Source organism: Campylobacter sp. BCW_4323, from assembly GCF_001763115.1.
Classification (GTDB): Bacteria; Campylobacterota; Campylobacteria; order Campylobacterales; family Campylobacteraceae; genus Campylobacter_D; species Campylobacter_D jejuni.
This window is the reverse complement of sequence record NZ_MJYC01000047.1, coordinates 1-80,749: the sequence shown is the minus strand read 5'-3', so window position 1 is coordinate 80,749 and position 80,749 is coordinate 1. Positions and strand designations below refer to the sequence as shown.

The window sequence follows — 80,749 nt, the reverse complement described above, 5'->3', positions numbered from 1 at the left end:
ACTTAAAGCTAGGATAAAAAGTTCTATTTCGCTTTCAAATACAAAAAGATGTTTATAGTGTTTAGCTAAATTTTTAATCAGTAAAGCATTGCCTATACCATAAATACATATAAAAGGATATCTAGGAGTTTTTTCTAAAATACTTTGATAGAAAAAATTTAATTCTTCTTCTAAATTTTCATACATAAAAACATTATGAGTTTTATCATAGATATTTAAATTTTCATCTATATTAAAACGAGAACAAGTTTTATTTTGTATGAAATTTAAAAGTTTATTTCCTAAGGGTTCATTTACCCCACTTAATAAAGCTTGTATGTTTTTTTCTAATATAGTCATGAAATTTCCTTAAATTTTATCTATTTTGAGTGATATTTTGTCATCTTTTTCACTAAATTGATACAACAAATCCTCACAAGGATAAGAGATGCATTTTTCTTTACAATCTTTTTTTGGATTTTGTTTTATTTTTTCTAGCATTAAAGGAAGTTCTTTCTTAATCAAAAGTTTTACTGGAATTCCCATGCCGTGATTTAAGTTTTTAATAAATTTTCCATCAACTTGAGATTCTTTAGTAATAGAACACAAAGTTGCATCAAAACCAAGTTTCTCAAGTTCTTCATAAAGCATGGTTTTTTCTTTTAAAGAAACATACTCATCATATAATGAATGATAACTTATAAAGCAAGTTTTTAAACATTTTGATTGTTCTAAAAGATGATCTTCTTCTAAAAGATTTCGAATTTTTCTTCTTGCGGGAGAAAAAAAATGAGGCGATGAAGAATTACTTGTCCAAAAAGTTTTTGTCGAACAATGTGTTTTAATATGACGAAAAAAATCAAAAGTAGAAAATTCGCTATACTGCATAAAATCTATTTCCTTTCCAAAACCTACAACTCTCCATAAAAACTTAGCACCACTAGAATTATCTATCACTCCATCTACCAACCAAGGTGCAATCTTAGCGGCTAAATGTGCCAAATATCCCCCATGAGAACCCCCTATCATGATAACTGGTATACCCCCCCCCATAGTATCAAAAGGAGCATGTTTTTTAAGATAAAGTGCAACATTTAAAAGATCTTGAGCTTGCATGATTCCAAAATTTTGATATTCATTTTTTGTAGGTTGCAAACTTACATGTAAATTTAAAAAATAATTTGGTGTAAAATTACCTTTTTGCTTGCCTTCAACTATTTGATTATTTACAAAATGAAAAATTTCACTCATTTGTTCATAGTCTTGAATTTTATCAACATCATAAGGAAGCTTGATATCCGCAGCTTCACAACTTACTTTTAAAATAAGCTTGTCTATATCATCTAAATAAAAAGTTGATCCAGTTTGAGGACGATTACCAATACAATGATAATTTACTCCAACTACAGCAGTATTAAATTGTCTTACCATATAATCACCAACATATTGGATCGATGATATATCATCACCCATACCTTGCACCACAAACACCAAGGCTTCAGGTGTTTTTTCATCATCATACCAAAGCTTAAATTCAAGCTTTGATTCTCTTTTTATACCAAGTTCTACATCATCACAAGAGTCAATCTCATAAGTTTTACTCACTATCATTACATTCCCCCTATTAAAAGATAAGTTTTACTCGCTAGGTTTTTAAAATTTTCATTCTTACTTAAAATCACACAAGCTTTATTACTAGAAGAGCTTGTAAAGTCTATATTTTCTAAATCTTCATGAGCCTGATTGGCTGCGTTGATGATAGCATTTTTACTTGCCTCATTGCTTGAAATTCCCATGAGCATAAAATCAGCTTTATTTATAAAAACAAGTTTTAAGCATTCTTTATCATCGCCTACACGAAAATTTACTTCTTTTGTACCGTTAAAATTACTAAGATCGACATTTTCAACCCCACTTACATTACTCATCGTTTTCATAGAGCTTAAATGATCATTTTTTAAAGTATAAATGCTTATATCATTGATCAAAGTTTTAAGGTTGTTTAAAGACTTGCTAACTTCAGCTTCATCCTTGCTTGAACTCATTTTTGGTAAAGCAATAGCAGCTAAAATTCCCAAAATAACGATCACAAAAACAAGTTCTAATATAGTAAAAGCTTTTTTCATCTATATCCTTGAAAAATTTTTATTTTTAGGGCTTAAAATATCTTCTTCTATGCTTACAAATTCCTTTTTTTCATAAGCATCAACCGCGGCTCTTGCTATCATCAAAGCATTATCAGAGCAGAATTTTAAAGGAGCTAGTTTTAAATTTGCATTATATTTTTGACATAAATTTTGCAAACGCGAACGCAAGTTAAGATTTGCACTAGCTCCGCCTACAACGCCAAAATTTTTAAATTTATAAAGATTAAAAATTTTTTCTAATTTATCCATGATATGATCACAAGCCGTATTTTCAAAGGCATAAGCTATTTCAGCTTTTATCTCATCGCTTAAATTTTCATGTTTTAAAATTTCTAAACGCACTGCATTTTTAAGCCCTGAAAAACTGAAAGCAAGTTCTTTAGAATGCTTTAAAGGTATATTAAAAGAGATATTTTTAAGTTTGGCATTTTTTGCTAAATTTTCTATGATGACCCCACCAGGATAACCTAAATTCATCATTTTAGCCACTTTATCAAAACTTTCTCCAAAGCTATCATCATTTGTGCTTGCTAAAAGCTCTAAGTTTGCATCATCTTTAAGATAAAGCACCATAGTATGCCCACCACTAACAAGCAAAATTCCCATATCTAAAGAAATTTTTTCTTCTAAAAAAAGACTATAAATATGACCTTTAAGATGATTTATAGGGATTAAGGGTAAATTTAGAGCACTTGCTAAGGTTTTTGCCATGGAAATTCCACTGAGCAAAGAAACGCTAAGTCCAGGTTCATTTGTCACAGCTATGGCACAAAGATTTTTAAAATGCTCTTTGCATTGCTTAAGTATCTTTGGTAAAGCCTCGCTATGAAGTCTTGCAGCAAGTTCGGGTACCACTCCCCCATAGATACTATGATCTAATTCTTGGGAAATTTTTTTATGAAATTTACACTCTAAGGTATTTTTATCAATGATAGCTATAGAACTATCATCGCAAGAACTTTCTATAGCTAGGATAAGATTTTTCATTCAAATTCCACTAAAATAGAACCTAAAAATTTATCTTTTGATCTTGCCATTTTAAGAGTGTTTAAATCCAAATTTTTAGCATTTTTGATCAACTTGCTATTGGTATTTGCCTCTAAAAGTTGTTGCAAATTCGCCCCTCTTAACTCATAAAATTCCACTCTATAAATTTTACCTGCCATATCTAAAGAGTATTGTGTTTGCATATTTTTTTTATGAACTAAAATACCACTTTCATCTTTTCCATGATCAAAGCCTATGATATTTACGCGCACATTAGCTATCTTTGGGATAAGAAAATTCTCTTTTACTTTTACCTTAGTTCCAAAAGGAACTGTAGTTTCATTGCCATCAACTTGAAAAGTTACCTCATTAAAAGCATCACTAAATTCTAAATACTCAGGATATAATCTTGTTTGAAAACGATTGCCATACTGGATATAAAAAGAATTTCCTTCTGCAATAACAGCGGTAAGTTCATTGCTTGTATTATAATTTAACTCTTTATTTACCGGAAAAGGCACATAGTTGATAACCTTTCTTGGATTTTTTAAAGAAAGTAAAATTCTATCATTAAAAAGCTTCACTTCAAGCTCTTTATTTATGGCTTTATCAACCCCTTTTGGAGTGAGTTCGAAATCTCTACTAAATTCAATTCCTGCGGTTTTTAGATAATTTTCAATTGCCAAAAGATGATAATAAGCTCTTAAATTTACAGGCAGATTTTTACTCGCTTCATTTGCAAAAGCAGCTTTGTGATTTGAAATCACAAAATAAGTTAAAGCTTTAAGCATTTCCGTATCACCAAGCTCTTGGGTTTTGGTGTTTTTAAGATGATAAGCATGCTTTGGATCAGCAAGTGAAGAATTGACACTATTTACGGTTTGAGTAGCGATATTTTCAAGATCAGGGTATTTGCTTGCATTGATTTCGCTTGTGTCAATCACGCTTGAATTTCCCCAACGCTTAGGATTTTGCATCGCATCGATATAAGTAGGTTTATAAAAACCCCAACCATCGTGAAGATTGATCACCATACTAACTTCAGGAAGTAAAATAAGCTCTTTAATGCGTTGAACTCTTTTATAATCAGGATCCTTTGGGCTAATACTTGCAAATTTACGGTTTAAATCCCCATTATTCCCACGCGAACGCTTGATAATGCTATCAAAAGCTAAATTTGGAGCCACTATAATCTTACCCTTAGTGATATTATAATCACTCAAAAGCAAACTTGCCGCATGAAATCCACCAGGCTCATCGCCTTGAATTCCACCAAAAATCAAAACTGTATTATTATCATCTAGGCTTTTTCCATTTTCTCCTACGCTAAAGTCTAGTTCTAAAGCAAAAATACTTGTTATAAAAAATAAAATTGTTAAAAAAAATTTCATTTTAACTCCTTAAATACTCTCTTGTTTTAAAATCATACTCAAAAACTTCTTCTATGCTTGAAATTTTAGGTACTCCAAAGTGATCAAGAGCTTTAAAAATGCATTTAGCAATGTCTAAAAATCTACTTTTATTTTCTAAAAAATTATAAACACCAACTTCATTAGCAGCATTGATGATAACACCTAAATTTGGCTCTTTTAAAAATGCATTTTTAAGCTTAAAAATAGGATATTTTTTTGTGCTAATTTTATGAAATTTTAAAGCAGGCATTTTGCTAAAATCAACAGCCTCTAAAATAGACGTATCTTGTTTTTTAAATATAGCATCTGAAATAGCTAATTTCATATCTGCTTTTGAAAAATACGCTGTGCTAGCTCCATTTTTAAATTCACACATTGCATGCACTAAAGATCTTGGTTCTATTAAAGCATCAATTTCTTTAAAATCATATAAATGATAAGCCTCTATAATCTCAAAAAGCTTATTTGCCATAGTTGCACTATCTATAGTGATCTTTGCTCCCATGTTCCAATTAGGATGTTTTAAAGCATCTTTGACACTAACTTGATTTAAATCTTTGATTTTATACTTATAAAAAGCTCCACCACTTGCTGTGATATAAAGTTTTGCTATATTTTTTTTAGCTTCGAGTAAAAATTTTAAAGCCGCATGCTCACTATCAACGGGTAAAAATTTAGCCCCTTTTAAAAAACTCCCAGCCACCACAAGACTTTCTTTGTTAGCTAAGGCTATGTTTTTGCCAAGTTCTTTAGCCTTTAAAGTGCTTTTAAGTCCTGCAAAACCTACAATAGCATTGAGCAAAAGTTTGTCTTGGCATTCTGTTAAAATTTGCTCTAAACCTTCTTGTCCTATAAAAACTCTATCGTGTTTAACTAAATGCTTATTTTTTGAATCTTTTATGGCAACAAATTTGGGCTTAAACCTTGCGATTTGTTCATTTAAAAGAGCGATGTTATCTCCACAAGCTAAAGCAGAAATGGGAATGTTTTTTAAAGCAGCAAGTTTAAGAGCATTTACTCCTATGCTACCCGTACTTCCAAAAAGTATCATAAAAGAGCAACCATCACAAAAGCAGCAATGATCACCGCATCGATCCTATCGAGCACGCCCCCATGACCAGGAATAAGATCTCCACTATCTTTTACACCTGCTTCTCTTTTAAAATAACTCTCAAGCAAATCTCCAATTACTGCAAAAATCGCTACAAAAAACGAACAAAGCAAAGAAAGCCAAAAACTATAAACAAAAACTCCTAAAATAGTTCCAATAATACTCGCACAAATCAAGCCACCTATAACACCTTCTAAGGTTTTGTTTGGACTTGTTGGAGAAAAAGGGGTTTTACCCATAAGTTTTCCGATAAAATACGCTCCACTATCACAAGCTGCAACGATAATGATAAGCCAAAAAAGCGCGAACATACCCTGATCTAAATACACTTGCCAAAGTGCTAAAATAGGCAAACTAGGATAAATATAAATAAGAGCTGGTTTTAAGGAAGTCTTTTTATAAACCAAATATCCAACGACTAATAACAAAGCTAAAATCCCAAAAAACAAAGCTTTATGCGATAAACTTCCCAAAATAAAAGCTATAGCCAAAGGGATAATAGAAATATTTTCTAAAACAAAAAGTTTTTTTGCTTCACTAAAAGATAAATACAATAAAACCGCAAAAACGATAAAATTGATAAAAAATTGATCAATCAACGCGATAATAATAATAGCCCCTATCATCACAAGAGCTGAAATAATTCTAGTTGTATTAAACATATTTTTCCTTATATACTAATATCTAAGCGATGAATGCTTTGTGCGTCTTTAAAATTTGGATCTTTGGACTCATCTTCTTCATTTTTCTCATCATCGCTAGTTTTAGCTTCTTGATTGTGTTTTTTCTTTTTTTCTTCTTGTTCGGCTTTCTCTTTGATCTCTTCTTTGATTTCATGAGTCTCATTGACTTTTTCAAGCTTGTTTAAAGTTTTTTCTTTTTCATTAAATTCAGCCATATTTAGCGTAGCTGCAAAACCTTCTTTTGCAAGCTCATTGCTTGCTTGTGTAGCTGGATAAGCCATATTTTGATTTATATAATTGACATTTCCTAATGGGCTAACTGGCATTTTAATCCTTCGTGATATTAATACTTTTAAAATTTGTATAATTTACAAACGCCTTTTGCTGAACCTTAACAAAATTTTTTAAGGTATAATCGACCCAATACGAACCTTTCTTTAACTTAGAAAAGCTTACACAAAGCCTTGCAGCAAATTCTATCACATCAAGGCTGATTTTTTGCTTGTTTGATATAATCAAAGTATGTGCACTAGGAATATCCCTTACATGAAGCCACAAATCATCTTTTTTAGCATTTTTAAGTAAAAATTCATTGCCTTTTTCATTTTTACCCACGCAAATTTTAAACTCATTATAATAAAAATTTGCCACAAGATCTTCTTGTTTATGATCTTGATTTTTTTTGCTATTTTTTTTAGGTAGTAAAATTTCAAGCTCTATCTCACTCTTAGCTTGAAGCAATAATTCTTTCAAACTCAAGGTAAAATCTAACTTTTCTTTTAAATTTTGTCTTTGTATGTTTAAATTTTTAGCTTTTTGTTCTAATTTTTTAGCATTTTTATAATATAAATTAGCACTTTGCTTAGGACTAAATTCAAGCTTAAATTCAAGCTCTTTGCCTTCAAAATCATCAAGCTTAAATTCCCTTTCATAATCTTTTAAAACACTCAAATTTGCAAACAATACATCAGCCATTTTTCTGTATTCTAAAGCTTTTAAAAGTAAAGAATTTTCTTCATCTAAACTAGAAAAAAGTTCTTGTAAATTTTGTATTTTTTTATCCACTTGTGTAAGTTTTAAATTTTTTATTTGTTTGATTTTACTCTCATAAATGCTTGTAAATTTGCGAGAAAAATAATCTGCAAAGTCTTTAATTTCTTCAAAATTTTCATCCATTTTATAAGGCTTTAAAGGCTCTAAAATCACATTAGGTTTTACGACACGATAACTTTTATCAATGTGTCTTAAAGCCTCTATGATCAAATCTTTCTCATCTGTAAGAATAACATTGGTATTTTTACCCGTAAATTCAAAATAAATTTTGCTCTCATAGCTTTTATAAGCCTTATTAGCTTTTACACTAAAACATAAAATACGATTGCCTTCAAGGACTTTAACTTCCTTTATAAAAGCATTGCTAAAATACTTTTTAAGCATAAAATCAAAAGGTGCATTATAGTTTTTTGCATTAAATTTAGCTGTATAAATCGCACTCATTGCACGAGTGAGATCGAAAATAAATCTTTCTCTGTCAAAGCTTAATTCCAAAATATTGTCATTGATACGCTTGATAAAATCGATTTTTTTAAACTGAGAAAAAAAAGTTTGCAATTGTAAAAGTTCTGTGTATTTCATAAAAGAAATTATAAAATATTTTAGCGAATTTGTGGTAGAATTACATTAAAAAAGGAAATTTGTGCAGCTTAATGAGCTAAATTGCGTGATTTTATGCGGTGGTAAATCTAGTCGTATGGGACAAGATAAAAGCAAATTGATTCTTAAAAATCAAAATTTAACTCAATTTCAAGTAAATAAATTTTCTAAAATTTTTAAAAATGTCTATGTGAGTGTGAAAGAAGACAAATTTGAAAACCATTTTAGCTTGATAAAAGATTCTTTAGAATTTGAAGTTTACTCTCCTATGCTTGCGCTTTACTCTATACTTTCAAATTTTAAAAATGAATTTGTTTTTGTTTTAAGTGTAGATAGTCCTAAAGTAGGTGAAAATGAGCTTTTAAAAATGCTTCCTTTTTTAGAGCAAAACTATAAAATAATCATAGCCAAAACTCCTTTACATAAACATCCCTTGTGCGGCTTTTATCACAGCTCTTTAGCTCAAACTTGTAAAAATTTCTTAGAAAAAAATGAACAAAAAATAGGACTTTTATTTTCTGAGATTAAAACCAAATTTGTGGAATTTGAAGATGAAGATGCTTTTTTAAATCTTAATTTTTATGAAGAATATGAAAAATTTAAAAGCGAGTTAAAATGAGAAAAATTGCTTTATTTTTAAGCTTATGTGTTTTTATATGGGCTAGTGATTTACAACAAGCTTTAGAGTATGAAAAACAAGGCGATTATAAAAAAGCTATGGAAATTTACAAAAAACTCGCTTTAAAAAATTCATCTGTTTTAATCCCTCAAGAACAAAATAAAACTAAACAAACTACTCAAAATGAAAAATCTATTATTGCAGCCAAAGAAGAAAGACAAGACTTTTCTCGCTTAGCTTTAGCTAATTATCTTGGTGAAAATGAAAGCTTTAATCCCCTTGGTATTAGCTCTTATAAGATGAATTATTTTTTACCTTTAGCGTATAGTTTTAATTCTTTAGGAGTAAATAATAATAAGAGTGAGGCGAAATTCCAACTTAGTGTTAAAAAAAGACTTTTTGAAAATTTACTAGGACTAGATGAAAAATATTATATAGCCTATACCCAAACTTCTTGGTGGCAAATTTATGAACATTCTTCTCCTTTTAGAGAAACCAACTATCAGCCAGAATTTTTTATAGATTTTCCTTTGTATCTTAAAGATTATGAATTTTTTAACAACCTACGCGTAGGTATATTACATGAAAGCAATGGCAAGGGAGATGAGAATTTGCAATCTCGCTCATGGAATAGAATTTATGTATCTACAGCTATTTTATATAATAAATTTTTATTTGTTCCACGCCTTTGGTATAGAATTCCTGAAAGCAAAAAAGATGATGATAATCCTGCCATCTTGCATTATATGGGAAATTTTGATGTGAATTTAGCGTATTTAGGCGATGATTATTTTATCAATCTTATGCTAAGAAACAATCTTAAATTCCGCAATAACAAAGGCGCTATACAAGTTGATCTAGGATATGATATTTTTAATAACGGAATTTATTGGTATTTACAATACTTTAATGGCTACGGAGAAAGCCTTATAGACTATAACAAACACTTGCAAAGACTTTCCACTGGATTTTTGATTTCTTACTAAAATATCCTTTGTAGTTTTATCATTTCTTAAAACAAATTTCATTACAATTTCATTTTTGATAATTATTATTACTATAAGGAAAGATTTGTTTTTTAAGCATATATTGAGTTTAAAAGTGCTTATAGCTTTACTTTTATTCTTTGGAATGATAAGTTTATTTATAGGAGTTATCAGTATCAATGTAAAAGATATTCTTAATCTTAACTCCACTCAATTAGAAATCATAACTCTCACAAGAATTCCTAGACTTATAGCGATTTTACTTACAGGAATGAGTCTTAGTATATGCGGGCTTATCATGCAACAACTCACGCAAAATAAATTCGTTTCTCCAACTACAGCAGGAACTATGGATTGTGCTAAATTTGGCATACTTATTTCTTTAATATTTTTTGCTGGAGCGTCTTTTTTCACTCAAGCTATCATTGCTTCTGTATTTGCACTTTTGGGTTCTTTTATATTTATCCAAATTTTAAGAAAAATCAAACTCAAAGATGTGATTTTTGTACCTTTGATAGGCTTGATGTTTGGAGGCATTATTAGTGCTATAACCACTTTTTTTGCCTATGCTTTAAATTATATACAAAATATCCAAGGCTGGTTACAAGGCAGTATGGCAAATGTTATGCAGGGAAATTATGAATTGCTCTACATTTCTTTACCACTTTTTATACTTGCTTATTTTTTAGCTCATAAAATCACCATAGTTGGCATGGGCGAAGATATAGCTTTAAATCTTGGAATTTCTTATAATGGTATATTATTTTTAGGCTTGATGATTGTAAGCATTATTACTAGCTTAGTGATTGTAAGCGTTGGGATTATCCCTTTTTTAGGGTTAATTATCCCAAATTTAGTAGCTCTTTATCTAGGTGATAATCTTAGAAAAAATCTTATCTATATAGCACTTTGCGGGGCTTTGTTTTTACTTGTTTGCGATATCATTTCAAGACTTGTTATCTTTCCTTTTGAAATGCCTTTAAGTATCACTACAGGTGTTTTAGGATCTTTAATCTTTATCTTTCTTTTGCTAAAAAGGAAAGTTTATGCGTAAAAAAATGCTGATTTTAAGCTTTTTAACACTTGGTATGATAGGGATTTTTATACTTGTGGGTTTAAATGGCTTTGATGAGTATGCTTTAAAAAGTCGTTTTTTACAAATTGCAGCTATTATCATAGTAGCTATTTGCATAGCTGTTTCAACAGTGATTTTTCAAACTTTATGCAATAACAAAATTCTAACCCCTGCTATCATAGGATTAGATTCTTTATATATGTTACTTCAAAATGCTCTTATCTTTTCTTTTGGTGCGGCTAATTTAAGTGTTTATAAAAACGATATCAATTTTTTAGTTACTCTGGTTTGTATGGTAGTTTTTTCACTAGGACTTTATAAAATTTTATTTAGTAGCGATAGAAGCATTTATCTTATCATGCTTTTAGGCTTAGTTTTTGGAACACTTTTTAGCACTTTAAGCTCTTTTTTTGAAGTATTAATCGACCCTGATGAATTTATGGTGATACAAGGAAGAATGTTTGCTAGCTTTGATAATATTGCTTTTGATGTTTTAATTCTTGCTTATATTATTAGCTTTTTAAGTTTTATATGGATTTTTCGCTATATGAAATTTTTGGATCCTTTGAATTTAGGCAAAGATTTAGCGATAAATTTAGGGATAAATTATCAAAAAATTTCAAAACAATTGATGATTATCATAGCTATTTTAACTTCTATTAGCACCGCACTTGTAGGTCCTATAACCTTTTTGGGGCTTTTGGTGGTAAATATCACTTATGAGCTATTTAAAACTGCAAAGCATAGTATTTTGCTAAGTGCTTGCATACTCATTAGCATTTTAGCTTTACTTGGAGGGGTATTTTTTGTCTCTAGAGTTTTTGATTATAATGCCACTATAAGCGTGGTTATTAATTTCTTAGGTGGGATATATTTTATCTATCTTGTATTAAAGGGTAATAAATTATGATTAAACTAAAAAATATCACCAAATTTTATGACAATAAAGCCATTATTTCAGATCTTAGCCTTGATTTTCATAAAGGCAAAATCACTTCTATAATAGGAGCCAACGGTGCTGGAAAATCCACTCTTTTAGCTCTAGCAAGTCGTTTGATAAAACCTAGTAGCGGAGAAATTTATATCGATGGAATGAATTTAAAAGACTATAAAGAGCAAATCTTAGCACAAAAAATTTCCATTCTCAAACAACAAAGCAATATCAATTTAAGATTAAAAGTTGAAGAATTAGTCGCTTTTGGGCGTTTTCCGCATTCTCAAGGAAGACTTAATGCAAACGATAAAATCAAAATCAATGAAGCTTTAGAATACATGGGGCTTAGTAACTTAAGAAATGAATTTTTAGATACATTAAGCGGCGGACAAAAACAAAGAACTTTTATAGCCATGATTATCGCTCAAGATACTGAATTTATAATGTTTGATGAACCTTTAAACAATCTTGATATGAAGCATAGCGTACAAATCATGCAACTAATGAAAAATTTAGTCAAAGACTTTAACAAAAGCATAGCTGTTGTATTGCATGATATTAATTTTGCTTCGATTTATTCTGATGAAATCATAGCCTTAAAAGATGGGAAGCTTTTAAAACAAGGTTCAAAAGATGAAATCATCAATCAAGAAAATTTAAAACAAATTTATGATATGGATATACCCGTAAGTCAAATTGATGGTAAGAAAATTTGTATTTATTTTTAAAAAGGAGAAAATATGAAAAAATCTTTAGTTTTTGCATTTTTTGCATTTTTTTTAAGTCTAATCTTAACAGCTTGCAATTCAAACTCAAATGAAAACAATGCAAGCCCTACAACAAAAACCAACACTGCTACGGTGAAAGTTTTGCCTATCAGCATGAGCGATGAAGGTGATAGTTTTTTAGTGAAGGATAGTCTAGGAGAAAATAAAATCCCTAAAAATCCTTCTAAGGTAGTGATCTTAGATCTTGGAATTTTAGATACTTTTGATGCTTTAAAATTAAACGATAAAGTCGCAGGCGTTCCTGCTAAAAATTTACCAAAATACCTACAACAATTTAAAAACAAACCTAGTGTAGGTGGAGTACAGCAAGTTGATTTTGAAGCCATTAATGCTTTAAAACCTGATCTTATCATCATTTCTGGACGCCAAAGTAAATTTTATGATAAATTAAAAGAAATAGCTCCAACTTTATTTGTAGGTCTTGATAATACAAATTTTTTAAGCTCTTTTGAAAACAATGTCTTAAGCATTGCAAAACTTTATGGTTTAGAAAAAGAAGCTTTAGAAAAAATTTCAGATATTAAAAATGAAATTGAAAAAGCCAAAAGTATAGTTGATGAAGATAAAAAAGCTCTTATTATTCTTACAAATTCTAACAAAATTTCAGCCTTTGGTCCTCAATCTCGCTTTGGGATTATTCACGATGTTTTAGGGATTAACGCAGTAGATGAGAATATAAAAGTAGGCACACACGGCAAAAGTATCAATTCTGAATTTATATTAGAAAAAAATCCTGATTATATTTTTGTTGTTGATAGAAATGTCATTGTAGGCAACAAAGAACGCGCTCAAGGCATACTCGATAATGCGCTTATTACTAAAACCAAAGCAGCACAAAACAAAAAAATCATCTATCTTGATCCAGAATACTGGTATTTAGCAAGTGGAAATGGACTAGAGTCTTTAAAAACTATGATTTTAGAAATCAAAAACGCTGTAAAATAATACAACCTCGCAAGGGCTAGTCTCTTGCTTTAATACTTAATAAAATACTTGAAATTTTCAAGAAAGTTTTAGTGGCGGACAGAGAGGGATTTGAACCCTCGAGACCCGTTAAGATCTGCACCCTTAGCAGGGGTGTGGTTTCAGCCACTCACCCATCTGTCCAATAAAGTAAAGTATGATTATACAAAAAAATAAATAATACCTAGCTTAAAAAGCTAGGAAAAATCAAAGGCTAAGATAAGCCAAAAGCAAAGTTACAACAACCCCTACTCCAAGAACTGCAAATTGTTTACTTCTATCTTTTTTATTTGCAAACAAAGTAATCATAAGCCCTGAAATATAAAGCATAAATAAAGCAATACCAAAGCCTACGCTAAGCACAGAAAAATACCAAGCACCCTTATCTTTATGAAGCATAATCATATCTCCAAGTAAAGATCTTGTTTTTAAGGTAATGTTGTATTCATTAGTAGAATTTTGAGTTATATTAGCACTATAATGAGTTCCACCTATTGTTATGCCTTTATCTTTACTTTTAATGATATCTGTATTAGATGGCACTTTTAAACCATTTGTTTTTAAGTACTCTATTAAGGCTTCTCTTTCTTTACCACTTTCTATAACTTTTGACAATTGATACTGCTCAACTTTCAAACCCACATCTTGATTAATACCAAAAATATACGCTATACCTGTTAAAGCAAAAAGCAAGGCGCAAGGTAAGAAGAATAAACTAAGATAGATATGAACCTGTCTAAACAATTTATTTTTATTAATCATTTCAACTCCTTTTTGATTATCAAAATTTGTGATATTTTGACAAAACAAAGTGAAGCAAAAGTGAACTTTAAATAAAAAGTTTATATTTTTTAAAACAAAGAAAAGAAAAAGCCCTATGATTATAGGGCTTAAGAATTATTTTTTATCAATCACTTGATAATTATAAGGAGCAAGCTCTTTATCATGCTCTAAAAGTTCTTTTGGAGGATTACCATTAACATCTTTTTCATCTGCATAGTAACGCTCTCCAGCTTTATGACCATTAGCATCTACTTTATAATAAAGCTCTCCTGGATTAAATTTTTGAATATCTTCAAAACCTAAATTTGAAGTTTTAAAATCTTTAATTCCATTTGCCGCTGCAATTTCTACAAGTTTAGTTTGTCCCATTCTTGCCATATCAACAGCTTGCAATAACATTCTTGAAGCTTCACGAGGATTATGGAAACCAGTTGAGTTTTCAGCATTAACAAAATCTGCTCTCATTTGGGCTTTACGATGAAGTTCTAAAACTTCTTTTAACTCTTCGCTAATTTTTTTCGCATCAGCTTTTCCATCGCTTTGGAATTTTTCCATATTACCTAGTTCATCGCGTAGTTTTTTAGTATCCATAATCAAACTAACAATTGCATACTCTGCAGTTCTTTGATCATGTGCAACGCTATTTTGTATGTCAAGTACTTGAGCTTTTAAATAATCTTCGCTTTGTTTATGACAAGATTTGCAAGCAGAGTTAATATCTCTTAAAGGAGAAGTGATATTGTGTTGAGTAACCTTTTTAGCCCCTTCTCTAACATAAGGCATATGACAATCCACGCAACTTACTCCATTTGCAGCATGCACACCGCCACTATAAAGTTCACTTTCTGGGTGTTGAATTTTAATAATTTGTGCCCCTGTTAATTTATGAGTAAAATCAGCTCCAAATACTCCACGAACTTTATCATAATAATCATCTAGCATTTCAATTCTAAATGGTTGTCCTTTTTTCCACTCACTCCAAGGAAAAGTTAAAACTATACCATCGGTTTCAATCTCTTTAGCTTTATTTCCATCTCTCCAAAACTCATACTCATCATAATTTTTCTGAGTTCCATTCCACCATTTTTTAGAACTATCATCTACAATAGTTTCACCCATTACTTTTACTTTTTCCCCTGTTGGTTTAAAATAGTATTCAACATGGCATTGAGAGCAAACTAAAGTTCTCATTTCCTCCCTTGTAGCTTTTACGCCTTGTACTGGATCTTTTTCATATCCCCTAGAAACTAAAGCATTAATAGCTGCTGGACGAGTAAGTCTTAAACTCATATCATTTGGATTGTGACAATCTGCACAAGTTACACCCATTCTTTTACCACCATGTGGACCTGCATGTTCAGGTGAATTTTCCACTATACCATCAACAGCTGGGATATTTTTAATCATGGTCCAATAATTTGTAGAGTTAAAAGCAGTAAAATCCCCTTTAGCAACATTTTTTATAAGCCATGGAGTCCATCCACTATGACAATTCATACAAGCTGCGGGCTGGCCTTTAAAAGCAGCAAGGCCATGGGCATTAAGAAAATCTTTGTTGTTTCTTGCTGTTTTCATTTGATCTACTTGAACCCAAAAATGCCCTCTTTCTTCATTGAAATCAAGGCTAAAAGGATATCCTGCCCAAAGTATGGTTAATTGAGGAAAGCGAATCAATTTTGAATAAGCTAAATTACCACCAAACTCAGTAGCCTTAGGCTCTTCTTTTTCAACCGTTAAATACATTTTTAGTTGCTCTGGGAAAACCTTACCCCATTTTTCAAAATTTGGATCATCATCGCTAAGCAAAGAAAAATCAGCATTTGCTGCAATGGCATTTTTATTTGCTTCATCTTCTTTTTTTTGATTGATATCATTATTTAGCCATAAAACTCCCGCTATAAGTAAAACCAAAACAACAATACCCAAGCGTAAAATATTTTTTTTCATTCATCTTCTCCTTATTAAATTCCGTGTTTATGCCCAACATCTTTATGACAAGAAGCACAATTTAATGACTTGTCTGCATGTGGATTTGTTGTAGCATTGATAGCAGTTTGAGCAAAATCTGCATGACAGCGTATGCAGTTTTCTTGCACCATTTTTCTGCTTTTTTCAGTTGCACTCAAATTCGTAGGCAACTCATCAAGTTTAAAAGTAAAAGCATAAGCATGCCCTAAACCACTTTGAGCTTTAGCTATCCATTTAGCTACAAAATTATGTGGCAAATGGCAATCCACGCAAGTTGCCCTAGGTTCGCCTTTGACTTTTTGAGAGTGCGGCCCTGCCATGTATTCATTATAAACTTCATTCATAATATGGCAGTTATTACAAGATTCGCTTGCATTGCTTAAATAAGATGTGCCCTTAGCGTTATAAAAAGTATAAAACCCAACCGCAAAGAAAACAAAAAGCAAAACAAGAAAAATAGTAAAAAGATTCGAAGTTTTCTTCAAAATTTTCCTCCTTAAAATTATCATTTCTTAAAATCTTCAATAAAACAATAATGTCACAGAATTTCCCAGAAATAAATTTTGTAATTTTAACATAGATGAATTTAATACAATTTTAAAGATATATTTACTCTTAATTAACCTAAAAAATTTGAAACTTTTATTCAATAATTTTAAAATAAATGATAAAATATAACAAAAAAAGGAAAAATTAATGCAAATAAGTCCTGATATGTTTATCAATCGCGAACTTTCTTGGCTTCGCTTTAATTCTCGTGTTTTAGACCAATGTTCTAAAAATTTACCCTTATTAGAAAAATTAAAATTTATAGCTATATATTGCACTAATTTAGATGAATTTTATATGATACGCGTTGCGGGCTTAAAACAACTTTTTTCAGCTGGAGTTAATGCAAGCAGTAGCGATGAAATGACACCGTTACAACAATTAAAAGCCATACGCAAATATTTACACCAAGAAAAAGAGCTTTTGGAGCGTTATTTTAATGAAATCACAAGTGAATTAGAAAAAGAAAATCTTTTCATAAAACATTATGAGAATTTAGATGAAAATTTAAAACAAAAATGTGATGAGTATTTTTTCTCCAATATTTTTCCTGTTATTGTTCCAATAGCTGTTGATGCTACTCACCCTTTTCCGCATTTAAACAACTTATCTTTTTCACTAGCGGTTAAAATTTGTGATAAAGCACATCCTGAACTTGTAAAATTTGGAATGATTAGAATTCCAAGAGTTTTACCTCGTTTTTATGAGGTAAGTGCAAATATTTATGTTCCTATAGAAAGTATAGTCCACCAACACGCAGAAGAAATTTTTCCAGGCTATAAACTCTTAGCTTCAGCAGCATTTAGAGTGACTAGAAATGCAGATATAGTAATAGAAGAGGAAGAAGCTGATGATTTTATGATGATTTTAGAACAAGGCTTAAAACTTCGTAGAAAAGGAGCTTTTGTAAGATTGCAAATTCAAAAAGATGCAGATGAACAAATCGTAGAATTTCTTAATACACACATGAAAATTTTTCATAAAGATGTTTATGAATATTCTATTTTACTCAATCTCCCTAGCCTTTGGCAAATCGCGGGAAATAAAAACTTTACGCATCTTTTAAGCCCACTTTACACGCCTAAAACTTTACCACCTTTTGATGAAAATTTATCTATTTTTGATGCTGTAGAAAAAGAAGATATACTCATCATACAACCTTTTGAAAGTTTTGATCCAGTTTATAAATTTATCAAAGAAGCAAGCAAAGATCCTGAAGTAATTTCCATAAGAATGACACTTTATAGAGTTGAAAAAAATTCTAATATAGTTCAAGCTTTAATTGATGCTGCAAGCGATGGAAAACAAGTAACTGTGATGGTAGAATTAAAAGCACGTTTTGATGAAGAAAATAATCTTCATTGGGCAAAAGCTTTAGAAAATGCCGGAGCTCATGTTATTTATGGCATTACAGGTTTTAAAGTCCACGCTAAGGTTTCTCAAGTCATACGCAAACAAGGGGATAAGCTTAAATTTTATATGCATTTAAGCACAGGAAATTACAATGCAAGCAGTGCTAAAATCTATACTGATGTGAGTTATTTTACAAGCAAAGTAGAATTTGCAAGAGATACGACAAAATTTTTTCATATCTTATCAGGCTTTAGTAAAAACCGTCGTCTTCAAACTCTTTCAATGAGCCCAAATCAAATCAAAGAAAAAGTTTTAGAAATGATACGCATTGAAACAAGCAAGAAAAATGAAGGTGTGATTGTAGCTAAAATGAATTCTCTTGTGGATAGTGATATCATACAAGCGCTTTATGAAGCAAGTATGGAAGGAGTGCAAATCGATCTTATCATACGCGGAATTTGTTGCTTAAAACCTGATGAAGAATACAGCAAAAACATACGCGTTAGAAGCATCATAGGAAAATACTTAGAACATGCTAGAGTATTTTATTTTAAACATAGTGAGCCAAATTATTTTATATCGAGTGCAGACTGGATGCCAAGAAATTTAGAGCGTCGCTTAGAACTTATGACTCCTATATATGATGAAAGAAGCAAAGCTAAATTAGCTCAATTTTTACGCTTACAACTTAGCGATAATGTTTTAGCTTATGAGCTTAAAAACAATGGAGAGTATGAAAAAATTCCTTCTTCTGAAAAAACCATAGATTCTCAACAAACCTTAGAAGAATATGTAAGTAAAATTTATAAAACACTTAAAAAAGATACAGATCAAAGTCGTGCAACGCACTTAGCTTCCAAACTTTTCAAAGAAAACTAAAAGTTTTTAGGGTTTTTACTCTAAAGACTTATTTACTTGTTTGTTATAAAAAGGGCTTTAAGATAAAGCCCTAGGAGATTTCCCATAGAAATAAACAATCGTTTCTAAACTATAGAAAGATTTAGAAATGATTTTTAAGATTAAAATTTATACTTAAGTCCTACTTGACCACTTAAGTAAGTTTCATTTTTATTATCTACTTTACCTGCTAGTATTTGTTTAGCACCAAAGCCAAGATTCATACTGAGTTGATTTGTAAAATCTACATTACCCCCTACGATAATTTGTCCATATGTTTTTTTCTTGTTGTTAGCTTCTACGCTAGTAAAGAAAGCATTATTTATAGCTAAATTAGCTGTGTAATCATCACCCCTATTGATAACAAATTGTTCTATTTTTGGAGTTACAAAAATATAAGAGTTTTCATTCATATATTTTCTAAATTCAGCACCCACTTCAACACTTACAGAATTGTTTTTCATAGAATCAATATCTTTAGCAATAGCACCATTTTCTGTATGAGATGGAGTATAACTAAAATAATAATTTATCCCTGCAAAAGGTTTAATAAATAAAGTATTATCACTAAAGTCAAACACACGACCTGCATTAGCACTAAGTCCTAAGAATTTGCTTGTATAATCTGAGTTATATGCACCATCTATTTGAACATTGTCTTGTTTAGTTGGAGAAGCTTGAGCATAAGCTTTAAGATTAAGTTCCCATTGTGGAGCTATATTGATAGTAGAATACATACCTAATTGGAAGTTATCGCTTTTTTGTTCTAAATTATTGTCTTTGATTTTAGCATTTGCATAAGTAAAATAAGCACCCCATAAAACATTATCATTAGCTTGTTTATCTACCCCTACGGTAGCACCATACATTACACCACTATCTCCATCGATAATGTTAGCACCACCAAAAGCATTAGCCCAAACACTATTGGTATATTCATTTACATAGCTTGGTCTCATATCACTATCTAAAGCAGCAAATTTAAGGCCATTCATTTTAGAAGCATAAGTTCCAAAAGGATTGTTTAGCATTGCTACACGAGAACCTATAGAAACATCATTAGAAATATTCATAGTGGTATTAACTGCACTAGAAGCTGAATTTAGATTAGATACAGATTTACCTGTATTGTCTGTGTCTTTTTTGATTTGTAGGGCTAGTTTTACACCTTCTCTACTTGCTAAATCTGCTCCTATACTTCCTAATTGTTCTGTGATAGAACGAAGTACTAGGATAGAAGCTTTATCATTAGCACTAAGATTTAAATTTAAGCTTTTATTTACTAAATCAACGTATTTTTCATCATCGATTTTACCGCCGTTTTCTTGAGCTTCTTTTTTGAGTTGTTCAAGTTCGGTTTTTTGTTTTTCAAGGGCTTCTTTAACTTTTGCCCATTCTTCAACTTCAGCTTCATCGGAATCAAAATCATTTTTAAGTAATTTATCGATAGTATCTATATCTACTTGAAGTTGAACTAGCTTATCTTTAGCTGCTGCAGTAGCACCTCCATTAACTACCAAGCATTTATTGCCACCGCAGCTTTGAATACTAAGCTTATAATCTACTAAGCCTTTTATTCCATCGCCGTATTTATCTTCATCACTAATATCTATAACAGCTCCTGTTTCTAATTCATCTTTGCCATGAAGATCAGTTGAAACATAATCATTTAAAAATTTTACAAGTAATGCACCTGCGTTATTATTTGATTTTTCTTCTAAGATATCTTTGTTAAAATCTTTAGCTTGAACCATTATTACATTATTTGCTTCTAAGTCTGTATAAGAGCGTTTGATAAGTCCAAAATTTGAATTTGTAAGATTTGCAGTTCCATTTACCTTAACAAAATTTCCATAAGTAGCAAAAAGGGTTTTATCGGCGGTAAAATTTCCATTTATAGTTAAGCTACCATTAGCACTTTTTCCTTCAACTGCTCCATTATAAAGAATTATACCTGAGCCTTTTTCTTCATCCTCGGTAATGGCTTCCTTTCCTGAGCTAGTCATAGTTAAATCTCCATTAATCACCGAAGGCGCAAAAGCTTGTAAAATTATATCTGTTGTTTCAACTTTTTTAGCAGTAGCGTTTAGATTTGTTACATAAGCAGGTTCTTGATTGTTATTATGCGTAAAGCTTAAAGTATTGTTTTTACCGATATCAATGTTAAATCGATAATCAGCGCTATCATAGCCATCGCTTGGTAAATCCCCGATGCCCATTTTGATACTTAAATCTTTTCCTTTGTAATCATCAGGATTTTTAAGATTGATATCCTTACCATTTTCTTCAAAATATTTTCCTATATCTGAAGACTCTGTAAGATTGATTTCTTGTGCAAAAGCACCTGAATAAAGCAAAGTTGCTACACCTAAGCTTAGCAATATCTTGCTCGAAGCATTTTTCTTCATAAGTTTCTCCTTCAATAAATTTAAACTGAAGGAAAAATTATACCCCCCCCCCTAAAAATAAGCTTAAAAATAAAACTATAAATTTTTAATGAAAAATTATAAAACCTAATATATCAAAGTTTTAAGGGTAATAAATCGATCTTAACTTCATATAAAAAATTCTAAAAATTTGAAATAAACTTATGATTTACTTAAAATTAGCGTGATGGTGGAAGCGAGGGGAATCGAACCCCTGTCCAAAAATAATCCCACAAAGACCTCTACATGCTTAGCAAAGATGACTACTTCACCCTACTTCGCTCATCTTCCAAAACTCAAAAGCAAGGCTAAGACTTTATTTCACCTCAACGCTTGTCAAACGCAAGGCTACACTATCAAAAATGACCGAAAATTAAGCTAGATAGTATGACTTAAATTTCAGGCTCAACTGAACTTACGCAGCTTTAGCGTAAGCAGGAGCGAATTTAACGTTGTTTGCGTTTAATTTTATTTGGGCTTTTTACGCTTTGCCCAAAGCGACATGCCATCTAAGCAGACTTACTCCTGTCGAAGCCAAGTCGCTCCCTTATTTAGAAATAATATTTGGAACATTAACAATTAAAGGATTAAAAACCGCTAAAACAGAATCATCATTTTCATATGAACGACAATATTTTTCAAACTGATCACTCATCAAAAGCATCCAATCCGTAAATTCATCACTAGCAGGCCCGTTAAAGCGATTTGCTTGTGCCATCATCTCTTCGCAAAATACACAAAAATCAGTCACTTCTTCAAGATTTAAGCGTCTTGCTGCCCAAGCGGTATTGTGTGCTAAAGTTTCAAGCTCTTTTATGGCTTCTTTATAACGCACGCTATCACTTCCAAGCTTGATGATTAAAGGTTCAAACCTATCGCACATGGTTCTAAAAAATTGTAAAAATTTTTCTATATCGTCAATTTCATAATCTAATTCTAATTTTGTTAAAATTCCCATTTTTAAACCATAATCATTAAAGTTTAATGTAAATTCTAGCAAATTTTAGCTAAAATCTTATTTTAATTTTTCCAAAATATAAGCAAAGATATGGATAGAATAGTAGAAATAGAAAAATATTCCTTTGATGAAACTTACGAAACTTCATTGCGTCCTTCAAATTTTGATGGTTATATAGGTCAAGAAAGCATTAAAAAAAATTTAAATGTCTTTATAGCTGCAGCTAAAAAACGCAATGAATGTTTAGATCATATACTTTTTAGCGGTCCTGCAGGACTTGGAAAAACAACACTAGCTAATATCATCTCCTATGAAATGAGTGCAAATATCAAAACAACCGCCGCTCCTATGATAGAAAAAAGCGGGGATTTAGCCGCTATTTTAACTAATCTTAGCGAAGGAGATATACTTTTTATCGATGAAATTCATCGCTTAAGCCCTGCTATCGAAGAAGTACTTTACCCTGCGATGGAGGATTACCGCCTTGATATTATCATAGGTAGTGGCCCAGCTGCTCAAACCATAAAAATCGATTTACCAAAATTTACTCTCATAGGGGCTACAACACGTGCAGGTATGCTTAGTAATCCTTTGCGAGATCGTTTTGGCATGCAATTTAGATTAGAATTTTACAAAGATAGCGAACTTGCTCTCATCTTGCAAAAAGCAGCTTTAAAACTTAATAAAACTTGCGAAGAAAAAGCCGCACTTGAGATCGCTAAAAGAAGTCGCTCTACCCCAAGGATAGCCTTAAGGCTTTTAAAAAGGGTAAGGGATTTTGCCGATGTTAATGATGAAGAGATTATCACAGAAAAAAGGGCTAATGAGGCCTTAAATTCTTTAGGAGTTAATGAGCTTGGTTTTGATGCGATGGATTTAAGATATCTTGAACTTTTAACCGCTGCTAAGCAAAAACCTATCGGGCTTGCAAGTATTGCTGCGGCTTTAAGCGAAGATGAAAATACCATAGAAGATGTAATTGAGCCTTATTTGCTTGCTAATGGCTATATAGAACGCACTGCAAAAGGGCGTATAGCTAGCACAAAAAGCTATAGTGCTTTAAAATTAAACTATGAAAAAACTTTATTTGAGGAGTAAATTTTGCAAAATGGAAAAATCTTTCTTATAAGCTTTATTTTAGTTATTTTATTTCTTTTGCTTTATCTTTTTAAAGGTTTTTTACTTGTGATTATCATAGCTAGTTTAATGGCGGTAGCTACCTCAAACATCAATGCGAAATTTTTAAATCTAACTAAAGGACATAAATTTTTAGCTTCCATTCTTACAACAGCTTGCATGGTTTTGCTTTTCTTTGCACCTTTTGTTTATGCCATGATAGAACTTGCCAAAGCTTTAAAGAATTTTGATATCAATTTAGTCACACAAACACTTGATTATGTCAAAAACTATCAATTTACCTTGCCTGAAAGCTTTAATTTTTTAGAACCTAAAATCAAAGAATTTTTAGCTTCTATAGATTTAAATAGCATTTCCAAACAAATCCTAAGTTATGCTTCAAGTTTTACAAAATCAGGAGCTAAATTCCTTATAGATATGGTTTTAATTTGCGTATTTTATTTCTTTGCAAATCTATATGGAACAGAACTTGTTATCTATCTTAAATCCATCATTCCTATTGATAAAAAAGAACTCGATGATGTTTTAAGCGAAGTGGGTAATGTTATGGCTGTTGTGCTTTACTCTATGGTGATTGTAGCGATATTTCAAGGTGCACTTTTTGGTTTAATCACAATGTTTTATGGTTATGATGGAATTTTAATGGGAGTAATTTTTGCTGTAAGTTCTCTCATACCTGCTATAGGAGGAGCTTTAATTTATGTGCCTGTAAGTCTTTATGAATTTGCCTCAAACAATCTTAACTCAGCTCTTGTTATTTTTATTTATTCTGTAATTGTAATTTCTTTTATAGCAGATACTTTAATCAAGCCTTTAATTATCAAATGGATCAACAAAAAACTTGTAAAAACCCCAACCAAAATCAACGAACTTTTAATTTTCTTGGCTATGATAGCAGGAATTTCTACCTTTGGTTTTTGGGGTATTATACTAGGTCCTGCAATTTTAACCTTTTTTGTATCAACTTTAAGAATGTATGTGATTTTAAAAGATAAGAATTTAATTTAACTTGCCTTAAAAAGGCAAGTTTTATGTTCTAGGCTTTTGGGCCTATCATTTTAGTAGGATCAACAAATTTATTGAAATCTTCTTCGCTAACCAAACCAAGCTCCATTGCACTTTCTTTTAAAGAAATACCTTTTTTATGGGCATTTTTGGCTACTTTAGCAGCATTTTCATAACCTATGTGTGGATTTAGAGCGGTAACTAGCATTAAAGAATTATGAAGATTATGATCGATTTTTGCACGATTTGGTTCTATACCTACAGCACAATGGATGTTGAATGAATGCATAGAATCAGCCAACAAATCAAGACTTTGCAAGAAATTATAAATAATCACAGGCTTAAACACATTAAGTTCAAAATTTCCTTGACTTGCTGCAAATCCAATAGCTGCATCATTTCCCATCACTTGTACAGCAACCATAGTAACAGCTTCGCACTGGGTAGGATTTACCTTACCTGGCATAATCGAACTTCCTGGTTCATTTTCAGGAATGATAAGCTCACCAAGACCACATCTTGGACCCGAAGCTAACCATCTTATATCATTTGCAATTTTCATTAAATTTGCAGCCAAACCTTTCATAGCTCCATGAGTAAAATTGATCGCATCATGACTTGTTAAAGCATGAAATTTATTTGGACTTGAAACAAATTTCGTACCTATAAGTTGAGTTAGTTCTTCACTTACTTTTTGGCTTAATTCTGGATGCGCATTAAGCCCTGTTCCTACTGCGGTTCCTCCTATAGCAAGTTCTCTTAAAGTTGGTAAAGAAGCGATGATTTGCTCTTTTGAATGCAAAAGCATAGAAAGATATCCACTAAATTCTTGTGCTAGAGTAAGTGGCGTAGCATCTTGTAAATGCGTGCGTCCTATCTTGATAATACCATCAAATTCTTTTACTTTTTTTTCAAAAGTTGCAATAAGCTCATCAAGCGCAGGGATGAGCTTTTTCTCTACTTGCTCAACTGCAACTATACTCATAGCTGTTGGAAAAGTATCATTTGAACTTTGACTCATATTAACATGATCATTTGGATGTACAAGCTTTTCTTTTCGAAAATCTCCGCCCATGATTTCAGTGGCACGATTTGCAATAACTTCATTCATATTCATATTGCTTTGCGTACCTGAACCTGTTTGCCAAATCGCAAGTGGAAAATTATCATCAAATTTACCTGCGATAATCTCATCACAAGCTTGAACTATAGCATTTTTTTTAGCATCATCAAGTTTGCCAAGTTTGTTATTGACTAAAGCTAAAGATTTTTTAAGATTTGCAAAAGCATAGATTAAAACCTTTGGCATTTTCTCACAACCGATTTTGAAATTTTCAAAACTTCTTTCAGTTTGCGCTCCCCAATATTTGTCATTTGGGACCTTAACTTCACCCATGGTATCATGTTCAACTCTGTATTCCATAGTGTTTCCTTTCTAGAAATATTGTTAGAATTATTTAAGCAAAAATAAGCATAAAATTAGCTTATAATTTAAAATTTATTTATAATTTTTGAAGTATTTGAAAGTTATGTGCAGTTTCTTTAAACTGCACGGATTATTCGACTGTTACGCTTTTAGCCAAATTTCTTGGCATATCCACATCATTGCCAAGTCTTATAGAAATTTCCATTGCTAAAAGTTGAGTAATTACCATCATTTCAAAAAATTCACACATATAGTGATCTTGCTCATTGGTTTTTATAAAATCATCGCTCAAATCAAATTCTAAAGGCGAAATGCTAAGCACTGTAGAATCCCTAGCAATAAGCTCTTCAACATTTGATTTTGTTTTTTCATAAAGCATATGCTTTGGCATTAAAGCTATAGTATAAAGTTTAGAATCAGCCAGAGCAATAGGGCCATGTTTCATCTCTCCTGCAGGATAACCCTCAGCGTGAAGATAAGATAATTCTTTAAGTTTTAAAGCTCCTTCTAAGGCCAAAGGATAAAACACATCTCTACCTATAAAGAAAAAGCCATGTCCATCTAAATAACGCTTGGATAAACGATGAATTTTTTCATGTAAAGCCTGTTTTACACTCACACAATTTGGAGTATGTAAAAGCGCTTTAATTTCAGCAGAAACATTTAAATTTCTTTTTTGTGCCATAAAAATAGCAAGCATCCAAAGTGTTAAAACCTGAGTGGCAAAAGCTTTAGTTGAAGCAACTCCTTTTTCTATGCCCGCACGAGTTAAAAGGCTTAGATGTGCTAAACGCACTATATTAGAATTATCCACATTACAAATTGCAAAAGTCTTAGCACCCTGCTCTTTTGCAATCTTTAAAGCCTCTAAAGTGTCTGCTGTTTCTCCACTTTGAGAAATAACGATAAATAAAGAATCTTTTTTTATAATTGCTTCACGGTAGCGAAATTCACTTGCAATTTCTACCTTAGCTTTAACTTTAGCAATTCTTTCAAACAAATAAGCACTTGCCATTGCAGCATGATAGCTTGTTCCACAAGCACAAAGCGTGATTTCATCTACTTGACTTAAATCTTCATTGTTTAGCTCATCAAAAACGACTTCATCGCCTTGAATACGTCCCATTAAAACTTCACTCATCACGCGACTTTGTTCATAAATTTCTTTTTCCATAAAAAAGCGAAAGCCGTCTTTTTTTGCATAAGCCTTATCGCCTGAAAGCTTAGAAAAACAAAGTGATTTTAAAACATCATTTTCATAAACAACAAGCTCATCTTTACTCGCGTATCCCAAGCTTAAATCTTCAAGATACATTACCTCATCACAACTTCCTATCAAAGGTGCATCACCTGAAGAAAAATACCATTCTTTATTTGCATTTTTACCGATAATCAAAGGAGCAGCATTTTTTGCAAAATACACATGATTGGGATCTTTTTTTGTTACTAACAAAGTAGCAAAAGCACCGCGAAGTTCTTTGATGGTTTTTTGCCAAGCTTCAAAAACTCCCAAATTTCTTGCGTAAAATTCAAAAAGCTGGACAATAACTTCAGTATCGGTTTGACTTAAAAAACTCACGCCTTCTTTTTCAAGTTTATCTTTGATTTCTTTATAATTTTCTATAATACCATTGTGAATCACACAAGAATACTGTCCTAAATGAGGATGTGCATTGATTTCAGTAGGCTTACCATGAGTTGCCCATCTTGTATGACCTATAGCAAAACCATAACCTTGACTTTCAAAATCCGTGCATTTATTCGCCAAATTTTCAAGTTTTCCTACAGCTTTAAAAAAACTAAGCTCACCTTCTTGCATCACTGCCATACCCGCACTATCATAGCCACGATATTCTAATTCTTTAAGTCCATTTAGTATAATTTGTTTTTTCTCATTATTTCCTATATAGCCTACGATTCCACACATTTTTTTACTCACTTATTAATAAATTAACTAACTTTTGCTCGCTATGTTCTAGTTTTTCATTCTTTTGAAAAATAAAAATATTACGCGTCCTTTGTCTTATGGTTTGAATTTTTGCTGCGCATAAAACAAGTTCAAGTTCATTAAAAACATTCATCAAATACGCCATTAAACCTTGCTGATCTTTAGTATTAAGACCTAATTTGGCATACATTTTAGAATAATTTAAGTCTAATTTTAACTCATCTTTTTTAATGATTGGCTTTTTAATTTTTTTCAAATTAAAACCAGAAAGATTTGAATTTAAAAGCTCGCAAAGTTTTAGTTTTTGCTCATCACTGATAATATTATCATATTCAAATCTTAAATAAATTTTATCATCAAAAAGTTCAAAAAAATTCATGAAAATAAGATTTAAATTTGTTAAAGAACTTAAAATAATGGCAATATTAAAATGAAGTGGTGCAATAATTTGCAAACTAAGATTTGTTTCATTGCTAAACCAAAATTTAAAATCATTTTCTTTGGCTAATTTAGAAATCATAACAATATCTTCAAAAGTATTTTTTATAATAAAAAGATTTGATTTGATATGTATGATTTTATCTTGCAAAATTTCATCTTGCTCTAAAAAAATCTTACTTCTTTTAAGCGTTAATTCTTTTTTTACTCTTCTTGCGCTTTCTTCAAGTAGATTTTCATCTTCAAAACCTTGTTTTGCATTTTCTAAAAGTTTATCAAGAACTCTAAAATAAAAAGCATTGTAATTTAAAGCCTTAGCCTTTAGCCAAGTTAAAGTGTATAAAAGCTCTAAATTTTCTAAATTTTCTAATTTAGAAACCAAACTACTTACAACAATAGGATTATATATATCTTCTTTTTCTACAAGATCTTTTAAGGCATTATTGTTTTTAAATATTTTAAGACCCCATTCTAAAATTTCATTCTTTAAATCAAATTTGGAGCAATACGCTCTATATATGCCTGCTAAAGAAATTTCATTTTCACTTTCTATAGCGCTTAAAAGTATCACAAGCTTTAAAATCATTTTTTCATCGGTTTTAAGTTTTTGGAGTATCTCAAGCTCATCTTCGTATTTTTCAAATTCACTTAACATAAGAAAAACTTGCTCATCAAAACTATAATTTCCTTCTTCATCACTTAAAAAACGAACTGTCCAAAAAGGCTTGCATAAATCTTTTAAAATTCCACTATCAAGCAAAAGTTTTAAAACACAAAAACTATGCCTTTTATAAAAAATTTTCTCAAAAAGTATTAAAGCTTTTTCTATATCTTTTTTACCGTATTTCAATCTTCTTAGGGCAAAAACCAAGTTAAGATCGAAAATAACCTCTTTATCTTCAAGTTTTAATAAGTATTCTAAAACTTCTATAAGAGTTTTAAATTTATATTCTTGTTTAAGAGCATGATTTAATCCATCTTGAATTTGCTTTGCTAAAAAGTGCGTATAAAAACCTATAGTATGCATACTTTGCAAAGCCTTTTGAACCAACAACTCATTTGCTCCAAAATGTTTTTTAGCTTTTTTATACATTAATTCACTCAAATCATGAACATTAATAAGTAAAAATTCATCCTCATTTTTAGCACTTAATAAATTCATCGCTGATTTTAAAGAAAGTAAAAAATCTCCAGCTAAACGCAACTCGCTTAAATTTTTTTCATCTATAAAATTTAAAGCATAATTTTTTGGAGAAGTCTTAAAAAGAACAAGCAAACTCTCTAAGGATCTTAAATGATTTAATCCGCCAAAATCTTTTAAGATATTAAATTCTTGCTTTATAAATGGAATATCAAATTCTTTAAAATTTTCTAGCAAAAGCTTGGCAAAATCATTTTTATTTTCTTCTAAAATACTCTCAAATTTCGTCTTAATCCCTTTAAATAAAATCCTAGAACCACATATGAAACGAGTTTGTATTATAGAAGTCTTAAGCTCATTGCTAGCATTATAAAGTCCATTAAATTCTAAGATAACAGAGTCAATTTGCAAATGTGCATCATTTAAAATTTCAATAAAAGCCTTAATCATAGGTTTTAAATGAAAAGCCTTAATATCTTTATAAACAAAAATCAAAGAAATACTTTCATTAAAACAAAGACTATTGTTTGCATATGCTTTGCTTGCTAAAACACAAAAAGGGATATTATCACTTGGAGGTGAAAAATCATCAAAATAATCTTTAAGAACTATATCATAAGCTTTTTTTATGAAATTATCCATATTTTTAGAATGATATAAGCTAAACGCCCCTTGCTTAAGAAAAAATTTTCTACAACTTTGGGTATAGGAACTAAGATTTTTTTTAAAAATTTCTAATTCTTTATTTAACAAAATTTCCACTCTCTTTAAATTTTAATATTTTAATAATAATCTTAACAAAAATATCTTTTATTTTGGCTTTTTCTATAAACTCTTTTTCAGTAAGCAAAAATTATAATGCTTTATTTAAAAACAGCAAAAGAGTAAAATTAAAATGAAAAATTTAATTACCAAACTAGAAAATGAAGAAAGATTAAACCAAGAAGAAGCCAATGCACTTTGGGATTTAGATCTTTTTACCCTAGGCAAATACGCTCACAAAAAACGCACTAAACTTCATGGAAAAAAAGTCTATTTTAATATCAATCGTCATATCAATCCAACTAATATCTGTGCAGATACCTGTAAATTTTGTGCCTTTTCAGCACACCGAAAAAATCCTAATCCTTATTTGATGACTCATGAAGAAATCATGAAAATTGTTGATGAAACCGTAAAACGAGAAACCAAAGAAGTACATATCGTTTCAGCTCATAACAAAGATACAACTTGGCAATGGTATTTAGAAATTTTTAAAATGATAAAAGAAAAATATCCTAATCTTCATGTAAAAGCTATGACTGCTGCTGAGATTGATTTTTTACATCGTCGTTTTAAAATGAGCTATGAAGAAGTGATAGAAAAAATGCTTGAATACGGCGTTGATTCCATGCCAGGCGGTGGAGCTGAAATTTTTGATGAAGAAGTGCGTAAGAAAATTTGTCATGGAAAAGTTAGCAGTGAAAATTGGCTTAAAATTCATAAACTTTGGCATGAAAAAGGCAAACAAAGTAATGCTACCATGCTTTTTGGACATATAGAAGAAAGACATCACAGGGTCGATCATATGTTAAGACTGCGTGATCTTCAAGATCAAACCGGTGGATTTAATGCTTTTATCCCTCTAGTTTGGCAAAGGGATAATAGCTTTATACAAACTGATAAAATCATAGATAGTGAAGAAATTTTAAAAACCATTGCCATTGCTCGTTTGGTGCTTGATAATATTAAAAATATCAAAGCTTACTGGGCAACAATGACTTTAAATTTAGCCATGGTAGCACAAGAATTTGGAGCTAATGATTTAGACGGCACCATAGAAAAAGAAAGCATACAAAGCGCAGGTGGTGCAAAATCTGCCAAAGGCACAAGTTTAAAAACTTTTATCGATATGATAAAAACTTCAAATCTTATTCCTGTAGAACGCGATAGTTTGTATAACGAGCTAAAAACCTACTAAGGAGAAAAAATGGACTTTTTTAAACTCAAAGAAAACAATACGAGTTTTAAAACTGAAGTTATAGCAGGGCTTACTACTTTTTTGGCTATAGTTTATATTATCCCTGTAAATTCTAGCATAGTAGGAAATACAGGAATGCCTATAGAAGCTTTAATCACCGCAACAGCTTTAATCACCATAGTTGCAAGTGCTTTTAATGCTTTTTTTGCCAATACTCCTGTAGCTATGAGTGTTGGAATGGGTTTAAATGCTTATTTTACCTTTGCAGTTTGTTTAGGTCAAAACATAGCTTGGCAAAGTGCCTTAGGAGCTGTTTTTATTTCAAGTATTATTTTTCTCATACTTTCTTTTACGCATTTTCGCCTTTGGGTAATCCGTAATATCCCAAAAGATTTACGTCTTGCAATTTGTGCCGGTATAGGTTGTTTTATTGCATTTTTAGGCTTAAGTCAAATGGGTGTGATAATGCATAATAAAGATACTTTAGTCAGCATAGGAAATTTCAAAAGCCCTCATGTGCTTTTTGGAATTTTTACCCTAGCTTTAATCATATTTTTTTGGGCTATAAAACTTCGCGGAGCTTTTATTTTGGGGGTATTAGTAAGCTCTATTATCGCTTGGATTTTTCATTTAGATAATGCAAGTTTTCCTGTGCAAATCTTTTCTTTGCCAAATTTTAGCATGGAAAATGGTTTAGGAGTCATCTTTTTACAACTTGATATCAAAAGTGCCTTAAATATTACTATGATACCTATAATTCTTACTTTTTTTATCACTCAACTTTTTGATAGTATAGGAACCATCACAGGTGTGGGTGAAAGAGGAAAGATTTTTGATGATCCAAAAAATGGAGAAAAAAAACTAAGCAAAACCTTAATGGCAGATGCAACAGGATCAGCCTTAGGAGCTATGACAGGCACTTCTACAGTTACTGCTTTTGTAGAAAGCACTACAGGTGTTGAAAGTGGAGGAAGAACGGGGCTTACAGCTTTAGTTGTAGCTATTTGTTTTGCTTTTACACTTTTTTTACTGCCACTTTTTAAAGCCATTCCTGCAAACGCAATATACCCCGTACTTGTAATGGTTGGAATTTTAATGTTTATGGAAGTTAAAAATATAGATTTTAAAGATAATGCTATAGCTGTAGCAAGCTTTTTTACTATTATCATGATGCCTTTTACTTACTCCATTACCACAGGTTTTGCTTTTGGTTTTCTTTCTTATTTACTTGTAAGAATTTTTAAACGCGAATGGGATAAAATCAATCTTGGCATTATAGTTTTAAGTTTATTATCTTTGGGTAATTTTTTACTTATGGCACTACAATAAATTAAGGATATATAATGATATTTTACTCCTATGAAGAATTTAAAGAAGATGTAAAAATTCTTGCTAAAGAAATTAAAAAAGATTTTAACCCTGATGCACTTTTAGCTATAGCAAGAGGAGGAATGAGTTTAGGACACTCTTTAGCAGTAGCTTTAAAAACACGTCAGCTTTTTGCTTTAAACTCAATTCATTACGATGATACAAAAAAACTTGATACTATTAAAATTTTTAATATTCCTGATTTAAGCAAGCACAAAAAAATTCTACTCATTGATGATATAGTAGATAGCGGAGAAAGTTTAGTAGAAATAAAAAAAGTTTTGCTTGAAAAATTTCCTCATATAGAACTTAAAATTGCAACCATTTTTTACAAAAAAACCGCTCTTTTGGAGCCTGATTTTAAAGTAAAAGAAGCTACTGAATGGGTGGATTTTTACTGGGATATAAATCTTGATTAAAAATTTGCTATAATCTTACTTTTAAAATTTTTAGGAGTTTTTTCTTGAGAATAAAATTTATATCTTTTATTTTAATTTTTTTTACTATTTTTGCTTTTGCTAAAGAACAAAATTTAGATGATTTTGAACAAGAATACCAAAACTATCAAGTAAACGATCCGCTTTCAGGATATAACAAAGCTATGACAAGCTTTAATGTGGCTTTGTATGATTATGGTTTGCGCCCCGTTCTTAAGGGCTATAACGCCATCACTCCTGAATTTATAAGATTAGGAGTAAGAAATTTCTTGGATAATTTACTTGCTCCTTTGCGTTTTGTAGGCAATGTTTTGCAGTTTAAATTTGAAGAAGCGGGAGAAGAATTTAAAAGATTTACTGCTAATACCATTATGGGATTTGGTGGACTTATGGATGTGGCATCAAAAATGGGTCTTAAAAAACATCCCGCGGACTTAGGAACCGTTTTGGCTCACTGGGGCGTAGGAAGCGGTTTTCATATTGTCTTACCTATACTCGGCCCTAGTAATCTTAGAGACACTCTTGCTTTACCTGCAACTTGGTATGCAAGTTTTACCGCTTACATTGATCCTACTTGGGCAAGTATAGCTATAAGTGCTTATGGATTTGGCAATGAACTTAGTTTTAGGCTTGATGAAATTGATGAAATTTATCACAACACGCCTAATTTATATCCATTCTTGCGTGATGCTTACGAGCAAAGACGCAATGAACTTAGCAAATAAAGGAAAATAATGAAAAAAATATTTCTAATCTTGGCTTTATTTTTTAATGCTTTTGCCTTACAGCTAGATGAAATTTCTAGTACTATGCAAAAAAACATTGATGCAAGCTTAAAACTTTTACAAGATAGCAAAGAAGACAAAAAACAAGCTGCTGATGGAATCTTTAAACTTTTTGATAGTATAATAGATTATAAACTCATGGCAAAACTCAGTCTTTCGAAAAATTATTCTAAATTAAACTCAAAAGAACAAGAAAAATTTACCACAGCCTTTGAAACAAGTCTTAAAAAAAGTTTTACTGATAAACTCAGTCTTTATAAAGATCAGGTTTTAAAGGTCAAAAATGGTGAGTTAAAAAATGAAAAACGCTATTTTTTAACCACTTCTATGGTAGTAGATGGAGAAGAAAAAAATATCATTTTCAAATTTTACAATGATAATAACAACTGGCTTATTTATGATGTAGATGTTTTAGGCATTAGTATAGTACAAACTTATAGATCGCAATTTGGAGATATTTTAGCCAACCAAGGCTTTGATGTCCTACTTCAAAAACTTGAAAGCATCATTATAGAATAATGTTTGCAAAGCTTTTAAAGTTTTTTATTTCTCGTCCAAAAAGTACTTTTTTTGGAACCTTGTTTATATGCCTGTTTTTAAGCTTTTTTGCTTTTAAGCTTAACGTAGATGCAAGTGCTGAAAGTTTACTTTTAGAAGATGATACGGATTTAAAAACTTTTAGAGAAATTTCAAAACATTATAAAAGTGATAATTTTTTACTTTTAGCCTTCAAACCCTATGATGAAAAACCTTTTTCAAATGAAAATTTAGTTAAATTAAAAAAACTTCATGAAGAATTAGAAAAAGCCCCTTTAGTAGAACGCGTTTTTAGTATCATCAATGCCCCTTTGCTTCAAAGTTCGCAAAATACAGATTTAAAAGAACTTTTAAAAAATATCCCAAATATAGAAAGCCTAGACATAAACCGCACAAAAGCTCAAAATGAAATTTTAAATAGTCCTTTTTATAAAAATAATATCATCTCAAAAGATGGAAAAATAACAGGGCTTATTATTTACTTAAAGCCTGATACAGTTTATAATAACCTTATAGAAAAACGCGATCTTGCCACCGATGAAAAAGAAAAAGATCAAATTCGTCTTGCCATAAAAGAACATCAAGACAAGCAAAAAGTTATCACGAAACAAAGTCTAGATACTATTAAAAGCATAGTTCGAAATTATGAAAAAAATAAAGATACGCTCTACCTTGGTGGCGTAAGCATGATCGCTGATGATATGATAGCTTATATAAAATCTGATCTTGTGCTTTATGGTGTTTCTCTTGTATTTTTACTGGGATTTGCACTTTATTATTTTTTCCGTTCATGGCGTTTTGTTTTTTTACCTCTTTTTATTTGTTTTATAAGCTTAAGTGCGGCTAGTGGAGTTTTTGCACTTTTAAATTTTCAAATCACAGTTATTTCATCAAATTACGTTGCTTTAGTTTTAATTATCACCTTAAGTGTAGTTGTTCATTTGATCACGCATTTTATCGAAAGCACCCAAAATCATCCTAAAGCTAAAGTTGAGCGCATAGTGCTTGAAACCTTACTAGCCAAAGCAAATCCTAGCCTTTATGCCATTGTTACAACGATGATAGGATTTTTTTCTTTAATCCTATCAAATATCGAACCTATCATAAAACTTGGCATTATGATGAGTATAGGTATAGGTTTAGCTCTTATCTTTAGTTATTTGTTTTTAGCAAGTATCTTAGTTCTTTTAAAACCAAAAAATTATCATAAAAAAGAGTTTAAATTTAATCTTTTAGCCTTTTGCGCCAAAACCGCTCTTGATCCTAAAAAGCGTCGCATGATTTATGGAATTTCAGTTCTTGCTATAATCTTAGCTTTAATAGGCATTTCAAAACTCAGAGTTGAAAATTCTTTTGTCAATTATTTCAAAGATGGTAGTGAAATCAAAAAAGGACTTTTGGTTATTGATAAAAATCTAGGTGGAACCTTGCCTTTAGAAGTAATCATTCGTTTTCAAAATAATAAAAACGATCAAAATACAAGCGATACTCTTGATAGTTTTGAAAGTGAATTTGAAAATTTAGCCACACAAGAAACTTATTGGTTTGACTCTAAAAAAACACGCATTGCAAAAAAAGTTCATGAATTTTTAGAAAACAAAGAATTTGTAGGTTCGGTTTTAAGTCTTAATAGTCTTTTAACCCTAGGGAAAAATATCAACGATGGAAAAGAGTTAGATGATTTTGCTCTTGCATTTTTAAATGAGAATTTACCTGCTAAATTTAAACAAGACTTGCTTTCACCTTTTGTAAGTATAGAAAATAACGAGTTAAGATTTAGCATGCGTATTGTTGATTCTGATCCGAATTTAAGACGTAATGAGTTTTTAATAGATCTTAAAAAACAGCTCAACGAGCTTGTAAAAAACGATGGAGTAGAAGTGCAAATCACAGGCATAATGGTGCTTTATAATAATATGCTTCAAAGTCTTTTTTCATCGCAATTTGATACTCTTATATTTGTAATTTTAGCTATTTTCATACTTTTTATCATTGTTTTTAGGGATTTAAAATTTTCAGTTGCGGCTATATTGGTAAATGTTATTCCTTTAAGTGTGGTTTTTGCTCTTATGGGGCTTTTAGGTATTCCTTTGGATATGATGAGTATTACTATAGCTGCTATTGCTATAGGTATAGGCGTTGATGATGCCTTGCATTATATTTATCGTTTTAGAGAAGAAATTAAAAACAAAAGCCTAGAAGAAGCCATTATGACTTCTCACCTTAGTATAGGTTCGGCACTTTATTATACTACCATTAGTATAGTTTTAGGTTTTAGCGTGATGATGAGTAGCAATTTCATTCCAACAATTTATTTTGGAATTTTAACCGTTTTTGTAATGATTTTGCTTTTAAGTGGAAGTTTGTTCTTATTACCAAGTTTTTTAATCACTATTTATTCTAAGAAAACCAAGTTTCCAAACCAACATAAAGAGCATATATTAAAACAATAATAGCTATATATTTTAAAAAATTTTTCATTTTTATCCTTTATTTAAAATCTTTAAAATGATTTTTGCAAGCTCTAAGGCTTTAAAACGATGAGAGATGTTATTCTTCTCATCCACGCTAAGCTGGGCTAAGGTTTTATCAAAACCCTTTGGAATAAAAAGGCTATCATAACCAAAACCATTTTCACCTTTTTCTGTATCTATTACTTTTCCATGCATGATTCCATGTGTACTAAATTCCCCCATCAAACCTACCATAGCAATAGCAGCAACATAATGTGCCCTGCTTTGATTAAAACCTTTTTTTATCATTTCATTGACAAGTTTATCACGGTTACTTTTATCATCGCCCTTACCGCTAAATCGAGCAGAATAAATTCCTGGGTTTCCTTCTAAAATATCTACACAAATACCACTATCATCACTTAAAGCGATAAAATCTTTTTTTTGTTTTTCATCTAAAGCATTAAAAACTGCTCTTGCTTTAATCAAGGCGTTTTCTTTAAAAGTTTTTCCATTTTCTTCAATCTCAAAAGGCGTTAAAACTTCATCAAAAGCATAAATTTCAAAATCTTTTAAAATTTCTTTAAGTTCTAAAACTTTATGCTTATTGCTCGTAGCTAGGATAATCTTCATAACAAAAGCTCCAAAATAATATCAAAACAAAAATATGATTTTATAAAATTTATCCTTGTGCGTAGCTTTTAAATATCAAATGATAAAACGATGTTAATCAATGCTTAATCCATTTCATAGTAAAATTATCCTAATTTAAATTTCAAATTTAATAGGAAATTGATAATGCTAAATAATGTCTTACCCTTATCTTTCATAGTTGGAACAAGATTTTTTGGGCTGTTTATAGTTTTGCCAGTTCTAAGTCTTTATGCTTTAAAACTTGAAGGTGCTAATGAATTTTTAGTGGGACTTTTAGTTGGTGTTTATGCCTTAACCCAAATGATTTTACAAATGCCTTTTGGAATTTTAAGTGATAAAATTGGTCGTAAAAAAACCATGCTCATTGGACTGATTATTTTTATAATAGGCTCTTTAATCTGCTCTTTTGCGGAAAATATCTACATCATGCTTTTAGGAAGAATGCTCCAAGGTGCAGGAGCTATTGGAGCAGTAGCTACGGCAATGATAAGTGATTTTATCACAGAAGAAAATCGTGGTAAAGCCATGGCGGTAATGGGTTCTTTTATAGGACTTAGTTTTGCAGCTTCTATGGTCATTTCTCCTCTAATGAGTGCAAAATGGGGTTTATCTAGCCTTTTTGATCTTAGTGCAGCTTTGTCTCTTTTATGTATAATTTTACTTTATACCGTTGTACCTAAAGAAAACAAAATCACTCATGAAAATGAAAAAACTCCTTTTTTTCATCTTATTAAACAAAAAAATTTAGCCCTTATGAATCTTACTAATTTCATGCAAAAAATGCTTATGAGTATAGCATTTTTAAGCATTCCTATCATTCTAGTAAAACATTTAGGCTTTACTTCTGATAAACTTTGGATTGTTTATAGCGCTTCTATGATAGCAGGTTTTATCGCTATGGGCTTTGCTGGAAGTTTAGGCGAAAAAAGAGGTTTAGCTAAACAAATTTTACTCTTAGGAATTGTTTTTTTCATACTTTCTTATCTTTTTTTTACTTTTAGTAATTCTATAGATTTTTTTATTATAGCGGTTGTGATTTTTTTTATAGGTTTTAATTTACACGAACCTATTATGCAAAGTTGCGCATCAAAATTTTGTAAAGTTCATGAAAAAGGTGCAGCATTAGGGTTATTTAATGCTTTTGGATATGGTGGAAGTTTTATAGGTGGTATTATCGGAGGGATATTTTTACATCTAGATGCCTTAAATCTTTTGGCTATTATTTTAGTAATTTTAGCTCTAATTTGGCTTGTGGCATTATTTTTCTTAAAAAATCCAGCTGATTTTAAAAACCTTTATCTACCTTTAGAAACACCTTTAAATTTCAGTACTTTTAGCGAAAATTTAGGAGTTGTAGATATTTATAAAAACTCTAAAAATCTTGTTGTTAAATTTGATAGTAAACTTACAAATAAAGAAGAATTAGAAGGCAAAATTAAGATCTAAATCTAATTTTGCCCCGCAAAACCCATTGCTTTTATCATCACTTTTGCCTTGCAATCTGCACAACAATAAAGTGTTTTGATTTTATTTTCATCATTACCAAATTTAGGCTTCATTAAATTGGCTATTTTTTCTACAGCTTTTTTGGTGGCAAATTCTTTACCGCATTCTATACAGGCAAAAAGCTCATCTTTTGCCATGGTTTGATATTCAAAATAAGAAGCTCTAAACTCCATTCCACTACGAAATAATTTTAAAGTATCTTTTTCGGCACAACTTAACTCACAATACCCACAAGTCGTACAAAGAGAAGCATTAAATTTCAAAGCATTTTCTTGTTTATCAGCGATTAAAGCTCCTACATTACAGGCACCCACACAAGAAAGACAAAGCGTACAGGTGTTAGGATTGATTTCTACCTTACCATAACGCAACCATTCGCCACTTTCTATACTGCCAAAATCTTCATTTTTTATCATTTCTTGCATTCTTTTGGCAAAATTTTCTCTTGTAGTTAAGGTGTTGTTATGAAAATCATATTTTAAATCTTGTATGAATTCTTGCTCTTTTAAAACATTTTGCAATTCTTTTTCATCTTTGGCAACAAAAATAGCTTTTTTTTGAAATTTTCTCTCAAAAAAAGTATTTAAAAGTACAATAGCCTCGTTGCTACCACGAGATACAAAGTCCGTATAAAAAACCAAATTTGCTCCACTATTTTGCAAAAGTGTTAAAAAATGCATAGAAGAAAGCCACTTTTCACCCTCTATCATAAAGGGTAAAACATCTTTTGGTAAAACAAGATTTAAATTTTCTAAAGACATTTTTTTAGGAATGATTAAAATTTTTTTATCTTTATAAAACTCACAAAGGGTAAAAAAACTTTCTCTTGGCATAGGAGCATAATCAAGTGATCCACTAGGACACACGCTAATACATCCTCCACAACCCAAACAATCCACTTGAGAAAATTCTAAATGCTTTTTTTCATCATCTTTTAAAATCGCCACAGTAGGACAAATTTCAGCACATTTTGCACAATGCTCACTGCGTCTTTCGTGGTATTGACACACGCTAGCATTATAGCTAATATAAGTTTTATAATGATATTTTGGACTTTTGCTTTGCAAAAACTCTAACAATACTTCAAGATTTTCAAAATTTAAAAGATTATAACATCCACTTTGTCTTGTAAAATCTTTACGCACAACGCTTAAATCCTTAGCTTTAAAAAGCAAAAAATCAAAATCTATTTCCACTTCTTCGCCTTGATTTTTAACCACAGCACAAAGTTCCCCTACACTTCCAAAAACAGCTAAAATTTCTGCACTGCTTAAAGCAATAACCTTAAATCCATGTTCTTTTAAAAACTCTACAGTTTGAGCGTCACCATCTGCGACAATTAAACGGTTTTGTACTTCTTTACTTTGTTCTAAATCAAGCCCTAAATCATAAACGCTAGCTCTTGCTTCATAAAGCGTTAAAACATTTTTACTTTGCTCTAAAATTTCATCTTGAGAATTTTTAAGATAAAAATTAATCTCAGGGGCATAAATTTGTGCTTTTTGATTTTTATCATTGCAAACTAATGCTTCTTTATCATTTGCCTGATCTAAAATTTCAATAGCATCAGGCAAAGGGATTAAAACATCATTTTTTATATAAACAAAATCTTGCATTGTCTTCCTTAATCTCTTTAAAACATCATTTTATAAATTCTATGTTAAAATAACCAAATATTTTCTTAAGGCTTAAGATGAACAAATTTAGAACTTTTCCACAGATTAACACTCTTATTGAAGATGAGAGTTTAAAATCCTATCCTTTTTATATCAAAGCATTTTTTTGTAAAAAAGTTGTCGCAAAACTAAAAGAAAATTTTTCCCAAGATGAAATTTCTAAAGATAAACTACTTTTAGAAATCAAAAAAGAAATCAAAACTTTTTACCGCAAAGATTTACAAAGTGTGATTAATGCAAGCGGAGTGGTTATACATACAAACCTTGGTAGAAGTGTAATCCATGAAGAACTTTATGAAGCGTGTAAAGATATCATTTGTAATTATTCTAATGTAGAGTTTGATTTAGAAAATGGAAAAAGAGGCTCTCGCTATGCTTTGGTACTAGAAAAACTTAAAATGCTTTTTGAATGTGAAGATGCTTTAGTGGTCAATAACAACGCTGCAGCAGTTTTTTTAGTACTTAATTCTCTTTGTTATGATAAAGAAGTCATAAGCTCAAGAGGAGAACTTGTAGAAATTGGCGGAAGTTTTCGTGTGCCTGAAGTGATAAAAGCTGCAGGTGTAAAGCTTTGCGAAGTTGGAACTAGCAACAAAACACACTTAAAAGACTATGAACAAGCTATCAGTGAAAATACCGCTCTAATTTTAAAAACCCACAAGTCTAATTTCGCTCTTATGGGTTTTCACAGTGAAGTAAATATAAAAGATCTACATGAACTAGCAAAAGAAAAAGGGCTTTTGAGTTATTATGATCTAGGTTCTGGCTGGTGTGAAAATTTAAACGAAAAACTGATTAAAAATGAACCTAAAATCAAAAAACTCGTGCAAGAATGTGATATTTTAAGTTTTAGCGGAGATAAACTTTTTGGTAGTGTGCAAGCAGGCATTATACTTGGAAAAAAAGAACTCATAGAAAAGCTTAAACAAAATCAACTTTTAAGAATGCTAAGAGTGGATAAATTAACTCTATCTTTTTTAAACGAAAGCTTAAAAGCTTATTTGCAAAAAGATTATGAAAAAATTATTACCTTAAAACTTTTAAATGATGACTTATCCTTTATAGAAAAAAAAGCTTTAAGAGTGCAAAAAGAATTAAAATTTCAAACCCGGCTCAAAAAAAGCAAAAGTTTAGTAGGAGGAGGTTCTATGCCTGATAAAAGTTTAGATACTTATATACTGACTTTTCAAGGAGATGCTTTAAAACTACAAACTCGATTTAGAAAAGAAAATATCATAGGACGCATTGAAAATGATGAATTTGTTCTTGATTTTAGAACTATACGAGAAAATGAACTTCAAAAACTTATTCTTATAATCAATCAAATGGAAAACTTATGAAATCTGTTATTATAGGAACCGCAGGACATATTGATCATGGAAAAACTTCACTCATTAAAGCTTTAAATGGTTTTGAAGGCGATAGTTTAAAAGAAGAACAAGAAAGACAAATCACCATTAATTTAAGTTTTTCAAATCTTAAATTAAAAGATAAAAACATTTCTTTTATCGATGTTCCAGGACATAAAGATTTGGTTAAAACTATGGTAAGTGGAGCTTTTGGCTTTAGTGTTTGTTTATTTGTTGTAGATATTAACGAAGGTTTAAAAGAACAAAGTTTAGAACATTTAGAAATTTTAAAAATTCTTGATATTAAAAATATCATTTTAGTGCTTAGCAAATGTGATCTTTGTGAAAATATAGAGCAAAAAAGTGTAGAAATTTTAGAAGAGTTAAAAAATTTAGATTATCCCATTTTAAAAGTATTTCACACCAGTATAAAAAATAATCAAGGCATAGAAGAATTAAAAAATTATCTTTATACCATAGAAAACAAAGAAAACGATGAAGAACTGATTTTTCATTATTATATCGATAGAGTTTTTTCTCTAAAAGGCATAGGAACTGTCGTTACAGGCAGTCTTAATGAAGGAAGCATCACTTTAAATGAAAAAATCATCTGTTTAGACACTCAAAAAGAACTCATTGTTAAAAATATACAAAACCACGATACTAATTTAGAGCAAATCAAAGCTTGTAACCGTGTGGCTTTAAGTTTAAATTGTGATTATAAAGAGTTGAAAAAAGGTTATTTGCTAAGTAAAAAAGGTTATTTTAAAGCCTTTAAAGAATGCGATGCTTTAGTTAAAGCAAAAAATTTACAAAATAGCAAAATGATTTTTTGCGTGGGTTCAAGACAAATAGAATGCAAAATAAATATATTAAAAAAACTAGAAAATGATGAATTTTTTGTGCATTTTAGTTTTGATAAAAATGTATTTTTAAGTTTTGATGAGGCTTTTATTTTATTACAAAACAATCGCGTTATAGGCGGTGGTAAGGTTTTAAATCCTTTAAGCGAACCTTTAAAAAAAGAACAAAAAAATAAATTTTTAATGTTTTTGAAAAATAAAGATTTTAAAGCAGCTTTTTCTTTCTTAAAAGACGCACATAAATACGGCTTTGGTTTGCTTTCAAGCTATCAAAGATTTAAACTCTCTCATCAAAAAGCATTGAAATTAGCAAAAGAATTAAATCAAGTATTTGTCGATGAAAAAAATCTTAATGTATATCATTTACAAAGTCTAGAAGAAATTAAAAATTTCATCAAATTCATACTTGAAAAAAATCCTTATGCCATGCTTTCAGCACATTCTTTAGCTTTAAGGATTACTTGGGCAAGTGAAAATTTTTGCGAACTCGGACTTAAAGAAATGTCAAATTTATTGGATTTTCAAAATGGAATTTATTTTAAAAAAGGCATAGATTTTGAAAAACTTCAAGAAAAAAATAATAATCAATTATATGAAATTTTAAAAAAACAAGGTATTAAACCCGAAGCTCCTTATAATCTTTATGATTTTTTAGAACTTGATAGAAAAAGCGGAGATAATATACTCAAAAAACTTACCCAAAAAGGCTTAGTTGTAAGACTTTCACACAATCTTTTTATAGAAAAACAAGCTCTTGAAAAACTTATGCAAGAATGTTTAAATTTATTAAAAAATCAAAGTCTTGATGTGCAAAGTATGAAAGAATATTTCAATCTTTCAAGAAAATATGCTATTGCTTATTTAGAATACCTAGACAAATTTCCTCAAGTAAGCAAAGAAACTGAAAAAAGATTTTTAACAAACATTTAGAAAATCATTATAGAATTAAACATAATTTATTTAAAGGATTTATAAACTATGAAAAAATTAAGTTTAATTCTTGCCTGTTCAGCATCTTTGTTTGCTGCAAGTAATTCAGAAATTAGTGATTTTTATTCAAAAAGCATTAAAGCACAATTTCCAAATGCTACCGTTAGTGTATCAAATCGTCAAAAGGTTGGTAATACGGGTTTTGAAAGTGTTATTGTAAGCGTTGAATTAAATGGACAAAAACAAGAAAACATTCTTTTTACAAAAGATAGTCTTATTACCCCTGATCTTATCGACTTGAAAACGGGAATTTCTTATGCTCAAGAATATGAAATGAAAAAATTTCAAGAAGCAAGAGAAAATTTTACAAAAAATGCTAAAGCTGTAGCACAAAAAGAAACCATGGTAATAGCTTTGGGAGATAAAAATAAACCTGCAATTTATGTTTTTTCGGATCCTGAATGCCCTTATTGTAGAGAACATTTAGCTCAAATTGATGATGAACTTAAAAACTATCAAGTTAATTATATTTTAACTCCAGTACATGGAAAATCTGCTTTTGAAAAATCCGCTCTAATCTACAAAGAAGCAAAAAAAGCAAAAAATGATAAAGAAAAAATCGCAATTTTAAACAAATACTACGATGCAAATATCAAAAATTATCCAAAAGTAAGTGATGCAGAATTAAAAGAAGTTTTTTCCTTATATGAAAAATATCGCTCATTAGGTCTTAGCGCTACTCCAACTATTATTAAATAAACCTAATGTCTAAATTTGCTTTAATTTTAAGCTTTTTTATAGCACTCTTTATGAGTGCTTGCACCAATGCAACTTTCATACAAAGCTTTATTCAAACAAGCAATGAAGGCATTTTTATCAGATCGCAAAAACAACAAAGTTTTAAAATTTCCTTTCAAAATCCTAATCAACTTCGAACTACTTTGGATAGAGATTTGGCTTTAAAACTTAAAAATTTAGGTTTAAAAGAAGTAAAAGAGAATGCAGATTATGAAATTTTAATCAATCTTGTAGATATGAAAAAGCATTCTTATGCTCAAAAAATCACAACTTCAGCAAGATTTTTTTATGATTTTGATCCTTTGGAAAGCGATGGAGAATGGATGGTGGAAAACTACTATACTATGCAGGTTAATTTACAAATCAACTCTAAAAATCACAATTCTCAAAAAACAAGTCTTCTTGCAAGAACGGCTTATCTTGGAAATAAAGAACGCTGTCAATTATCTTTAGAAAATAAAATTATAAATCAAATAGTGAGTTTTTTTTATTTTTAAGAAAAGACAATCAAGAGTATAAAGACTCTTGATTTTAAGAACTATTAAGCAAAATAAGGTTTAATTTGTTCTACCCAAGCATCAATTCTTGATTCAGTTTGATCTTCTTGATTATCATTGTCAAGAGCAAGTCCAACAAATTTACCATCTACAACCGCATCGCTTGCTTCAAATGTATAACCATCAGTTGAAACTTCTCCTACCAAATTTGCACCTGCATCTTTTAAATTTTGAGCTAATTTACCCATGCCACCACAAAAAGTGTCAGAATAACTTTCACTATCACCCATACCAAATACAGCTACAGTTTTTCCACCAAGACTAAGCCCTGAAAAATCAAAACCATCCCAATCATCTTGCAAATCACCACTTCCCCAAGTTGAAGTTCCACAAATTAATTTATCGTAAGAATTTATTTTAGATGCATCAATATCTGAGATATTAAAAACATCGCTAATTCCAAGTTTTGAAGCAATTGTATTAGCCGCTCCTTCTGTATTTCCCATAGCACTACCATAGATTACTGCTACTGACATTATTTTCTCCTTATAATTTGATTTGATATTTTATACGGAACTAATTTTAACATAGTTTTGTTTAAATCACACAAAAAATGTTTTATTTCAATAAAATGTGTGAAATTTTTGTTACGCGGACAAACAATATAAAATTTTTCAAAATTATTTTCTTTTATTAAATCCAATAATCCATGAATTTCATTTTCAATTTTTAAATTATGTATATTAATCTCTTTGCAAAGTGGTAAAATTGCAAATTTCTTATCTATTATAATAAGATCACCATCTTGATCTATATTTTTTCCATTATTTTGAAAAGAAACCTTATCATAAACATAAGAGCTAAATAAAATTTGTGCATCAAAACAAATGCCATAAAGATAAATTCTTAAAAGTCTTAAAAGATCGACATTCTTAGATATTTTAGTATTAAAAATTAAGCTTTTTCTTTTTTGAAAGTAAAAAGCGTATGCATTAAGCTTGATATTTATATTTTGAATCTTACCAAATGAAACATGCATTATATCATGTAAAAAATTTCCAAATATCATTTTTAAACTCTTGGTATTTTTTGCATATAAAAGAGGAATTTTTAGAGCGCTATCAACGCTCGCATTATATTGAGTTAAAAAAGTCAACATAAGCTCTTGATTGTTTAAATAGCGATAAATTTGCGGTATAAATTCTCGCTTATCATCAAATCCAAATAACATCTTTAACCTTTATAGCAAGAAAATTCTTTATTAAGATTAAAAATTTTACAATATTCACAATACACACAACTTACACTTCTTTTTGCACAAACTAATGGAATTTTACGCTTTTTAGCTTCACTTTTGATTTTTTTCATAGTATTATGATTTAAAAAGCTTGTTAACATTACTATACATTCTGTATCACAAGGAATCGGCTTGCGATTAACTCTATTTTCATTACGCGCATCCCAGTGTTCTATTTTTTTAGCACCTAAATCATGTAAAACAGCTCTAATAGGAGTGATTTCATCTGCACCAATAACCAAAACTGACATAAATTCTCCTTTGTGATTTTTAAAATATATTTTGATAATTATTATTATAATATAAAAAAACTAAATTTATTTTGAAATTTATTATTAATAAAATGCAATTATTCAGTTAATTTTAATTTTTAATAGATATAATTTACTAATTAATAAATTTTATTATTTAGGAGAAAACAATGAAAAAATTGACTAACGATTTTGGAAACATTATAGCCGATAACCAAAATTCATTAAGCGCAGGCGCAAAAGGACCTTTACTTATGCAAGATTATCTTTTACTTGAAAAACTTGCTCATCAAAATAGAGAAAGAATTCCAGAAAGAACCGTTCATGCTAAGGGAAGTGGAGCTTATGGCGAAATAAAAATTACAGCAGACTTAAGTGCTTATACCAAAGCTAAAATTTTTCAAAAAGGCGAAGTTACTCCATTATTTTTACGCTTTTCAACAGTAGCAGGTGAAGCAGGTGCAGCAGATGCTGAACGCGATGTGAGAGGTTTTGCTATTAAATTTTACACCAAAGAAGGAAACTGGGACTTGGTAGGAAATAACACTCCGACATTCTTCATCCGTGATGCTTATAAATTCCCTGATTTTATCCATACTCAAAAAAGAGATCCAAGAACACATTTAAGAAGCAATAATGCTGCTTGGGATTTTTGGAGTTTATGTCCTGAAAGCTTACATCAAGTAACCATTCTTATGAGTGATAGAGGAATTCCTGCAAGTTATCGTCATATGCATGGATTTGGAAGCCATACTTATAGTTTTATTAATGATAAAAATGAAAGATTTTGGGTGAAATTCCATTTTAAAACCCAACAAGGGATTAAAAATCTTACCAACCAAGAAGCTGCAGAGCTTATAGCAAAGGATAGGGAAAGTCATCAAAGAGATCTCTATAATGCTATAGAAAATAAAGATTTTCCAAAATGGAAAGTTCAAGTTCAAATTCTTGCTGAAAAAGATATAGAAAAGCTTGGATTTAATCCTTTTGATTTAACAAAAATTTGGCCTCATAGTCTTGTACCTTTGATGGATATAGGCGAAATGATTCTAAACAAAAATCCTCAAAATTATTTTAATGAAGTTGAACAAGCTGCCTTTAGTCCAAGCAATATCGTTCCTGGAATTGGCTTTAGCCCTGATAAAATGTTGCAAGCTAGAATTTTTTCATATCCTGATGCACAAAGATATAGAATAGGAACTAATTATCATCTTTTACCAGTAAATCGTGCAAAAAGCGAAGTGAATACTTACAATGTCGCTGGTGCTATGAATTTTGATAATTATAAAAATGATGCAGCTTATTATGAACCAAACAGCTATGATAACAGCCCAAAAGAAGATAAAAGCTATCTTGAACCTGATTTAGTCTTAGAAAGCGTGGCACAAAGATATGCTCCACTAGATAATGACTTTTATACTCAACCAAGAGCTTTATTTAATCTTATGAATGATGATCAAAAAACTCAACTTTTTCATAATATCGCTGCTTCTATGGAAGGAGTTGATGAAAAAATTATCACTAGAGCTTTAGAACATTTTGAAAAAATTTCACCTGATTATGCAAAAGGAATTAAGAAAGCTTTAGAAAAATAATTTTTACTTGCCACTTTTGGTGGCAAACTAAAGATTATAATAATTAAGGAAAAACAATGACAACTCTTAGTTTAGAAGAAGAAAAAAGATTTGAAGAGCTTTGCAAAATGGCTTTTAATTTTGCAAGAAATAATGAATGTGAAAATCTTAAAATCATGATAGAAGCGGGTTTAAATGTAAATTTAAAAACTCATAAAGGCGATAGCTTACTTATGCTTGCAGCTTATAATAATTCTTATGAAAGCGCTAAAATGCTTTTAGAAAAAGGTGCAAAAGTAGATGAAAAAAACGATCGTGGACAAACCCCATTAGCAGGAGTTTGTTTTAAAGGATACTTACCTATGTGTGAACTTTTAGTTAAGTATGGAGCAAATATTGATGAAAACAATGGTTTAGGAATGACACCTTATACTTTTGCTATTATGTTTGGACGCAAAGATGTGGCAGAATTTTTACTCAAAAAATCTAAAAATAATTTTTTAAAGAAAATGAGCCTAAAAATACTAAAATTTATCAAAAAATTTTAGTTATTTTTTAAATTTCTTCAGATACCTATAAACACTAGGTTCTGAAATTTTTAAAAATTTTGCTACGATAGGAACCGCTCCTTTTATATTAAAAATACCTTTTTCATATAGCTTTTCAGCAATTTCTTCTTTTTGAGTAATGCTTAATTGATAATCAGAATTTAAATAACTAGAATCTACACTTTGAACTAAAATATCCTCTATTGAGTGACTTAATGTTTCTATGCTTGAATCATTTTGAGAAAAACTAATATTTCCTAAAATATCACCCATATCTCCAATTTTTTCTAAATCAATCATCTTGCATATTAAATCTCTCATAACACTAGTATCATGATTGATACACAAAATACCTACTAATTCATCATGATTTTTAATAAAAAAAGTAGATCCTCTAATTAATTTTGATTTTCCAACAAGAGCCTTATAATCACATAAAAAATCTTTTTCTAAATATTTTTTATTTTGCATAAGCTCACTTGCAAAAGCAGTCAAGGGAGAATCTAAACTTCTCCCACTAATGTGACTGTTAGCAATTGCTGCAATATAGGCCCCATCTTCAGTAATTACATGAAAAACTATCTCATATTGCTCACCTAAAACTTCTCCTAAAAAATATGTCAACTTTATAAATTGTTGTTTTTGCCCCTCATCCATAAAACCGCCTTCAATAAAATTAATATAATATTAAATTCTACTCTTTATACTTTAAAACATTTCTTAAAAATAAAATTTTATTATTATGATAATAAACTATTGACAAATTATTATTGTAGTGATAAAATGCATTCTGCTTAATCTATATTTAACAAAGGAGAATTCATGTCAAACTATCCAAAGGCCATTGGTCCATACTCAGTTTACAGAGAAGCAAATGGACTTTTATTTATATCAGGACAACTTCCTATCAACCCTATTTCAGGAGAAATAGAAAGTTCTGACATCAAAGAACAAACCAAACAATCTTTGAAAAATATCGGTGCTATTTTAGAAGAAAATGGTATCAGTTATGATAAAGTGATTAAAACCACTTGCTTTTTAGCTGATATCAATGATTTTGTAGCATTTAATGAAATTTATGCTGAATTTTTTAAAGATCCTTATCCAGCAAGAAGTGCTTTTGCGGTAAAAGATCTGCCAAAAAAAGCTAAAGTAGAGATAGAGATCATCGCTCAAAAAGGCTAAAATATGCTAGGTATTGTTTTATCTCTATTTAGCATTTTTTTACTTGTTTTTATGCTTTATAAAAAAATCAATGCTCACATGGCATTGCTTTTAAGTGGTTTACTTTTACTTTCCTTAGCTGCTATTTTTGGACTTTCTCCACACATTGTCTCTAAAGGTTCTTTAAATTTAGGTTTTTTTGATATTTTTCAAGTTTTTAATCAAACCATGTCAAGTACATTAGCAGGGCTTGGACTTACACTTATGACTATAGCAGGTTTTTCTGCTTATATGGATCATGTAGGGGCTTCTTATGCACTTTTTAAAGTTTTTGAAAAACCTTTAAAAGCTGTAAAATCTCCTTATGTTTTACTCATAGTTGCTTATTTTATCGTGCAATTTTTAGTTCTTTTTATCCCTTCTCACGCAGGCTTGGCACTTTTACTTATGGTTACTATGTATCCTATACTTGTACGCTCTGGTGTTTCAAAGCTTTCTGCCTTAAGCGTGATTGCTATTTGTCAATATATCGATCATGGACCTGGGAGTGGAAATGTGATCATGGCGTCAAAAGTAGCTGAAATTGATCCTGCAATTTATTTTGTTCATTATCAACTCCCTACGACTTTACCTATCATTATAGCTGTAGGTATTGCAATATATCTTTGCAATAAATTTTTTGACAAAAAAGATAATTTTGTCTTCAATGCACAAGAAATTGAAAAAGAACTAAATGAAAATGAAGGCAAAGAAAAAGAACTTAAAAAACCTCCTAGAATTTATGCAATTTTACCTATAATTCCTTTGGTTTTAATCCTAGGATTTAGTTCAGTACTCGATAGCATCTTGGTTTTAATGGGAATAAATAGTGCTGAAGAAGTCAAAGCAGCTGCTAGTACCGCAATTAAAATGAATGTTCCAGTAGCAATGGTGATTTCAACTTTTGTGGCTATTATTTTTGAAATAATACGCTATAAAAGCATAGTAGAAACTCTTAATTCTATTATGATTTTCTTTAAAGGAATGGGACATTTATTTGTTATCACAGTTTCACTCATCGTTTGTGGTCAAGTATTTGCAAGTGGTCTTTTATCTGTAGGTTTTGTAGATACTTTAATAGAATTTTGCAAAAATGCAGGATTTGGAGTTTTGGCTATTATTATCGCCGTTTCAATCTTGCTTGCAGTTTGTGCTTTCTTAATGGGTTCAGGAAATGCAGCATTTTTTAGCTTTGCTCCACTTATCCCAAATATAGCAAAACACTTTGGAGTTGAAACTATCACCATGATAGCACCAATTCAAATCATGACGGGCTTTGGAAGATGTGTTAGTCCTATTGCGCCAGCAATCTTAGCTATCTCAGCTATTGCAAAAGTAAGTCCTTTTGCCGTGGTTAAAAGAACAGCTATTCCTATGCTTGTAGCGGCTATTGTAAATGTTATTATGACTTATATTTATCTTTAAAAAGGAGAAAAAATGAACTCAAAAACTAAACTTATTCATTGTGGCAGAGGTGATCAAGGCGCTGAAGTAAGATCAGTTAATCCTACGCTTATGCGTGCATCAACCATACTTTTTAAAGATCACGCAACTTGGCAAAAATACAGAGAATTAAGAAAAACAGATCGTGTTTTAAGTTATGGAGCTAGAGGAACAACAACTAATTTTGAACTTGAAAAACTTATTTGCACTCTAGAGGGTGGCTATAGAGCACAACTTTTCCCAACAGGACTTGCAGCATTAGCTATGGTGCTTTTAAACTATGCAAGCAAAGATGCACATTTTTTAATTACTGATGCAATTTATGGGCCTGTAAGAACGATTTGCGAATTATTTTTAGAAAAAATAGGTGTTGAAATTGATTTTTTAAAAGCTGATGCAAGTGATGTAGAAGAAAAAATCAAACCTAATACCAAGCTTATCTTATGCGAAAGTCCAGGTTCTATACTTTATGAAATCATAGATTTACCAAAACTTTGCAAAATTGCCCATGCGCATAATATCCCTGTAGCCATTGATAATACTTATTCTAGTGGATATTTTCTAAATCCTTTAGAACTTGGAGTGGATATTTCAGTTATCGCTGCTACAAAATATCTTAGCGGACACTCTGATGTAACCATGGGTATAGTAGTAATCAACGAAAAAGAATGGAAAAATTTTGACAAACTTCCAGAAGCTTTAGGCTTTACAACAAGTCCTGATGATGCTTACTTAGTACTTCGTGGTATGAGAACACTAGATGTGAGAATGAAAGCTCATGAAAAAAGTGCTGATGAAATTGTAGAGTTTTTACAAAACAGAAAAGAAATTAAAACAATTTTCTATCCAAAACTCAAATCCCACCTAAATCATGAAATTTTCATGCGTGATCATAAAGGTGCAAATGGTATGATTACCATAGAATTTGCAGAAGGTTATAGCAAAGAGGATGCTATTAAATTTGTAGATAAACTAGAATACTTTTCAATTGGTGCTAGCTGGGGTGGATATGAAAGCTTAGCCACCGTAACTACTCCGCCTAGAACCGCAACAGACCTAAGCGCAAGAGGGCCATTTGTAAGATTTCATATAGGTCTTGAAGATACTAAAGATTTAATTGCTGATTTAACACAAGCTTTTGATAGTATTAAAAAATAAGGAGATAAGATGACAGGAATTAGCGTATTTGATCATAGATTACTAGCAGACTCATGGAGCACGCAGGAAATGCGTGCTATTTTTTGCGAACAAAACCGCATACAAAAATGGCTCGATGTTGAAGCAGCTTTAGCAAAAGCACAAGCAAAACTTAAAATTATCCCGAAAAAAGCAGCTGATGAGATCGCAAAAAAAGCTCATTATAAATTTATGGATATGGACTTTATCTTTGCTGAATTTAAAAAGACCAAACACCCTTTAGTTCCTACTGTAAGAGGATTAGAAAAAGCTTGCGATAATAATTTAGGAGAATATGTGCATTTTGGAGTAACCACTCAAGATATCATCGATACAGGACTGGTTTTACAATTTAAAGAAGCAATGACTCTTGTAAAAAGCGAATTAAAAGCTATCGCAAAAGCCCTAGCAAAACTAGCTAAAACCCATAAAAATACTGCTATGATGGGAAGAACTTTAGCACTTCAGGCTTTGCCTATTACTTTCGGACATAAAGTGGCTATTTGGTTAAGCGAACTTGAGCGTCATTTTGGAAGAATACTTGAGCTTGAAAAAAGACTTTATGTAGGCAGTATAGTAGGCGCTGTAGGAACTAAAGCAAGTTTAAGTGATGAGTGCAATGAGGTAGAAAAACTCACTTTAGAAAATTTAGGACTTGATGTGCCTAATATTTCTTGGCAGAGCGCACGTGATCGCTTTATAGAACTTGGTTTTGTACTAGGTAATATCAACGCAACCTTTAACAAAATCGCTCATGAAATTTTAATCCTTTCGCATAATGAAATTGATGAAGTTGCTGAACCTTTTGGTAAAGGACAAGTAGGATCAAGCACTATGCCACACAAAAGAAATCCTGCAGTAAGCGAAAATGCAGTTACAGTAAGCAATGCCTTTAAAGCAAATTTAGCCATTTTAAGCGATATTGAAAGACATGAACATGAAAGAGATGGTCAAGTTTGGAAAATGGAATGGAAGCTTTTACCTGAAATGTTTTTAATGCTTTCTGTGGTTTTAGCAAATATGAAATTCGCTCTTAGTGATTTAGAAGTAAAAAAAGACAAAATGCTTAAAAATTTAAATACTCTTAATGGTTTTGTTTTAGCAGAGCGTGTTATGTTTGCATTAAGTGATCATTATGGAAAACAACATGCCCATGAAATTGTTTATGAAAATGCTATGCTAGGTATAGAAAAACAAAAAACTTTTAAAGAAGTTTTACTTACAGATAAAAGAGTATCTAAGGTATTGAAAGAAAAAGAAATTGATGCTTTACTTGATGCAACAACCTATGTAGGATATGCACCAAAACTTGTAGATGAATTTTTAGCAAAAATCAAAAATAGCGCTATCTTAAAATAGGAAAAATCATGTTCTATAGTGAAATTTTAGCGGATTTTATTTTCAATCTTAAATATGAAAATATCCCTAATACAGTTGTTCAAAGGGCTAAAGAACTTATGCTTGATAGCCTTGGAACAGCTATAGCAGCAAGCAAAGAAGAATGTGTTTTAAATGCTTTTAAAGCTTTTGAAAATTTAAGCACAGAAAAAAATACTCCTATTTGGGTAAATGATCAAAAATTAGATCCTATATACGCAGCCATGCTAGATGGCATTGCTTCTCATGCGTTAGATTTTGACGATACGCATACAGAAGCGATTTTGCATGCAAGTGCGATTTTAACTCCACTTTGTTTAAGTTATGGTTTTCATGTTAACAAAGATGCAAAAAAAATCATCAAAGCTTTTATAATAGGCTGGGAAATTGCAGCTAGAGTAGGCATTGCAGGTAAAGGCACTTTTCATAAGCGCGGTTTTCATACTACTGCTATTGCGGGAATTTTTGGAAGCGTGAGTGCAAGTGCAATCTTGCTGGATCTTAACAAAGAACAAATCATCAATGCTTTAGGACTTGCAGGAAGTTTTGCAAGTGGGGTTAATGAGTTTTTATCCAATGGATCTAATTCAAAAGTTTTACATATTGCCAATGCTATTAAAAACGGTATTATGGTAGCTCATTTTGCCAAAAACAATATGAGTGGGCCTTTGAGTATTTTTGAAGGTAGAGACAATATCTTTAAATGTTTTGGTATAGAGGAAGAATGCGATAAAACAGAACTTAGCAAATCCTTAGGTGAAATTTGGCAAACCATGCAAGTTTCAATCAAGCCTTATCCAAGTTGTCATTTTGCTCATGGGCTTATTGATTGTGCTATTGCTTTAAAAAATGATGGTTTAAAAGCTGATGAAATTAAAAGTATTCATTGTTTTGTAGATGAAGTTCCTATTTCTTTTATCTGTGATCCTTTGGAAGCAAAATACACTCCAAATAGTGCTTATGAAGCTAAATTTTCCATGCCTTTTTTAATGGCTCTAGGATTCTTTGATGGTAAAATCACTCTTGAATCTTATGAAAATTTAAAGCGTGAAGAAGTACTAGAATTTGCTAAAAAAATCAGTTACGAAAAAAGGAAATCTCAAGGCTTTCCAAAATATTTTCCAGGGCATTTAGAAGCTAGTTTGCAAGATGGACGCATAATCCAAAAAGATGTTTTTATCAATAAAGGTAATTTTGATAATCCACTAAGTTTTGAAGAATTAAAAGCTAAATTTTTAGCCAATGCACAAATTTACCTTGATAATGCTAAAGCTAACAAAATTCTAGATCAAATCATCAATCTAGAAAATTTAAACCACTTTTCTTTTTAAATATTTATCCTTCTTTTTACAAGAAGGATAATTTCATTACACTTTTTTATTATAATATTTATTATTAATTTAGGAATTACAATGACTTTAAACGAGTTAAAAGATGGACAAAAGGCTATTATTGTCAATTTAAACGCTCACAAAGAACTCAAAAATAGACTTTTAAGCTTTGGATTTATTAAAAATAAAAACTTGAAAAAAATTCACTCCTCTTTAAAAAATGCCACCATAATGGTAGAACTTGATACAAGTTGTGTTATCCTAAGATCTGATGAAGCTAAAACCATAGAAGTGAATCTTATATGAAAAAAATCAAGATAGCCCTTGTAGGTCAGCCTAATGTAGGCAAAAGTCTTCTTATTAATGCGCTTTGCAAAGCTAATATGAAAGTAGGAAATTTTAGCGGAGTTACTATAGAAAAAGCAAGTGCAAAAACTTTTTACAAAAACTATGAATTTGAAGTCATTGATTTACCAGGAACTTATTCTTTAGATGGATATAGCGAAGAAGAAAAAATCACACGTCATTTTTTAAATCAAAATGACTATGATGTTATTGTTAATGTTTTAGATGCTACCAATTTAGAACGCAATCTTATCCTTAGTGCAGAACTTTTAAGCCTTAATAAAAAAATGCTTTTAGCTTTAAATATGTGCGATGAAGCCAAAAAAGAAGGCATAGAGCTTGACACTTCTATTTTAAGCCAAGAATTTCAAAGTCAAGTTGTTGAAATTTCAGCAAAAACAAAAGAAAATTTAGAACTTTTGCTGCAAAAAATTATTATTTTATTTGAAAATAAATTTATTCCAAGATCCCAATTTTATACTCCGCTTTGCGAAAAAAGTCCAGAAAAAGAAGATTTATTATATTTTATTAATGAACTTTCAAAAAAAATTATTACACACAAAAAAGAAGAAAGAAATTTAACCAAAAAAATCGATGCCTTACTTATCCATAAATTCTTTGGCTTACCTATATTTTTATTTTTAATGTGGCTTTTATTTCAACTCACCTTTAGCTTAGGACAAATTCCTATGGATTATATAGAATCAGGCTTTAATGCCTTAGGTGAATTTGTTAAAAACAATATTTCTAATACCTTTATCGCTTCAGCTTTGGCTGATGGGATTATCGCAGGTGTTGGTGCTGTGATACTTTTTTTACCTAATATAATGATTTTATTTTTAGGCATAGCTCTTTTAGAAACCACAGGCTATATGTCAAGAGTAGCTTTTTTACTTGATGGGATTTTACATAAATTTGGTTTGCATGGTAAAAGTTTTATTCCGCTAATCACTGGTTTTGGTTGTTCGGTACCTGCTTTTATGGCTACACGCACTCTTAAGAACAAAAGAGATAGACTTTTAACTCTTTTTGTGATCAATTTTATGAGTTGTGGGGCAAGACTTCCTGTATATGTGCTTTTTATCGGTGCTTTTTTTCCAAGTGAAAAAGCAGGAAATTATCTTTTTGGAATTTATATTTTAGGTGCGATTTTAGGACTTTGTGCTGCAAAATTTTTAAGGATGACAGCATTTCGTGGACTTGATGAACCTTTTGTTATGGAAATGCCGAAATATCGTATGCTAAATTGGCATTTAGTTTGGTTTATGGTTTATAATAAAGCCAAAATGTATCTTAAAAAAGCAGGAACTTTCATACTTTTGGCCTCTTTGCTCATATGGTTTGCTAGTAATTTTCCAAAAAGTGAAGAAAATTTAAATGATTTTAATGCTCAAGAAAGAGCTATAGAACAAAGTTATTTAGGACAATTTGGCAAAGGCATAGAACCTATTTTTAAACCCCTTGAGTTAGATTGGAAATTAAGCGTATCTTTAATCAGTGGTTTGGCTGCTAAAGAAGTGATGATCTCAACTATGGGAGTACTTTATTCACTAGGAAAAGATGTAGATGAAACAAATAATGATTTAAAAGGAATTATCGCTAAAAACATATCCATACCAAGTGCAGTGGCTTTTATTTTATTTGTAATGATTTATAATCCCTGCTTTGCAGCAACTATAGTTTTTTCAAAAGAAAGTGGAAAGCTAAAATATACTCTCTTTCTCTTTCTTTTTACCTGCACAAGTGCTTATATAGTAGCTTTTATAGGACTTCATATTGCTAAAATTTTATTAAACTAACTTGCTTTTAATGATGAAATTTTAGCAATATTATCTTCAAAAGCTTTTAAAATACTATAAGTAATACCTTCAAAATCAAGTCCGCCGCAGAGATAAATTAAAGTCATACGAAAAGATTTACTCACATCAAGCTTTGGTTTTTCAGCGTTCATATTTAACTTAAAATCATAAGGACTTGCATGTTTAAAAGCGTAATTTTTTGCCGCAATTAAAAAATCATTCTTATCTTTTAAAAACTCACCTTTAACTAAAATAAAACTCATCTCAAGATATTTCCAAAAATCTTTTGAAGGCATGGAATTTTCATCAAAATTTTGTTCTATAAAAGCATAGTTTTTCTCAAAAGATTTTTTATAATTTTCTACAAGCAAAGCACCTAATTTATTTTTAGCTATATTTTGTAAAATAAGTTTTATATTGCTTTCAAATTCAAAATCTATTTGTTCTAAAATTTTAATTTGCACTTCTAGAAAAAATTCTTGTTTTAACTCTTCATTGCAAAGTTTAGCGTAAGAAAAAATATTTGCCATAGGCTTTTCATAATTCCCAAACTCATCCCAAAAATTTTTCTCACTACAGGCTATACAACCATGTCCTGCAGCCACTGGCCAAGAAGTTTTAGCATTGAATTTCACTTTAGGGCAGTTGTTGTAAGTATAAGGTCCTTTACAACCTATCTTAAATAAACAAGCTCCATTCTTTGCAGCTTCATCATCAAAATGTTCAGCAAAAATCCCACTTTCAAATTTCGCCTTTCTTTCACACATATCATGCAAACATTTACCATAAGCCCACATAGGACGATTTTGCTCATCAAGTTCAGGCAAAACTCCAAATAAAGCAAAAAAACTTAAAGTCGCAATGATATTTATATCACTTGGGGGACAACCTGGGATATTTACTACTTTTTGACTTAAGACTTCACTAATACCACAGGTTTTACTAGGATTTGGATAAGCAGCCTGAATACCACCATAACTTGAACAAGTACCCACTGCAAAAATAGCCTTGGCTTTAGCAGCTAATTTTTCTAAAATTTCATAGCCACTCTCTCCTTGTGCTCCTATAGTAAGAAAAAAGGTATCAATGGCTGCAACACCACCTTCAACCGCTAAAATAAAATCTTCTTCTAAAACATGCTCTAAAAGCTCTTCAGCCTTAGTGCCATTTGCTGCCATTAAAGTTTCATGATATTCTAAAGAAAAAAAATCAAAAATAAGCTCATCAAAACTTGGCAACTCAGAACGCAACAAACTCTCACTACACCCAGTACATTCACAAAGATGAAGCCATACTAACTTTGTTTTAGGTGCGATTTGAAAAAATCTTTGAGCAAGAGCTGGAATTTCATTGCCTAAAGATAAATGCCTAGCAAGAATTTTTACACTTTCTTCATTAATAACCTTATCCTCTTTTAAAGTAGAATTTTCAAGTTTTTTAATGCGATCTTCAAGTATATTTTTTAATTCTTCATTGCTAAGCTTTGCCATTTTTTATCCTTTTTGATTATCCCAACAAAGAACAGTTTGCCCTTCTTCATTTTTTTCAACATCGCCCATACCCATGATGTTATATCCTGCATCGACATAATGTATTTCACCTGTAACACCATTTGCCAAATCACTAAGTAAATACATAGCCGAATTTCCTACATCTTCTATGCTAACATTGCGTTTTAAAGGAGAATTGATTTCATTGTATTTTAAAATCATTCTAAAATCCCCTATTCCACTTGCTGCTAAAGTTTTAATAGGACCTGCTGAAATAGCATTAACACGAATTCCTTTTACCCCTAAATCTCTTGCCAAATAACGCACAGAACTTTCAAGTGCAGCTTTTGCTACACCCATAACATTATAATGAGGTACATATTTAACCCCACCAAGATAACTTAAAGTCAAAATCGAACCCTTATCTTTTAAAATAGGTAAAACTGCACGTGTTAAAGAAAGTAAAGAATACACAGAAGTTTGCATAGCTATATCAAAAGCTTCTTTTGAAGTTTCTAAAAAAGAATTTTCTAAAGCTTCTTTTGGAGCAAAAGCAACCGCATGCACTACAAAATCAATCTCGCCTAAATCTTTTTTGATTTTTTCAGCGATAGAATCTAAATGCTCATTATTGTTTACATCAAGCTCATAAACAAAATTAGAATTAAACTCTTGTGCTATAGGTTCTACGCGTTTTTTTAAAGCATCATTTAAAAAAGTAAAAGCAAGCTGGGCTCCTTGATCAAAACATGCTTTTGCTATGCCATAAGCGATAGATTTATTATTCGCAACCCCTACAATAAGGCCTTTTTTACCCTTCATAATCATCTTTTATCCTTTGATTAATTTTATAAAATTTTCTACTTTTAAAGCTGCAGAGCCTATCAAAACTCCGCTACAATGATTTACACTTAAAATTTCTTTGATACTATTTTCATTCACACTTCCACCATAAAGCAAAGGTACCTTGGTTAAACTCGCTAAAAATTCAAGCACTTTAGCGATATCTGTACTTTGTGCACTGACTCCCGTTCCTATAGAATAAATAGGTTCATAAGCAATAATGAGTTTTTCATAATTTAAATCAATCATTTCAAGTTGTTTTTTTAAAAACTCTAAAGTCTTGCCTGAATTTTTTGTATCTAAATTTTCACCTATACAAAAAACAATTTTATAACCATGCTCTTTAGCAAAATCAAATTTAGCCTTAATAAATTCTTCATCTCCTAAAGCTCTTCTTTCGGAATGCCCGATTAAAACACATTTGATCCCAAATTCGTCCAAATGCTCTTTTCCAAGCTCACCTGTAAAAGCACCATTAACACAAGGATAAAAATTTTGGGCTCCTTGTATGAAGTTATTTTCATTTTCTAAAAATGCTACACTAGGTGGGAAAACGATAATATCATCGCATTTTGCTCCCATAGTTTTATTTAAAATTTCAGCATAAATTTTAAAGCTTGCTCTTGTGTGATTGCATTTTAAATTTGCAGCAAAGATCATTCATTTTCCTTAGATCTTAAAGCTTTTACGCCTGGAAGTTCTTTACCCTCTATAAGCTCAAGAGAAGCGCCACCTCCAGTGGAAATAAAAGTCATCTCATCTGCATCACCTGCGCGCGCAACCACATCAGCCGTATCACCACCTCCAACAACAGAAGTTGCATGTCCTTCGCTGATATAATGACTCATTTTAATGCTACCTTTTGAAAATTTATCAATTTCAAAAACACCCATAGGTCCATTCCACCAAATCGTTTGCGCATCAGAAATCACCTCTTTAAAAAGTCTCACACTTGCAGGTCCTATATCTAAACCCATCCAACCATTTGGAATTTCTTGCGCTGGAACAAATTTCATCGGCGCATCTTGTGAGCACGCAGGAGCGGCTACAACGTCTACTGGAAGATAAATTTTCACTCCTAAATTTTTACCCTTGGTAAGAATTTTATTAGCTTCTTCTAAAAGTTCTTCTTCTAAAAGCGAATTTCCTATATCATAACCTAAAGCTTTTAAAAAAGTAAATGCCATACCTCCGCCTATGATTAATTTATCTACCTTTGGTAATAAATTTGTCAATGCTTGAAGTTTTCCACTTACCTTTGAACCTCCAACAACAGCAACAAAAGGACGTGCTGGATGTTTGATAAGATTGCTTGCAAAATCAATTTCTTTTTGGAGTAAAAATCCTGCACCTTTGTGTTTTTCATCAAAGAATTTAGTAATAGCCTCCACACTAGAATGTGCTCTATGGCATACTCCAAAAGCATCATTAATATAAACTTGAGCCATAGAGGCAAGTTCTTTGGCTAAATTTTCATCATTTTTAGTTTCACCTTTTTCAAAACGTAAATTTTCAAGAAGTAAAATTTCACCCGCTTTTAAATTCATAGCTTTGGTTTTTGCATCTTCGCCGATGACATCTTTTGCCATGATAATTTCTTTATCTAAAAGTCTAGCAAGACGCTTAGCCACAGGTTCTAAAGAATACTTAGAGCTAATTTCTTTTGGACGCCCTAAATGAGAGGCTAAAATCACACTACAACCATTATCCAAACAATATCTTATCGTAGGAATAGCTGATCTTATGCGTCTATCATCAGTGATGTTTAAAAAATCATCTTGAGGAACATTAAAATCACATCTTATAAAAACTTTTTTCTTAGCTAAATCAATATCTTTTATAGAAATAATATCACTCATGATTAAGCCTTATTTGCAATATATACTGCCATATCTACTAGACGACTTGAATAACCCCATTCATTATCATACCAAGCAATCACCTTGATAAAATCATCCGCAATTACTTGAGTTAAATCACTTGCCACAATAGCTCCATAAGAACAAGTGATAAAATCGCTTGAAACTCTTTCATCATCATCCACCATTAAAATGCCTTTTAAATTTGTAGCTGCAGCTTTCCTAAAAGCTTCATTGATTTCATCTTTGCTGACTTTACGGCTTAGTTGTGCGGTTAAATCCACGCTTGATACATCAATCACTGGCACACGCATACTTTGTCCATGAAGTTTGCCATTAAGTTCAGGCATAACAAGTTTCATAGCTTTTGCTGCACCTGTAGAAGTTGGAATGATATTTTGTGCTGCAGCACGAGAACGGCGTTTATCTTTAGCTTTAGCATCAATAATACTTTGTCCATTTGTATAAGCATGTATTGTTGTCATAAGTCCTTTTTCGATGCCAAAATTATCTTGTAAAACACGACAAACAGGACCTAAACAATTTGTTGTACAGCTTGCATTAGAAATAATGCTTTCACCCTTGTAAAGTTCTGAATTTACTCCTAAAACATAAGTAGGAGTATCATCTTTTGCAGGAGCACTCATGATCACTTTTTGCACTCCCATATCTATAAATTCTTGACATTTTGCCATAGTTAAATGCGCCCCTGTGCACTCTAAAACAATTTGTGCGCCGTATTTTGCAAAGTCAAGATCTTTTACATTGCGACTTTTAAATACTTTGATTTTTTTACCATTTACCACTAAATCATCGCCTTCACTATCAACACTGCCTTTAAATTCACCATGTACTGTATCGTATTTAAAAAGGTATTTTGTAAGTTCAATATCCGTAGTATCATTTATCGCCACAAGCTCAATATCATTTCTTTCTAAGATGATTCTTGCAACACATCTACCTATGCGTCCAAAACCATTTATAGCAACTTTTACAGCCATTTAATTTCCTTTTGCAAAATATAATGTTAATATTCTACAAAAAAAAGGTTAAAATTTTAATGAAGATAGCACTTTTTGGTGGCAGTTTTGATCCGCCGCATAATGGTCATAATAGCGTTGTTTTGGAAGCTTTAGAGAAATTAGATATTGATAAGCTTATTATTATGCCTACTTATATCAATCCTTTTAAACAAAGTTTTAGTGCTGATGAAAAGCAAAGATTCTTATGGGTTAAAAAACTTTGGGGGCATTTGCCAAAAGTTGAAATTTGTGATTTTGAAACCAAGCAAAAACGCCCTGTTCCTAGTATAGAAAGCGTTAAGTATCTTTATAAGCTTTATAATCCTAGTAAATTTTATCTTTTAATCGGAGCAGATCATTTAGAAAAACTTCATCTTTGGCATGATTTTGAAAAACTTAATTCTTTAGTAGAATTTGTTATTGCCAATCGCAATGATATAGAAATTCCTAAGAATTTCAAAGATTTAAAAACCAATAAAAAAATCGCTTCTTCTTTTATACGCAATACTTTAAATACAAATGAAGTTTGCGAAGAAATTAAAGATGAAGTAAAAAAATATTATGAAAAATTACAAAAAAATTGATACAATTTCAAAAATTAAAGGAAAATAATGCAAGAAAGAATAGATTTAATCGTTAAAATTTTAGATGAAAAAAAAGCTGAAGATATCAAAACCATTGACATGAGCGAGCAAGAATACTTTGTAAAATATGTCATTATCGCAGCTACTTTAGGAGAAAGACACGCTCTATCTTTGATCGATGAGCTTAAAACACAACTTAAAGCCAAAGGTGAGGAATTTTTAAACATAGATAGTAGCGAGGAATGGAGCGTGATTGATCTTGGTGATATTTTAATCCATCTTTTAACACCAGAACACAGAGGAATTTATAATATAGAAGAATTATTAGAAAATCTTAAAAAAGGTAGGGTTTGAAAAGGCTAAATTTAATTAGCCTTTTAATTTTTAGAGATTATTAATATATTCTTTAATTTCTTTTTTGATTTTCTCTTTTTGTTCTTTTAAAGCTTCTTTTTTAGCTTTATACTCGGCCTTACTCATATAATCTTTTTGTTCTTTTAAAGCATCAAGTTCTTTTTCGATTTTTTCCACTTCTTGTTCTTTAAGTTTTTTAGCTTCTAATTTTTTATCATAAAACATAGGATCTTTAGCACAATCATTTTGTACTTGTTTTAAAGCAAGTTCTAAACTTAAAGTTCTAGCTGTATCATTATGCGCTTTAGAAAAACTGATTTCTTTATTAATACGATCAATTTTTTTATCGCATTCACTTGCACCAAAAGCAAAGGCACACAACGAAAGTAGAACAAGTATTTTTTTCATTTTTAATTCCTTTTTAAAATAAATTTAAATCGCGAAATATTATCTCATCAATTCTTAAGCCTAGCTTTTATCTCATTAAACAAACTGAATACCATACTTTCAAGCTCTTTTGCTCTTTCTAAAGAAGTTGCTTCAAAACGTGTGATAAGATAAGGGCTGGTGTTAGATGCACGAAGCAAAGCCCATCCATCGCCAAAATCTATCCTAGCTCCATCAATTTCACAAAGACTTTTAACACCTTTTAAAGCTCCTTTTTCGATCTCTTTTTGAAATTCTTCCACAAGTTTAAATTTTTCTTCTTCATTTACAGGAATTTTAATTTCAGATGTGGTATAAAGTTTTGGTAAAGCTTTAATCATACTTTCTAAATCAAAACCTTTATAAACAAGTTCCAAGGCTCTTAAAAATGCGTAAATTCCATCATCATAACCAAAATATCTATGTTTAAAGAAAATATGTCCACTCACTTCAGCAGCTAAATCAATATCTTTTTCTTTCATCATTTTTTTAATATTAGAATGCCCTGTTTTTCCCATAAAAATAGTTCCAAATTTAGCCACTTCATCAAAAAGATTTTTAGAACATTTTACCTCACCTAAAATGCGTGGATTAGGAATATTTTTAGCAAACAAATAACAAAGCTCATCCCCGCAAAATACATGAGTTTTACTCAAAGCAACCATTCTATCAGCATCCCCATCAAAAGCAAAAGCTAAAGAATAATCTTGATTTTGATTTAAAAACTCTCTAATCGCACTTAAGTTTTCTTCTTCTGTAGGATCTGGAGCGTGGTTTGGAAACTGTCCATCAGGCTCTGCAAACATTACATGAGCTTTTAAATTTAAAGCCTTGATTAAAGGCTTTATCACCACTCCAGCCGCACCATTTGTGCAATCAACACCAAATTTATAATTAAAATCCTTTAAAAAACTAAATTGCTCGCACATAAATTTCACATAAAGGCTTAAAATATCGTATTTTTCTACTTCTAAATTTTCTTCAATCTCATCATCTAAATGCTTATAAACTTCTTTTGAAAACTCTTTTAATTCTACACCAAAAAAACTTTCTTTATTGATAGTGATTTTAAAACCATTATAATCTTTTGGGTTATGAGAGCCTGTTATCATAACATTTGCATCAAATTTCAAGCCCTCATAAAGACTAAAATATCCCAATGGAGTTGGCACAAGCCCTATATCATAAATTTTTATTCCCGCTTTGTTAAGTCCACTCACAAGATAATTAAAAAGTTCATTTGCACTATATCTTGCATCATAGCCCACACTTACATTTTTACAGCCTTTATTTAGCATGGTTTGTCCCAAGCAAAAACCTATAGCCTTAACACTTTTTTCATTCAGTTCTTTGCCATAAAGTCCTCTTATATCATATTCTCTAAAAATCACATCTAACATTTTTTTCCTTCAAATTCATCTCTTCTTTGACCTAAATTTATCGTTTTTCTAAAGCAAATTTGGATAGAAAAGAAATTTTTGCTACAATTTTACATTAATTTCACTAAATGAAGGAAAATTTATGGATGAAGAATTAGAAAACGAAGAAACGAAAAAGAAAAAAGGCGGTTCACTTGTAATTATTATTGTTATTTTACTTTTTGTTTTACTTCTTAGTATTATGGGAGTGATTGCTTGGCTTATTTCAAGCAGCTCAAGTGATGAAAGTGAAGTCAAAGAAGCTCCAAAAGAAGAGGCAAAAGTCGATAAACCTAAAGTTTCAGCTCCTACTCAGCGAGGTAGTGATTTTGCTAATATAGGCCCTATGTACCCACTTGATCCTTTTACCCTAAATTTACTTAGCGATAGCGGCTCAAGATATGTAAAATGTACTATAGAACTAGAACAAAATAGCGAACTTTTAAAACCCGAACTCGATAAAAAAGTTCCAGTGATTCGTGATATTATTATTCGTACATTAACAGCTAAAACTTTTGAAGAAGTAAGTACACAAAAAGGCAAAGAACGTTTAAAAGATGAGCTAGTTGGAAAAATCAATGAAATTTTAACCGATGGCTTTATTAAAAATGTTTATTTTACGGATTTTGTAGTTTCTTAAATGCGTGTAGGCTGTGATATCATCGCCATTTCTAGAATAGAAAAAATTCATTCTAGACATGGCAAAAATTTTCTGGATAAATTTCTAAGCCCAAAAGAACAAATACTCATTAAAAATCCAGCAACTCTAGCAGGTCTTTGGGCTGCTAAAGAAGCCGCTAGCAAGGCTTTGGGTGTTGGAATTTGTGAATTATGCAGTTTTTTTGATATTGAAATATCAAAAGATGAAAAAAACGCACCTAAATTAAAATATTCTCAAAAAATTACAAAAGATTTTAATATCACTCAAACTTCCCTAAGCATTTCCCATGATAATGGTTTTGCTATAGCCATAGTGGCTATAGTTTGATTATTTTCCTATAGTTTGCTTGTCTAAATTTCTTGAAAGTATGAAATCCACCACAGGTTGTTCTCTTTTATTTGCTCTTTTACAATGATCTTTTTGAAAAAAATCTGTGATTTTTATAACAATCCTTGCCCATTTTTTGCGATTTCTTTCACGCCACGCATGAGAAGAAACACTCTCCCAAGCATAGCCATTAAACAAGCTTGCATTTACAAAATGATCTAAGGCTCTAACACCCTGTCTTGCTCGCGCGGTATTAAAAAAAGTTCCTATAATCACGATAAAAAGATATCCTAAAACTGCTAAAGGTACTATTGCACAAAGCAGAATAGTCCCTGCTAATTTTTCTTTTAAGTTTCCTTTTAAGGTACGTTTTACACGACGACGAAAATTGGCACGAATTTTAGTTCTAACTCTTTTCATAGTTTTCTTTTGCTAAATTTTATCCTCATACCATTAGCAGAACGTACTGTTAAACGCCCTACTACATCAGGTACAAAACCTTCTTCAAGTTCTAGTTTGTAAGTTTTTAAAATATTAGCCAAAATCAAAATCGCTTCTTGCATAGCAAAACCTTGTCCTATACAAATTCTTTCCCCTACCCCAAAAGGCAAATAAGCATCTTTTTTGTATTCTCCTTCAAAACGAGAAGGATTAAATCCATGCGGATTTGTCCAAAATTCTTCATGTCTATGTATCAGCCAAGGAGCAATCACCACCCCAGAACCTTTTTTAATAAGTTTATCTCTAACTTGAGTATCTTTGTTTGCCTCTCTTGCAAAAAATCCAACAGGAGGATAAAGTCTTAAAGATTCTTTAAAAATATTTGTTAAGTATTTAAACTGTCTTAGATGCGAAATTTCAATGGCTCCACCCTGTAAAACCTGAGTAATCTCCTCATAAGCTTTTTCTTGCTCCTTAGGATAAAGACTAAGCAAATAAAGCGTCCATGTCAAAGAACTTGCTGTGGTTTCATGTCCTGCTAAAAAAAGCATAGCCACTTGATCTAAAATTTCCTCAAAAGAAAAACGCTTATTTGTATCCGCATCCACTACTAAAAGCAAAGATCCTAAAATATCTTCAAATTCTGCATTATCTGCCATATCATATCTTGGTTTTATGATGTCACTTAAAACCTGTCTGATCACATCTCCGGCCTTAGCACGCTTACGATCTCCTAAAACATAAGAAAGCCATTTTGGAAAACGAAACATACGACGCATGGCTGTATGCACGCTTTGCTCTTGAAAAGTCACAAAGGCATTTAAGATTTTTTTACCTTTTTCCTCATCGAGTTTTGAAGACATAATGGTGCGAAAAATCACATCAGCGGTAATAAAAGTCATAGCTTCATCTACTTCGATAACAGCATGATTTGGATACTTACTAAAACGATCCATCATATCTACCACAGCTTCACTCATAAGATTAAACACTTTATTGATACGAGTCATTTCAAAACTTGGACGCAAAAGCTCTCTTTGCTTTTTCCAAACTTCACCATTTGTAGTAAAAATGCTCTCCCCTAAAAGCGGACTTAAAAGCTCATGCAAAAATGCACTTTTAGGAAATTCTCTAACCTCATCAACCATCATTCTTTTAACTTCTTTAGTATCATTTATAACATAAAGATCAAAATTTGGCATCTTCACATAGCCTGTTTGCATTTTATAACTACGCTCATAAAGCCCATCAAGCCAAGATCTACGCTTTAACAAAAAAGTTAAAAGTGTAGAAGCTTTATTTTTATAAGGTTTTGGAAAAAAGGGACATTCACTCATATTTTTACCTTTTCTTCTAAAAATTTAGGCATTATGATGAAAGAAAAAAAATCATAATCACCTTTAACACCAATACTATAAAGATATAAAAAGTGCGCTTTGTTTTTATCTCTTTTTATTTTTTTATACTCATGTTTTTCGTATAAAGTGTGAAATTTAGCACTTAAAAATGGAGGTGTAAATTTAGCATTTACACCACTCGTGCGGAAAAAATCCACTTGAGGAAAACATGCTCCATCAATAATCGATGTGTAATCATACCATTTTAAATCAAACCTTGAAACAAATTCAAGCTTCTTTCTAAATTCATCTGCTTTTTTTTGATAACTCACCAAAGGTATGCATTCTCCCAAAGTAAGAATTTTTAATTTACGAAGCAAAGATAAATCTAAATTTTGTCTCAAAATATACTCCAAAACTTCTATACAAACTATAGTTCCAACACTATGTGCTACCAAAATAAGCTCATAATCTTGTTTGCTTTCGTTTTGTTTTAGCTTATCTACTATAACATTTGCAAAAAGCTTGATTCTTTCTTGCATAATGCCTATTTTTTTATCTTGCCAAGTAGCACAAAAAGCACAAATTCTTGCTATCCAAAATACAGCTAATTTCTTACCTAATTTAAATAAAAAATGATTTAGTAAAAACCCTAAAAAACATCCTATGATGATGGCTAAAGAAAAATGCATATAATTTTGCAAAAAAGCAAAACTTCCAAAAGCTAAAACCAAAGAAAATAGTAAAGAAAATAACACATAAAAAAAAGGATAATAACCTGTGATAAGTTGATAAATCGACTCTTTGCCAAATTTGATAAAAAGTCCTGTGATAGTATAAATTCTAAAAAAACTATAACAATCTGCCAAAGCATCTTTATAATTTTCTGACCAATTTTTTTTAACAATATCATTCCATGTTAAAAAATGATACTTAGTTTGTACTCCTTCGCAAGAAATTTGAAAAAAAGGAAATTGCTCTTTTTTTTCAATTTTACTTAAATCAGCTTTAATATTAAAAGCATGGGAATAATCTTTTAGGTTTTTTTTAAATAAATCATAATAAAATCTATAACTTTTAGGATCATATCCTGCTATATAAAATACTTCCCTATTCATACAATATTTCTTTTTACTTTTAATTATAACAACTTTGCTTTAAAAGCTCTCTTAATCAAAGCTTTTTAGTCTTATTTGTCTAAAAAGAAATTTTTGTAAAAATTGCCGTTGAATTGATTGGTTTGTAAAAGGTATTTCTTAAAATTACATACCAAAATAGGATTAGGTTTATAAGCATGAGCTTCACGCCAAAAAAATTGAAGCTTCTTTGGATAAGATAAGCCTTCAAAATCATAAAAAGCATTGCCACAAACCTTAGTCGGACAGCCTTCTAAAATAGCACTAAGACCTACTGTTGAATTTATAGTAATACAACCTAAAGCCTTTCTTAAAAGAACTGGCAAGTGGGTATCATGAACATATAAAACCCTTCCTTCTACATGATATTTTTGACTTAAATCATTTATGAGTTTAGAATAATTCTTATAACCCCTATCCATGGGATGGTGTTTAAAAACTAGATAAGATTTAGCTCTTGCATGGTTTGCAAAAGAAAGTATGGTTTGCTCTATAAAGTGCTCTATGCTTTTTTTGTAATGATATTTAATTTGCGTATCGCTATAAACTTGTAAAATCGCCAAAAAGTACTTTTTTTCTAAATTATAAATCTTTTCATTTAGTTTTTTTTCTGTAATCTTATAAAGATATTTTCTATATAAAGATCTAAACCAAAATAAAAATTCAAAAGGATATAAAGCACGATGATGAAGTTTGTTGTTAAAAAATGGAGCCAAAATAAAAGCAAACAACCAATACAAAAAAGCATCAAAAGCCATAAATTTAAATCCACCTAGAATTTCTTTTATGCTTTCTTTGGTAAAAATATTTTGAGAAAGATAAAAATTTTTATCACGCGGTAAAGAAGAATTTGCATTGACTCCATCTTTTTCCAAAGTAATACAATAAGGCCTTAAATATCCTTCTTCAAAAATCCATACTTCAATTCCTAATTCTTTAGCCACTTTAATAGCCTTAGCATGGATAATGCGACAATCATTATACATTAAAATAGCATCGATTTTTTTACTTTGAAAAAAATCTCTATAGAAATTTTCAAGATCTTTTTCATCGCACTTACACCTCGTTCCACTAGGATAGAAAAAAAAATCTCCGCCGTTAAAATTGAGTTTAAAAACTTTAGTTTGGTTTTTTTTCATTTTCATTGCAAGATGATGAAAAAAATTTCCCACAGGCCCTTGCAAGAGTAAAACATTTTTACCGCTAAATTCTTTTTTAATTTTAGTGCTAAATCTCATTTCTTTGTTAAAAATTCATAAAATCTTCTTATTTTTCTAAGTATAAAAGTTTTAAAATCTATTGCCAATTTTATATGTTTTTTTGAAAAATAAGCTTTTTGTAAATTTAGCATTATATCTAAACAAACTTCAATTTCACATAAAGTTTTTGTTTTAGGATTTATATATCTTGGATATATGATTAAAGCGCCTGCTACAAGCTCTTCCAGGCTTAGTTTTCTTGTTCTTCTTTCGCATTTATGTTTATCTTTTGTCAAACCCCAGCCTGCATAAAAAGGCATACCATAAGTAAAAACTTTTTTAGCTCTTAAAAGAGCATCAAAACCACTTGTAGAAGTAATAGTGTGAATTTCATCAGCAATTTTTATAGCACTATCAATACTGCAATCTTTTACAATCTCATCACAAAATTCCAAAATGAGTGTTTCATCTTTTAAACCCACACGGTTGCCACTTAACACATCAGGATGAGGCTTAAAGATGATATAAGCATCTTGATTTTTAGAACGCACCTCCTTAATCAAACCAAGAGTAGATAAGCCAAAACCCCCTAAAATCATCGAAGCATCATCTTCAACTTGAGCAGGGATTAAAATAATCTTTTGTCCTATTTTGGCATTGATTTTTAAGTCTTCATGCTTTAAGCCATTATATTTTGAAAAGCGGTTCTCAAGTAAGATTTTTATAATATTTTTTGCCCTATTTAGCATATTTTCATCAAAGATTTCGTTTTGTAAAAGCTCTTCTAGTTTACTTGGTTTATTTGGATCTATGTAAAGTCCTTTATCATCAACGATTAAAGAAAAAGGGCGCGTAAGATCAGAACCTAAAGAGATTGAGCGAATAAATCCATCTTCAACTGAAGAAATTTTAGGAGTAAAATGAAGCAAATTCTCATCTTGTGCTTTTTTTATAAGAGTGCTTTTAAGAGTATTATAATCTATCCTTTTACCCCAAATGAAAAATTTATCATCTTCTTTAAACTTGTATCTAACTAAAGATTTAATAGAATTTAAAAAAATAATTTCATTATTTTTAGCCTTAAAAAAAGGCTTGATAAAATGCCTTTTCCATAAGGTAAAGCCTAGCATAAAAAGTCTATTAGAATTTGCCTTTTCTATGCTTTTATATTTTGCTAAAGTTTGAATAGTGTCAAAAATATTACTTTTTTGATTTAAATAAGGATTAAAATACTCAGCATAAAGTATATAAGCAGCATAGAAAACTTCTTCTAAACTTCTTTTTTGTATCCTTCTTTTACACTCTAATTTATCTTTTGTTAGACCCCAACCTGCATAAAATGGCATGCCATAACAAACACACTCACATTCTTGTATCAAAGCTTCAAAACCCATACCAGAAGTTTTGGTATAAACCTTATCAAAAAACTCAAGCAAGGCTATGGGATTAAAATTTTCAGTGATTAAAATACATTCTTTAGGTAAGGAATTTATAACTAAATCACTTTGTTTTTTACCGCTTAAAACATCAGGATGGATTTTTATATAAATTTTAGAATCAGGATTTTCTTTTATGGCATCTTTTATCATATCGACAGTTTTAAAATCTTTAGCAAAACCAAATTCAAGAGAGGCATCATTGGCTGTTTGAGTGATGATTAAAACGCGTTTTTCATCTTTTTGAAAATAATCATCTGGAATATCAAGATTGTTATTATACTTGCTAATTTTATATTTTTTGATAAGCTCTATAGCTTTTTTAGCTTGTTTGATTTCTTCATCTTTAAATTCATAAGTATTTAAAAGATTTTCAAGCTTTGAAGGCATTGTTCCATCATAATAAATGCCTATATCATCTTTAACCATAGAAAAACTTGGGCTATTTTCAACCCCTAGGTTTAATGAGCGGATAAATCCATCTTCTAAAAGTATGAATTTAGTATTATATTTTTTAGCTAAATTCATAGCTTTTAAACCTGATTTTTTGCGTCCCCAGCCAAAGAAAAGATTATCTTTGTTGATTTTTAAATTTCTCTTATATAAAAAAATGGTATAAAAATTCCTAGCATTAGCGATAAGTTTTTTTGATGTTGAGTAATACTTCACAATGCCAATTTCTTTATTATAAGCTCAACTTTTTCTTCTAAATTATTTCGACAAGAATTATTGATCACTAAATCAGCCTCTGGTTTATCAAATTCTATATCAACACCAACTACATTATCAATTTCTTTATTTAAAGCCTTAGTATAAAGTCCTTTTTGATCTCTTTGCATTAATTCATGCATATCGCATTCTATATAAATTTCATAATAATTTTTTAATTGCTTTCTATTGTAATCATAAATCTCATTAAACATTGAAATCGTAGTGACAATAACTATCATACCTTGATCGTTTAAAAATTTTGCAAATTTAGCTCTTGTCAAAGCCATATCTATGCGACCTTGTCTATCATATGCATAATGTCCCAATATTTCCCTTAACTCATCTCCATCGAGATAAATAAGATTTTTATATTTTAGTTTTAATTTTTCATACAAAGCTTGACCTATAGTTGTTTTTCCGCTTCCAGCTAAACCAGTAAGCCAAATAATATAAGGACTATTCATCAATTTGCACCTCTAAATCACTCATAAAATCAATTTCACACCAATTGCCATCAATTTCCACTGCTTTTGCATTATTGTATTTTTCAATTAAAGCTTGCAAAAAACTTGTCATATACATATTTTCAAAATTTTTATTATCATATAAAATATCTCGGTCAAGCATTTCATAAAAAGCAATAACTTCAGAAAGAAATTGATAAGAAAATTTAAAAAGTCCTATATATTGAGCTTCTATCCCATCATAGGCATTAGCTTTTTTTCCAAGTTCTATAATATAACCATTTATCATCTTTAATGTTTCAGCATCTTCTAAAGGATTTGCAAAGCGTTTACTCCAAAGCTTACGCCAAGACTTATCAACTACTATAGCAAGTTCTTCTTTGGCATTTATAAGCTTTTGCACGCAATCTTGAAAATAAACAATATCTGCATAAGAAATAATCAAATCTTGTTTTTCTTCGATGCATTTTAACATAAAATCTTTAGCGCAAAAAAAAGTATGAACCATATTGGTTTTATCATATTTTGAATTAATAAAAAAATGCTCAATATCATATTTATTAAGATAATTTTTTAGCACATCGTTTAAATATCCACCCACAACAGCTATTTCATTTATACCTGCTGATTTTAAAGCTTCGATTTCATAATCTATTATTTTTTTATTCTTATACTCAACCATACACTTTGGTTGATCTTTTGTTAAAGGCATCAGTCTTGATCCAAAACCTGCTGCTAAGATAATTGCATTCATATTATTCCTTGATTAAACTAAACCACTCTTTTAAAATTTGAATATTATTAAGCCCATTTTCTCTTTCAATATGCCACATTATACCAAAAATATTTTCATACTTATGTTTAAAAGCTTCTATAGTATTATCTTTTGCTAAGCAAAGTTCTACGAGATCTTCACCTAATTTTTCAATAGCAAAATTATGAAAAGAATTGCTTATAAATTTTTCTTTTGAGAAAAATACTTCATGTTTGCCTATATGATTTTTACAAGGACTTATATGACTGTTAAAATAATGAGCTATCATCTGAGCTCCTCTGCAAATTCCTAAAAGTGGTATTTTTTGTTTTAAACAAATTTCTATAACCTGCTTTTCATATAAATCTCTCTTTTTAGATAAAACATTAGGACTATAAAAACTTAAATCATTGCCACCGCTTAATATCACAGCTTTTACTAGATGTTTATAATGAGAAAAATCTATTTCATAGCTAAGAGGAAGAGGAGTAAAATTTTTAAATAAATCTTTATTAAATAATTTTCCCCAATCCAAAGCCAAACATTCTCTTTCTTCATAATAATTTTCATTACAAATAAGTCTTTGAGTAATACCTATAAACAAAATATTTGCTCACTTTCACATTCTATATTGATTTTTTTAGCTTTTAAATATTTTTCAAAATTTTCTTCTCCAACTCCTATAACAGCAGGCATTCCAAGTTCTGAAGCACGGATAGCCATATGTGAATTAGCACCCCCATAACATGTAATCAGTCCTGCTATATTTTTTGTAAATAAATAATCATACCCAGGATCTGCTGCATAAATTAAAACAATCTTTCCTTCTAAATCTTTATCATTTTCTTTCGCCGTAAATGCAGTGATGCTCTTTTGTGTGATGAAATTTGGAATAATGCTATGATTATAAAAAGAAAAAATTTCATCAGCATTACAAAGTAAAGAAGGAAGTTTTATAGCTTGTGTAAGTTCATATTCTTTTTTATTGCGATTAATTTCTTTTACAAACTGCTCTTTTGGATTTACAGAATAAAGACTAGAATAAAGATTTAAAATGCTTTTTATGTCAAGATGAGCTAAATCTTCTTTTTCAATACCATAATGCTTGCCTAATTCTTCTATATAAACTATAGCTTTAGAAAGCAATCTAGTGAATTCAAATTTAACAAGCTCTCTACCCTCGATAGCCTGCTTTAAAAAATCAAAAAATTCACAAGCATTAATCTCTAGTCCATGTTCTCTAAGTAAAGCATTTAAAGCTTTTGTCTTTTCTTCTGAAAAAACAAAAGCTTTATCTTGTAAATAAACTTTACTATCTTTTTGATCTACATCAAAATAAAGTTCAAAATCTTCATCATATCTTGGAGATAAAATATTATAAGTTCCTGCTCTTAAATGTCCAAAATCTTTCAAAAATTGATCTTTAGTGTGAAAGTTAAGATGGTTTGTTTGTTTGCTTAAATTTTTACTCACTGTATTGAGCGAATTTAAAAAATCATCTTTTTCCTCTTTAGTTATAAAATCAATCTCAACTAAAGAATTTAAAAGTTGCATTGCTACAAATGCAGCCCTAGCTACTCCCGCAAAAGGCAAAGTTCCATAACGCTTGCATTCTTCAATAAGCCAATAAATTTTATCAATTAAAGAAAAATTAGAATTAATAATGCTATCGTATCTTTCTTTTAGCTTATAAACTTTTTGTATGTCTTTTAAATAAAGCCCTGATCTAGGATTAATAATCTTATTTGTAAGTTCTAATAATGAAAATTCTAATCTTTTGATTTCATTTTCATTAAAACCATGATTTAAAAGTTCTTCTAATTTTTTAGAACTATTAAAATCATAGCAAGAATAAACAATATTAAATTCGATCTTATCATGCAATTCATGATTTTTATCAAGTTTATCTAAATAAAAATTAACAAGTTTGTGCGCAATATTTTCATCTAATTTTTTTGGTATAAAAGAATTAAAAGATAATCTTACATCCACATAAGGAATGCCTAAAAAAGAATGGATTAAAGGATGGGATCTTAAATCTCTATAACCATAATTATCTCTTTGATACGCCCAGATATTATCCGTAATGATTTCTTTATATAAACTAAAAGCTAAACGCTTAGGCCTTAACCCTATGATTTCAGCTGGATTCCAATCAGGCATTACCCCAAAAATGGCTTTATCTCCCAAAACTCTAGATCTTGATTCTTTTAAAGACTCAAAACGTTTATAAAATCTATATAAAGCTTCTTTTGGTAAAGAATGAAATAAATTATTTTTTTCATACATAACCAAAGGACGCACTTGCAAGCAAAAAAGTTCTTCCTCATCATCTTGAATAGCAAATGCAAATTCAACATCTAAAAAACAACAGTCATATAAAACTTCTAATTCTTTTATAAGTTCTATAATTTTTTGAAGTCTAATATCTTTAAATTCTAAATAATCTCTGTAATGATAGTAAGTTTTTGCACTCTTACTGCTTCCATCTGTAATAGAGCTATTTGAACCATTTTCATCATACTGAAGACAAAAATAAGGGGAAAAATTATCCTTATCAACACTAAAACCAACACCACAAAGAGTAATGTTTTCAAGCATAGGTTGAACTAAAATTTCATCGCTTTTTGATGGCATAGAATTGGCAACTTTATATAAAGCTTTTAACAACTCATCTTTAGAATCGGCTTTAATATTTACCAAAGAAAGAAAAGCACCTGCATTGGAGTTTTTCATACTATCTTCACTTAAAGAAGAACTTCTTATAATGAGTCTATTAGTCTTTAAAGTTTGAATATCCTGTAAAACTTTATCTTCATTTGATATTAATTCTTCAAGCGAAGTTAAAACCAAAGGTAGAACTTTTGCTTTTTTTAATTTTGTTTGTAAATTTTTTAAATTTTGTGCTTTGGTTTTAAAATTTAACTCCGCCATGTTTTTCCTTAGTTTTATATTTTTTTAGCACTCCAACAACGAGTGGTATATTTTATGCTAAATTCCTTAGGAAGTCTTTGTGAAATTTTATCACTAATTTTATTAAACAATTCATTTCCTTCATCAGTCTCCAAATCCCAGTAAGGATTTTTAACACTTTTCCATGCATTAATATAATTTTCAATGCTTTGATGAAAATAAAAATCCTCTTCAATATAAACAATATTATCAAAAAGATCCTTTCGACTCTCTATAATTGGTCTTTGATCTTCTCTTCTTGTTCCCCTTGTATAATTTGGTACAAATTCTACAATAGTATCTTCAGCTATTTTTTGCACAGGATCGTTTAAATCCCTGTGATTCCACATACAAGAAAAATATCCCTCTGATTTTAATAAGCGATGCGCTTCTTCTAAGGCTTCATTTCTATCCATTACATTAAAACTACTACCAAAAGTCACCCAATCAAATTCACTATTTTGAAGTGTTGAGTTTAAGCCTGTTGCTCTAACCCAGTCAATCTTCTCACCTTTAGTTCTTTCTATCCCAATCTCACGCATCGCATCATTTGGTTCTACAGATACTACCTTACATCCTCTTTCTAAAAGCATAATGCTTAGATTTCCAGTTCCTGCACCGATATCAGCCACCTTGATATCTTTTTTTCCAATAAGACTAATTAGCATATCTATAGTTTTTGGAGCATAATTTGGTCTATAGCTATAAAATTTAGCATGCTTGGTATAATCCCACGCTTGTTCTACTAGTTTTTGCATTTTATTTCCTTTTTTCATCTTCGACAAGCTTGATGAAAAAAGGAGGTATTTTATGCTTTTCTAGCTGTCCATGCTCTTATTTTATAAGGAATCTCTATACTTTGCATATGAGAAATTTTAGCTTCTATCATCTCTAAAATTTCCTTCCATCTTTTTTCACCTGCTTGTGCTTGTATATCATTTACAGAATGCCAAGCTCCAAGATAACGCTCTTTATCCCAAAACTCTTTATAGTCACACTCCATAAAAAAGCAGTCTGTGAAATCTCCTGTTGAAACAAGAATTTCTTCCCATTTTTTAACATTTTGAGTGCCGCTACTTACACGAGCAAGCTCTGGAACAATATGTTTAATTTCCTTTTCGATTTCATCAAAAACCGAACCCTCTACAATATGGCGAGGATTCCAAATCGCAGTGAAATACCCCCCCCCTATCAATATACGATTAAATTCTGGGAGAGATTTTTTAGGATCTGTCCAATGAAAAGAACTAGCCATGATGACCCAATCAGCTTGATTATTACTCATGCAGGTTTCCTCACCACTCCCTTTATGCCAAGAAATATTTGATAAATTTTGTGTAAATTTTTGTCCTTCTTCACGCATATTATCGTTTGGTTCCACAGCACTAATTTGACATCCAAACATTTCTCCTAACATCTTAGTAAGTTTTCCAGTTCCAGCTCCTACTTCAACAATATTTAAATCTTTTAAATTTTTATTTTTATCATTGATACAAGCTACAAGTTTTTCAAGTAAAAACAGACTATAAGCAGGTCTATTGTGATAATGTTTTGCAACTTCTGTAAAATCCCCTTGTTTCATATCGATTCCTTTCTCTAAATTAAAACATAATTATATCTTTTTTTATTAATTTAAAAAACCTTTTTTCTAAATATCACCATCCAACTCCTTACACATTTTTTCAAATTCTTGATAGTATTTCCATGATGCTACTATATCTGGACGATATTGTTTGATACAAGGAAGATGATCATCATCAAGCCTTTGCTTAAACTTTCTTCTCAAGACATCATTATTTCTAAAATAACCCAATAAGTCTTTCTCTGAAAACTTTTTACAATCTTCAATGTTTTTCTGTTTAACAATAGCTTCAATTATTTTATTTAAATAAAAATTTAATGTTTTTAAATAATGCATATTTCCCATATACCGCATAAACAAATCATAACTTCCCCTATTAATAGTCAATATAAATGGATTAACTATATTGAATATATTTTCTAAAATAATATCTTGACTGCTATTAACAAAATATATATTTGTAATTGTTACAACAACACTTTGTTGAATTTGAAAAAAATTATTTAATTCAATATTAATAGGCAACAAACAAACATATTCAGAAATTTTTCCTTCATAGAATTTCATATCACTATATTTTGGTGGATTAAAATTAAAATATTCAGAGATTAGTTTAATGCTTTCAAAACATTTGTTACCCAAAATTGCATTTGTATCTAAAAAATAAATTTTATCTTGTTTTAAAAATTTCCATAATAAAGAATCATGAAAACACATAAATTTGTTATCAATAAATGCTTCTGAAATATCAATACAGGGAAAATCCGAATTAAATCCAATATTAGCATATCCAATCCTGTTGCTCATAACGCATTCAATATTAGTGCCAAAATCTACAACATTTAAATAATTAATGCCATGTCTTTTACCTCCAACATGAGATCTTAAAGAAGAAATAGGATCCCTTACAAGACAAATACTTCTACATGGTGGAATAAGAGAGTAATACTTTGAGGCATTTTCATCCTCGCATAAATTAATAATACTTAGATAAAAATTTTGATAACTATTTAATAAGTTTTTAAAAAAATGGCAGTAATTAAGTTTGGAATTGTTATCATCCAAACAAAATAAAGAAACAAGTCCGGATTTATCTAAAAATCTATGAAATCCCATATTGCCAACACCATGGGAACCCCAAAATAAAAATTTAAAATTATCAGGTAAAGGCAAATTCATCTCCCAAGCAAGTTCAGCCGGTATGTTATGATAATTGATTTTTTCATTTTTATCATTTAATTTCTTAGGATCAAGTAATGAAGGATAAGGATGGTTTTCTTTTTTGTATCTTTCTTTGAAATCATCTGATAATAACCATTCTTCTATAAGATCAAAATTTTGCATAAAATAATTAAAATTGTGAAAGATATTATCTAATATTGCTTTATAATCTTGATGAATTTTTAATATATTTTTTATTCTTGAAAATTCTTTTAAAAATAATTGTTTATTATCTATCAAACCTTCAAGGATGCTAGAGTTAAACTGATCAAATTCTCTAAAAACTTTAAATTCTCTATTTACTTTTTTAATATTATTTTTTAATTTAAATCCACCGCCTTTATACCAAGTTTGATAAGCTTTGATTAAAACTTCACCTAGCATATAAGACAAATGAAATTTATATTTTAAAGCTTGCTCATAATCACTACATGCTTCTAAACTTGGATATTTGAGTTGGGGAAAAACTTGTATGGTTTGTTGATAAATTTTTTGTTCTTTTTTGTGTTGTTTTTTAATTTTATAAAGTTTTTTAAATAATGCTATATACCCCCCCCCGCTACTACTGTTTGTAAAATCAATCATAGCTTGACCTAGTTTGTAAGCAAGATGATTTTTTATTCTTTCTGTAGCTGAATTTGGATTATGCATATTTTTTCACTCCCTTAGCTAAAAAAGGAAATTTAAACAAACCACCTTTATGCCAAGTTTTAAAAGATTCTAATAAAATTTTTCCTAGTTTATAAGATAAGTGTTCTTTATACTTTAAAGCTTCTTGGTAATCTGGATAATTTTCTAAAGGGGGTAATTTTAAAGTTGGATCTTTTTTTATTTTTTGATAATATATTTTTTGATCTTGTTTATAATTTAAAAATACTGATAACAAATATATTGGCATGAATAGAATACCAATAATACTTTTAGAATTAATAATCATAGTTTGACCTAATTTATAACAAAGCTGATTTTGAATTCTTTGTTTAGCTGTGCCATATAAATTGGTGTTAAA

The 80,749-nt window shown here is 30.4% G+C and carries 73 protein-coding genes, 1 tRNA gene, 1 other RNA gene and 3 pseudogenes; 33 read left to right on the top strand and 45 right to left on the bottom strand.

Annotation, left to right across the window (positions count from 1 at the left end; all coding sequences use genetic code 11):
- From AJN60_RS04540 to AJN60_RS04500, 9 genes and pseudogenes are all read right to left on the bottom strand, one after another.
- Positions 1–339 (bottom strand): annotated as a pseudogene (locus AJN60_RS04540) (motility associated factor glycosyltransferase family protein); the annotation flags it as partial.
- A gap of 9 nt (positions 340–348) precedes the next feature.
- Positions 349–1,590 carry a DUF2920 family protein gene (locus AJN60_RS04535; protein WP_070285955.1) on the bottom strand — a complete coding sequence of 414 codons (1,242 nt, stop codon included), beginning with the start codon at positions 1,588–1,590 and terminating at the stop codon, positions 349–351.
- Positions 1,590–2,105, bottom strand: a complete 516-nt coding sequence (locus AJN60_RS04530) for a type II secretion system protein (protein ID WP_070285954.1) — start codon at positions 2,103–2,105, stop codon at positions 1,590–1,592. The genes AJN60_RS04535 and AJN60_RS04530 overlap by 1 nt, the downstream gene beginning before the upstream one ends.
- On the bottom strand, positions 2,106–3,113 hold the full coding sequence (gene tsaD / locus AJN60_RS04525; RefSeq protein ID WP_044780288.1) for a tRNA (adenosine(37)-N6)-threonylcarbamoyltransferase complex transferase subunit TsaD: 1,008 nt from the start codon (positions 3,111–3,113) through the stop codon (positions 2,106–2,108).
- Positions 3,110–4,504: a M99 family carboxypeptidase catalytic domain-containing protein gene (locus tag AJN60_RS04520; RefSeq protein WP_070243112.1), complete on the bottom strand. Its 1,395-nt coding sequence runs from the start codon at positions 4,502–4,504 to the stop codon at positions 3,110–3,112. The genes tsaD and AJN60_RS04520 overlap by 4 nt, the downstream gene beginning before the upstream one ends.
- Before the next feature lies 1 nt (position 4,505).
- Complete coding sequence (dxr, locus tag AJN60_RS04515) at positions 4,506–5,576, bottom strand: 1-deoxy-D-xylulose-5-phosphate reductoisomerase (RefSeq protein ID WP_070243113.1); 1,071 nt, start codon at positions 5,574–5,576, stop codon at positions 4,506–4,508.
- Complete coding sequence (locus AJN60_RS04510) at positions 5,573–6,298, bottom strand: phosphatidate cytidylyltransferase (protein WP_044780291.1); 726 nt, start codon at positions 6,296–6,298, stop codon at positions 5,573–5,575. The genes dxr and AJN60_RS04510 overlap by 4 nt, the downstream gene beginning before the upstream one ends.
- 8 nt (positions 6,299–6,306) lie before the next feature.
- On the bottom strand, positions 6,307–6,645 hold the full coding sequence (locus AJN60_RS04505; protein ID WP_002855905.1) for a hypothetical protein: 339 nt from the start codon (positions 6,643–6,645) through the stop codon (positions 6,307–6,309).
- A 1-nt stretch (position 6,646) separates the two neighbouring features.
- Positions 6,647–7,954, bottom strand: a complete 1,308-nt coding sequence (locus AJN60_RS04500; RefSeq protein WP_070285953.1) for an NFACT RNA binding domain-containing protein — start codon at positions 7,952–7,954, stop codon at positions 6,647–6,649.
- A gap of 61 nt (positions 7,955–8,015) precedes the next feature.
- Here AJN60_RS04500 and AJN60_RS04495 point away from each other — a divergent pair, with 61 nt between their 5' ends.
- From AJN60_RS04495 to ceuE, 6 genes are all read left to right on the top strand, one after another.
- Positions 8,016–8,591, top strand: coding sequence for a molybdenum cofactor guanylyltransferase (locus AJN60_RS04495; protein ID WP_070285952.1), 576 nt, complete (start codon positions 8,016–8,018; stop codon positions 8,589–8,591).
- A complete protein-coding gene (locus AJN60_RS04490) occupies positions 8,588–9,577 on the top strand; it encodes a phospholipase A (protein WP_044794253.1) in 990 nt (329 codons plus the stop codon). The genes AJN60_RS04495 and AJN60_RS04490 overlap by 4 nt, the downstream gene beginning before the upstream one ends.
- Before the next feature lie 85 nt (positions 9,578–9,662).
- Positions 9,663–10,631, top strand: coding sequence for an enterochelin ABC transporter permease CeuB (gene ceuB / locus AJN60_RS04485; protein WP_002893972.1), 969 nt, complete (start codon positions 9,663–9,665; stop codon positions 10,629–10,631).
- The gene (gene ceuC / locus AJN60_RS04480) at positions 10,624–11,562 is read left to right on the top strand and encodes an enterochelin ABC transporter permease CeuC (RefSeq protein WP_070285951.1); all 939 of its coding nucleotides are present in this window, start codon (positions 10,624–10,626) and stop codon (positions 11,560–11,562) included. The genes ceuB and ceuC overlap by 8 nt, the downstream gene beginning before the upstream one ends.
- Positions 11,559–12,314, top strand: coding sequence for an enterochelin ABC transporter ATP-binding protein CeuD (gene ceuD, locus AJN60_RS04475; RefSeq protein ID WP_070261405.1), 756 nt, complete (start codon positions 11,559–11,561; stop codon positions 12,312–12,314). The genes ceuC and ceuD overlap by 4 nt, the downstream gene beginning before the upstream one ends.
- A 12-nt stretch (positions 12,315–12,326) precedes the next feature.
- Positions 12,327–13,319 (top strand): enterochelin ABC transporter substrate-binding protein CeuE, encoded by a 993-nt coding sequence (gene ceuE / locus AJN60_RS04470; RefSeq protein ID WP_070261406.1) that lies wholly within the window; start codon positions 12,327–12,329, stop codon positions 13,317–13,319.
- Between the two features lie 72 nt (positions 13,320–13,391).
- Here the strand turns inward: ceuE and AJN60_RS04465 are convergent.
- The 4 genes from AJN60_RS04465 to nrfH form a co-directional block, all read right to left on the bottom strand.
- Positions 13,392–13,481: transfer RNA gene (locus AJN60_RS04465), tRNA-Ser, on the bottom strand.
- 63 nt (positions 13,482–13,544) lie between these two features.
- A complete protein-coding gene (locus AJN60_RS04460) occupies positions 13,545–14,099 on the bottom strand; it encodes a hypothetical protein (RefSeq protein WP_070261407.1) in 555 nt (184 codons plus the stop codon).
- Positions 14,100–14,234: 135 nt separating this feature from the next.
- A complete protein-coding gene (locus tag AJN60_RS04455; RefSeq protein WP_070261408.1) occupies positions 14,235–16,067 on the bottom strand; it encodes an ammonia-forming cytochrome c nitrite reductase subunit c552 in 1,833 nt (610 codons plus the stop codon).
- Between the two features lie 14 nt (positions 16,068–16,081).
- Entirely contained in the window at positions 16,082–16,597 is a 516-nt protein-coding gene (gene nrfH, locus AJN60_RS04450) for a cytochrome c nitrite reductase small subunit (protein ID WP_010891930.1), read from the bottom strand.
- Between the two features lie 187 nt (positions 16,598–16,784).
- Between nrfH and AJN60_RS04445 the strand changes: the two genes are divergently transcribed.
- Positions 16,785–18,869 carry an RNA degradosome polyphosphate kinase gene (locus tag AJN60_RS04445; protein ID WP_070261409.1) on the top strand — a complete coding sequence of 695 codons (2,085 nt, stop codon included), beginning with the start codon at positions 16,785–16,787 and terminating at the stop codon, positions 18,867–18,869.
- A 140-nt stretch (positions 18,870–19,009) separates the two neighbouring features.
- Here the strand turns inward: AJN60_RS04445 and AJN60_RS04440 are convergent, their stop codons facing one another.
- The 3 genes from AJN60_RS04440 to AJN60_RS04430 form a co-directional block, all read right to left on the bottom strand.
- Positions 19,010–21,295, bottom strand: coding sequence for an autotransporter outer membrane beta-barrel domain-containing protein (locus tag AJN60_RS04440; RefSeq protein ID WP_070261087.1), 2,286 nt, complete (start codon positions 21,293–21,295; stop codon positions 19,010–19,012).
- A gap of 206 nt (positions 21,296–21,501) precedes the next feature.
- Positions 21,502–21,860, bottom strand: a transfer-messenger RNA (tmRNA) gene (ssrA, locus tag AJN60_RS04435).
- A complete protein-coding gene (locus AJN60_RS04430; RefSeq protein WP_002783915.1) occupies positions 21,861–22,271 on the bottom strand; it encodes a hypothetical protein in 411 nt (136 codons plus the stop codon). It lies immediately after the preceding tmRNA gene.
- Positions 22,272–22,361: 90 nt separating this feature from the next.
- On the opposite strand from AJN60_RS04430, the gene ruvB reads away from it, so the two are divergent.
- Both ruvB and AJN60_RS04420 read left to right on the top strand, forming a co-directional pair.
- Positions 22,362–23,369, top strand: a complete 1,008-nt coding sequence (ruvB, locus tag AJN60_RS04425; RefSeq protein ID WP_070233719.1) for a Holliday junction branch migration DNA helicase RuvB — start codon at positions 22,362–22,364, stop codon at positions 23,367–23,369.
- Positions 23,370–23,372: 3 nt separating this feature from the next.
- Positions 23,373–24,416, top strand: a complete 1,044-nt coding sequence (locus tag AJN60_RS04420; protein ID WP_044780168.1) for an AI-2E family transporter — start codon at positions 23,373–23,375, stop codon at positions 24,414–24,416.
- Positions 24,417–24,444: 28 nt separating this feature from the next.
- On the opposite strand, the gene fumC is transcribed toward AJN60_RS04420, so the two are convergent.
- From fumC to AJN60_RS04405, 3 genes are all read right to left on the bottom strand, one after another.
- Positions 24,445–25,836, bottom strand: a complete 1,392-nt coding sequence (gene fumC / locus AJN60_RS04415) for a class II fumarate hydratase (protein ID WP_002854099.1) — start codon at positions 25,834–25,836, stop codon at positions 24,445–24,447.
- Between the two features lie 133 nt (positions 25,837–25,969).
- The gene (gene glmS, locus AJN60_RS04410) at positions 25,970–27,766 is read right to left on the bottom strand and encodes a glutamine--fructose-6-phosphate transaminase (isomerizing) (protein WP_052776832.1); all 1,797 of its coding nucleotides are present in this window, start codon (positions 27,764–27,766) and stop codon (positions 25,970–25,972) included.
- Positions 27,767–27,770: 4 nt separating this feature from the next.
- A complete protein-coding gene (locus AJN60_RS04405) occupies positions 27,771–30,119 on the bottom strand; it encodes a nucleotidyltransferase (RefSeq protein WP_070285950.1) in 2,349 nt (782 codons plus the stop codon).
- A gap of 142 nt (positions 30,120–30,261) precedes the next feature.
- Here AJN60_RS04405 and mqnE point away from each other — a divergent pair, with 142 nt between their 5' ends.
- Genes mqnE through AJN60_RS04375 form a run of 6 tightly spaced genes read left to right on the top strand, consistent with a single transcriptional unit; the run spans position 30,262 to position 36,906 of the window.
- Entirely contained in the window at positions 30,262–31,326 is a 1,065-nt protein-coding gene (gene mqnE / locus AJN60_RS04400; protein WP_070284116.1) for an aminofutalosine synthase MqnE, read from the top strand.
- Positions 31,327–31,335: 9 nt separating this feature from the next.
- The gene (locus AJN60_RS04395) at positions 31,336–32,655 is read left to right on the top strand and encodes an NCS2 family permease (RefSeq protein WP_070284115.1); all 1,320 of its coding nucleotides are present in this window, start codon (positions 31,336–31,338) and stop codon (positions 32,653–32,655) included.
- A 14-nt stretch (positions 32,656–32,669) separates the two neighbouring features.
- A complete protein-coding gene (locus AJN60_RS04390) occupies positions 32,670–33,113 on the top strand; it encodes a phosphoribosyltransferase (RefSeq protein ID WP_070284114.1) in 444 nt (147 codons plus the stop codon).
- Between the two features lie 44 nt (positions 33,114–33,157).
- A complete protein-coding gene (locus tag AJN60_RS04385; protein ID WP_070284113.1) occupies positions 33,158–33,856 on the top strand; it encodes an MlaA family lipoprotein in 699 nt (232 codons plus the stop codon).
- 9 nt (positions 33,857–33,865) lie between these two features.
- Complete coding sequence (locus AJN60_RS04380; RefSeq protein WP_070284111.1) at positions 33,866–34,435, top strand: Tgt2/MlaC family protein; 570 nt, start codon at positions 33,866–33,868, stop codon at positions 34,433–34,435.
- Complete coding sequence (locus tag AJN60_RS04375) at positions 34,435–36,906, top strand: efflux RND transporter permease subunit (RefSeq protein WP_070285949.1); 2,472 nt, start codon at positions 34,435–34,437, stop codon at positions 36,904–36,906. Before AJN60_RS04380 ends, AJN60_RS04375 begins: the two co-directional genes overlap by 1 nt.
- 30 nt (positions 36,907–36,936) lie before the next feature.
- Here the strand turns inward: AJN60_RS04375 and rdgB are convergent, their stop codons facing one another.
- Positions 36,937–37,539, bottom strand: a complete 603-nt coding sequence (rdgB, locus tag AJN60_RS04370) for an RdgB/HAM1 family non-canonical purine NTP pyrophosphatase (protein WP_070285948.1) — start codon at positions 37,537–37,539, stop codon at positions 36,937–36,939.
- 165 nt (positions 37,540–37,704) lie between these two features.
- Between rdgB and AJN60_RS04365 the strand changes: the two genes are divergently transcribed.
- Complete coding sequence (locus tag AJN60_RS04365; protein WP_070285947.1) at positions 37,705–39,006, top strand: MFS transporter; 1,302 nt, start codon at positions 37,705–37,707, stop codon at positions 39,004–39,006.
- A 2-nt stretch (positions 39,007–39,008) separates the two neighbouring features.
- Here the strand turns inward: AJN60_RS04365 and AJN60_RS04360 are convergent, their stop codons facing one another.
- Positions 39,009–40,682: a 4Fe-4S dicluster domain-containing protein gene (locus tag AJN60_RS04360; protein WP_070285946.1), complete on the bottom strand. Its 1,674-nt coding sequence runs from the start codon at positions 40,680–40,682 to the stop codon at positions 39,009–39,011.
- 77 nt (positions 40,683–40,759) lie between these two features.
- On the opposite strand from AJN60_RS04360, the gene selA reads away from it, so the two are divergent.
- Genes selA through AJN60_RS04340 form a run of 4 tightly spaced genes read left to right on the top strand, consistent with a single transcriptional unit; the run spans position 40,760 to position 45,179 of the window.
- On the top strand, positions 40,760–42,082 hold the full coding sequence (selA, locus tag AJN60_RS04355) for an L-seryl-tRNA(Sec) selenium transferase (protein ID WP_070285945.1): 1,323 nt from the start codon (positions 40,760–40,762) through the stop codon (positions 42,080–42,082).
- Complete coding sequence (gene selB / locus AJN60_RS04350; protein ID WP_070285944.1) at positions 42,079–43,884, top strand: selenocysteine-specific translation elongation factor; 1,806 nt, start codon at positions 42,079–42,081, stop codon at positions 43,882–43,884. The genes selA and selB overlap by 4 nt, the downstream gene beginning before the upstream one ends.
- 48 nt (positions 43,885–43,932) lie before the next feature.
- Positions 43,933–44,643, top strand: coding sequence for a thioredoxin fold domain-containing protein (locus tag AJN60_RS04345; protein WP_002855861.1), 711 nt, complete (start codon positions 43,933–43,935; stop codon positions 44,641–44,643).
- Between the two features lie 5 nt (positions 44,644–44,648).
- Positions 44,649–45,179 carry a hypothetical protein gene (locus tag AJN60_RS04340; protein WP_070285943.1) on the top strand — a complete coding sequence of 177 codons (531 nt, stop codon included), beginning with the start codon at positions 44,649–44,651 and terminating at the stop codon, positions 45,177–45,179.
- Between the two features lie 44 nt (positions 45,180–45,223).
- On the opposite strand, the gene fldA is transcribed toward AJN60_RS04340, so the two are convergent.
- Genes fldA through AJN60_RS04325 form a run of 3 tightly spaced genes read right to left on the bottom strand, consistent with a single transcriptional unit; the run spans position 45,224 to position 46,727 of the window.
- On the bottom strand, positions 45,224–45,715 hold the full coding sequence (gene fldA / locus AJN60_RS04335) for a flavodoxin FldA (protein ID WP_002871975.1): 492 nt from the start codon (positions 45,713–45,715) through the stop codon (positions 45,224–45,226).
- Positions 45,715–46,410, bottom strand: coding sequence for a hypothetical protein (locus AJN60_RS04330; RefSeq protein WP_070285942.1), 696 nt, complete (start codon positions 46,408–46,410; stop codon positions 45,715–45,717). Before AJN60_RS04330 ends, fldA begins: the two co-directional genes overlap by 1 nt.
- A gap of 2 nt (positions 46,411–46,412) precedes the next feature.
- Positions 46,413–46,727, bottom strand: coding sequence for a DUF2325 domain-containing protein (locus AJN60_RS04325; protein ID WP_002870622.1), 315 nt, complete (start codon positions 46,725–46,727; stop codon positions 46,413–46,415).
- A 170-nt stretch (positions 46,728–46,897) separates the two neighbouring features.
- On the opposite strand from AJN60_RS04325, the gene AJN60_RS04320 reads away from it, so the two are divergent.
- A complete protein-coding gene (locus AJN60_RS04320; protein WP_070285941.1) occupies positions 46,898–48,322 on the top strand; it encodes a catalase in 1,425 nt (474 codons plus the stop codon).
- Positions 48,323–48,378: 56 nt separating this feature from the next.
- Positions 48,379–48,849 carry a Cj1386 family hemin-binding protein gene (locus AJN60_RS04315; RefSeq protein WP_002862058.1) on the top strand — a complete coding sequence of 157 codons (471 nt, stop codon included), beginning with the start codon at positions 48,379–48,381 and terminating at the stop codon, positions 48,847–48,849.
- On the opposite strand, the gene AJN60_RS04310 is transcribed toward AJN60_RS04315, so the two are convergent.
- Positions 48,850–49,506, bottom strand: coding sequence for a helix-turn-helix transcriptional regulator (locus AJN60_RS04310; RefSeq protein WP_070248088.1), 657 nt, complete (start codon positions 49,504–49,506; stop codon positions 48,850–48,852). It lies immediately after the preceding gene.
- Positions 49,507–49,671: 165 nt separating this feature from the next.
- On the opposite strand from AJN60_RS04310, the gene AJN60_RS04305 reads away from it, so the two are divergent.
- The 7 genes from AJN60_RS04305 (at position 49,672) to feoB (ending at position 57,523) form a co-directional block, all read left to right on the top strand.
- Positions 49,672–50,034 carry a RidA family protein gene (locus AJN60_RS04305; protein ID WP_070285940.1) on the top strand — a complete coding sequence of 121 codons (363 nt, stop codon included), beginning with the start codon at positions 49,672–49,674 and terminating at the stop codon, positions 50,032–50,034.
- 3 nt (positions 50,035–50,037) lie between these two features.
- Positions 50,038–51,477 (top strand): C4-dicarboxylate transporter DcuC, encoded by a 1,440-nt coding sequence (gene dcuC / locus AJN60_RS04300; RefSeq protein ID WP_070285939.1) that lies wholly within the window; start codon positions 50,038–50,040, stop codon positions 51,475–51,477.
- Between the two features lie 12 nt (positions 51,478–51,489).
- A complete protein-coding gene (locus AJN60_RS04295) occupies positions 51,490–52,653 on the top strand; it encodes a trans-sulfuration enzyme family protein (protein ID WP_002864219.1) in 1,164 nt (387 codons plus the stop codon).
- 9 nt (positions 52,654–52,662) lie between these two features.
- Positions 52,663–54,030 (top strand): adenylosuccinate lyase, encoded by a 1,368-nt coding sequence (purB, locus tag AJN60_RS04290; protein ID WP_070285938.1) that lies wholly within the window; start codon positions 52,663–52,665, stop codon positions 54,028–54,030.
- An 8-nt stretch (positions 54,031–54,038) separates the two neighbouring features.
- On the top strand, positions 54,039–55,379 hold the full coding sequence (locus AJN60_RS04285) for an MmgE/PrpD family protein (protein WP_070285937.1): 1,341 nt from the start codon (positions 54,039–54,041) through the stop codon (positions 55,377–55,379).
- 81 nt (positions 55,380–55,460) lie between these two features.
- Positions 55,461–55,685, top strand: a complete 225-nt coding sequence (locus tag AJN60_RS04280) for a FeoA family protein (protein WP_002779147.1) — start codon at positions 55,461–55,463, stop codon at positions 55,683–55,685.
- A complete protein-coding gene (gene feoB, locus AJN60_RS04275; RefSeq protein ID WP_070285936.1) occupies positions 55,682–57,523 on the top strand; it encodes a ferrous iron transport protein B in 1,842 nt (613 codons plus the stop codon). Before AJN60_RS04280 ends, feoB begins: the two co-directional genes overlap by 4 nt.
- On the opposite strand, the gene AJN60_RS04270 is transcribed toward feoB, so the two are convergent.
- The 5 genes from AJN60_RS04270 to gap are packed head-to-tail and all read right to left on the bottom strand — an operon-like array spanning position 57,520 to position 62,716.
- Positions 57,520–59,013, bottom strand: coding sequence for a hydrogenase small subunit (locus AJN60_RS04270; protein ID WP_070285935.1), 1,494 nt, complete (start codon positions 59,011–59,013; stop codon positions 57,520–57,522). The two genes, feoB and AJN60_RS04270, sit on opposite strands and share 4 nt — an antisense overlap.
- Before the next feature lie 3 nt (positions 59,014–59,016).
- Positions 59,017–59,841 carry an enoyl-ACP reductase FabI gene (gene fabI / locus AJN60_RS04265; RefSeq protein WP_002887956.1) on the bottom strand — a complete coding sequence of 275 codons (825 nt, stop codon included), beginning with the start codon at positions 59,839–59,841 and terminating at the stop codon, positions 59,017–59,019.
- 3 nt (positions 59,842–59,844) lie between these two features.
- Positions 59,845–60,516 (bottom strand): triose-phosphate isomerase, encoded by a 672-nt coding sequence (locus tag AJN60_RS04260; RefSeq protein WP_002922782.1) that lies wholly within the window; start codon positions 60,514–60,516, stop codon positions 59,845–59,847.
- Positions 60,513–61,715 carry a phosphoglycerate kinase gene (locus AJN60_RS04255; RefSeq protein ID WP_044780151.1) on the bottom strand — a complete coding sequence of 401 codons (1,203 nt, stop codon included), beginning with the start codon at positions 61,713–61,715 and terminating at the stop codon, positions 60,513–60,515. The genes AJN60_RS04260 and AJN60_RS04255 overlap by 4 nt, the downstream gene beginning before the upstream one ends.
- A 2-nt stretch (positions 61,716–61,717) precedes the next feature.
- On the bottom strand, positions 61,718–62,716 hold the full coding sequence (gene gap, locus AJN60_RS04250) for a type I glyceraldehyde-3-phosphate dehydrogenase (protein ID WP_070285934.1): 999 nt from the start codon (positions 62,714–62,716) through the stop codon (positions 61,718–61,720).
- 59 nt (positions 62,717–62,775) lie between these two features.
- On the opposite strand from gap, the gene nadD reads away from it, so the two are divergent.
- Together nadD and rsfS are read left to right on the top strand one after the other, a co-directional pair.
- Complete coding sequence (nadD, locus tag AJN60_RS09550) at positions 62,776–63,321, top strand: nicotinate (nicotinamide) nucleotide adenylyltransferase (protein WP_070285933.1); 546 nt, start codon at positions 62,776–62,778, stop codon at positions 63,319–63,321.
- Between the two features lie 27 nt (positions 63,322–63,348).
- On the top strand, positions 63,349–63,675 hold the full coding sequence (gene rsfS, locus AJN60_RS09545; RefSeq protein WP_002855339.1) for a ribosome silencing factor: 327 nt from the start codon (positions 63,349–63,351) through the stop codon (positions 63,673–63,675).
- A 30-nt stretch (positions 63,676–63,705) separates the two neighbouring features.
- Here rsfS and AJN60_RS04235 read toward each other — a convergent pair whose 3' ends face one another.
- Entirely contained in the window at positions 63,706–64,083 is a 378-nt protein-coding gene (locus AJN60_RS04235; protein WP_070285932.1) for a DUF1090 family protein, read from the bottom strand.
- 47 nt (positions 64,084–64,130) lie between these two features.
- A pseudogene (gene pgmL / locus AJN60_RS04230) lies at positions 64,131–65,520 on the bottom strand (phosphoglucosamine mutase PgmL).
- Between the two features lie 102 nt (positions 65,521–65,622).
- Here pgmL and fliL point away from each other — a divergent pair.
- Entirely contained in the window at positions 65,623–66,159 is a 537-nt protein-coding gene (gene fliL, locus AJN60_RS04225) for a flagellar basal body-associated protein FliL (protein ID WP_070285930.1), read from the top strand.
- The gene (acpS, locus tag AJN60_RS04220) at positions 66,160–66,507 is read left to right on the top strand and encodes a holo-ACP synthase (protein ID WP_002825806.1); all 348 of its coding nucleotides are present in this window, start codon (positions 66,160–66,162) and stop codon (positions 66,505–66,507) included. It begins immediately after the preceding gene.
- On the opposite strand, the gene AJN60_RS04215 is transcribed toward acpS, so the two are convergent.
- The 13 genes and pseudogenes from AJN60_RS04215 to AJN60_RS04155 form a co-directional block, all read right to left on the bottom strand.
- On the bottom strand, positions 66,508–66,927 hold the full coding sequence (locus tag AJN60_RS04215; protein WP_070285929.1) for a hypothetical protein: 420 nt from the start codon (positions 66,925–66,927) through the stop codon (positions 66,508–66,510).
- Positions 66,924–68,285 (bottom strand): cytochrome P450, encoded by a 1,362-nt coding sequence (locus tag AJN60_RS04210; RefSeq protein ID WP_070285928.1) that lies wholly within the window; start codon positions 68,283–68,285, stop codon positions 66,924–66,926. Before AJN60_RS04210 ends, AJN60_RS04215 begins: the two co-directional genes overlap by 4 nt.
- Entirely contained in the window at positions 68,282–69,403 is a 1,122-nt protein-coding gene (locus tag AJN60_RS04205) for a DUF829 domain-containing protein (protein ID WP_070285927.1), read from the bottom strand. The genes AJN60_RS04210 and AJN60_RS04205 overlap by 4 nt, the downstream gene beginning before the upstream one ends.
- A 71-nt stretch (positions 69,404–69,474) precedes the next feature.
- On the bottom strand, positions 69,475–70,659 hold the full coding sequence (kpsS, locus tag AJN60_RS04200) for a capsule polysaccharide modification protein KpsS (protein WP_070285926.1): 1,185 nt from the start codon (positions 70,657–70,659) through the stop codon (positions 69,475–69,477).
- Positions 70,656–72,725, bottom strand: coding sequence for a capsular polysaccharide biosynthesis protein (locus AJN60_RS04195; RefSeq protein ID WP_070285925.1), 2,070 nt, complete (start codon positions 72,723–72,725; stop codon positions 70,656–70,658). The genes kpsS and AJN60_RS04195 overlap by 4 nt, the downstream gene beginning before the upstream one ends.
- Complete coding sequence (locus AJN60_RS04190) at positions 72,722–73,234, bottom strand: cytidine diphosphoramidate kinase (RefSeq protein ID WP_079861554.1); 513 nt, start codon at positions 73,232–73,234, stop codon at positions 72,722–72,724. The genes AJN60_RS04195 and AJN60_RS04190 overlap by 4 nt, the downstream gene beginning before the upstream one ends.
- On the bottom strand, positions 73,224–73,985 hold the full coding sequence (locus AJN60_RS04185) for a CTP:phosphoglutamine cytidylyltransferase (protein ID WP_070285923.1): 762 nt from the start codon (positions 73,983–73,985) through the stop codon (positions 73,224–73,226). Before AJN60_RS04185 ends, AJN60_RS04190 begins: the two co-directional genes overlap by 11 nt.
- 1 nt (position 73,986) lies before the next feature.
- Complete coding sequence (locus tag AJN60_RS04180) at positions 73,987–74,589, bottom strand: gamma-glutamyl-CDP-amidate hydrolase (RefSeq protein ID WP_070284944.1); 603 nt, start codon at positions 74,587–74,589, stop codon at positions 73,987–73,989.
- Positions 74,580–76,919, bottom strand: coding sequence for a PEP-utilizing enzyme (locus AJN60_RS04175; protein WP_070285922.1), 2,340 nt, complete (start codon positions 76,917–76,919; stop codon positions 74,580–74,582). The genes AJN60_RS04180 and AJN60_RS04175 overlap by 10 nt, the downstream gene beginning before the upstream one ends.
- A 14-nt stretch (positions 76,920–76,933) precedes the next feature.
- Positions 76,934–77,695 carry a class I SAM-dependent methyltransferase gene (locus tag AJN60_RS04170; RefSeq protein ID WP_070285921.1) on the bottom strand — a complete coding sequence of 254 codons (762 nt, stop codon included), beginning with the start codon at positions 77,693–77,695 and terminating at the stop codon, positions 76,934–76,936.
- A gap of 50 nt (positions 77,696–77,745) precedes the next feature.
- Positions 77,746–78,519 (bottom strand): class I SAM-dependent methyltransferase, encoded by a 774-nt coding sequence (locus tag AJN60_RS04165; protein ID WP_070285920.1) that lies wholly within the window; start codon positions 78,517–78,519, stop codon positions 77,746–77,748.
- Positions 78,520–78,585: 66 nt separating this feature from the next.
- Positions 78,586–80,391 (bottom strand): DUF2972 domain-containing protein, encoded by a 1,806-nt coding sequence (locus AJN60_RS04160; protein WP_070285919.1) that lies wholly within the window; start codon positions 80,389–80,391, stop codon positions 78,586–78,588.
- Positions 80,384–80,749: pseudogene (locus tag AJN60_RS04155) on the bottom strand (glycosyltransferase family 2 protein); the annotation flags it as partial. The pseudogene AJN60_RS04155 and the gene AJN60_RS04160, both read right to left, overlap by 8 nt.

Bases quoted from the DNA above. Each gene is read 5' to 3' on its own strand.
- AJN60_RS04490 (WP_044794253.1), top strand. From the start codon at position 8,588: ATGAGAAAAATTGCTTTATTTTTAAGCTTATGTGTTTTTATATGGGCT.
- fabI (WP_002887956.1), bottom strand. From the start codon at position 59,841: ATGATTATGAAGGGTAAAAAAGGCCTTATTGTAGGGGTTGCGAATAAT.
- AJN60_RS04295 (WP_002864219.1), top strand. From the start codon at position 51,490: ATGAACTCAAAAACTAAACTTATTCATTGTGGCAGAGGTGATCAAGGC.
- AJN60_RS04340 (WP_070285943.1), top strand. From the start codon at position 44,649: ATGTCTAAATTTGCTTTAATTTTAAGCTTTTTTATAGCACTCTTTATG.
- dcuC (WP_070285939.1), top strand. From the start codon at position 50,038: ATGCTAGGTATTGTTTTATCTCTATTTAGCATTTTTTTACTTGTTTTT.
- AJN60_RS04380 (WP_070284111.1), top strand. From the start codon at position 33,866: ATGAAAAAAATATTTCTAATCTTGGCTTTATTTTTTAATGCTTTTGCC.
- ceuE (WP_070261406.1), top strand. From the start codon at position 12,327: ATGAAAAAATCTTTAGTTTTTGCATTTTTTGCATTTTTTTTAAGTCTA.
- AJN60_RS04445 (WP_070261409.1), top strand. From the start codon at position 16,785: ATGCAAATAAGTCCTGATATGTTTATCAATCGCGAACTTTCTTGGCTT.
- mqnE (WP_070284116.1), top strand. From the start codon at position 30,262: ATGAAAAATTTAATTACCAAACTAGAAAATGAAGAAAGATTAAACCAA.
- AJN60_RS04320 (WP_070285941.1), top strand. From the start codon at position 46,898: ATGAAAAAATTGACTAACGATTTTGGAAACATTATAGCCGATAACCAA.
- AJN60_RS04375 (WP_070285949.1), top strand. From the start codon at position 34,435: ATGTTTGCAAAGCTTTTAAAGTTTTTTATTTCTCGTCCAAAAAGTACT.
- ceuD (WP_070261405.1), top strand. From the start codon at position 11,559: ATGATTAAACTAAAAAATATCACCAAATTTTATGACAATAAAGCCATT.
- fumC (WP_002854099.1), bottom strand. From the start codon at position 25,836: ATGGAATACAGAGTTGAACATGATACCATGGGTGAAGTTAAGGTCCCA.
- AJN60_RS04185 (WP_070285923.1), bottom strand. From the start codon at position 73,985: ATGAATGCAATTATCTTAGCAGCAGGTTTTGGATCAAGACTGATGCCT.
- AJN60_RS04280 (WP_002779147.1), top strand. From the start codon at position 55,461: ATGACTTTAAACGAGTTAAAAGATGGACAAAAGGCTATTATTGTCAAT.
- AJN60_RS04535 (WP_070285955.1), bottom strand. From the start codon at position 1,590: ATGATAGTGAGTAAAACTTATGAGATTGACTCTTGTGATGATGTAGAA.
- AJN60_RS04440 (WP_070261087.1), bottom strand. From the start codon at position 21,295: ATGAAGAAAAATGCTTCGAGCAAGATATTGCTAAGCTTAGGTGTAGCA.
- dxr (WP_070243113.1), bottom strand. From the start codon at position 5,576: ATGATACTTTTTGGAAGTACGGGTAGCATAGGAGTAAATGCTCTTAAA.
- acpS (WP_002825806.1), top strand. From the start codon at position 66,160: ATGCGTGTAGGCTGTGATATCATCGCCATTTCTAGAATAGAAAAAATT.
- purB (WP_070285938.1), top strand. From the start codon at position 52,663: ATGACAGGAATTAGCGTATTTGATCATAGATTACTAGCAGACTCATGG.
- selB (WP_070285944.1), top strand. From the start codon at position 42,079: ATGAAATCTGTTATTATAGGAACCGCAGGACATATTGATCATGGAAAA.
- AJN60_RS04270 (WP_070285935.1), bottom strand. From the start codon at position 59,013: ATGGCAAAGCTTAGCAATGAAGAATTAAAAAATATACTTGAAGATCGC.
- AJN60_RS04235 (WP_070285932.1), bottom strand. From the start codon at position 64,083: ATGAAAAAAATACTTGTTCTACTTTCGTTGTGTGCCTTTGCTTTTGGT.
- AJN60_RS04305 (WP_070285940.1), top strand. From the start codon at position 49,672: ATGTCAAACTATCCAAAGGCCATTGGTCCATACTCAGTTTACAGAGAA.
- AJN60_RS04260 (WP_002922782.1), bottom strand. From the start codon at position 60,516: ATGATCTTTGCTGCAAATTTAAAATGCAATCACACAAGAGCAAGCTTT.
- AJN60_RS04205 (WP_070285927.1), bottom strand. From the start codon at position 69,403: ATGAATAGGGAAGTATTTTATATAGCAGGATATGATCCTAAAAGTTAT.
- glmS (WP_052776832.1), bottom strand. From the start codon at position 27,766: ATGTGTGGAATCGTAGGCTATATAGGAAATAATGAGAAAAAACAAATT.
- nrfH (WP_010891930.1), bottom strand. From the start codon at position 16,597: ATGATAATTTTAAGGAGGAAAATTTTGAAGAAAACTTCGAATCTTTTT.
- fliL (WP_070285930.1), top strand. From the start codon at position 65,623: ATGGATGAAGAATTAGAAAACGAAGAAACGAAAAAGAAAAAAGGCGGT.
- AJN60_RS04510 (WP_044780291.1), bottom strand. From the start codon at position 6,298: ATGTTTAATACAACTAGAATTATTTCAGCTCTTGTGATGATAGGGGCT.
- rsfS (WP_002855339.1), top strand. From the start codon at position 63,349: ATGCAAGAAAGAATAGATTTAATCGTTAAAATTTTAGATGAAAAAAAA.
- AJN60_RS04460 (WP_070261407.1), bottom strand. From the start codon at position 14,099: ATGATTAATAAAAATAAATTGTTTAGACAGGTTCATATCTATCTTAGT.
- AJN60_RS04455 (WP_070261408.1), bottom strand. From the start codon at position 16,067: ATGAAAAAAAATATTTTACGCTTGGGTATTGTTGTTTTGGTTTTACTT.
- AJN60_RS04175 (WP_070285922.1), bottom strand. From the start codon at position 76,919: ATGGCGGAGTTAAATTTTAAAACCAAAGCACAAAATTTAAAAAATTTA.
- AJN60_RS04530 (WP_070285954.1), bottom strand. From the start codon at position 2,105: ATGAAAAAAGCTTTTACTATATTAGAACTTGTTTTTGTGATCGTTATT.
- AJN60_RS04330 (WP_070285942.1), bottom strand. From the start codon at position 46,410: ATGTTATTTGGATTTGATGATAAGCGAGAATTTATACCGCAAATTTAT.
- AJN60_RS04500 (WP_070285953.1), bottom strand. From the start codon at position 7,954: ATGAAATACACAGAACTTTTACAATTGCAAACTTTTTTTTCTCAGTTT.
- AJN60_RS04430 (WP_002783915.1), bottom strand. From the start codon at position 22,271: ATGGGAATTTTAACAAAATTAGAATTAGATTATGAAATTGACGATATA.
- gap (WP_070285934.1), bottom strand. From the start codon at position 62,716: ATGGCTGTAAAAGTTGCTATAAATGGTTTTGGACGCATAGGTAGATGT.
- AJN60_RS04345 (WP_002855861.1), top strand. From the start codon at position 43,933: ATGAAAAAATTAAGTTTAATTCTTGCCTGTTCAGCATCTTTGTTTGCT.
- nadD (WP_070285933.1), top strand. From the start codon at position 62,776: ATGAAGATAGCACTTTTTGGTGGCAGTTTTGATCCGCCGCATAATGGT.
- AJN60_RS04315 (WP_002862058.1), top strand. From the start codon at position 48,379: ATGACAACTCTTAGTTTAGAAGAAGAAAAAAGATTTGAAGAGCTTTGC.
- AJN60_RS04310 (WP_070248088.1), bottom strand. From the start codon at position 49,506: ATGGATGAGGGGCAAAAACAACAATTTATAAAGTTGACATATTTTTTA.
- kpsS (WP_070285926.1), bottom strand. From the start codon at position 70,659: ATGAGATTTAGCACTAAAATTAAAAAAGAATTTAGCGGTAAAAATGTT.
- AJN60_RS04215 (WP_070285929.1), bottom strand. From the start codon at position 66,927: ATGAAAAGAGTTAGAACTAAAATTCGTGCCAATTTTCGTCGTCGTGTA.
- AJN60_RS04360 (WP_070285946.1), bottom strand. From the start codon at position 40,682: ATGCAAGATTTTGTTTATATAAAAAATGATGTTTTAATCCCTTTGCCT.
- fldA (WP_002871975.1), bottom strand. From the start codon at position 45,715: ATGTCAGTAGCAGTAATCTATGGTAGTGCTATGGGAAATACAGAAGGA.
- AJN60_RS04325 (WP_002870622.1), bottom strand. From the start codon at position 46,727: ATGTCAGTTTTGGTTATTGGTGCAGATGAAATCACTCCTATTAGAGCT.
- ceuC (WP_070285951.1), top strand. From the start codon at position 10,624: ATGCGTAAAAAAATGCTGATTTTAAGCTTTTTAACACTTGGTATGATA.
- rdgB (WP_070285948.1), bottom strand. From the start codon at position 37,539: ATGAAGATTATCCTAGCTACGAGCAATAAGCATAAAGTTTTAGAACTT.
- tsaD (WP_044780288.1), bottom strand. From the start codon at position 3,113: ATGAAAAATCTTATCCTAGCTATAGAAAGTTCTTGCGATGATAGTTCT.
- AJN60_RS04165 (WP_070285920.1), bottom strand. From the start codon at position 78,519: ATGAAACAAGGGGATTTTACAGAAGTTGCAAAACATTATCACAATAGA.
- AJN60_RS04285 (WP_070285937.1), top strand. From the start codon at position 54,039: ATGTTCTATAGTGAAATTTTAGCGGATTTTATTTTCAATCTTAAATAT.
- ruvB (WP_070233719.1), top strand. From the start codon at position 22,362: ATGGATAGAATAGTAGAAATAGAAAAATATTCCTTTGATGAAACTTAC.
- AJN60_RS04210 (WP_070285928.1), bottom strand. From the start codon at position 68,285: ATGAGTGAATGTCCCTTTTTTCCAAAACCTTATAAAAATAAAGCTTCT.
- AJN60_RS04160 (WP_070285919.1), bottom strand. From the start codon at position 80,391: ATGCATAATCCAAATTCAGCTACAGAAAGAATAAAAAATCATCTTGCT.
- AJN60_RS04395 (WP_070284115.1), top strand. From the start codon at position 31,336: ATGGACTTTTTTAAACTCAAAGAAAACAATACGAGTTTTAAAACTGAA.
- AJN60_RS04505 (WP_002855905.1), bottom strand. From the start codon at position 6,645: ATGCCAGTTAGCCCATTAGGAAATGTCAATTATATAAATCAAAATATG.
- AJN60_RS04170 (WP_070285921.1), bottom strand. From the start codon at position 77,695: ATGCAAAAACTAGTAGAACAAGCGTGGGATTATACCAAGCATGCTAAA.
- AJN60_RS04520 (WP_070243112.1), bottom strand. From the start codon at position 4,504: ATGAAATTTTTTTTAACAATTTTATTTTTTATAACAAGTATTTTTGCT.
- AJN60_RS04390 (WP_070284114.1), top strand. From the start codon at position 32,670: ATGATATTTTACTCCTATGAAGAATTTAAAGAAGATGTAAAAATTCTT.
- AJN60_RS04255 (WP_044780151.1), bottom strand. From the start codon at position 61,715: ATGAGTGATATTATTTCTATAAAAGATATTGATTTAGCTAAGAAAAAA.
- feoB (WP_070285936.1), top strand. From the start codon at position 55,682: ATGAAAAAAATCAAGATAGCCCTTGTAGGTCAGCCTAATGTAGGCAAA.
- AJN60_RS04365 (WP_070285947.1), top strand. From the start codon at position 37,705: ATGCTAAATAATGTCTTACCCTTATCTTTCATAGTTGGAACAAGATTT.
- selA (WP_070285945.1), top strand. From the start codon at position 40,760: ATGAACAAATTTAGAACTTTTCCACAGATTAACACTCTTATTGAAGAT.